Below are 112664 nucleotides of genomic sequence, written 5' to 3'. Positions count from 1 at the left end.
CACGACGGGTGTCTGACCCGCTCGGCGTTCACCACCGCGCTGCACGCCCACGCCGATCAGTACTGGTCCCGGCACCCGGTGCACCTGCGGCTGCACCAAGGGGGTCTGACCGGGCCGGAGCTGCGGCGCTGGATCGCCAACCGCTGGTACTACCAGAAGCTGCTGCCGCAGAAGGACGCGGCCATCGTCGCCAACTGTCCCGTGCCCGAGGTGCGCCGCCGCTGGACCGAGCGCATCACGTACCAGGACGGCACGGCCGAGGGGCACGGCGGCAACGCCCAGTGGCTCGCCCTCGCCGAGGCCGCGGGCCTGACCCGCGCCGAGGTGCTGGACGAACGCCACGTCCTGCCCGGCGTCCGCTTCGCCACGGACGCCTATGTGACCTTCTGCCGCACGCGCCCCTGGATCGAGGCCGTCGCCGCCTGCCTGACCGAGCTGTTCGCGCCCGGCCTGATGCGCGACCGGCTCGCCGCGCTGCGCACCCACTACCCCTGGGTCGACCCCTCCGGCCACGACTACTTCACCACCCGCCCGGCGGCGGTCACCGACGACGCCCGGCACGCCCTGGGCCTGGTCCTGTCGTACTGCACGACCCGTCAGCTGCAGGACGCCGCGCTCGCCGCCCTGACGTTCAAGTGCGACGTGCTGTGGAGCATGCTCGACGCCCTCGACCACGCGGGCAGGACGGACTCCGCCCCGCCTGGAGCGTGTCCGCCCCAGGACACGCCCTAGCGGACCTAGCGGACTAGCGGACCTAGCGGACCGAGGCGGGCACCCGGCGGGCGCCGACGGGGGCGTCCGCCGTTTCCGGGGCCTTGCGCAGGGCCCCGGCCAGCAGCAGGAACCACACGCCCACCAGCACCAGATGGGCCCGCTGGGGAACCCCGTGCCAGCCCGGCCGGCCGAACAGCGGGCCGACCGTGGCCAGGGCCGACAGCAGGGCCCCGGCCAGCACCCACGGGCCCCGGCGGCGGATGAGCGGGCGCGGGCAGGGGCCGGGGCCGGACGCGAGGACGAGCAGCGCCATCGAGGCGAACAGCGCGGCGTGGACGAGCGCGCTGGTGGTCGTGTGCCAGGGGTTGACGGCCTCACAGCCGCGCTCGATGGACGGCGCGCAGCGCATGGGCACGATGACGTCCGCCACGGAGAACGCCCCGAAGGCCACCAGCGACCACCAGCCCGCCGACGGCAGGCCGCCGGCCGTGCGGTCGCGGGCCAGCAGGGCGCCGGTCACCACCAGTACGGCGGCGATGATCTCGATGCCGCCGAAGAGGACGTGGAAGCGCTGGTCGACGGCGTACAGCTCACTGACGTAGGAGTGCCGGGCGTCCAGGCCGGTGGGCAGGAGGAATTCCAGCAGCCAGTCGTTGTAGACCACCGCCGCCGTGGCCAGCAGCAGGGAGGCACGGCCGCCGCGCACGGCCGCCGCCGGCCGGCCGTGGAGCCGGCCGGCGGCGGCCCCGCGGACGACGGTGGAGGAATCGCGCATCGGGCTCCTTACCCGTTCGGCCGCGTTGGTGGTGGCCCGTAGGCCGGCGGGGGCGGCATCTGCGGCGCCGGGGTGGTCGGCGGCGTCGTGTGCGGAGTGGCGGGGGGCATGGTGTGGGGGGCCGTGGGCTGCTGGGGCTTGGGCGGCTGCGGAGGCTGTGGGGGCTGCTGGCCACCGGGAGAGGTGGCCGGGCGCGGCGGTTGCGTGGTCATCCCGCCCTTGGGAGCGGAGATGGGGCGGTCCTCCTCGCCGTCGGTGCCCACCGGACGCTCGAACCACTCCCGGGTCTCGGGGTCGTAGACCACGATGACCTCCATGACGGAGTCGGCCGGGTCGACCACCACCACGTCCTCCGGCCGGTAGGCCGGCCAGGTGTCGCCCTTGGCCTTGGGCGTGCCCTTCACGGCGACCGGCGGCTTCAGGGGGTTGCCGCACGCGCAACGTACCCTGGGCACGCCCCGGTCGTCGACGAGCACGGCCGTACCGGCCTGCAGGACGGACTGGAAGCTGGTGACGGAGCCGTCCTTGTAGCCGTGGTTGGTGACGCGGGTGTCGGTGCGCAGCTGCAGGGGCGTCAGGCCGCGCAGGTAGGTGGCCAGGCCGCCCGCCTCGATGCCCGCGGCGCCCGCGAAGGCGCGGGCCTTGGACTGGTCCTGGTTCAGATAGCCGATCTGGCGCTCGACGTCGCAGCTGGCGACGTTGCGGGTGCCGCCGTAGAGACCGGGCGTGGAGCCCTGGACGGTGCGGGGGCCGTTGCCCGTGCCCTGGGGGTGGGCGGGGGAGGCGGCCGCGGCGGCGCTGGAACCCTTCGCGGAGGAGTGGGTGAAGGGATCACGGCCGTCGGCGGACGCGGCCTGCAGGAAGACCTCGCCGGCGGGCGTTCCGCTCTGCCTCATGAGGAAGACCGTGAGCGCCGCGGCGATCACCACGACGGCGACCGCCGCCGCCAGCACGGCCTTGGACCGCCACCACGGCGCGCCGCCGCCGGGCCGCTCGGCCGGGGTGCCGCGGCCGTCCGAGGGCGGGGCCGGCGGCCCGGGGGGCTCCTGGGGGCCGGACGGGCCGGAGGGCTGGGCCGGCCAGTCCTGACGGGTGGCCTCCGGTTCCTCGGAGGGGCCGGGCGGCTGCGATCCGCGCCCGGACAGCGGGCCGGACGGAGGGCCGGTGGGGCGTTTTCCTGACGGTGGTTCGGACGACACGGCCCTTCTCCTACGCTGGAGGCTCTTTGTTCCCTTTCGCCGCCCCTGCGCACATTGTGTGTCCCAAACCAGTGCGCCCCGCAAGCGGGCGTGCGGGGCGGCCCCACGGTGCGTGGCCGGGATTCCCCCGGGCGCCCGCGCGGACGGGTGCCCCGGCGCGGTCCGGTCTACGTTGGACGGTGTGAGCCGGCCACCGACGTCCCGTGCCCCGCAGGGGGCCACGTCCGAGCTGCGCGCCTGGGCGCAGGCGCTGGCGACGGTCGCCGCCGGGGTGGCCGCGATGGCCGTGGTCGCCGCCCTCGGGCTGTGGGCGGCGGGCGCCGCCGACCTGCCGGACGGGGCGTTCGCCGCCGTCGTCGCGGCGGTGATGGTCACGGCCGTCGGCGGCACGGTCGAACTCTCGGGCGACGCGGGCTTCATCGCGCGGACGGGCGGCGGGCTGGCCGTGGTGCCGCTGTCGGTGACGCTGGCCGGGGCGCTGGGCCTCGCGTTCCTCTTCCTGCTGCCGATGCGGCACCACGCGGTGACGAGCGGGCGGGCGCTGCTGGCCCGTGTCGCCCGTACGGCCGTGCTGTGGCTGCTGGCGCTGCTGCTGATCGCGCTGGCGGCGCGGCACACCTTCCGGATCCAGGTGGGCGAGGAGTTCCTCGACGAGCTGGGTGAGGCGCTGGGCGCGACGCCGACCGTCGGCTTCCGCGCCGCCGTGGGCCCCACGCTCGGCTACGGACTCCTGTGGCTGCTGGTGCTGCTGGCGGTGGCCCTGGCCGCGTCCCGGAAGACCCCGCTGCCCTCGCGGCTGCTGCGGTTCCAGGACTCCGTCCGGCCGGCGGCCTTCGTGATGGTGGTGGTGCTGCTGGCGTACGTGGTGCTGGGTCTGCTCGCCGGAGTGATCGCGGCCGTCACCCGGGGACACGCGGCCCAGACCTTCGCCGTGCTGCTGCTGGGGCTGCCCAACCTCGCCTGGATGGCGTTCGGCATCGGGCTGGGCGGCGCCTGGGAGGGCCGGGTGCCGGGCGACATCGGCCTGCCGGTGCCCAAGCCGCTGGCGGCGGTGCTGCGCGAGACCGACGGCGGGAGCGGCACGGTGGACCTCTCCTCGCTGTCCGCCTACGACGGGCGGGCCTGGCTGCTGGCGCTGCTGGCCGCGCTCGCGCTCCTGGCGGCCGGCTTCGTGCTGGCCGTGCGCTCGCCCGCGGGGACCGCTCCCTGGCGGCTCGCCGTACGGCTGGCCGTGGCGGTGGCGGTCACCCTGCTGATCGTCGGTCTGCTCACCCGGGTCTCGGCGATCTTCGGCCTGTCGCTGCTGGGCCTGGGCGACCTCGGGGACTTCGGCGGCGAGGTCTCACTGCACGCGCGACTGCTGCGGCTGGTGGGATTCGGGTTGCTGTGGGGGCTGTTGGCGGGCTTCATCGGCGGCCTGGCCGGGTCCTGGGCGCTCCGTCGGGGAGCAAGCCGGGGAGAGGGCGCGCCGCCCGGCGGGTGAGCGCCGCCCGACAGCCGGGCCGGCCTACCCGACAGCCGGGCCGGCCTACGGGAACACCGGCGCCGCCCACTTCGGCGGGTCCGGCGGCGGACCGGCGGTCTCCACCCGGGTGGCCGAGTGCCCGGGCGCATGGTCCGGCACCACTTCCGGCGCGACCGGGCTCTCACGCCCGGCCAGCCGCAGGGCCGTGACGAACTCCAGGCAGCTGTCGTACCGGTCGTCCGGCGCCTTGGCCAGGGCCGTCGTGAGGACCTCGTCGACCCGCGCCGGAAGCCCCCGCACATGCTGGGACAGCGGCGGCGGCGGATCGTACTGATGCGCCCACAGCAACGCCATGTCGTCGTCGCGCTGGAAGGGCGGCGCCCCGGTGAGGGTCTCGAACACCACGCACGCCAGGCTGTAGACGTCGCAGCGCCCGTCCACCGGCTTGCCGGAGATCTGCTCCGGCGCCACGTAGTCCAGGGTGCCGACGAACTGGCCGACGCGTGTGTAGCCGGTCAGCGACAGCGACTTCTTCGTCAGGCCGAAGTCGGTCAGGTAGACGTGCTCGGGGTGGTCGCTGTCGGTGCCCTCGGCCACCAGGATGTTCCCCGGCTTGACGTCCCGGTGGACCAGGTCGTGCGCATGCGCGGCGTCCAGGGCCGAGGCGACCTGGCCGGCGATGCGCACGGCGGTGGGCAGCGGCAGCGGGCCCTCCCGGTCCAGCAGGGCGCGCAGGTCCAGCCCGGCGACGTAGCGCATGGCGATGTAGAGCACGCCCTCGACCTCTCCGGCCTCGAACACCGGCACGATGTGCGGGTGGTCGATGGCGGCGGCCACCCGTGACTCGTGCGCGAAGCGGTCGCGGAAGGTGTCGTTGCGGGCGAGCTCGGGGGCCAGCAGCTTGAGGGCGACGGTGCGGCCCAGGCGCAGGTCGGTGGCGCGGTAGACGACGGCCATGCCGCCGCGTCCGATCTCGCTCTCGACGCGGTAGCCGGCGAGCTGCCGGCCGATCAGCCCGGACGGGCCGGGGGCCAGCGTGGCGTCCGGGTGGGCGCGGCGGTCGTCCTCGCCCGCCATCAGGTGTCACCGAGCCGGGTGGGCGGCGGGCCGGAGGCGGGGGTGTCCAGACGCGTGGGTTCGGGCGGGAGAGACGATGGGGCGGGCTCGGGCGGGAGGGACGGCGCGGCGGGCTCGGGCGGGAGGGACGACGGCGCGGGCTCGGGCGCGGCGAAGGTCGTCATGGTCGTGCCGTCGCAGTAGCACCAGCGGTCGTGCTCGGCGTCGTAGAGCCAGACCGCCTCGCCCTCGATCACCGCCCCGATGCGCAGGCCGTGGGTGGTGTGCTGGAACGTCTCCCCGTCCATGCGGCCCGCCGCCAGCTCCTCCACCGCCTCCCGGTAGCGGCCCAGGGCCTCCTCGACGCGGGCCAGCAGCCTGCGCGCGTCGGCCGTGCGCGCCATGGGCGCGCCCGCCGGCGGGGGGCTCTCGGGGAGCGCGATCAGCAGCCGGGCGTCGACCCATGCCGCCCAGCCGTTCGAGCAGAGCACCTGTCCCCAGTCGCCGCGCCGGGTGAGCAGCCGGACGGGCAGCAGCGGGTCCATGGGCTCGGTCGGCACGGACGCGTCCGGGGCGGCCCAGGTGGACAGCCCGTCCTTGGGCACCACATGGGTCGGCTCGAATCCGGGGACGTCGGGGGCGGCGTCGTAGGGGGAGGGGACGGCGTTCATGCCCCGCCCTCACTTCCGCATGACGGCCGGCTCGTGGCGGCGCAGCAGGCGCACGACCAGGAGGCCGAGGACGACGGAGAGCACCACCATCATGCTCATGCTCAGCATCCAGGTGCCGACGGAGTGTTCGAAGAGGGGGTCGGTGCCCTGGGCGCCGGGCGGCGGGGCGGGCGTGCCGGGCTCGGGCGGGATGTGGGTGACGTCGATGGTGCTGCTCATGGCCGCCAGTGCCCAGCGGGCGGGGACCAGCCAGGCCAGTTGCTCCAGGACCAGCCGGTTGTGGAGTTCGATCATCCCTCCGCAGAAGACGACCTGGACGAGGGTGATCATCACCAGCAGCGGCATGGTGACCTCTTCGCGGCGGACCAGTGCCGACACCACGAGGCCCAGCATCATCGAGGTGAACGCCAGCAGGGCCTCGGCCAGCGTCATCTCCACCAGGGGCGGCATGAGCACGCCCTGCCCGCCGGGGGCGCGGGTGTCCACGCCGGCGAGCGCCACCAGGGACAGGACGATCGCCTGCACGACCGTGATCACGCCCAGGACGACGATCTTCGACATCACATAGGCGGATCTGGACAGGCCGACGGCGCGCTCCCGCCGGTAGATGACACGTTCCTTGACCAGCTCGCGCACGGCGTTGGCGGCGCCCGTCAGCACGCCGCCGACGCACAGGATGAGCATGACGGTGTTGGCCTTGTCCGCCGAGGCGAACCTGGTGCCCGCGGACAGCCGTGCCATGCCGCCGGTCAGGAACGGCAGCGCGATCATGATGACGAGGAAGGTCCGGTCGGCGCTCAGCGCCATCACGTACCGGCGCATCAGCGTCCACAGCTGACTGCCCCAGCTCTGCGCCTTCGCCGGTCCCTCGGCCGCGGCCGGGGCGGCGGCAGCCGCCCCCAGCCGGGGCTGGTCGGTGGCCGCGGCGATGTACCTGCGGTGCTCGGGCGAGGTGCGGTAGTGCCCGGCCCAGTCGCGGTCCCGGTCGTTCTCGAACGCCTCGAAGGCCTCGGGCCACTGGGCGAAGCCGAAGAACCCCAGCGAGTCCCCGGGCGGCCCGTAGAAGGCGATGCGCCCGCCGGGGGCGAGGACCAGCAGCCGGTCGCACACGTCGAGGCTGAGCACGCTGTGGGTGACGACGATGACGGTGCGGCCGTCGTCGGCGAGGCCGCGCAGCATGGTCATCACGGAGCGGTCCATGCCCGGGTCGAGGCCGGAGGTCGGCTCGTCGAGGAAGAGCAGGGACGGCTTCGTCAGCAGCTCGAGCGCCACGCTGACGCGCTTGCGCTGGCCGCCGGAGAGGCTGTGGATGGGCAGGTCGGCGCGCTGTTGGAGGCCGAGTTCGGCGATGACCTCCTCGACGCGGGCGTCCCGCTCGGCCTTGGCCGTGTCGCCCGGGAAGCGCAGCTCGGCGGCGTAGCGCAGGGCGCGCCGCACGGTCAGCTGGGCGTGCAGGATGTCGTCCTGCGGGACGAGTCCGATGCGGGCGCGCAGCTCGGCGTAGTCGCGGTACAGGTCGCGCCCGTCGTAGAGCACGGTGCCGCGGTCGGCCGGGCGGAGCCCGGTGAGGGCGTTGAGCAGGGTGGACTTGCCGGCGCCGCTGGGCCCCACGACGGCGAGCAGGCTCCGGGCGCCGACGGGGAAGGTGACGTCGTCGAGCAGGGTCTTGCGGCCCTCGTCGACGTGGACGGAGAGGTCCTGGACGTCGAGGGAGACCTCGCCGGTGTCGACGAACTCCTGCAGTTGGTCGCCGACCAGGCAGAAGGCCGAGTGGCCGATGCCGACGATGTCGCCGGGGCCGAGGGGGCTGCGCTGGACGCGGACGCCGTTGAGGTAGGTGCCGTTGTGGCTGCCGAGGTCGACGATCTCGTGGCCGCCGCCGGGCAGCGCGCGCAGTTCGGCGTGGCGCCGGGAGACGACGAGGTCGTCGACGATGAGGTCGTTGTCGGTGCCGCGGCCGATGCGTACGGTCCGCTCGGGCAGCGGCCGTACGGACGTGGGCTGCCGGAAGGTCCCGGTGGCGGAGGGATGCGAGACGGACGAGGGCCGGTCCGCCGGGTGCGGCCGGACGCCGGTGACGACGGCGGCGGGGCCGTCCGCGGGGTTCCCGAAGCGCACGACGCTGCCGGGATGCACCTCCAGGGACCGGATGCGGTGGCCCTCGGTGTAGGTGCCGTTGGTGCTGCCGGTGTCCTCGAGCGTCCAGTGGTCCTCGACCGCGCGCAGCACCGCGTGGTGCCACGAGACGCGCGCGTCCTGCAGCACGATGTCACTCGAAGGGTCGCGCCCCACGTGGTAGATCCGGCTCGGACTCATCACCTGCGAGCCGCCATCGGCTTCGACGACGAGTTCGGGGGCGGAGGGGGCGGAGGGTGCGACCGACCGATCTCCCATAATCCTCATCGTACGGCCGACGGCTCGTGGCCGCCTTCCGGCGGCCGCGCGGAAGGGAGCGCCGGTGACCGGCGGGTTTCACGGGCGGCTGCCCTTCTTCGTCTACGGGACGCTGCGCCCCGGGCGGCACAATCACGCCCGTTTCCTGCGGGGCCGGACGATGGCGGAGGTGCCGGCGAGGCTGCCGGGCGCGGTGCTCTACGAGGGGCCGGGCTACCCCTACGCGGTCGAGGGGGCGGCGGGCGAGGTACGGGGCGAGCTGATCACCGTGGCCCCGGCGGTGTACGACGAGGTGCTGGCGTCGCTCGACGCGCTGGAGGGCCACCGGCCGGGCGACCCGCGCAATCTCTACGAACGCGTGGTGTGCGAGGTGACGGTGGAGGACGGCGGCACGGTGCGCGGGTGGGTCTACGTCGCGGCGGAGCGGCTCGCGCGGCGACTGCGGGCGGAGGGCCGGAGGGTGCCGGGCGGCGACTGGATGGGGTGATTCGCCCTCATCGACTCCTGTTTGTCGTCTCACATGACGAGCGATCGGCCAACCGCGGCAACCCGCATACCCCGTGGCCCCTCTTCATCGCCGGGACGACGGGATGTCACCCCATGATCGCCGACTGTTGATCATTTGTTAACAACTGGTCAATTGTTCGACATTTACCCTATTATCACTTTTCATGAGCATGCCAATGCGTGCACAGTCATTCACGGACCACAGGTCCCCGTGGTGTCGCTGGTGACGGCACCGCGCGCACGCTAGCGCGGTCGGGCATGCCCGAACCGCCCTGATGGCAAAGGGCGCTGAAAAGTGCGTAATTCCCCCACATCTTCCATATCGGCCTCGTCCCGCAGACGTCTGGTGGCCGTCGGTGTCGCGGTGGTCGCCGCCGCGACCATGGCCGGCACGGCCATCGCCACCCCCGGCGCCTCCTCGGACCCCGCGGCCGCCTCCGCGCGGTCCGCGGCCGGCGCCGCCAAGCAGTCGGAGATCGTCAAGGCGGCCCGCTCCGCGGCGGCCGCCAACGCCAAGGACACCGGCCTCGGCGCGGACGACACCCTGAAGGTCAAGGACACCCTCGTCGACCCGGAGGGCAAGCGGCACGTCCGCTTCGAGCGGGTCCACCGCGGCGTCACCGTGATCGGCTCCGACATGGTCGTCCACCTCGACGCCAAGCAGCAGTACCTGGGCGTGACCCGGGCCAACGGCCGCAAGGTCGCCATGCCGAGCGTCACCCCGAAGCTCAGCGCCGACGAGGCGGCGGCCAAGGCCGCCAAGTCGGCGGGCGGCACGGCCGGCAAGGCCGAGCTGGTCGTGGACGCCCGCGGCGGATCCTCCGTCCTGGCGTACCAGGTGACCGTCAAGGGCGGCGACGCCGAGACCGGCGTCGCCAAGGCCGTCGTCGTCGACGCGGCCTCCGGCAAGGTCATCAGCAGCACCCCGCTCAGCGACGGCTTCATCTCGCCGCGGCTGAAGTCCACGCTGCGCCAGAAGGGCCAGCAGGCCGCCCCGCGCGTCGCCGCCAAGCCCACCACGTCCGGCGTGGCCAAGCCGGCCGCCGGCGCCTTCCCGGCGCCCGCGAACGGCACCGGCGCCTCGATCTTCGCCGGCAATGTGCCGCTGCTCACCACGCAGACCGCGAAGAGCTCCTTCACCCTCAAGGACCCCAGCCGCGGCGACGGCGAGACCCGCGACGCGGGCCGCAAGGAGCTCGGGTCCTTCGGCGCCGGCAAGGCGTTCACGGACGCCGACAACAAGTGGGGCAACGGCACCGCCCGCGACTCCGCGAGCGCGGCGGTGGACGCCCAGTACGGCATCACCAGCACGTTCGACTTCTACAAGAAGACGTTCGGCCGCAACGGCATCAAGAACGACGGCACCGGCCCGCACGCCCTCGTGCACTTCGGCGACAAGGTCGGCAACGCCTTCTGGTCCCCCGAGTGCGCCTGCATGCTCTACGGCGACGGCGACGGCGAAACGTTCAAGCAGCCGCTGGTGGCCCTGGACGTCACCGGTCACGAGCTCAGCCACGGCGTCATCGAGGCCACGGCCGACTTCCAGCCCACGCGCGTCGACGCCAACAACAACCAGTTCGGCGAGGCCGGCTCCCTCAACGAGTCCCTCGCCGACATCTTCGGTGTCGGTGTCGAGTTCACCACCGGCAACGCCGCCAACAAGCCGAACTACCTGCTCGGCGAGAAGCTCGGCCTGGAGCAGAAGTTCCTGCGCCGCATGGACAAGCCCTCCCTCGACGTCCTCGAGGGCACGGTCGACTACTGGGACGAGGGCTCCTACGACCGCGAGGTCCACGCCGGCTCCGGCGTCTCCTCGCACGCCTTCTACCTGCTGGCCGAGGGCAGCGGCGCGAAGACGATCGGCGGCGTCTCCTACGACTCCCCCACCCACGACGGCTCGACCGTCACCGGCATCGGCCGGGACAAGGCCCAGCAGATCTTCTACCGCGCCCTGACCCGGTACATGGTCTCCACGACCGACTTCCACGAGGCCCGCGTCGCCACGCTGCAGGCCGCCGCGGACATGTACGGCAAGGACAGCACCGAGTACAAGACGGTGAACGCCGCCTGGTCCGCGGTGAACGTCACCGAGGCCAACACGCCGAAGGCCAAGGCCGCGGCGAAGCACTGACCTCACGCGAAGGGCCCTCGGGCCGCGGCTTCCGCCGCGGGCCGAGGGCCCCTTCTTTGACGCTTTCGAAGTTTTCGTCGTGTTCGTCGTGTTCGTCGTTCCGTCCTCGCCCGGCCGGGTTACGCGGCCTTGGGCGCGCGGACGGTGAACGGCAGCGCCTGCGAGAAGAAGGACATGTCGCCGTTGGCGACCGTCACACCCGCGTCGGCGGTGGTGACGTCGCGGGGGGCGGAGCCGGCGACGGCCACCTTCAGCCGGTAGACCGCCACGGCACCCGGGGCGAGGGGGCCCTTGACGGCGGGCAGCAGCCGGGCGCTCATGCCCGGGTCGCAGCCGCCCGCGAGCAGCGGGACGCGGACCCAGCCCTGGCCGGTCCGGTACTGGCTCAGCACCAGGTCCTTGGGCGTCAGGGCGTGGCTCGCGCCGGCCCCGTAGGCGAAGTAGGAGGCGGCGAGGGACGGGTAGGCGCGGTTGGTGGTGTTCTTCACCGTGACCGTGACCTCGCGGGCGTCGCCGCCGCGCTCGAGCACCGTGCCGTTCTTCCAGCCGCCGACGGTGACCTGGGGGCGGGTGGCGGTGGTCGTGCGGGCGGGGGCGCGGTAGGTGTGGCCGCGGCCGTCCTCGACGGAGGCGGTGACGCTCAGGGTGCCGGGACGGTCGAGGTCCTGCAGCCGCAGCGCGACGGTGTGCGGGTGCGCGGCGCTCGCGCCCTTGGCGGTGACGGGGAAGGTGAAGACGCCGCGGGTCGGCCAGCTGCCGCCGCCCGGCGCGGTGTCCAGGTCGAGCCAGCGCTTGGTGCGCGGGTCGAAGCGCTGCACCGACAGGGAGTCGGTGCTGAAGCCCTTGCTGGTGACGTCGAGACGGACCTTGCCCTTGGTGACGGGGGTGCGCAGGGTGACGCTCGAGGGCGACCACAGGCCGATGGGCAGCTGGGAGGTCACGCTGTAGGAGACCTTCTGCGCGGCGGTGCCGGTGGCGGCCGGCGCCGGCGCCTCGGCGGATTCCTGCGCGGCCGTCCGGGCGGCCGTGGCGCTGCCCGCCGCCGGGGAGGTGTCGCAGCCCGTCTCCGCCCGCACGCCGTCGGCGGGGGCCGCGTGGGCCGCTCCCGCCGCTCCCATGACCAGCGCCAGCCCGGCCGCCAGCGCCGCCGCGGTCCTCCCGGCGGCCTTACGAGCCACCGACGACCGCTGCTGTCCGACATTTCGCGTCATTTACCGCCCCTGCACGTGGGATGTTCCGTACGTCCGTACGCCTCTGGCCTCAGAGAGCGCCTTCCACAGCTGATGGTTCCCCACCGGGAACGGAAATCCCACGAATTTCGTCCGCACCCGCGGACGGTGACAAACCGTTAGGGGTTGCCGGGGGCGGACCCCGCCCCCGGCAACCCCCGTAAGGCCCGCTTCAGCCCGCCGCGGCCTCGCCCTCGCCGCGCAGGTAGACGGCCCGGGTGACGACGAGGCACAGGACGTAGTAGGCGAGGAAGGCGGCGTAGGCCGTCTCGCCCGTGCCGCTGTGCCCGAACGCCTCGCGGAAGGCGGTGTTGATCAGCACGCCGCCGAGTGCGCCGACCGCCCCGGCGAGGCCCATCAGGGCGTTCGCCCGCTGGTGGGAGCGCTGTTCGGCGGCCCGGGAGTCCATGCCGGCGGCCGTCCAGCGGCGGGCGGCGGCACGGTAGATGCCGGGGATCATCTTGTACGTCGAGCCGTTGCCGAGGCCGCTGAGCAGGAACAGCAGCACGAATCCCGTCAGGAACAGCGGCAGCGAGCCGTCGTGGGACGCCAGCAGCACCAGGCCCGCGCCCGCCGCCATGGCGATGAACGTCCAGAAGGTGACGCGGGCGCCGCCCCAGCGGTCGGCCAGCATCCCGCCCACGGGCCGCACCAGCGAGCCCAGCAACGGCCCGAGGAACGTCAGCGCCGCCGCCCGCACCGGCGTCGGGAAGTCCGCGGGGAACTGCACCAGCAGCACCTGCCCGAACGCGAACCCGAATCCGATGAACGAGCCGAACGTGCCGATGTAGAGCAGGGACATCGTCCAGGCGTGCGGGTCGCGGGAGACCTCGCGCAGCGGCCGGCCGTGCGGGCGGGCCCGGGGCAGGTCGTCCATGCGCAGGGCCGCGCCGAGCGCCGCCAGCACGATCAGGGGGATGTAGACCAGCGGTACGAGCCGGGGGTGGGCGGCGCCGGCGGTGGCCAGGACCAGCAGGCCGAGGAGCTGCACGGCCGGTACGCCGAGGTTGCCGCCGCCCGCGTTGACGCCGAGGGCGCGGCCCTTGAGGCGCTGTGGGTAGAAGGCGTTGATGTTGGCCATCGACGAGGCGAAGTTGCCGCCGCCCAGTCCCGCGACGGCCGCCACGACGAGGAGCGTGGAGTAGGAGACCCCGGGCTCGAGGACGTAGGCGATCAGACCGGTGGGGATCAGCAGGGCGAGCGCGCTGACGATCGTCCAGGTGCGGCCGCCGAAGATCGTCACCGCGACGGTGTAGGGCAGCCGCAGCGCGGCGCCGACCAGGGTCGGCACCGCGGTGAGCGTGAACTTGCCGGCCGGGTCGATGCCGTACTCAGGTCCGAGGAAGAGCACCAGGACGGACCACAGGCTCCACACGGAGAAGCCGATGTGCTCGCACAGCACGGAGTACACGAGGTTGCGGCGTGCCGTGCGGGCGCCGGTGGCCTCCCAGAAGGCCGGGTCCTCCGGGCGCCAGTCGTCGAGGTGGCGGGTGCGGGGCCGCGCCGCCGTGGCCGGCGGCGGGGGTGTCCCGAGGGTGGGGAGAGCGGGGTTCGTGGTCACTCTCCAAGGCTAGGAAGGGGCGGTTTCCGGGCGGTGTGCGCCGCCGTTCGGCGGTGCAACATCTCCCGCACACCCGCTCGCGGGCGGTGTGAGGCGGACGCGCCACACGGGCAGCGCGGGCGGCTCGCCCCCGGGCTCGGCCGGTTCGTCCAGGCAGGCTCCCGTCCTGAGGTCGAAGGCCTGCTTGTACATCGGGGAGACGACCACCGGTGTGTCGCCCCGGTTGCCGAGCAGGCCCCGGGAGATCACATGGGCCCCGCTGAAGGGGTCGCGGTTGCCCACCGCGTACACCTCTCCCCCGCGGTCGCGGAACAGCGCGATCTGCTGGCCGTCGACGAGCACGGCCGTGCCGCGTCCGGGCAGCAGGTCGTGGTAGGCGCACACGGCCCGCCAGGGGCCGCCGGCCTCGGGCTCGGGCTCGGGCTCGATCTCGATCTCGACGAGGGATCCGGTCATCCGGCCGCCACCGCCTCGTGCTCGAGGGCCGGGCGGATCTGGCCGCGCTCGGGCAGGAAGCGCACCGTGGGGTCGGGGGTGCCGGGCGCGTTGGCGAAGGAGACGAAGCGGCGCAGCCGTTCGGGGTCCTCCAGGGTGGCCCGCCACTCGTCCTCGTAGGTCTCGGTGTGCCGGGCCATGAGCGCGTCGAGCTCGTCGCAGATGCCGAGCGCGTCGTCGACGACGACGGCCCGCAGGTGCTCCAGCCCGCCGTCCATGCGCTCGATCCAGGGGGCGGTGCGCTCCAGGCGGTCGGCGGTGCGGACGTAGAACATCAGGAAGCGGTCGATGGTGCGCAGGAGGGTGGCGTGGTCGGCGTCGGTGAGCAGGAGGTCGGCGTGGCGGGGGGTCATGCCGCCGTTGCCGCCGACGTAGAGGTTCCAGCCGGCGGAGGTGGCGATGACGCCGAAGTCCTTGCTGCGCGCCTCGGCGCATTCGCGGGCGCAGCCGCTGACGGCCGCCTTGACCTTGTGCGGGGAGCGCAGGCCCCGGTAGCGCAGCTCCAGTTCGATGGCGAGCGCCACGGAGTCCTGGACGCCGTAGCGGCACCAGGTCTGCCCGACGCAGGACTTCACGGTGCGCAGGGCCTTGCCGTAGGCGTGGCCGGACTCGAAGCCGGCGTCGACGAGGCGGCGCCAGATCAGGGGCAGCTGGTCGACGGTGGCGCCGAACAGGTCGATGCGCTGACCGCCGGTGATCTTGGTGTAGAGGCCGAAGTCCCGGGCGATCTCGCCGATGGTGATGAGGCCCTCGGGGGTGATCTCGCCGCCCGGGACGCGCGGGACGACGGAGTAGGAGCCGTTGCGCTGGAGGTTGGCGAGGAAGTGGTCGTTGGTGTCCTGCAGGGCGGCCTGCTCGCCGTCGAGGATGTGCACGGAGTTGCCGAGCCGGGGGTTGAGGGTGGCGAGGATGGAGCCGACGACCGGCTTGCAGACGTCGCAGCCCTCGCCGCCGGTGCCGTGCTCGTCGATGAGGCGGGAGAAGGTGGTGACGTTCTTGACCCGTACGATCTCGAAGAGCTCGGCCCTGGTGTGCGCGAAGTGCTCGCACAGCCCCCTGCTCACCGGCGTGCCGCCGGCGGCGAGTTCGTCGCGGACGATGGTGGTGAGCATGTTGACGCAGGAGCCGCATCCGGTGCCGGCCCTGGTGCATCGTTTCACCGCGGCCACGTCCGCGCAGCCGCCCTCGCTCACGGCGGCGCGCACGGCGCCCTTGGAGACGTTGTGGCAGGAGCAGACGACCGCCTCGTCGGGCAGGGCCACGGGGCCGGCGGGCCCGCCCTCCGGGGTGGGCAGCACGAGCTGCTCCGGGGGCGTGGCGGGCGGGGTGCCGGCGGCGGCGAGCGGGCGCAGCAGGTCGTAGGCGGCCGCGTCGCCGACGAGGACGCCGCCGAGCAGCCGGCCGTCGGGGGCGACGACCAGCTTCTTGTACACGCCCTCGCGGGTGTTGGAGTAGAGCACCTCCAGGGCGCCGTCGCCGGTGCCGTGGGCGTCGCCGAAGCTGGCGACGTCGACGCCGAGGAGCTTGAGCTTGGTGGCGAGGTCGGCTCCGGTGAAGGACCCCTCGCCGCCGGTGATGCTCCGTGCGGCGGCCTCGGCCATGGCGTAGGCGGGGGCGACGAGGCCGTAGACGCGGCCGTCGGCGGCCTGCGCGCATTCGCCGACGGCCCAGATGCGCGGGTCGGCGGTGCGGCAGGCGGCGTCGACGACGATGCCGCCGCGCTCGCCCACGGGCAGCCCGCAGGCGCGGGCGAGCTCGTCGCGGGGGCGGACGCCGGCGGAGAAGACCACCATGCCGGCGGCGAGCGTCCGGCCGTCGGAGAGCGTCAGGGAGTCGACGGTGCCGTCGGCTCCGGAGCCGACGCCCTGTGCGCCCACGCCGGTGTGGACGACGACGCCCAGCTCCTCGATCCTGCGGCGCAGCGCGGCGCCGCCGCCGTCGTCGACCTGGACCGCCATCAGGCGGGGGGCGAACTCGACGACGTGGGTCTCCATTCCCATCTCCCGCAGGGCGCCCGCCGCCTCCAGGCCGAGCAGTCCGCCGCCGACGACGGCGCCCACGCGGGTGTGGCCGGCGCGGTCCCGGATGGCCTGGAGGTCCTCGATCGTGCGGTAGACGAAGCAGCCGGGGGTGTCGTGGCCGGGCACGGGCGGCACGAAGGGCCGGGAGCCGGTGGCCAGGACCAGCGCGTCGTACGCGACGGTGGCCCCCGAGCGGGTGGTGACGGTCCGCGCGACGCGGTCGACGGCGGTGGCGGGGTCGCCCAGGCGCAGGTCGATGCCGTGTTCGTCGGCGAAGCCCGCGGGCCACAGCGAGAGGTCCTCGGCGGTGGTGCCGGAGAACCACGAGGTGAGGTGGACCCGGTCGTAGGCGGGGCGGGGTTCCTCGGCGAGGACGGTGATGCGCCAGGCGCCGGGGGCGCGGTCGGTGAGCGCCTCGAGCAGGCGCTGGCCGGCCATGCCGTGGCCGATCAGCACCAGCCGTCGTCGGGTGTCCGTCACTGAAGGGCTCCTTCCGTGGTGAGCAGGTGCAGGGGGTCGCGGGGCAGGGGTTCGCCGCGTTCGTGGACGGCGGTGAGGTCCGCGACGCCCGTGAGGTCGCCGACGAGGACCGCGCCGACGAGCCGGTCGCCGCGCAGGAGGAGCTTCTTGTAGGTGCCGCGGGTGGCGTCGGCGAGGTGTACGGAGTCGGTGTGCGGGCCGTCGTCACCGGTGCAGTCGCCGATCGCGGCGATCTGGAGGCCGCCCGCGCTCAGCCGCAGGTACCGCGGCGAGCCGGCGTGGCGGGCGTCGGGGCGGGCGCCGGACAGCCGGGCGGCCAGGACGTCGGCCTGGGCCCAGGCGGCCTCGGCGCGGCCGTGGACCACGCCGCGGTGCTCGGCGCAGTCGCCGATGGCGTACACGCCGGGCGCGGAGGTGGCCAGGGTGTCGTCGACGACGACGCCGTCGCGCACGGTCAGTCCCGCGGCCCGGGCGAGGCGGGTGCGGGGGCGGACGCCCTGGGCGAACACGACCAGGTCGGTGGCGTGCCGGCCGCCGTCGGCGAACGCCAGGCCGGTGACGCGCCGGCCGCCGAGCAGGGCGGTGACCTCGTGGCCGGTCGTCACGGTGACGCCCGCCGCCTCCAGGCCGCGGCGTACGACGGCGGCCGCCCCGGCGTCGAGATGGCGGTTCATCAGATGTGGTGCCCGGTGCACCAGACGCACCGGCAGTCCCCGCTCGGCCAGGACGCGGGCCGCATCGACGCCCAGGGCGCCGCCGCCGACGACGGTGGCCCGGCGGGCGAGCGGTACGTCCTCGGTCAGGCGCGCGGCGTCGGCGAGGGAGCGCAGCACGTGGACGCCGCGGCGCGGCGTGTGCCGCTCCGCCGGCCGGCCGTTCGTCTCCCGCCGGTCCGCTACGGGCGCCGCGGGTGCGGGCGGGGGCAGCGGCGCGGCGCCGGTGGCCAGGACGAGCGCGTCGTAGCGGGCCGTCTCGCCGGTGGCCGTCCGCAGCGTGCGGGCGGCCGGGTCCAGGGCCGTCACCTCGGTGCCCGCGCGCACGACGGCGCCGCCGGTGGGCAGGCCCGGTGCGGCGGGGCCGTAGCGGCCGGCGAGCACGCCGGTGAGCAGGGCGCGGTTGTACGGGGCGTGCGGCTCGCGGCCGTAGAGCGTGATCTCCAGCTCGCCGGGTCCGGCGAGGCTCAGCGCCTGGTGGGCGAAGCGGGCGGCGGCCATGCCCGCCCCGGCGACGGCGATCCGGCGGGGCGTCATGACGCCCGCCCGGCGGCGTCGGCGGGCTCGGTGGTCCCGATGGGCTCGACGGGCGCCTTCTCCACCCGTACGGCGCACGCCTTGAACTCGGGCATGCGCGAGACGGGGTCGAGGGCGGGGTTGGTGAGGTTGTTGGCGCTGCCGGCGCCGGGCCAGTGGAAGGGCATGAAGACCGTGTCGGGCCGGATGCCGGCGGTCACCCGGGCCGGTGCGACGGTGTGCCCGCGCCGGCTGGTGACGGTCAGCAGGTCGCCGTCGGCGACGCCGAGCCGGTCCGCGAGGCGCGGGTGGAGTTCGACGAAGGGGCCGGGCGCGGCCCGGTTGAGGGCGGGGGTACGGCGGGTCTGGGCGCCGCTCTGGTACTGGGCGAGCACGCGGCCGGTGGTCAGGCGCAGCGGATAGCGGGGGTCGGGTTCCTCGGCCGCCGGCCGGTGCGAGACGGCGGCGAAGCGGGCCCGGCCGTCGTCGGTGGCGAAGCGGTCCGCGAACAGCCGGGGCGTGCCGGGGTGGGCGGGCCGCCCCTCGCCGGGGTCGGGGCAGGGCCAGAAGACGCCGTCCTCCGCCGCGATGCGCCGGTAGGTGATGCCGGAGTAGTCGGCCTGGCCTCCGGCCGAGGCCCGGCGGAGCTCGGCGAAGACCTCCTCCGCGGCGATGGGGAAGCCCTTCGCGACGCCGAGCCGTTCGGCGAGGCCGTGCAGGATCTCCAGGTCGGTGCGGACGCCCTCGGGCCGGGTCAGGGCCGCGCGGCGCAGGATCACCCGGCCCTCGAGGTTGGTCATGGTCCCCTCTTCCTCGGCCCACTGCGCCGAGGGCAGGACGACGTCGGCGAGCCGGGCGGTCTCGGACAGCACGACGTCGCACACCACGAGGTGGTCCAGGGCCCGCAGCCGTTCGGTGACGTGGGTGGCGTGGGGGGCGGAGACGACCGGGTTGGAGCCCATGAGGAGCAGGGCCCGTATTCCGTCGTCGGTGCCCGCGGTGTCGAGGAGTTCGTACGCCGAGCGCCCCGGGCCCGGCAGGGCGTCCGGGTCCACGCCCCAGACGCCGGCGACGTGGGCCCGGGCCGCGGGGTCGTCGATCGAGCGGTAGCCGGGCAGCTGGTCGGCCTTCTGGCCGTGTTCGCGGCCGCCCTGGCCGTTGCCCTGCCCGGTCAGGCAGCCGTAGCCGCTGTACGGGCGGCCGGCCCGGCCGGTGGCCAGGCACAGGTCGATCCAGGCGCCGACGGTGTCGACGCCCTTGCTGTGCTGTTCGCCGCCGCGCGCGGTCAGCACCATGCCGGAGGAGGCGCCGCAGAACAGCTCCACGGCCCGGCGCATGTGCGCCACGGGGACGCCGGTGATGCCCTCGACGCGTTCGGGCCAGTGCGCCATGGCCGCCGTGCGGGCGCGCTCGTAGCCGGTGGTGCGCTCCGCCACGAACGCCTCGTCGACGTGCCCTTCGGCGATCACGAGGTGCAGCAGCCCCAGGGCGAGCGCGAGATCGGTGCCGGGGGCGGGGCGCAGGTGCAGGTCGGCGAGGTCGGCGGTGCGGGTGCGCCGGGGGTCGACGACGATCAGGTGCCCGCCGGACTCCCGCTGTTCGCGCAGGTACCGCAGGGCCGGCGGCATGGTGTCGGCAGGGTTGCCGCCGACCAGGATCAGGCAGCCGGTGCGGGCGACGTCCGCGAGGGGGAAGGGCAGCCCCCGGTCCAGGCCGAACGCCCTGCGCTGGGCGGCGGCCGCGGAGGACATGCAGAAGCGGCCGTTGTAGTCGATGTTGGCGGTGCGCAGCGCGACCCGCGCGAACTTGCCGAGCAGGTAGGCCTTCTCGTTGGTCAGGCCGCCGCCGCCGAACACGCCGACCGCGTCCCGCCCGTAGCGCCGCGCGGCCCGGGCGAGCCCCCCGGCGGCGCGGTCGAGGGCCTCGGTCCAGGTCGCCTCGCGCAGGGCGCCGGTGCGGCGGTCGCGCACGAGCGGGGCGTGCAGGCGGGCGGCGTCGGCGAGGACCTCGGCGGCGCTGTCGCCTTTTCCGCACAGCGCCCCCCGGTTGACGGGAAAGCCGGGGCGCTCCTCGACCGCCACGGCGGGGGCGCCCGGGGCGGGCCGCTCGAGGAGGCGCAGGCGCATGCCGCACTGCAGCGAGCAGTACGGGCAGTGGGTGTCGGTGGGCGGGGGAGCTGCCGTCATGCCACGAAGCCTCGCCCTGCCGCGTTACGCCGGTGCGACGGACGTATTGCCGTGGGCGCACATGCCCCGCACCCTGCTGACGTGGTGATGTGCGCGGCACGACACACGCGCGTAGAGAAGCGGGCGTCGCACTAACGTCCCTGTCATGCGCGCGCAACGGCCCCTTAACGACCGTCGGCCACGCTCGGCGCATGACGACAGCACTACCCGGTGGCCCGCCGCCGCCCGAGGGGCCACTGGTCGGTTTCACCGTGGGCGTCACCGCGGACCGGCGGCGCGACGAGCTCACCGCGCTGCTGGGCCGCCGGGGCGCCACCGTCGTCGGCGCGCCCGCCCTGCGCATCGTGCCCCTGTCCGACGACGCCCTGCTCCACGAGGCGACCGAGGCGTGCCTGTCCGGCGGGCTCGACTACGTGGTGGCCACGACCGGGGTGGGCTGGCGGGGCTGGATGAGCGCGGCCGAGGGCTGGGGCACGGGCGCCCGCCTGGTCGCGGCCTGCCGGGAGGCGGTGCTGGTCAGCCGGGGCCCCAAGGCCGCGGGCGCGCTGCGCGCCTGCGGGCTGCGCGAGGCGTACGCGCCGGAGTCGGAGGCCCTGGACGACGTCCTGGCCTGGCTGTTGGAGCGCGACCTGCGGGGGCGGCGGATCGCGGTGCAGGAACACGGGGCGGCGCTGCCGGAGTTCACCGCCGCCCTGCGCGAGCGCGGCGCCGACGTCATCACCGTGCCGGTCTACCGCTGGGGGCCGCCCGAGGACCCGGAGGCGCTGCGCCGGCTCGTCGAGCAGACCGCGCGCCGGGAGATCCACGCCCTGCCCTTCACCAGCGCGCCGGCCATCGAGGCGTTCCTGGCCGCGGCCGACGCGGCCGGCCGCCGGGCCGAGGTCGTCGAGGCGCTGCGCCACGACGTCCTGCCGGTGTGCATCGGCCCGATCTGCGCCCGCCCGCTGATGCGCGAGGGCGTTCCCTGCGTATGGCCCGAACGGGGCCGGCTGGGCGCGCTCGTGCGCACCCTCGTACGGGAACTGACCGCCCTTCACCGGCGCGAGGTGGCCACCGAGGCCGGTCCCCTGGTGCTGCAGGGCACGGCCGTCCTGGCGGGCGGTACGACGCTGTGGCTGCCGCCGCTGCCGGCGGCGGTCCTGCGGGCCCTGGCCGAGCGGCCGGGTGCGGTGCTCAGCCGCGCGGAGCTGCTGCGCAGGGTGTGGCAGGGGCCGGTGGCCCGGCAGCCGGACGAGCACGCGGTGGAGGCGGCCGTGGCCCGGCTGCGCACCGCCCTGGGCCCGTACGGGCACCTGGTGGGAACGGTGACCAAGCGCGGCTACCGGCTGGCGGTCGCGCCGTGACCGCCCCGGGCGCGGCCCCGCCCCTGCTGGCCGTGGCGCACGGCACCCGCGACCCGGCGGGCATGGCCGCGATCGGTGCTCTGCTGGCGCGGGTGGCGGCGCTGCGGCCGGGGCTGCCGGTCCGCCTGGGCTGCGTGGACGTCGCGCGGCCCTCCCTCGCCGAGGCCCTGGCGGGCCTGAGCGGCACGGTCGTGGTCGTTCCGCTGCTGCTGGGGGACGGCTATCACGTACGGGTCGACATCCCCCGTGCCCTGGCCGCCGCTCCCCGGGTGCGCGCCCGGGTGGCCCCCGCGCTGGGGCCGGACCCGCTGCTGGCCGAGGCGCTGGCGGGGCGGCTGGCCGAGGCGGAGCCGCGCGGGGGCGGCGGGCCCGTGGTGCTGGCCGCGGCGGGCTCCACGGAACCGGCGGCGAACGCCGCGACCGAGTCGATGGCCGGCCTGCTCTCGGCCCGGCTGGGGCGCCCGGCGGTCGCCGCCTATCTGTGCGGCGGCTCGCCCACGCCCGCCGAGGCGGTGTCCGCGCTGCGCGCGGGGGGCCACCGGCAGGTGGCGGTGGCCCGTTACCTGCTGGGCCCCGGCTTCTTCGCGCGCCACGCGGCCCGCGCGGGCGGCTCGGTCGTCTCCGAGCCGCTGGGCGCGCACGAGGCGGTGGCACGGCTGGTGCTGCGGCGCTACGACCGGGCCGCTCCGCCGCTCTCAGCGGCCGCGTAGCTGCTCCATATCGCGCCGCTCGCGCTTGGTCGGCCGCCCGGCGCCGCGGTCGCGCACACCGGCCGGCGCCACGGCCTCGCGCGGCGGGGGCGGCGGGGAGTTGTCGACGAAGCACTCGACGGCGACGGGCGGTCCGACCCGCTTGCGGACGAGCCTCCTGACGACCACGATCCGCTCGCGGCCCTCGTGCCGCAGCCGCACCTCGTCCCCCGGCTTGACCGTCTGGGCGGGCTTGGCCCGGTCGCCGTTGAGGCGCACATGGCCGGCCTTGCAGGCCGCGGCGGCCAGCGAGCGGGTTTTGGTGAGCCGCACGGACCAGATCCAGGCGTCGATCCGTACCGGCGTCCCCTCGTCGGTATCCATGCCCGCACTCTACGACAGGCAGGTCGCGGGCCCGCCCGGCCGCCGGTGGTCCCCTCGTCGCTGCCGCCACCGTGGCCGGTTACCGCCGGGCGCCGACGGCCGCGCCCCGGGCGTGTGTTGACTTCTTCGACACCCCATGCCACTCATGTCGTGTTCACATCAGACCCCCACCTCCTCGCACCCGGCCGGCCGGCCCACAGGGCCCGGTCCCGGACGGAAGGGAGCACGGCGATGAACACCACCCCCTCCACCCCCTCGATCCCCCGGCGCCGCAGGCGGACGCTGGCGAGCGCCGCCTTCGTCACCGCCCTCGCCGCCGCCGGCGTCGGCCTCGGCGCACCCTCCGCCTCGGCCGACCCCGTCTCCGTCGGTTACACCTGCACCGGCCCCGGCGCACCCGACGGCGTGCAGTCCCTGCGGGTCACCGTGACCGCCCCGGCGAGCGTGCCGCAGGGCGGCACGGCCGAGCTCGCGCTGGAGGTCACCACGGAGCTCAGAGTGCCGCTGAACGTGCCCGCGCACAGCGTCACGGGAGAGCTGACCCTCGAGCTCGGCGGCGCGGCGTCCGGCAGCGTGACGGCCACCGGCTTCACCAACCCCGCCTCCATACCCAGCGGTTCCACGGTGACGCTCACCGGCGGCACGGCCTCCGCCCAGCTCGACACCGCGGGTACGGCGACCTTCACCCCCGGCGAGGCCGCCGTCCACGTCTTCGGCGTGACCGTCGCCTGCACGGTCTCCGGCACCGCCCCCGTCGCCGCGACGACCGAGGTCACCGGAGCGTAGGGCGCACCCTTACGGACGGGTCAGGGACGGGTCAGGGCCGCCGCCCCGAAGGAGACGTCGAAGCGGTCGCACCAGATGCTCACGCTCCGGTAGCGACCGAGGTCGACGTCGGCGGGCACGGTGTAGTTCTGATCGCCCTTGTTGCCCTTGAGCGCACCGAGGCTGACATGGGCGCCGTCGTCGAAGACGTGCCAGCCGGCCCGGCCCTCCTTGACCGGCGCGTCGGACAGCAGGACCTTCAGCTCCGGGCCGTTGCTGGTGTCGAGGTTCTCCAGACGCACGGTGCGGGTGCCGTCCGGCAGCCGCAGCACGCGCACCGTGCCGTGGGTGGTGTGCTCGTGGCTGATCAGCTCACCGCTCGCCAGCGTCCGGGCGGCCCCGTCGCCCGGCGCGCCGGTCGCCACGGGCACCGATTCCCTCACCGTCTCGTCCACCCACAGTTTCCATGGCTGGAACCAATAGACGCCAAGCCCCACCGCCACCACGAGGACACCCACGATCCCCATGACGATGGGCCTGGTCAGCAGCCGTCGTACGCGCCCCATGTCCGTCTCCCTAAACCTTCGCGCTCTCATCCGGTACGAACGTCGATACGGCGGAAAAAGATCCATGGGCGGGGCCCCACTTCGGGCGGGGGCCTCGCGCCAGGGGCACCCTCGCGTCAGGGGAGGGTGAGGATGCGCGGCCCGTCCTCGGTGACGGCGACGGTGTGCTCGATGTGCGCGGCCCGGCTGCCGTCGGCCGTGCGCAGGGTCCAGCCGTCGGCGTCCGTGCGGTGGCCGTCGCGCCCGCCCGCCATCAGCATGGGCTCGATGGCCAGCACCAGGCCGTGGCGCAGGGGGAAACCGCGCCGCGGCCGGCCGCGGTTGGGGACGTCCGGCTCCTCGTGCATCCGCCGCCCGATGCCGTGACCGCCGAAGTCGGCCGGCATGCCGTAGCGGCCCGCGCGGGCGACCGCACCGATGGCGTGGGAGATGTCGCCGATGCGGTTGCCGGTCACCGCCGCGGCTATGCCCGCCTCCAGGGCGCGCCCGGTGGCCTCGATGAGGGCGACGTCGGCGGGGCGCGCGGTGCCGACGGTGAAGCTGATGGCGGCGTCGCCGGCCCAGCCGTCGAGCATGGCGCCGCAGTCGACGCTGAGCAGGTCGCCGTCGCGCAGCCGGTAGTCGCCGGGGATGCCGTGCACGACGGCGTCGTTGACGGAGGCGCAGATCACCGCGGGGAACGGGACGGGCGCGAAGGAGGGCTGGTAGCCCAGGAAGGGAGAGCGGGCACCGGCCTTCTCCAGGACGTCACGGGCCACGCCGTCCAGTTCCTTCAGGCCGACGCCGACGTCCGCCGCCTCCCGCACGGCGGCCAGCGCGTGCGCCACGACGCGGCCCGCCTCCCGCATGGCCTCCAGCGCCGCGTCCGTCTTGATCTCCACCATGCCGACGACTCCCCACCCATTGCCGCCGACCGGTATGCGGGCCGACGGCGACCAATTCTTATACCGGTATTAGTATCACGGTCATGGTGAGAACTCCTCTGACCCCCTGGGAACGGCACCGCGGCGAGCGGCTCGGCGAGCTGCTGCGCGCGGCACGCGGGGAGCGCAGCATGGTGGACGTGGCCGCGCGGGCGGGACTGTCGGCCGAGACGCTGCGCAAGATCGAGACGGGCCGGGCCCCGACCCCCGCCTTCTTCACGATCTCGGCGCTCGCGACCACGCTCGGACTGTCCATGGACGTCCTGGCCGAGGCCTGTGTGGAGGGCCTCGACGATCCGGAGGCGGAGATCCCGCTGTCGGCGTAGCCGGCGGGCGAAGGGCTCCCCCGCCCGTCAGCGCACCAGGCGTGACGCCACGGTCGCGCCCGGGCTGCTCGCGATGAGCGCGTCCACCAGGGCCTGACCGGCGGCGTCGAGCGCCTCGTCGCCCATCGGGCCGAGCGCGTCGAGGATGAAGACGGCGCGGGTGGTGGCGAGCGTCAGGCGGGTACGGGCGCACTGGCGCCAGTTCCAGCGGCGGCAGGTCACGCCGGCGTCGTCGCTCCAGACGACCTCGCCGGGCGGGCAGTGCTCGACCACCGTCTCGCCGCCGGCCGTGGTCGCGAAGGGCTCCTCGCCCGTGGCCCGGATCAGCCGTGCGGGGCCGGCGTAGTGGTCGAGGTCCTCGCCGCCGAGCGGCAGGACGTGGGCGACGGAGATCGCGTTGTAGATGTCGGTGAGGCGGTCCACGCGCGGCAGCCCGGCGGGGACGCGGCGCAGCAGCGCCTCCGCGCTGGGGCGGGTGCGCTGCGGCTTGGCGCCGAAGGCGCGGAACGCCTCGCGCCAGGCGGCCAGGTGCGGGTGGTCCTCGGGAGCGGCGCCGGCGAGCCGGGCGCGGGCGGCCTCCTCGGCCGAGGCGAGCAGCTTCTCGCTCGCCTCGTCGCTCGGGCCGGGAAGCAGCCCTTCGGCGACGACGACCAGCGCGCGGTAGTCGGGCCGCAGCGCGCGCACGGCGGGGTCGATGGCCACGGTGTCGAGCCAGGCCTTGATGTCGGCGGTGCCGGTTGCCATACCCTCTCCTTGGATCAGTCCAATGAACTGGGAAGTCATTCAGACTGTACCAAGCGCGCGTCGGGTCACTCCCCGGGCGCCGACGGCAGGGCCTCGCACAGCGCCTCGAGCGCACCGGCGAAGGCGTGCTCGGGCGGAGTGCCGTAGCCCACGACCAGGCCGTCGCCCGGCACCCCGGCCCCCTCGCCATGCCGGTAGAGGGACAGCCCCTCGACGGCGACCCCCTGCCAGGCCGCGGCCCGGACGACGGTCCGCTCGGTGCCGGGCGGCAGCTCCAGGACCGCGTGCAGCCCGGCCGCGACGCCGGTGACCCGGACGTGCGGGGCGCGCAGGGCCAGGGCCTCGACGAGCGCGTCGCGGCGGCGCCGGTAGTGGCGCCGCATGCGGCGCACATGGCGGTCGTACGAGCCCGAGGCGATGAAGTCCGCGAGCGTCAGCTGGTCCAGGGTGCTCGACCACGACTCCCGTTCGCCCTTCGCCTCGAGCACGGCGTCCACCAGGTGCCCCGGCAGCACCATCCACCCCAGACGCAGCGCCGGGGACAGGCTCTTGCTGGCCGAGCCGATGTAGACCACCCGCTCCGGGTCGAGGCCCTGCAGGGCGCCGACGGGCTTGCGGTCGTAGCGGAACTCGCCGTCGTAGTCGTCCTCGAGCACGACCCCGCCCGTCGCCCGCGCCCAGTCGACGACCGCGGCCCGCCGCTCGGGGTGCAGGGGGCCGCCCGTGGGGAACTGATGGGCGGCGGTCAGCAGCACCGCCGACGCCTCGCTCGCCGCCAACTCCTCGACGCGTGCGCCGTGTTCGTCGACGGTCAGGGCGGCGGTGGCCAGGCCGGCGCCGGTCAGCAGCGAGCGGTGGAAGCCCAGCCCGTACGACTCCACGGCGATCGTGCCGTCCAGCACCCGCCCCAGCAGGCGCAGCGCGCCCGCGAAGCCCGGACAGATCACCACGCGGCCGGGGTCGGCCCGCACGCCCCGGGCCCGGGCGAGGTAGTCGCACAGGGCCCGGCGCAGTTCGACGCGGCCGCGCGGATCGCCGGGGCCGAAGGCCTCGTTGGGCGCGGCGGTCAACGCGCGGCGGGCGGAGGCGAGCCAGGCGGTGCGCGGGAAGGCGGCGGCGTCCGGGGTGCCCTGCACGAGGTCGTACGCCGGGCGCCCGGGCCGGGGCACCGGGGCCGGGCCGCGCCGACGACCCTCCGGGGGCTCCGCGCGGTGGGCGACCCGGGTGCCGGAGCCCTGGCGGGCGGTCAGCCAGCCCTCGGCGACCAGTTCGGCGTAGGCCTCGGCGACGGTGTTGCGGGCCAGCCCCAGGTCGGCGGCGAGCGAACGGTAGGGCGGCAGACGGGTACCGGGGGTGAGACGGCCCGTCCGCACCGCGTCGCGCAGGGCACGGGTCAGGGCGCCGCGCCGCCCGCCGGGGCCGTCGGACAGCTCCAGGTGCAGATCGCCGCCGGGGCCGGTGTCACGCGGGTCCTCCGCCGGATTGACCACTGATGTCATCCGGGAATTGCACCACAGGGGCGGCCACTCGCTCTCCCGGCCGTAAAGCCGGTGAAGGCCCTGGTTCGCGGCGACATCAGCCCCGGCGGAACCGGTCGCGGTAGGCGGCCGGCGAGACGCCCGTCTCACGGACGAACGCCCGCCGCATGGTCTCGACCGTACCGAAGCCGCACCGGCCCGCGATCGCGTCGACGCCGTCGGCGGAGCTCTCCAGCAGGGCCCGCGCCGCGGCGACCCGGGCCCGTTCGACGTACGCGCCGGGGCTGGTGCCCACCTGCTGGGTGAACAGCCGGCTGAAGTGCCGCCGGCTCATCCCCATCAGCGCGGCCAGCGCCGGCACCGAACGGTCGCCGGAGGGGTCGGAGTCGATGTTGTCGACGAGCTCGCTCAGGGCGCCGCGCAGCGGATCGCGCCGGATCCATGTGCTGAACTGGGACTGGCCGCCGGGCCGCTGCATGAAGACGACGAGGAACTTCGCCACGGCACGGGCCAGTTCCGGCCCGAAGTCGTCCTCCAGCAGGGCGAGGCCGAGGTCGATGCCGGCGGTCACCCCGGCCGAGGTCACGACCGTGCCGTCGCGGACGAAGAAGGCGTCGGGCTCGACCGACACGGCGGGGTGGCAGACGGCCAGTTCGGAGCAGAACGCCCAGTGCGTCGTGGCCCGCCGCCCGTCCAGCAGCCCGGCCGCGGCCAGCACGAACGCCCCCGTGCACACCGAGCCCGTGCGCCGGGAGCCGGCCGCCAGCCGCCGTACGTGCCGGACGAGCTCACGGTCCGCCGCGGCGGCCGCGTACCCCCGGCCGCCCGCCACCATCAGGGTGTCCGGCGGCTTGCGGATCCTCGCGAGATCCGCCGAAACCCCCAACTGCGCCTCCGCGGAGGTGACTACGGGCCGGCCGCCCAGGGAGGCCAGCCGCACCCGGTACCCGGCCCCTCCCTCGGCCGCGGCCCGGTCGAAAACGTCCAAGGGCCCCGCGACGTCCAGCAGTTGCACTCCGTCGTACACGACGATCACCACGTCGTGCGTCACCACCTTGCCGTTCACAGTGGCCATCATCGGCGACCGGTACGGGCGGCACACCCCAACGGGGCAGCGATCACCTTTATGGAGTAATGTCCTTTTTTCTGGGCATACGACCACTTATGCCATTCCGGTGGCGAGCGGCCCGGGAGCCGGTCCCGGGCCGCTCCGGGCGCCGAGCCGATCAGGCGAAGATCCCATGAGTTGCGGCCCGGCTCCCCGCACCTAGGGTGGAAGCAGTCATGAAGCGCGACCCGGGTCGCGACAGCCCGTACGCGGCGCCGCCTCCGCTGCCCCGCAGCGCACGCTCGCTCGTCGTGGCCGCCTACGCCCTGCTCGCCGTGGCCATCGCGATGGACCTGGCGACCGACCCCACGCTGACCTTCTCCCCCGTGCTCGCCACGGCCCCCGTTCTCGCCAGCATCGGCACCCGGCGCGCCCGTGTGCCCCTGATCACCGGCCTGCTCACCCTCGCCGTCGTCGCCCCGCTGGCCCTGGCCGACCCCGACGTCGCCCTCGCCGTCCACCTGACGGCCGGGGCCACCGTCCTCGCCATCACCCTGGTCAGCACCGCCAACGTCGTGCTCGTCGCGACCCGGGAACGCGAGCTGCTGCAGTCCCGCTCCGTCGCCGAGGCCGCCCAGCGCACCCTGCTGCGCCCCCTGCCCGAACGCGTCGACGGCCTGCGGGTGGCCGTGCGCTACCTCGCCGCGGCGGCCGAGGCGCGGGTGGGCGGCGATCTGTACGAGGTGCTGTCCACCCCGTACGGCATCCGGCTGATCGTCGGTGACGTGCGGGGCAAGGGGCTGTCGGCCGTCGAGACCGCCGCCGACGTCCTCGGCACCTTCCGGGAGGCCGCGCAGGTCGAGCCCGCGCTGGGCACGGTGGCCCGGCGGCTGGACGCGGCCGTGGGCCGGCGCCAGGCGGGCGAGGAGTTCGTGACGGCCGTCCTGATCGGCGTGCCCCGGTCGGGCGGGCCGGCCGAGCTGGTCCAGTGCGGCCACCTGCCGCCGCTGCTGTGGCACGAGGGCCGGGTCACCGAGGTGGACGCCCCGCTCCCCGACCCCCCGCTGGCCCTGCGCAACATGGTCCCCGGCCCGTACCGCCGCGAGCACTTCGCCTTCGGCCCCGGCACGTCGCTGGTGCTCTACACGGACGGCGTCACCGAGGCCCGCGACTCCGCCGGCCGCTTCTATCCGCTCGCCGAGCGCCTGGCCACCTTTCCCGACCTGGCACCCGACGCGTTGCTGGACCGTATCGTCGCCGACCTGCGCGCCTACACCGGCGGCGCCCTCTCCGACGACGCCGCGCTGCTGGTCGTACGCCGCGAACGCTGAGGCCGCGGCGGGGACGGCTCCGGCGGGCCCGGTGGCGGGCTCAGGTCGCGGGGCACCGCACCTGGGCCGCCGGCATGCCGCCCTTGACGAGGAACGCCTCCACCGCCCGGTCCGTGCACTCCGAGCCGCTCGCGTACGCGGCGTGGCCCGTGCCCTCACGGACGACCAGGGAGGCCGTGCCGAGGTTCCGCTGTACGGCGTGGGCGTTGACCAGCGGTGTCGCGGGGTCGACGGCGTACGACACCAGCACCATGGCCGGCGCGCGCGGGGCCGTCAGCGGCTCCGCCCTGCCCGTCGCGGCCAGCGGCCAGGCGGCGCAGCGGAACATGGCAGCGGCCACGGTCGCCCCGAAGAGCGGCGAGGCCTTCTCGAACTCGTCCATGCGGGCCAGCAGTTCCCCCGCGCTGCGGGGGCCGGGCTTGTCCAGGCACTCCACGGCGTTGCGGGCCATGGTCGGGTCGACGGCCGTCTCCGCGCCTTGCGTCCGCACGCGTTCGACGGCCAGGCCGATCAGCGCGTCCGGCCTGCCGGCCATCGCCTCCAGGAGCGCCTGCGTCAGATCGGGCCAGCGTTCGGCCTGGTACAGGGGTTCCCTGATGCCCTGCGCGGCGAGGCCCGTGGTGAGCCTGCCGCCCTCGGGGCCGGGCAGGGGGTGGGCGTCGAGGCCGCGCACGAATTCGGTCGTGGTCCGGACGATCTCCTCGGGCGTGCGGCCCAGCGGACACCTCGCCTCCGCGCAGTCGCGGGCGTAGCTGGCGAAGCTGGCGTCGAGGGAGGCGACGTCGCCGCGGGCCGTCCCGGTCTGGTCGGTGCCGGGGTCGACGACCCCGTCCAGCACGAAGCGCCCGACGTGCTCGGGGAAGAGATGGGCGTAGTGCTGGCCGATGTAGGTGCCGTAGGAGATGCCGAGGTAGTGCAGTGCGGGCTCGCCGAGAGCCGACCGCAACACGTCCAGGTCACGGGCCACGCTGACGGTGTCCATGTGGGCCAGCAACGGACCCGTCGCCTCACGGCACTTGCGGCCCTGCTCGGCCGCCGCCCGGAACTCGGCCTCCGCCTGCTCCCGGGTACGGGGAATGAGGTCGCCACCCGTCCCCTCCGGGCACCGCAGCGGCTCCGACCGCCCGGTCCCCCGCGGGTCGAAGCCCACCAGGTCGTAGCGCTCCATGACCCGCGAGGTCGCCTCGAACGCCCCGCTGGCCACCATGCCGGCCCCCGCCTCCCCGGGCCCGCCGGGGTTGAACACCAGCGCCCCGGCCCGCCTGCCGGAATCGGCGGCCCGCACCCGCGCCACCCGCACGTCCAGCGTGTCCCCGCCGGGCGCGGCGTAGTCGACGGGCACGGTGAGCCAGGCGCACTCGGCGTCCGGCCGCAGCGTCGAAACCCCCTCCCCCGCGTCGTCCAGGACGCAGCCCTCCCACAGGAGCCGCTGCCGGGCGATACGGTCGGGCAGGCCGGGCAGGGCGCGCGCCGGCTGCGAGGTACGCGCCCCGGCCCCCGCGGCGCCGGACGGCGACGCCGACCGCTGACGGCCCTGGCCCCTTCCACCTCCGTCGCACCCGCCCACGAGCAGGGCCACCGCCGCGACGCCGGCCACGACGCCTCGCCCACGCCACCCACGCATCGCCTCACCCCTTCCGGGCCCCGGAGCCAGTTCACTCGCACGGGGGTGCGGGCGCAGCCGGGGTGGGCCATAGGAATGACGGCGTCGGCCGCCTCCGCCGAGGTCAGTCCGCCTGCCGGCGGACCCGCTTCAGCCGGTGGTGGACGGCCCAGGCGTCGGCGACCGGGCCCAGATGGCCGAGCTTGTCGGGGTTGATCACCGCGCGGATGGTCTGGATCCGCCCGTCGAGCACCTCGAGGACCAGGATCTGCAGGACCTTGCCGTCCCGGTCGCGGAAGATCGCGCCGGGCTGGCCGTTGACCTCGCGCGCATCGATCGTCACGTCGATCCGGACCAGCCAGGGGAAGACCGTGCCCAGCAGCCGGGCCACGTTCCGCGCGCCCACGACGGCCTTGGACAGCGCCGGGGCCTTGCCGCCGCCGTCCCCGACGAACCGCACGTCGGCGGCCAGCAGATTCCGCAGCCCGCCCACGTCGCCGTCCTTCAGCGCGTCGAAGAACCGCGTGGCCAGCTCCTGCCGCTCCTGACGGTCCGCCGCGAACCGCGGTCGCCCGTCCTCCATGTGCCGCCGCGCCCGTACCAGCAGCTGCCGGCACGCCGGTTCCGAACGCCCCACCGCCTCGGCGATCTCGTCGAACCCGAAGGCGAACACCTCGCGCAGCAGGAAGACCGCCCGCTCCAGCGGGCTGAGCCGCTCCAGCAACAGCAGCGCCGCCATCGAGACCGAGTCCGCCAACTCCACCGACCGCGCCGGATCCTGGTACGGATCGCTCAGCAGCGGCTCGGGAAACCACGGCCCGACGTACTCCTCCCGTCGCACCCGCGCCGAACGCAGCACGTCGATCGAGACGCGCGTCACCGCGGCCGACAGAAAGGCCTTGGTCGACGTGGGCCGGGTCGCCGAGCCGTCGAAGCGCAGCCACGTCTCCTGCACCGCGTCCTCGGCCTCGCTCACGCTGCCCAGAATCCGGTAGGCGATCGAGAACAGCAGCGGCCGCAGCTCCTCGAACTCCTCGACCTTGCTCACGACGAATCCTCTCCCCCGAACCCCTCCCACCTGGCCGTATTCGCCGGCACAGGCGGCCCGCCGGTGATCACCCGGACCACCGGCGGGCCAGGGTAACGCCCCCTGCGCTCAGTGGAACCGCCCGGGCTCGTAGTCGCCGGCCGGCTGCCGGGTGATGACGTTCAGACGGTTCGCCATGTTCATCATCGAAATCAGGATCACCAGGGCGCCGAGCTGGTCCTCGTCGTAGTGCTTCGCGGCGTTCGCCCACACCACGTCACCGACCCCACCGGCCGCATCCGCGACCCGTGTCCCTTCCTCCGCCAGCTCCAACGCGGCCCGCTCGGCCTCGCTGAAGACCGTGGCCTCCCGCCACGCCGCCACCAGGTTCAACCGCACCGAGGTCTCGCCGGCGGCGCCGGCCTCCTTGGTGTGCATGTCGATGCACACCGCGCAGCCGTTGATCTGGCTCACGCGCAGCGCCACCAGCTCCTGCGTCGCGGCCGGCAGCGGCGAGTCCTTGAGCGTCCTGCCCAGCGACATCATGTGCTTGACGGCCTTGCCGGCGGTCGGGCCGGCGAAGAAGTCCAGTCGCGCGTCCATGGGGTGCTCCTCCGTGCTCGTTCAGTGGCTACACCCCTGAGACGAGACAGCCCGGCCCCCTGTGACATGGGCGAATGTGACCTGGGTCTCCTGCGGCCGGCGCACGTCGGCCGGCGAAGCGCTCGAACGCCCGAGGGGCGGCGGGACCGGGTGGCGGCCGCGCTGTCAGCGCTTCGTCGGCGTCAGCGGATCGGCACGGGAGAGCGTCTCCGCCGGCGGCAGGCCGGCGCGGCTGGCCGCGATGAGGCGTGCCCTGAGTTCGGAGCGCCGGCGGGGACGGTATTCCGGTTCCCTGTCGCAGCCGCAGGGTGACTTCCCGTCGTAGCGAAGTCCCGCCGCCAGGACGGCGGCCACGACGGACCACGCACGCACGTCACGCCGCCGCGGCGGGGCGAAGTCGGGCCCGGCGCACACGAGCGGCCGAGCGCAGCGAGGGCACACGTGCCGACGCTCGGGGTCGCGGTCCTGCTTGAAGCTGACGCGGCATGTGACGCACGCGTAGTGCCATGTGTGGGACACGAAGCCGTAGAAGCACATCCGAAGGACCGTAGTCGGCGATCCGCCGCACCGGCCACCGCATTAAGCGAGCACGCCCTCCGCCGCCGGGCTCAGCCCCGCAGCAGCTTCGCCTCCGTGTCCGGGTCCAGGCCTACCGGGTCGCGGTCGGGGCGCTGGGGGGCGATGCCGCCGAGGGATCGTAGCCAGGTCCAGGTGTCCGCTACGGTCTCCTCCACCGGGCGGCAGTGCAGGCCGGCCGCGAAGGCCTTTTCCACGTCGCCCTGGTGGAGGGTCTCGTGGAGTTCGCCCGGGGGTACCCAGACGGGGAGCTGGTTCCAGGGGGTGATGCCGGCCTCGAGGATGGTGCTGGGGTCGGTCCAGCGGAGTTCGGCGTCGGCGCCGGTGGTGTGTACGCAGGCTTCCAGGAGGCCGGCCGTGGTGGCGTGGCCGGAGCGGGTGGCGAGGTTGTAGGGGCCGCTGAGGCGGCGTTCGGCGGCGTCCAGGGTCCAGATGGCCAGGTCGCGAACGTCGATGTACTGCAGGGGGAGGTCGCGGGGGCCGGGGGCCAGGACGGGGCCGCCGCGGGCGGTGCGCAGCAGCCACCACGGGAGGCGGCCGATGTTCTCGCCGGGGCCGAGGATCAGCCCGGCGCGGACGAGCAGGGCCCGGTCGCCGAAGGCGTCGAGCGCGGCCAGTTCGCCGCCGCGCTTGTCCTCGGCGTAGGCCACCTGACCGGCGTCGGGCGAGCTGTCGACGACCGGCGCGCTCTCGTCGAGGCCGGCGGGGCGCGGCAGTGCGTAGACGGACCGGCTGGAGATGTAGACGTAGTGGCCGGCGCGGTCGGCCAGCAGGCGGGCGGCGTCCCGTACGGCCGTGGGCGCGCCGGACCAGGTGTCGACGACGATGTCCCACGTGCCGTCGGCCAGCTCGGCCAGGCCGTCCTCGGCCAGGCGGTCGCCCCGCAGCACGGTGACGCCCGGGGGCGCCTCGTGGCGTCCCCGGTGGAAGACCGTGACGTCCCAGCCGCGCGCCAGGGCCTCGTCGGTGACGGCCCGTCCCACGAATTCCGTTCCACCCAGCATCAGTACTCGCATGCCGTAACTCTGCACGTCGGACACCACCTTGAGAACCGTCGCACGCTCTCGGCGAAATCGCCCTGGGCTTAACATCGCCCCATGGCGACCATGGGGCGGGACGTGGTGATCGTGGGGGCGGGGTTCGCGGGCACCAGCGTCTTCCTGCACCTGATCCGCGCGGCGTCGGAGCGCGGCGGCGGCCGTCCCCTTCCGCGCTCGGTCCGTCTCGTGGACCCGCGCCCCGTCGGCTGGGGCGTGGCCGACGCCGTCGTCGTGTGCACGGGCGTCCACCGGCCGCGGGTGCCGGACGGGTTCGCCGGCTTCACCGGCCACCCCCGCTATCTGGACAGCCCCTACCGTTCCTAATCAGTGAGCAGGAGTGAGTCTTGAACTCATACCTGGTCACTGCGGACACCCCGAACGGTTGTGGATGTCCTGGTTGCCCGCGTACTCGCCGCGTCCGGCGGCACGGATCGTGTCCGTGGTCCGGGGATGCGGGGGCGGGATCCCTCACGCCCAGGGGCACGCCGGTCGGCCTGGACGGTCCGATGCCCGTACACATCGCTCTGGTGTGCACGGGGCGGTGTCGTCCGTCGCCGGATCGGGTGCCCCTGGGCGCGTCGTCCGATCGCGATGCTCGCTGCATCGTGCCGGGTGGTCCTACGGGTGGGGCTGGCCATGGGCTTTTGCCAGTGCTGGGCGCCCCACTTGCTGGTGTAGGCCGGGTCCACGGCGATGATCGCGATACCTGTGGCGTCTGCCATGGAGGTCAGCCGGGCGCGGAGCTTGCGGGTCGGCATGCCGGAGATGAGTTGCCGGAACCGGCGCTTGCGCCCGTGCTTCTCTCTGGTTTTCTCGGCCTGGAAGTCGAGGTCTTCGACTGCGATGGCCTTGACGCCGCAGGTCTTGGCCCAGTTCAGCAGCCGCGTGAGGGCGTGCCGTAGCTGGGCGTCGCGGTGCTGGGTGTTGCCAGACAGGTCGAAGAAGAACCGTCGGGGCTGGCCAATCGGGTTACCGTGAGTGTCGAGGCGCCATGCGGCGAGGTGGTCGGCGTTGGTGTCCACGCCGATCACGCCATCGGCGAGGGCGGCTTCGAGTGGGATGGTCCTGGTGGGAGGGATCTGCCAGGAGGCGTCCACGTACCAGCGCCCGCGCTCCGTCTCGTAATGGATGCGGTAGGCCACGGCCCGGTTCGCCTCGACACGGTCGGCCCACTCCTGCCCCCGGTGAGCGAACCGCGCCTTCGCAGCAAGTACGTACCGGCCGTACTTGGCGTTCGCCAGGCCGGCGCACGGGGCCGGGAGCCTGATTGACACTTCGCCCTCGGGCGTGATGCGGATCGTCTCGTTGCCGAACCCTTTCCCCGACTCACCGTCCGCCTGGAGGAACCAGCGCCCGGCTTCCCAGCGCTCACGCCATTTCGCCTCGGTGAGCTGCGCCTTGTCAAGGTTGTGACGGGTGCCCAGCAGGCGCTTACCGCCACGCACGACATGCACCCGGCCCGCATCCCGGCCGGCCCGGACCTGGTCGAGCCGGCCCTCCAGCACCTGTAAGCGGCGTGCTTTGTGAAACCACTCGTGCGCGGAGCGATAGCCGCCCGGAGCCCGCTTGGCGCCCTTCTCCCCGACCGGCAGAGACAGCCGGTGCCGGATCGTCGTGATACCGGCTTCGAGGGACTGGACGTGCGCGGCCTGGCCGCGCCGGGCGAGCGCCCACTGGTCATGCGTGGCCTTCGTGATCGACCCGGCCCACCTGGACGACGACTCGGCCGTCAGGTCCTGCTTACGGGCCGCCCATGACCCGGTGGAGTGCTCCAGGCCGTCAGCGCAACGCGCCTTGAGGTCCTTCGAGGCGAGCGAGCCCAGGTGCGCACCCACCAAGCGCAGAACCATCTCATCTTCGGGCGTGAGGTCCTTGAGCCGGGTACGTACCGCCACGCCGGACGGGCCCAGAGCGACGAACGGTGCGGCGACCGGGCGGAGGTCAGCCATGTTCGGCGGCTTCCAGTGCCTTGCGGGCGCGGTTCTTCGCCGACCTGTGCCCGTACAAGCGGGCGCAGAACGACGTCAGTACCTCCACCATGTCCCGCACCAGGTCGTCTTCGACCTCGCCGTCGTCCAGCACCAGCAGGCGGCGGCCCGTCGCGGACAAGGAGGCCTCGACAAGCTCGACGTTCATCCGGCCGAGCCGGTCCTTGTGTTCCACCACCACAGTGGTCACGTTCGGGTCGGCCAGCAGACGTCGAGCCTTGGAACGGCAGCCGTTCATCCCGGAACCGATCTCCGCCTCAACACGAACGACGCGGTGACCGGCCATCGCTGCCCATGCCGACAGCCGAGCGATCTGGCGTTCCAGACCGGTCTTCTGATCGTGCGAGGACACGCGGGCATACAGGCCCAGACCTCCGATGGCCTCGGGCGTGGTGTTCACATCGATGTTCACCAGGATCGTGCGTGGCCCGACCCGCTGAGCCGGTACCGGCAACGTCCCCTCACGAAACCAGCGATACGCGGTCTGCGGATGCACGCCCTGCGCCTTCGCCCATTCCGTCAGATTCATGCTCTGACAACGAGACTCACTCATACATGGTTACGCTCACTTACCTGACTTCGAGGACCAGCAGGTGGATACCCTCCGACCGGACGCGCCGGCTGCGGCCCGGCAGCCGGGTGCTGGTCCTGGGGACGCGGCAGTCGGCCGTCGACGCGGCGCTGTTGCTGGGCCGTGACGGGCACCAGGTCACGATGACCTCGCCGTCGGGGCTGTTGCCCGCCGTGCCGCAATCGCTGGGCGCGCCCGTACGCCCGTTCCCGTCGATCGACGGCATCACCCGCCTGGACGCCGACGACTCGGCCCTGGAGGACAAGGTGCGGCGGCGCGTGGTGGAGGCGGTCCGGCTGCTGAGCGACCGCCCGCTGCGTCACCAGGTCTCGACGTCGGCTGCTCGAGCTGTTCGACGGCGGGGTCCTGCGCCTGGCCGGCTCCTACCCCCGTGCGGTGTCCGTCGACGACGGCGGGTGGCGGGTGTGGCGGCCGGGCGGGGAGGAGGCCGAGCGCTTCGACCACGTCGTCAACGGCACCGGCTTCCAGCAGCCCGCCCTCCACCGCTCCCCCGACGGCGCGAGCCTCTTCCTGTCCGGCGGCGCCAGGGCCGTCGACCGGCTCGACGCCGACCTGCGGGTACGCCCGCATCCGGGCGCACCGCCCGAGCCCGTATGGCTGGCCGGGGTCGGGACGCACGTCCGGATCCCGTTCGCCAACCATCTGCGCAATGTGGTCCGCCAGGCCCACCTGGTCGCGGAGGCGATCACGGGAGCGGGGTCGGAGGCGATCACCGGAGCCGGGCCGGGCGCGCCGTCCGGCCCATGACCGGGCGAACGGCGGACAATGACGGACAATACGGTTGCCCGCCAGCGCCCGGCCGCCGAGGAGTCACGTGCACGACAGCTGGACCACCGCGGACATGCCGCGTCAGGAGGGCCGGCTGGCCGTCGTGACGGGGGCCACCGGCGGCATCGGCCACGTCACCGCACTCGAGCTGGCCCGGGCGGGCGCCGAGGTCGTGGTGACGGGCCGGGACGCGGGCAAGGCGCGGCGCGCCGCCGAGCGTCTGGCCGGGGAGCTGCCCGGCGCGCGGGTGCGGCCCGACCTGCTCGACCTGGCCGACCTCGCCTCCCTCACCGGCTTCGCGCACCGCATGGAGCACGCCGGCCGTCCCGTCGACCTGCTGGTCAACAACGCGGGGGTGATGGGCGTCCCGGAGCGCCGCACCACCAAGGACGGCTTCGAGCTCACCCTCGGCACCAACCACCTGGGGCACTTCGCACTCACCGGCCGACTGCTGCCGCTGCTCCTGCGGGCGCCGGAGCCGCGCGTGGTCACGGTGTCCGCCGCCATCAGCCGCAGCCCGATCGCCGAGCTGTCCGACCCGCAGAGCACCCACCGGTACCGGCCGATGGCGGCCTACGCCAAGTCCAAGCTCGCCAACGTGCTGTTCGCCCTGGAGCTCCAGCGCCGCGCGGACGCCGCGGGCGCCGCGCTGACCAGCGTCGCCGTTCATCCCGGCGGCAGCCCGACCGGCCTGCAGCGGTACGCCTCGCGGCCGGTACGGGTGCTGGCCCGGCTGATCCTCGGGCATGTGGTGGGCCAGAGCGTGGCCGAGGCGGCGGGGCCGTCCCTGTACGCGGCGACCGCGCCCGGCATCGTGCCCGCCGGGTTCTACGGGCCCACCGGCCGCTTCGAGCAGCGCGGCACCCCCGGCCCGGTGGAGCTGCCCGACCTCGCCGGGGACGCCGGCCTGGCCCGTACGCTCTGGGAGACCTCCGAGGCCCTCACCCACGTCCACTACCCCTGGCCCGCGCCCCCGGAATGACCCCGCGCGCCCCGGCCCCGTAAGCGAATCCGGGGCGGATGCTCATGGCGGGAACCGGTACCTTGCCGGGTGGCGTGCCCGGCGCTGCAATCGGCTCATGACGACGACCCGACACAGACGCGACGGAGCCCGCGACGGAGCCGGCGGCGGTCTCCTCGACCTTCCGAGAATGGCCACCGGGTTCGACCGATTCGTCCACGCCCTGCGCGCCAGGCCGCCCCGGCGGCCGGCCTCGCTGCCCGGCGAGCCCTGCTGGCGCGGCGAGTTCGTGGCCCGGGACGTCACGGGCCCGCGCGTGGACCTGCGGGAGTTCGGCTACGCCGCCCACGAGCTCAGCCGCGGCTACGGCACGGTGGACGACACCGCCCTCGTCGGTCCGGTGCGGATCCTGACCCCCGAGGGCCTGGAGTGTCTGACCGAGGTGTGCGACCGGCTGGAGAGCTCGGCCGGCTCCGCCCGCTTCATCACCACGCGGCGGGTGCGCGGCGCCGACGGGATGTCGGCGTTCATCAGCAACATGATCCGCGACCGGGGCTTCCTGCTGGCCTGCTCGCGGCTGGCGGGCGTGCCGCTGATCCCGCATCCGCTGCGGATCCCCACCGTGCAGATCAACTACTTCGAGGCCGACGGCCGCTCGGACATCGTCAAGTGGCACCACGACGGCATGGACTACGTCCTGACCCTGCAGCTCAACAGCTACGCGGACTACGACGGGGGGCGCTTCAGCTACTTCCAGGGCCGCGTGGACGAGTTCACGGGCGCCCGGAAGGGCGATCCCCGGATCAAGGAGGCCCCGTGCGGGGAGCGCGGGGCGGCGCTGTTCCTGCACGGCAGCCGGATCTTCCACTCCGTCTCACCCGTGACGCGGGGGCGGCGCGTGACGGTGGTGGTCTCCTTCTTCTGCCCGTACTTCGCCCGGCAGGACTCCAACACGTTCTGGCACCTGGCGGCGGACGACGGAATCCCGGCGACGGTGCCGAGCTGGCTGCGGCTGAAGTGGCCGGTGCGCGACGCGGCCATGGACTTCGCCCTGCGGGCCGGCAGCCCGGTGATCACGTGGGAGGACCTGCGGGACTGAGCCGGTCAGGCCCGGCCCCGGGGGGCGTGCCGGAGGTAGGCGAGGACCGCGCTCACGCGGCGGTGCAGCTGGGGCTCCTCGGCCAGGCCGAGCTTGGCGAAGGTGGAGTTGACGTGCTTTTCGATCGTCGACTCGGACAGCACCAGCGCCTGGGCGATGGCGCGGTTCGTCTTGCCCTCCGCCATGTGCCGCAGCACGTCCAGCTCCCGCCGCGTCAGCGCCGCCAGCGGGGCGTCGGCGGCCCGGGTGTGGCTGCCCATGAGGACCTCGACGATGCGGGGGTCGACGACCGAGCGCCCGGCGGCGACCTCCCGCAGCGCCCGCAGCAGCTCGTCCAGTTCGCCGATGCGCTCCTTGAGCAGGTAGGCCAGGCCGTCGGTGCCGCGCTGGAAGAGGTCGAAGGCGTAGTTCTCGTCGGCGTGCTGGGAGAGCATGACCACGCCGATGCCGGGGTGCCCGGCCCGGATGGCGTGGGCGGCGGCGATGCCCTCGGTGTGGTGGCCCGGTGGCATCCGGATGTCGGCGATGACCACCTCGGGCCGTAGCTCCTCGACGGCCTTCAGCAGTTCGGCGGCGTCGCCCACGGCGGAGACGACGGCGACGTCGCCGGTGTCCTCCAGCAGCCGCCGGGTGCCCTCGCGCACCAGGTAGTGGTCCTCGGCGATGACGACGCGCAGGGGCCGCTCAGTCATGGATCTCCTCCCGTACCCGCTCGGCCAGCCTCGTGCGGATCGTGGTGCCGCCGCCGGAGCGGCTGGTGATCCACAGGTCCCCGCCGACGGCCTCGATCCTGTCCCGCATCCCGGTCAGGCCCAGGCCCCGGGTGGTGCCGGTGGGGAAGCCGACGCCGTCGTCGCTGACCTCGACCACCAGCCATCCGCCGGCGCGCGTTATCCGGATCGTCACATGGGTGGCCTCGGCGTGCTTGAGGACGTTCGTCAGCGCCTCGGAGACGAGGTAGAACGCCGACTCCTCGATGTCGAGGGCGAACCGGACCCGGTCCAGGGACTTCTCGATCCGCACGGTGACGGGGATCGGCATCCGGCGCGCGCGGGAGGTGACGGCGGCCACCAGCCCCTGGTCGGTGAGGACCGGGGGGTGGATGCCGTGGGCGACCTCGCGCAGCTCGTCGATGACCCGGTAGGCGTCGTCCTGCACCTCGGTGAGCACGGCGTCGATGTCGCCGCCACGGCCCAGCCGGTTGCGGGCGAGGCGCAGCTTGGCGACCAGGGCCACGAGGTCCTGCTGGATGCCGTCGTGCAGCCGGCGTTCGATGCGCCGCCGCTCGCTGTCCTGCGCCTGCACGATCCTCGCCCGGGAGGCGTCGAGCTCGCCGGCCTGGCGCTGCACCTCGTTCACGCGGGTGGACAGTTCGGCGGCGAGGCGTACGTTGTGCACGGCCAGAGCGGCCTGCCGGGCGAGCGTCTCCACCACGTCGTGGTCCTCCGGGGTGAACCGGCCGTCGGTCTTGGGCCCGTACTCGATGAGGCCCAGGACGTCGTCGCCGTAGCGCAGCGGGATCCCGCCCGCCGGCTTCCCGTGCGCTCCGCCCACTGGCCGCCGGCCGGCCGTGCCCAGGTGGACGGGCATGTCGCCGCCTCCGCCCAGCCGTACCCGCGCCCAGCTCAGGCCGAGTCCGCCCTGCAGTCCCGCGGCCAGCCGGGGCGCCAGCCGGCTGAGGTCGTAGGCGTGCTCGAGGGAGCTGCCGAGCTGGACGAGCAGCTCGAAGCCGCTCAGGCGTTCGCCGAAGACGCGTCGCTCGGCGAGCTGGTTGAGCCGGGCGCGCAGCGGCTGGAAGAGGGCCGTGGCGGTGACGGCGACCAGGACCGACAGGCCGATGGGGAAGTACTGGCCGGCGGTCAGCCCGAGCGTCATCGCCATGCCCAGGTACCAGCCGCTGATGATCAGCCACAGGGTGCCGTAGACGACCGAGCGCCGGATGACGATGTCGACGCCCAGGAGGCGGTAGCGGAAGGCGGCGTAGACGACGGACAGGGAGATCAGGACGTAGGGCAGGGCCCCGAGCACCGCGCCGATCAGGTAGAGGGCACCGGCCTCGCCGTGCCAGGGGCGGAACAGGCGGGAGGAGGCGCGCGCCAGGAACAGCACCGCCGCGGCCACGGCGACGGGCAGCAGGGCGGCGATGTCGCGGCGGCCGGCCGCGCGGGCGCGCAGGCAGCGGACCACCAGCAGCACGGCGCCGATGCCCGGCAGCCAGGCCTCGGGGTAGTAGAACACCGCGTACTCGACGTCGCGGGTGGGCACCCGGGCCAGCGGCAGGGCGAGCGGCAGGATCAGCAGGGCCCACAGCGAGCGCAGCACGAGGCGCTCGTGGCGCAGGTGGAAGCGCCCGTCGGGGAGCAGGGCCAGGAGGTGGGCGACGAGGATGCTGACGGTGAGGTTGACCCACTCGGTCGGGAGGACCACCAGGGAGGCCTCGAGGGACGGCAGGCCGTTCTCGGGGGCGGTCAGGTCCCAGCCGTGGCGGGCGGTCAGCAGCGCCGTGGTGTAGCGGATGCCGATGCTGACCGACAGGGCGGTGCCGACCAGCAGCAGCCGGCGGGCGACGCGGCTGGCCGGGGCGTGCCACCAGGCGAACAGGCCGGCGCAGTAACAGGGCAGGACCGAACCGAGGATCCAGGGCAGGGTGACGGTGTTGTTCCGCAGCAGGAACGCTCCGGTCGCCGCCGCCCACAGCAGGCAGAGCCCGCCGGCCAGCGCGGCGATCCGTATCGGCCGGCCGCTCCCCCTCAACGCGTACGCCTCACCCGCGACATTATCGAGGGCGACGAGGCGGCAGTCCAGACGATGTCCCACAAACCGTGTATAGCGGAAAACCTCCAGACAGATCGGAGGATTCCGGGGTACGCAACGTGGGCGCGGCGCGCCAGACTCGGTTCGATTGTGCGAACCGAGGAATGCCGAAAGGGAACCATGAGCATGTCTTCCGGTCCCGAGGTGGTCGTCTGGGACACCACCTATGCCTGTCCCCTGCGTTGCTCGCACTGCTATTCGGAGTCCGGCAGGCGGGCGTCGCGGCAACTGGGCCACGAGGACATGCTGAAGGTCGCCGACGCGCTGATCTCCCTCAACCCCCGGGTGGTCGCGCTCTCCGGCGGCGAACCGCTCGTCGTCAAGGGCATCTTCGAGGTCGCGGGGCGGCTGTCCCGGGCCGGGGTGAAGACGGCCGTCTACACCAGCGGCTGGATCATGGAGCCCTGGATGGCGACCGAACTCGCGAGGGTGTTCGACGAGGTCGTCGTCAGCCTCGACGGGGCGACGGCGCAGGTCCACGACCGGATCCGGGGCCGCCGCGGCTCCTTCGACCGGGCGCTGAGCGCCCTGACCCTGCTCGACGGCGTCGCCAAGGAACGCCGCCGCCAGAAGCGGACGCCGCTGTGGTTCGGCATCGACTGCGTGGTCGTGCGCAGCAACTTCCCGCAGCTGGAGGAGTTCTGCACCGCCATCGCCCCGCGCTTTCCGGAACTGCGCACCCTGACCTTCAACGCCGCCGTGCCCGAAGGGCTGGCGAGCAGACCGGAGTTCGGCCACTTCGAGCTCCTCGACGACGCGCAGGTGACCCGGCTGACCAGCGAGCCGCAACGCACCCGGCTCCAGGAACTCGCACCGCCCGGGGTGCGCGTCTACACCACCGACAACCAGAACCTCATCATGCGCCCGGACCGCTTCGCCAGCGGCGTCGACTCGCTCGTGATGCAGATCGAACCCGACGGCGCCGTACGGGCGTTGCCCGTCTACGAGGGCACGGTGGGGAACATCCTCGAGGAGTCCCCGCTCGACCTGTGGTATCGGGGGGTGTCCCGGCTGAGCGACCCCTTCGTCGTGGAGACGCTGTCGGCGGTGCGGACCATGCAGGACTGGGCGGAGGCCGTGCGGCGCATGGACTACCACTTCGGTTCCGAGGAGGTGCGCTCCCGGATCGACCGCCGCTCGGTGCGGACGAACCCGCCGGAGTTCAGTGCCCTCGCCCTGTAGGGCGTGTCCCAGCCCACCCGACAGTCCTCGCCCCGAAAGGGACGCGCCGTGCTGACGCTCAAGGACTACGACCGCTTCTGCCTCGCCGATCCCGACTTCTACGACGTGCCCGAGCGCTACCCCGACGACCACGACCGCCTCGCCGCGGCCCGCCGTCCGGCGCCGCCGGGCTGGGAGCGGGACGAGTGGGGCTGGTGGGTCACCCTGCGCCCGCGCGGGGCCGCACCGCCTCGGCAGGGCTGGCGGATCCACGTCTCGGTGGCGCCGGCGGACCTGGCCCGCGCCGTGGAGATCGTCTGGGGTCACTGTGTGGCGGCCGGGCTGCCCTTCGACTTCGTCCGCAGCCGGGCCACCGCGCGCGAGCTGGGCGACGACCGGGCCGACCGGACGGCCGGCGGACGGATCGTCACCGTGTATCCCGCCGACGACAGCGCCCTGGAGCGGGCCCTGGGCGACCTCAGCGTGCTGCTCGACGGCCTCGCCGGGGCGTACGTCCTCGGCGCCCTGCGGCACCGCTCCGGTCCGTTGTACGTCCGCTACGGCACCCACGGCACGGACCTGCTCGAGCGCCCCGACGGCACCCGCGAACCCGCCTCCCGCCGGGCCGTGTTCACCCCGCCCGACTGGCTGCCGCTGCCCGAGGTGCTGCGTGACGACCTGGCCGCCCTGCACGCGCCCCCGGCCGGGGAGTTCCCCTACCGGGTGGAGCGCGCCCTGGGCCTGCGGGCCGGCGGCGGCACGTATCTGGCCACCGACCGGCGCACCGGCGGGCGCGTGGTGCTGCGCGAGGCCCGGCCGCACGCCGGGCTCGACCGCCGGGGCGAGGACGCCGTCACCCGGCTCGGCCGGCTGTGGGCGCTGCGGCGGCGGCTGGCGGGCCTGGAGTGCGTACCCCGCCTGATCGAACACCGGACGTGGGGAGAACACCACTTCCTGGCCGAGGAGTTCCTCGAGGGCACCTGCCTCGAGGAGGCCGCCTCGGCCGCCTTCCCGCTCACCTCCGGCCCCCGCGCGGCCGCCGAGGCCGGCCCGTACACCGCGTGGGCCCTCGGCGTCGTCGAGCAGGTCGCGGCGGCACTGGAGGCGCTCGCGGACCGGGGGCTGTGCCCGGACGGACTGCGGCCGCGCGACATCCTCCTGCGGCCCGGCGGCCGCGTCGCCCTCACCCGTACGGCCTCGCTCGCGGGACCCGCCGACGAGCCCGCCGCCGGGGGCTTCGACTTCCGTGTACCGGACGGCCGTACGGGCGCCGCGGCCGCCCGGTATCTGCTGGACCGGCTGCGGCTGTGGCTGTTCCTGCCGCTGCCCTACCGCGGCCCGGAGAAGCTGCACACCCTCACCGCCGCCGTCGAGCGGCACTACCCCGTGCCGCCCGGCTTCGGCGCCCGGCTGCTGAGCGGGCTGTGGCCCGCCGGCCACCCGGCCGGGGAGGACCGGGCGGGCGCCCTGTTCGCGGCACGGCGGCCCGACTGGCCGGCGATCCGGGACTCGCTCGTGCGCGGGATCCACGCCGTCGCCACCCCGGACCGCCCGGACCGGCTCTTCCCCGCCACCCCCACCGGCCCCTCGTCCCTCGGCGGCCACTCCTTCGGCTATGGCGCCGCCGGCGTCCTGTACGCCCTGCACCGCGTGGGCGCCGCCGTCCCGGACGACTTCACCGACTGGCTCGTCCGTGCCGCCGAGCGCGACCCGCGGCCCCTGCCCGGCCTCTACGACGGCCTGCACGGCGTCGCCCTGACCCTCGAGCGACTCGGCCGGCGCCAGGACGCGCTGGCCGTCCTCGACCGCTGCCGGCCGCTGGAGGAGCGGGTGACGAGCGCCGGCCTGGCCGGCGGCAGCGCGGGCATCGCCCTGACCCTGCTGCGGTTCGCCGCCCTGACCGGCGACGGCGCCCTGTACGACCGCGCGCTGCGCGCGGCCGGGCACGCGGCCCGCGCCGTCGAGGACGGCCCGCCGCCCGCGACCGCGGACGCGCCCCCGCCGTACGGCCTGCTGCACGGCGCGACCGGCGTCGCCGTGCTGCACCTGCGCCTGTACGAGGAGACCGGCGACCTCACCTGCCTCGACGTCGCCGGCCGGGCGCTGCGCCACGACACCGCCCGGCTCACCGCCCTGCCCGACGGCACACTCACCCTCTTCGACGGCACCGCCCACCTGCCCTACCTGCACGGCGGCAGCACCGGACTCGCCTACGCCGTACGGGACTTCCTCGCCCACCGCCCCGAGCCGGACCTGGCCCCCCTCCCGCAGGCCCTGCGGCGCACCTGCGACCCCGTCCACGTCCACAACTGCGGCCTGCTGCGCGGACGCGCCGGGTCGATCGCCACGCTCGCGGCGCTGGGCGAGGGGCCGGACAGCCCCGCCGTGCTGCGGCAGGTCCGCCGGCTGGCCTGGCACGCCCGGACCCACCGCGGGAACCTCGCGTTCCCCGGATTCCGGCTGCTGCGCCTGTCGTCGGACCTGGCGACCGGCGCGGCGGGGATCCTGCTCGCCCTCGGCCGCGTGTTCGACGGGACCGGCCCGGTCCTTCCCTTCCTGGACCCGCGGCCCTCGCCCCGCCCGCACCGGGAGGGAGGTGAACGACGTGTCGGAGATCCTGGAGCTGCAGGAGCTGGAAGAGGAGGAGACCCCGGCCCACTGGCCGTGTAGCAACAGCTACCAGAGCACCTTCGGACAGGTCTGACCGGTCCGGAGGAGGCGCGCGCCGGCCGTCGCACCGGACGGCGGCGGCCGGCGCGCCGCATCGACCGGGGGCCGGGCCGTAGGGAGAACCGGAGGAGAACGTCGTGCTCGCTCAAGGACACCTCGTCGCGGACCCCCTCTTCGCGGACACGCTCGAGCGCGTCGAGGACAGCGCCAGCCGCTTCGCGCGCGCCGCGCACCCGGCGCCGGCCGGCTGGCGGCGCGCCGAGCGCGGCGGCTGGGTCGTCCTGCGGCACGGGGACGCGCGGCTGCCGGAACAGGGCTGGAAGATCCACGCCTCGGCCACGGCGGAGGAGGCCGCACGCGTGGTCGACGCGGTGTGGGAGTACTGCGTCGAGCACGGCATCAGCTTCAAGTTCCTGCGCAGCCGCGCCCTGCTGGCCCTGGTCAACAGCAAGCGGGCGCCGCGGTCGGCCGGCGGGAAGCTCATCACCATCTATCCGCGCTGCGAGGAGCTGCTGGAGCGCACGCTCGAGGAGCTGTCGGCGCTGCTGTGCGGGGTCAAGGGGCCGTACATCCTCAGCGACCTGCGCTGGGACGAGGGGCCGCTGTACCTGCGCTACGGCGGCTTCGCCCCGCGGTTCTGCTTCTCGCGCGAGGGCGAGTACGTGCCCGCCGTCGTGCGCCCCGACGGCGAGGCGGTGCCCGACGTGCGCGGGGCGGCCTTCAAAGTCCCCTCCTGGGCGCGGATCCCGCCGTTCGTCGACGCCCGCATCCGCGCCGCCCGAGCACGCTCCTCCGGCGGTCTGCCCTACCGCGTCGAGAAGGCGCTGCGGTTCTCCAACGGCGGCGGCGTCTACCGGGCCGTCGACCCCCGCACGGGTCGGCGGGTGGTGCTGAAGGAGGCCCGCCCCTACGCCGGCGTCGACGACAACGGCATGGACGCGGTGGCCCGGCTGGAGCGGGAGCACGCCGTGCTGCGCCGGCTGGAGGGGCTGGACTGCGTGCCGGGCGTCGTCGCCCGGACCCGGCACTGGGAACACCACTTCCTCGTCGAGGAGTTCGTCGAGGGAGAACGGCTGCACGAGGCGATGGGCCGCCGCCACCCGCTCCTGCGCCCCGCCGCGTCGCCGGAGGACCTCGCCGCGTACGCCCGCTGGGCCTGCGTGGTCCTCGACCGGATCGAGGAGGCCACGGCCGCGCTGCACCGGCGCGGCGTGGTCTACGGCGACCTGCAGCCCGGCAACGTCCTGGTGCGGCCGGACGGCAGCGTGTGCCTCGTCGACTTCGAGACGGCCTTCGACCGGGCGGAGGCCTTCACCCCCGTCCTGGGCACGGCCGGCTTCACCGCCCCCTGGGCACGCTCGGGGCCGGCCGTCGACACGTACGCCCTCGACTGCCTGCGGCTGGCGCTGTTCTGCCCGCTGACGGAGCTGATGCGCTTCGACGCGCGCAAGTACGAGCAGCTGATCCGGCTGGCCGAGGACCGCTTCCCGCTGCCGCCCGGCTTCGGCGCCCGGCTCCGCGAGGGGCTCGCCCCGCCACCGGACACGACCCCGAGGTCGGCCGAGTGGCCGGCCGCCCCGGGCCCCCGGTCCGGCGGGGCGCGGGACGGGGAGGGCGGCCACGGGTGGGCCGCGGCACTGGAGTCGATGCGGGAGGCGATCCTGCGCAGCGCGACCCCGGAGCGCGAGGACCGGCTGTTCCCGGGCGACGTCAAGCAGTTCGACGGCCAGGCGGCGGGCCTGGCGTTCGGCGCGGCGGGGGTGCTGCACGCCCTGCACCGCACGGCGGGCCCCGGCGGGTCCTGCCCGGACGGCCACGTGGAATGGCTGGCCCGTGCGGCCGAGCGCACCCGGTGGCCCCGGCCCGGGCTCTACGACGGGCTCGCGGGGATGGCGTACGTCCTGGACGAGCTGGGGCGTCCGCAGCAGGCACGGGAGGTGCTGGCCCGGCTGGCCGGGTTCGACCTCAAGGGCTGCGGGGTGGGGCTGTTCGGCGGCCTCGCCGGCATCGCCCTGGCCTTCCTGCGGTTCGGTGAGAGCGAGAGCGCCGCGCGGCTGGCCGGCCGGCTCGCGCGGGCGCTCGAGGGCGAGGGGCCGGACGAGAGCGCCGGAGTGGGGCTGATGCGCGGCTGGTCGGGCCCCGCGCTGCTGTTCACCCGTCTCTTCGCCGCCACCGGCGAGGAGTGCTGGCTGGGCCGCGCCGCCGACGCGCTGGCGCGGGACATCGGCCACTGCGCGGTGACCGGCGGCCGGCACGTCCTGGTCCGCGACGGGCCGCGGCTCTCGGCGGCCCTGGGCCGGGGCGGCGCGGGCCTCGGCATCGCCCTGCACGAGTACCTCCGCCACCGCGAGGACCCGCACTTCGCCCGGTTGCGGGACCGATTGCGCGACACCCCGGGCAGCGAACTGCAGCTGTCCTCCGGGCTGCTCGACGGGCACGCCGGGCGGCTCTACGCCCTCGCGCACCTCGGCGGCCCGGCCGGCGCGCGGGAGGCCGAGCTGCGCGGGCTGGGCCTGCACGCGGTGCGGTTCCGGGGGGAGCTGGCGTTTCCGATGGACGGTCGGCTGAGGCTGTCGATGGACCTCGCCACGGGCACGGCGGGCGTACTCCTGGCGGTGCACCGCGCGGTACGGCCGGGTTCGGCGGCGGCGTTGCCGTTCCTGTGCCCGTACTGAGGACCGCGCGCGCCGGTGATCCCCGGCGGCGGCTCGGGCGGCCCGGCGGTGGCCGCCCGTCGGCCGTCGGAAGTGCCCTACGCGGGTTCCGGTGTCCGGAGCCGGGCCACGTCCTGCGCCACGCCGGTGAGCCAGGCCTCTGCGTCCACGGTCAGCAGCACCCGTTCGGCGTCCGTGACCGCCGCCCGCCGGGCGGCGCACCGCAGCGTGCCGGAGTCGTCGGCGTGGTACGCGTCCGGGGCGGCCGCGGCGGTGTCCGGGGCGGGTTCCGGGGTGGCGGCGTTCCGGCGCAGGGCGTCGGCCGCCCGTAGGCAGTCCGCCGTCACCCGCTCGGCCAGGGCGGTGAGTTCGGCGGCCGCGTCCCCGGGCAGCGCCTCGCCGTCGGCCCGCTCCCGGTGCCGGATGAGCATCAGCTCGCCGCCGCGCAGCATGCGGTAGCCGGCCACGAGGGCGGCCTCCCAGGGCGGGTCGACGCCCCGCTCGCCCATGCGTTCCGTCTGGTACTGGCAGTAGGAGGCCTCCGCCAGGAGCACCGCGCGGCGGGCGGGCCGCAGCGGGTCGACGGGGGCGGGCCGGCCGCACAGCAGGCCGGTGACCGTGCGACAGACGGCCGCGCCCTCGACGAGGACGTCGGCGAGGGTGCGGCGCAGTTCGCCCCGGCCGCCGCGCGGCCAGGCGAGCAGGCCGGTCAGCGCGCCGATCGTGCCGCCGATGAGGACGTCGAGCAGCCGTACGGCGGACAGCCGCCAGTCCGGGGAGGCCAGCTGGGAGAACATCAGCACGAGGACCAGCGTGAACGCCGCCTGGAGCCAGGCGGGCCCGAGCAGGGGGCCGGCGGTGAACGCCACGAGGAGGACCAGCGGCAGCACGGCCGCGTAGAAGGGGGGTACGTCGCCGACGGCGAGCAGCAGGAGGGCGGCGGCGCCGGCCCCGGCGGCCGTCCCGGCGAAGGCCGGGCGCAGGGCGGTGCGGGTGTCGGCGGCGGAGGTGCGCATGAGGCTGAGCGTCGCCAGCAGGACCCAGAAGCCGTGCTCCAGGCCGAGCCCGCCGGCGATCAGCCGGGCGGCGGCCAGGGCCAGGGCGAGCCGGACGGCGTTCTGCAGGTGGACCGAGCGCGGCGTCAGGTGTCCGCGCAGGCGCCACCACCACAGCAGGGGTGTGGGCGCGGCGGCGTACCGGAACGGTTCGCCGGGGTGCGCGGAGCCGGTGCCCGGGCGGGCGCCGAGCGCGATGCGGGAGGCCGTGGTGGCCAGCTGGGCGCCCTCGGCGGCCGCCCGGACGACGGCGTCCTGCCGCAGCCGGTGGGCGGAGGCGCGGGGCAGTTCGCGCGCCCGGACGGCGTCGAAGGACGTCAGGTGCCGGTGCAGGCCGTCGGCCGGCGGGGGCGGTTCGCCGCCGCGCAGTCCGGCCGCGACGGGCCGCAGCGCCTCGGCGGTGCGCCGCAGCAGCTCGGCGGCCTCCGGGTGGCGAAGGCGCGGGCCGGGGCCGGGTAGCCGCTCGAGCTGGTCGCGTACGTGCCGCACGGCGGCGCGGGTGTGGTTGAGGGCGCGGTCGCGTGCCGAGGGCGAGGTGGGGCGTTCCTCGGGCGGGATGCGGGAGGGGCGGGCGGCGTCCAGGGCCAGGTCGGCGGCGGCCCGGCCGTCGTCCCGCTCCGGTCCGTCGGCGGTTCCGGCGCAGCACTCGGCCACGGCCGCCGTCGCGCCGGCGAGGCGCAGGCGGTACGGGACGGCGGGCGGCGGCGCGGGCAGCAGGTGGTCCACGAGGACGGTGAGCAGGAAGCCGATGGTGAGCCCGGCCAGCCGGGAGTCCAGGTCCTGCGGGGCGTAGGGCGGGAAACAGGGCAGGACGTAGAAGAGCTGGAAGGCGATGCTGAGGGCGGCGAGGCGGGGGCCGCCCACCGAGCCGAAGGAGACGGCGAAGCCGACGACGAGCATCCCGCAGGCGGCGGACCAGTCGCGGACGGCGAGCAGGCTGCCGGCGGTGACCAGCAGCAGGGCCGGCGGCAGGGCCGCGAGCAGCGTGCGGGTGCGCTGGGCCACGCCGCCGGGCAGGCGGGTGAACATCACCAGCGGCAGGCAGCCGAAGATGGCGTACAGGCCCATGACGGCGTCGTCGAGGCCGTAGGTGCAGGCGTAGAAGCCCGTGCACCCGGCGAGGGTCACCCATAGGGCGCGGCGCACGGCCTCCCGGCCGTCCGGCTGCCGCAGGCGGCGGCCGAGGGCGGTGGTCACGGCGTGGTCCCGGGGCGGGCGGCGGTCGCGGCCGGCCCGCCGCTCCGGCGCCCACGCCATCTGACGGTCATCGATTCCGACGGTACGCGAACCCGCCGGTCGCGGCTTCTACCGCAGGCGGGGCAGGGCGTCGCGCGCGGCGTGGCTGAGGGTCCTCAGGTCCTGCGCGAAGCGCTCCCGGTGGTCCTCGGGCAGCGGTTCGAGGAAGAAGCGCCGGATGTTCTCCCGGTGGACGCGCGCGGCCCGCACCGCCGTCTCCTCCCCCGTCGGGGTCAGCCGCACCAGCCGGCCCCTGCGGTCCCCGGGGTCGGCGTCCCGGACGACCAGGCCCGCGGCCTCCATGCGGTCCACCAGCCGGGTCACGCCGCCGGTGCTGAGGACCCGTTCCTGGGCGATCGCCCGCATCGGCAGCCCGGAGTGGCCCGCGCGGCCCAGGATCAGCAGCACCTCGAACATCAGGTGGCTGATCCCGCACTCCTGCTCGATGGCCCGGCCCAGGATGTACTCCAGCCGGTTCGCGGCCCCCTGCAGCCGCCCGAACGCCAGCACGAGGTCGTCGTTCGCCGCCTCCTCGGCCGTCGCGATCTCCGCTTCGTGTGCCACCTGGCACCGCCCCTCTCCCGCGTCTCACCGCATCCCATGGCACCCACGCGCCACTGAAGGAGCCTACGAGGAGAACTTCCGCACCAGTCGCACCCCCTGGGCGGCCGTCATGTGCGGTACCTGGGCCGTGGTGACGCGGCCGTGCGGCCGAAAGGGTCGCGGTGCCGCCGCCGGGGCCGTACCCGGTGGCCGTGGCGGCCGGACGGACCAGGCAGAATCGGGGGATGCCCTCACGAAGCACGCGCCGGCAGCCGGCGATCACCGCGGCCTCGCCCTGCCCCTGCGGTCTCGACGCCACGTACGGGGAGTGCTGCGGCGCCCTGCACGCCGGCCGGGCGACGGCACCGACCGCCGAGCGCCTGATGCGCTCCCGGTACAGCGCCTTCGCCGCCGGCGACACCGCCTATCTGCTGCGCACGTGGCACTCCACGACCCGCCCGCCCCGCCTCGCGCTCGACCCCGGCGTCCGGTGGACGGGCCTGGAGATCCTCGCCACGACCGGCGGCAGCGCCTTCCACACCGAGGGCACGGTGGAGTTCCGCGCCCACTGCGTCATCGACGGCGACGCCGAGGACCAGCACGAGCTCAGCCGCTTCGTGCGCGAGGACGGCGAGTGGGTCTACCTGGACGCGGCCGCCTAGGACACCCCCTGGGGCAGGTCGTACGGCTCGACGCCGTAGCCCTCCCACACCCGCCGGGACGCCTCCTCCGGGTAGGGCGCCGTGCCGGTCGTGGCGTCGAACAGGCGGGTGAGCCGGCCCTCGGTGGCCCGGTAGGGCGGCCAGCCGGGGTCGCCGTGCGCGGCGAACGACGCCCACGAGCGGCGGATCGCGTCCCCGACCGCGAGCGCCTCGGCCGTCGGCGCTCCGTCGGGGAAGTACAGTCCGGCGGCGGGGCTCGCGTAGGTGCCGAAGAGCAGGGACACGTCGAGTCCGTGGCCGGAGCCCAGCGCACCGCCCTGCGCGGGGGCGGGCCAGCACAGTTCGTACAGGTACGCCGTGCCGCCGCCGGCGGACTGCGCGTCCGCCAGGTGCACGGAGGGGATCCGGAAGAGCACGTCGGAATGGACGAGCTCGAAGAGCCGGGCGGCCGGCGCGTCCGGGTACGCGGCCCGGTAGGCGTGCTCGCCGTCGGGACCGGGGCCGAGGGCGCGCAGGGCCGCGCCGGCCTCCTCCTCGGTCACCTTCTCCAGGCGGCCGGGCAACAGCAGGAACGGCCGGAACTCGTCCCGGGTGTGACCGGTCAGCAGCTCCACCCCGCTCGCGCGGCCGTCCCGCAGGGTGCGCCAGGGCACGTCCGGCACCAGGTCGCCGTCCACGACGGGGCTGAACGGCACGCCCGTGCGGGCCGCGTCCCCCCACACCTCGCCCTGGCCGGGCAGCTCCTCCATGAGCGCTCCGACCGCGTCGGCCAGCTGCCACGGGTCGACCGCGCCGAGCCCGGCGGCGGTGGGCTCGGCGCCGGTCCGCGCGGCGAGGGAGCCGGTGATGCCGGCCGCGAGGCGGGGGGTGGCGTAGAGGCCGGGCACGGACTGGGTGACGGCCCGGCGGAACAGTCCGTCGGCCGCGGGCGCCGCCATCAGCGTGGCGATCGAGCCGGCCCCGGCGGACTGGCCGCAGACGGTGACACGGTCCGCGTCGCCGCCGAAGCGGCCGATGTTCTCCCGCACCCAGCGCAGGGCGGCCACCTGGTCGAGCAGACCGCGGTTGGAGGGCGCGCCGGGGAGTTCGGCGAAGCCCTCGGCGCCCACCCGGTAGTTGAGCGTGACCACGACCAGTCCGCCGTGCCGGGCGAGCGACGTCGCCTCGTACAGGGGGTCGCCCGAGTGGCCGGAGACGTAGGCGCCGCCCGGGATCCACACCAGCACCGGCACCCCGGAGCCGCCGGGGTCGGGGGACCAGACGTTGAGCGTGAGCCAGTCGGTCTCTCCCCTGCCCTCGGTCGCCCGGAACGGCCCGGACTGCGGGGGCGGCGGACCGAACCGCACGGCCTCGCGCACCCCGTCCCACGCCTCGGGTTCCTGGGGCGCGGCGAATCGCAGGGCTCCCACCGGAGGTCGCGCGTAGGGGATCCCGCGGAACACCGCGAGCCCCTCCAGCGACTCACCGCGCACCGTCCCCTGGACGGTGCGCACCTCCACACCGGCGCCGGTCATGAGTAACCCCCCAGAGTTCGGCCGTTCGGAGCCGGGGCCCCGCCCGGGGGCCACGGTAGCGGGGTATCCGCGGGCGGCGTAGAGGGCCCCGGCCTCCCCTCAGCCCCGTCTCCCCTTCGGCCCGTCCCGTCCCGGACCGCCCCTCAGAGTCCGACCGTGAGGTCGGCGTCCGGTGCGAGACCCGGCAGCCGGGTGGTGGTGACCAGCGCCAGCTCGGGGGCCCGGTCGTGGCGCCGGCGCCACTGGCCGCCGACGAGGGGCAGCAGCGCGACGTTGGGGGTGGGGCCGGTGGTGAAGTCGAGCGGGCCCGCGATCGTGTCCAGGCGCGTGCGGGCGACGGCCGCCGCGACGGCGAAGCGGTCCGTCGGATCGGGCGCGGTGGCCAGGGCGTGCGCGGCGACCTCCAGGAGGGCGTGGGCGGGGCCCAGCGGCTGGAGCCAGAGCCTGCCCGTGGCGCGCCGGTAGTCGCGGGCCAGTTGCTGCGCCGTGGTGCCGTCGAGGGAGGAGTGGAAGGGGTGGCGGGGCGTCCAGTAGACCAGCGTGGCGATGCGGGTGCCCCGCAGGCCGTCGGTCGCGGCGTTCGCGCGCGGACAGGTCAGCCGGCGTGAACAGGTGATCAGCCGCGGCCGCAGCCCCGCCTCGCCCGCCTGCCGGTGGAAGAGCGCCAGGTCCTCCACGGTGGCCGCGCTGGTGACGATCTCCACCCCGGTCTCCTGGAAGCGCCGGATGTGGGAGGCGAAGCAGGCGGCCGGCTCGCGGTAGCCGCCCGGGTCGACCAGGGTGTGCCCGCGGGCGGCGGCCACGGGCGGGAAGCCGTGCCGCGGATGCCGCAGCAGCCGCCCCTGGAGGCCGTCGTTCCACAGGGCGCCGACGGTCCGGCCGGAACCCACGCGTTCCCACATCTCCGCGAAGACCGTCGCGATGTCGTCCAACCCCCAGGCGAAGTGATACGTCCAGCGGCGCGGTCGTACGGGCGGCTCGGCGCCCCCGCCGTAGACGTACGCGTGCCAGGGGAACACCGTGGACACGCACGGAATGCCCAGCACCTCGCAGGCCTCGGCGACGGCGGGCAGCACCGCTCCGCCGCCCATCGCCACCACCACGGACACACCCTCGTCGCGCACGAGTTCGGCGACGGCACGGCGGGCGCCGTCGGCCTCGCAGCGGCTGTCGCGCCGGGCCAGCCGGACCGGCCGCAGGCCGGTGCCGTCGGTGCCGCGTGCCAGGTGAGGGGCCAGCCGGTCCAGTACGTAGTCCAGCGGATCCCCGGGCCGGGCCGACCGGCCCGTGCGGGCCACGACCGCGCCGACGCACAGCCCGTCCGTCCGGCGCGAAGCCACCCGACCGCCCCCGTTCCCCCGCGTCCTCCGGCATTGCTGTAACAACCTCCCCTTCCGGCAATCCCGTTGACACACGACACCACCAACCCGGAAGGGTGATTGCGTACCCGAAACGTGCGGCACCTCGCCCGAATGCAGGTCACACCCGGCATACCAGACAGCCGTCATCAGGCCGATCTCATCGAGGCCGGGTGTACCGCCCAGCGGTGCACAGGTGTTCGGAGTATGCGACTCCCGGGGCGTCGTATACAGAAGTTGCCACAGGTCACGTCAGAGATGACCGCTCACGGGGCCGATCCCGGACGGATCGCCGACCACAGGGCGGCGCGACGGGTTTCGGCCAGGGTTTCACGAACGGTCATGGCCTGACTCCCCGGTGAGCACGGCGCGGCCTTCGGGCATGCCGCACTATATGGCTGAGCGGTCGGGAGGCGGTGCGAGTCTCCCGAGGCCGTGGCACTCCCGTGCCCGGAGCCCGCGTCATCGTCGCGCGACCACGGCTCCGGCCGTGCGGCTCGGGACCGGACAATCGGCGTCCGTTTCCGTGGCAGGGGAGGAACGGTAGCGACCGGGTGGGGAGCCCGGCCGCCACGGGGCCGACATGGGGATCACTCAATGTGCGCGGGCGTCTTCGCGACGCCGCGCGCACGTTCGTGGAGGACGGCGGCGCGCCCTCACGCGCGGTTCGTCCTGGGGGGAGAAGGCATGGGGCGTACGACACGTCTGGTCGCGGCATGGGCCGTGGCCGCTCTGCTGGCGGTGACGCTGCCGGCGACCGGGGCCGCCGCGGCGGAACCCACGGCGCGCATCGACCTGCGCGTCCTCGTGGTCGACGACGGCGGACCGTCCGTCGCCGCGATCCGCGACGAACTCGACACCTCCGGCACGCCGTACACCAGGCTCGACCTGGGCGACGCGGGGCGGCCCCGCGTCGACGCGGCGTTCCTCGCCGACACCGTGGGCGGCGGGCCGAGAGCGAAGTTCCAGGGCGTGGTGCTGCCCAACGACAACCCGTTCGGCGCGGGCTCGGCCGAGATGGCGGCGCTGGCGGACTACGAGAAACGATTCAGCATCCGACAGGTGGACGCCTACACCTACGCCCGCCCGGCCGTCGGCCTGAACACCGGCTACGCCGGTTCGCTGGACGGGCAGATCGCGCAGGTGACCACGGCGGGGGCGTCGGGCCCGTTCAACTACCTGCGCAAAAACGTTCCGTTCGAGAACAACGACAACGGAGTGCACGAGAGCTACGGCTACCTCGCCACGCCCCTCGACAAGCAGGCCGAGGGCGCGACCTACACCAGCTACGTCGACGCGCCGGTGCCCGGCGGCTCCCAGCGCGGCTCGCTGGTCGGCCAGTACACCCACGACGGCCGCAGCGAGCTGGTGATCACCTTCGTCTACAACCACTACCAGAGCCAGTTCCGGCTGCTCTCGCGCGGCATCGTCGAGTGGCTCACCCAGGGCGTCCACCTGGGGGCGGCGCGCAACTACTTCGCCCTGCACGTCGACGACGTCTTCGGCTCGGACGACCGCTGGGACTCGGTGCTCAACTGCACGCCCGGTGACATCGACTGCCCGCCCGGCAGCCCCGAGAACGACCCGATCCGGATGACCGCCGCCGACGCCCAGCACGCCAAGCAGTGGGAGAAGGACCACGGCCTGACCCTGGACCTGGCCTTCAACGGCGGCGGCAGCGAGGCCCACAAGGAGGCGCACGCCGGCACCGATCCGCTCGCCCAGCAGCTGATCGCCGACCAGGGCTCCTTCCGCTGGATCAACCACACCTACAACCACCCGTTCATGGGCTGCGTCCAGGACACCTCCACCGTGCCGTGGAAGTGCGCCACCGACGCCCAGGGCAAGATCCGCTGGTACAGCCGGGCGGACATCACCTCCCAGATCAACGACAACCGCGGCTGGGCGGCCCGCCAGGGCCTGGCCCTGGACAAGGACGAGCTGGTCACCGGCGAGCACTCCGGCCTGCGGACCCTGCCGCAGCAGCAGGACGACAACCCCGAGCTGGCCCCCGCCCTCACCCAGACCCAGGTGGCCTGGCTGGGCAGCGACACCTCGCGCGAGCACGAGCAGCGCCAGGTCGGGCCCTCGCTGACCGTGCCCCGCTACCCGATGAACGTCTTCTACAACGCCGGCAAGGCCGCCGAGCAGGTCGACGAGTACAACTGGCTCTACACGCGCAAGGCCGACGGCGGCAGCGGGGTCTGCGAGAACTCCTCCACCACCACCTGCCTGCGCGAACCCCTCTCGCGCACCACGGGGTTCGCCGACTACATCGTCCCGCTCGAGAGCCGGATCGCCATGAGCCACGTGCTCGCCAACGACCCGCGCCCGCACTTCATCCACCAGTCCAACCTCGCCGAGGAGCGCATCGGCTACCAGCCGGTGGAGAAGCTCCTGACCGACTACCGCACCCTGTTCGCCGACAACACCCCGCTGGTCAACCTGCGCATGCGCGACATCGGCGGCGAGCTGCGCAAGCGCGCCGCCTGGACCGCGGCCGTGCGGTCCGGCAAGGTCACCGCCTACCGCGTCGGCGAGGCCATCGCCGTCAGCGCCCCCGCCGGCGTGGAGGTCAGCGCCACCCTGCCGTCGGGCACCGTCCAGGTGCGCGGCACCGGCCGCGTCGCCTTCGGCACCTCCTACGCCGGACTGCGCTCCGGCTGGGCCGCCCCGGACACCGGGCAGAACACCGTCGTCCTCGTCCTGCCCGCCGACGGCCCCACCACCTCCCGCCCTCTCTCCGGCAAGGCGACCCGGGTGCAGAACCCCGCCGCCGCGCTCGTGGTGCCCCAGGGCGTCAGCCACCGCGTTCCCTACGGCCCCGGCGACACCGTGCGCCGCTGAACCGGAACCGTGCTCGTGCTGACCCGACCCTCACCGCACCGTCTGTCTGGAGAGAACCGACTTTCATGCACGGACCGTCAGCCGAACCGGCGTCCGCCACACCCTCGGTGACCCTGCTCACCGAGGGGACCTACCCGCACAGCCACGGCGGGGTGAGCGTGTGGTGCGACCAGCTCGTCCAGGGCATGCCCGACGTCGACTTCCGCGTCATCGCCGTCACCGGAACCGGCCGCGAACAGCTCGCCTGGCAGCCGCCCGGCCACGTCCGGGGGGTGGAGGCCGTCCCCCTGTGGGGGCCGCCGCCCTCCGGGCGCGCCCCGCGCGGCAGGGCGCTGCGCCGCTTCCTCACCGCTTACGAACTCTTCCTGCTGACCCTCCTCGACCCCGCGCAGGAGCACCACTTCTCCCGCGCCTTCTACCGCCTCGCCGACCACGCCACCGAGGGCACGCTCTTCCCCGCCCTGCGCGGCGAGGAGGCCGTCCGCCTGCTCGCCCGCGTCTGGAACCGGCCGGGGCTCGCCACCGCCGACGCGCGCCCCACGCTCCACGACGCGCTGACCGCCACGGACCTGCTCGAGCACGCCCTGCGCCCGCTCGCCGCGCGGCCCCCCGCCGAGGGGATCACCCACGCGGTGAGCGGGGGGCTGGCCACCCTGCCCGGGCTGGTCGCCCACCACCGTCACGGCACCCCGTTCCTGCTCACCGAGCACGGCATCTACCTGCGCGAGCGCTATCTCGGCTTCCGCGCCGAGCCCTACCGCTGGCCGGTCAAGGCGCTGATGCTCGGGCTGTTCCGGATGCTCGCCGTGGAGAGCTACCGCACCGCCGCCCTGGTCACCCCGGGCAACCGCTACAACCGGCGCTGGGAGGAGCACGGCGGCACCCCCTCCGACCGCATCCGCACCGTCTACAACGGCGTCGACCCCGCCGCGTTCCCGCCCGCCGGGCCCGAACCCGACGTGCCGACGCTCAGCTGGGCGGGCCGGGTCGACCCCATCAAGGGCCTGGAGACGCTGATCCGCGCCTTCGCGCTCGTACGGGCCGAGATCCCCGACGCGCGGCTGCGGCTCTTCGGCGGCACCCCGCGCGGCGGGGAGGGCTACCGCACCGCCTGCGAGAACCTGGCCGCCGAGCTCGGCGTGGGCGACGCCGTCACCTTCGAGGGCCGGGTCGAGGACATCCGCGACGCCTACGCGGCCGGCAACGTGGTGATGCTCTCCAGCATCAGCGAGGGCTTCCCCTTCACCCTGATCGAGGCCATGTCGTGCGGGCGGGCCACCGTCTCCACCGACGTGGGCGGGGTCCGGGAGGCCGTCGGCGACAGCGGACTGGTCGTACCGCCCCGCGACGCGCCGAGCATGGCGCGGGCGGCGCTGACGCTGCTACGGGATCCGGGCCTGCGGGCGCGGATGGGCGAGGCCGCGCGGCTGCGCGTCATCGAGCAGTTCACCCTCCGGCAGACCATCAGCGCCTTCCGCGACATCTACCACGACCTCGCCGGGCTGCGGCAGCCCGTGCCCGCGCACGCGCCCCTCGCCCGTCCCGCACCCGTCATGGCCATGGCCGCGGGCGGTGCCGGATGAGCGGACTGCTGCGCCTGCTGCCGGAGGAGCCCGAGCCGGCCCACGACCTCGCGGTCGCGCCGGTCCCGGTGCGCCACCGGCCGGGGTGGGCCGCCGACCCGGTCGACGAACTCGCCCAGGAGCTGGCCGCCGTCTGCGCGGCGGCCGTCCACCCCGACGAGATCGCCGCGGTGCTGGAGGCCGACGGGCTCACCGGCGAGCAGATCGCCGAGCGCTACGGGCGCGCCGACGCCTTCGAGCTCGCGGCCGAGCTCTTCGCCCGCGTCCCGCGCGGCCATCCCGAGCCCGAGCCCCGGCCCGACCCCTGGAAGGTGAAGCCCGGCCAGTTCCTGCTGCGTTCCCTGGTGTTCACCCTCCCGGGCTTCGGCTACACGCTCGGGTCACCCCTGATGAACGGCGGGCAGGACCGTTTCGGGCTGCCCGCCGGGACCGGGGCGCTCATCGCCTCCGCCCTGGTGGCCTGGGCCTTCAACCAGGCCCTCGCCCACCGCGCGTACCTGTGGCTCGCGGCCGGCGGCCGGGGTGCGGCGGCCCGCTGCCTGGCCGTGGGCGCCCCGCTGGGCGTCCTGCTCGCCACCGGCGCGGCCCTCGCGCTCCCGGCGCCGCCCGGGGCGCTCGCCTTCGGCGTCGGCCAGGTGCTCTACCTGGCGGCGGCCACGGCCCTGCTGGTGCTCGGCCGGGAGCGGCTCCTGCTGCTCGCCCTGCTGCCGACCGCGACCGGCGGCGCGGTGGTCCTGCTCGCCCGGCCGCCGTCCGTCGTGGGCGTCGTGCTGCTGCTGGCCACGGCCGGCGGCGCGCTGTTCGCGGCCGTCTACGAGATCACCCGGGTGCGCCGCACGGACGGCGAGCGGACCGGGCAGGCGCCGCCGCCGGCCGCCTCGATTCCGTACGGGCTCTTCGGCCTGGGCTGCGGCACCCTGACCACCATCGCCGCGCTCGGCGACGTGCTCGTCGGGCACCACGGCGGCGCGAGCGGACCCGCCGTCCTCGCCCTCACCCTCAGCATGGGCGTGGCGGAATGGCTGCTCTACCGCTGCCGCGGGCTGGCCCTGGGCGCGCTCGCCGCCTCGACGAGCACCGGCGGACTGCTGTTGCGCGTGGGCCGTGTGCTCACGCTGTGCGTCGCCGGGTACCTCGCGGCCCTGACGGTGCTCACGCTGACCGTCTCCGCCGTGTGGCCCGACGACCCGCCGCTGTCCGCTCCGCGCCTGACCGCTCTGCTGGCGCTCGGGGCGGTGCTGTGGACCGGGCTGCTGCTCCAGGCCTACGGCATCGGATGGCTGCCGGCCCTGCTCTGCCTCGGCGCCGCCGGCGCCGAGACCGCCGCCCTCGGCCTACGGATCTCCGTGCCGACCACCGACCAGGTGGTGATCTGTACCGGCGCGGCCGCCGGTCTGCTGGCCGCCGCCACCGTCCTGCTCGGACGGATCACCACGCACCGCTGAACCACGGCACCGCTGAACCACGCACCGCCGCACCACGGCACCGCCGCATCACGGCACGTGTCCCGCACACCATTTCCGCACAGCGTTTCCGCTCCGCACATCCCGCTCCGCCCGTCACGCCAGAGGAGACCGCTCATGTCCGCACCGGCACGCGTCGCCGTCACCGGAGCCGAAGGGTTCATCGGATCGCACCTGGTCGAGGCGCTCGTCGCCGACGGCCACCAGGTGCGCGCGATGGTGCAGTACAACTCGTTCTCGTCCTTCGGCTGGCTCGAGGACCTGCCCGCCGAGGTGATGGACCACGTCGAGGTCGTGCTCGGCGACGTCCGCGACCCCGGCTCCGTCACCGGGCTGGTGACCGGGGCCGAGACCGTCTACCATCTGGCCGCGCTGATCGCCATCCCGTACTCCTACCGGGCCCCGCACAGCTACGTCGAGACCAACGTCACCGGCACCCTCAACGTCCTGGAGGCCGTACGGCACCTGGGCATCCCGCGCCTGGTGCACACCTCCACGAGCGAGACCTACGGCACCGCGCAGACCGTGCCGATCACCGAGGACCACCCCATCAACACCCAGTCGCCCTACGCCGCCTCCAAGGCCGGCGGGGACCGGCTGGCCGACAGCTACCACGCCAGCTTCGGGCTGCCCGTGGTCACCCTCCGCCCCTTCAACACCTTCGGTCCGCGTCAGTCCATGCGCGCGGTGATCCCCACCGTCATCGGCCAGGTCGCCGCCGGGCAGCGCGCCATCACCCTCGGCGACCTGCGCCCCACCCGCGACTTCAGCTACGTCAAGGACACCGTCGCCGCCTTCCGGGCCGTCGGCACCGCGCCCGCCGACGACGTCGTCGGCCGCACCTTCAACTCCGGCACCGGCGAGGAGATCTCCATCGGCGACCTCGTCACCCTGATCGGCAAGCTCATGGACGCCGAGCTCGAGGTCACCGAGGACGCCCAGCGCGTGCGCCCCGCCAACTCCGAGGTGATGCGGCTGGTCGCCGACGCCTCCCGGCTGCGGGCCGCCACCGGCTGGGCCCCGGCCCACACCCTCGAGGAAGGACTGAGCGAGGCCATCGCGTTCTTCCGCGACCCGGTCAACCTCGGCCGGTACAAGACCGGCATCTACAACGTCTGACGTTCCACCCCCGACCCACGCGGCTAAGAGAGAGGAACGGCACCCCATGCACGCAGTCATCCTGGCCGGAGGCAAGGGCGTCCGGCTGCGCCCGTACACCACCGCACTGCCCAAGCCGCTGGTGCCCATCGGCGACCAGCACGCCATCCTCGAGATCGTCATGCGCCAGCTGGCCTGCGCCGGGTTCACCAGCTGCACCCTGGCCATCGGCCACCTCGGCCACATCATCCGCGCCTACGTCGGCGACGGCTCCCAATGGGGCATCGACGTCGACTACACCACCGAGGAGAGCCCCCTGGGCACCATGGGGCCCCTGCTGACCATGACCGACCGGCTGCCCGAGCACTTCCTGGTCATGAACGGCGACATCCTCACCGACCTCGACTTCGGCGACGTCCTCGGCGACCACATCGCCTCCGGCGCGCCGCTGACCATCGCCACCTACGCCCGCACGGTGAACATCGACTTCGGGGTGCTGACCACCGACTCCGGCCGCGTCGTGGGCTTCGCGGAGAAGCCCAGCATGGACTACCGCGTCTCCATGGGTGTCTACGGAGTCTCCCGCGGCGCCCTCGAGCGCTACACCCCCGGGCTGCCGCTCGGCTTCGACGAGCTGGTGCTCGACCTGCTGGCGGCCGACACCCCGCCGAACGCCTACGAGTTCGACGGCTACTGGCTCGACATCGGCCGCCCCGACGACTACGACCGGGCCAACGCCGAGTTCTCCGTACGCCGCGACCTGCTGATCAAGGGAGCGTGACCGGACGCGATGCGCATTCTCGTCCTGGGCACCACCGGCTTCCTGGGCCGGCACGCCGCCGACCGCCTGCACGCCCTGGAGGGCGTGCGGGTGCTCGGCGGCGGCCGGAGCCCCGGCGCCGACGTGCCCGTCGACCTGTACGGCGCCGACCCGGCCGCGCTCGCGGCCGTGCTGCGCGACGCCGCGCCCGACGCCGTCGTCAACTGCGTGGGCGCGGTCGGCGGCGACGCCCTGTCGCTGACCGCCCTCAACGCCCACGGTCCCGCCGTGCTGTGCGAGGCCCTGCGCCGGGCGGCCCCGGACGCCCGGCTGATCCACCTGGGCTCCGCCGGGGAGTACGGCCCCGCCGACGGCCGCCGGCCCGTCGGCGAGTCGCGCCCGGCCCGCCCGCTGGGCCTCTACGGCGCCACCAAGCTGGCCGGCACCCTCGCGGTGACCTCCTCCGGCCTGGACGCCGTGGTGCTGCGGGTGTTCAACCCCGTCGGCCCCGGCGCCCCCGCCGCCTCGCTGCCCGGGCGGCTGGCCGCCGAGCTGCGCAAGGCCGGCCCGGACGGGCGGGTGCGCACCGGCGACCTCTCCGCCCACCGCGACTTCGTCGACGCGCGGGACGTGGCCGAGGCGATCGCCCTCGCCGTCACCGCGCCCCGGCCGCTGCCCGGCGTCCTGAACATCGCCAGTGGTACGGCCCGTCCGGTCCGCGACGTCGCCGAAGGGCTGCTGCGGGCCGCGGGCTTCGGCGGCCGCGTGGCGGACCGCGTCGACGAGGACGGCGACGGCTCGCCGCGCTCGGCGGCCGTGCCCTGGATCCGGGCGGACATCACGGCCGCGGGCCGTGCCCTCGGCTGGGCCCCGGCCCGCTCCCTCGAGGAGTCCCTCGCCGACCTGTGGGCCGGCGCCGGCACCGTCGCGGAGTCCCCACGGTGACCAGGAGCACGCGCCAGGCGCCGCCGGACGACGGGCAACGGCTGCTCGTACCGCTGTACGCCCATCCGGCGGCGCACCCCCGGGAGTGGGACGCGCTGCTGGAGGCGGCGCCCCGTCTGCACGCCGTCGTGCTCAACATGGCCGACGGCCCCGGCCGACGGCCCGACGCGGACTTCCGGGCCGCCGCCGGCCGGCTGCGCGCCGCGGGGGTTCCCCTGCTGGGCTACGTCGACACCGGCTACGGTCACCGCCCGGCCCGCGCGGTGGTGGCCGACGTCCACCGGCACCGCAGGTGGTACGGCGTGGACGGGGTCTTCCTCGACCAGGTCCCGGCGCACGCGGCGCCGCTGCCGCGCTACCGCCGCCTGGTGACGGCGGCCCGGGTGCTGGGCGCGCGGACGGCCGTGCTCAACCCGGGGACGCATCCCGACCCGGGCTACGCGGCGCTGGCCGATCTGCTGGTGACGTTCGAGGGCACGTGGGAGGAGTACCGGCGGGCCCGGGTGCCGCGGTGGACCGCCGACCACCCGCCGGCGCGCTTCTGCCACCTGGTCTACGGGGTGCCCGAGGACGCCGCGGCGCTGGTGGCCCGGACGGCCGGCGGGCGGGGCGCCGGGGTGCACTGCGCGGTGCCGGGGACGGGGGCCAACCCCTGGCGGAGCGCGCCCCTGACGGCGGCCGGGACGACGGGGGGTGCGCGGTGAGGGGGGCGCGGCGGGCCGGGGTGTTCGGGGTGGTGCTCCTCGTGCTCGCGGGGTGTTCGTCCTCGAGCCCCTCCGACGACGGGGACGACGGCGGCGGCGAGGCGCGGGAGCCGGTGCCCACGGACCGGATGACGCCCGGCGGCACGCCTGGCGGCACACCCGGCGGCACGCCGGCCCAGCCGTCCGGGCGGTGGCAGCCCAAGCCGGGCACCCGCTGGCAGTGGCAGCTCGGCGGGCGCGTGGACACCTCGGTGGACGCGCCCGTCTACGACATCGACGGCTTCGAGAACTCGGCGAAGACGGTGGCGGAGTTGCACGCCCGCGGCCGCAAGGTGATCTGTTACATCAACGCCGGGGCGTGGGAGAACTTCCGGTCCGACAAGGAGAAGTTCCCCGCGTCGGTGCTGGGCGCGAAGAACAAGGGCTGGGACGGCGAGAAGTGGCTGGACATCCGCCGTCTCGACGTACTGCGGCCGATCATGGCGGCCCGTATCGACATGTGCCGGCAGAAGGGATTCGACGCGGTCGAGCCGGACCTGACGGAGGGATTCCGTAATCGCACCGGATTTCCGCTGACGGCCGACCACCAGCTGGCGTTCAACCGGATGCTGGCCGAGCTGGCGCATGAGCGCGGGCTCGCCGTGGGGCTGAAGAACGACCTGGAGCAGATCCCCCAGCTGGTGCGCGACTTCGACTTCGCGGTGAACGAGCAGTGCGCTCAGTACGACGAGTGCGAGAAGCTGACGCCCTTCATCAAACGGAACAAAGCGGTCTTCCACGTCGAATACGAGCTCCCTCCGGGGGACTTCTGCGACACGGCCAAGCGGCTGGGGCTCAGTTCGATGAAGAAGAACCTGGACCTCGACGCATGGCGGCGCCCCTGCTGACGCCCCCGCCGGCACCCTCGCCGACACCCTCTGCGGAGTCATTCATTCCAATGCTTCGGAAACCAGTGGGGACAAGGGTTTACCGCCAGTTCGGCGGGGCTGGGAATACCACGGTTCCGGGTTTGCATCCGAAGTGAAGAAGTTCACAGATGACCGTTTGGGCACCGATTCCGAGCGATTGATGGTGCAGGATCTCTCACCGAACACAAGATCCCGTCACCGAGGCGGGCGACCCGGGCGGACGCCGAGTCCTGCCGCCGCACCGGGTGCGGAATCGAATTGATGGATCGGCAGGAGCGGGAGACCCAAGCGGTACGAACCACGAGGTCGGTGGTTCTAGGGGTGAAGCCACAACGGTGGCCGGGCAACTTCGCAGCCCGAACCCGACAGGTCATCTTTCGCAGGCGGATGTCGAAGGGCTTAGGCATGTCTGCGTTGCCTCGAATACCCGCGCTCGCCAAGCGGGCCGGTACCGCGTCCGCCCTCACCGTCGCCACCCTGGCGGCGACGGTGCTGGTACCGGGGCTCACCCCGGACGCGTCGGCCGCCACCGCCGGCGAGCAGGCTCTGAAGGTCGCGGCCTCCAAGAAGGGCTCCCCCTACCAGTGGGGCGCCACCGGACCGAACCGGTTCGACTGCTCGGGCCTGACGCTCTACTCGTTCAAGAAGGTCGGCAAGTCGCTCCCGCGCACCGCCGCCGACCAGTACAACAAGACCCGCCACATCTCCGGCGGCTCGCGCCAGACCGGCGACCTGGTGTTCTTCCACTCCGGCAGCAACGTCTACCACGTGGGTATCTACGCGGGTAACAACAAGATCTGGCACGCTCCCAAGCCCGGCACCTCCGTCCGGCTGGAGAAGATCTGGAGCAACAGCGTCTGGTACGGCCGCGTCAAGTAGCCGTCCGACGTCCAGGGCCCGGTACGCGGTTGCGCGTGCCGGGCCCTGCCTGTTCCACGCCCCGGACGCCCTCACGCCACCGCCAGCACGATCTTTCCCGTCAGATGGCCGTGCTCGCTGGCGCGGTGGGCCTCGGCCGCCTCGCTCAGGCGGTAGACGCGGTGGACGGGCAGCTGGAGGATGCCGGCCTCGTGCAGGGCCAGGGCGGCGGTGAGCGCCGGGCCGCCCCCGGAGGCGGGGCCGCCGGCGCTGAAGCGGGCGCCGGTGCGGCGGGCGCCCTCGGGGTCGGCGATGCTCACCACCCGCTCCGGGTCACCGGTCAGCTCGACCGAGATCCCCACGGCGTCGCCCTTGCCGACGGCGTCCAGAGCGGCGTCCACACCGCCCGGCGCGGCCTCGCGCACGCGCTCGGCGAGGCCCTCGCCGTAGGTCACCGGGATCGCGCCCAGCCCGCGCAGGTACTCGTGGTTGAACTCGCTCGCCGTGCCGATGACCCGGACGTCCCGGGCGCGGGCGAACTGCACCGCCAGCGTGCCCACTCCCCCGGCCGCACCGTGCACGAGCAGGGTCTCGCCCTCGTTCAGGGCCAGCAGGTTCAGCGCCCGCCAGGACGTCTCGGCGGCCAGGGGCAGGCCGGCCGCCTCCTCCCAGGGCAGGGAGAGCGGCTTGACCATCAGCTCCTCGGCCACGGCCAGGGCCTGCTCGGCGTAGGCGCCGGTGGCGGTGCGGCCGAGGACCGCGTCCCCCGCCTGCACCCCCACCACTCCCTCCCCCACCGCCTCCACCACCCCGGAGGCCTCCACCCCGGGGACGTGCGGCAGGTCGACGGAAACGATGCCGGCCATGGCACCGCTGCGGATCTTGTGGTCGAGCGGGTTGACGCCGGCGCAGCGCACGGCGATCCGCACCTGCCCGGGCCCCGGGACCGGCTGATCGACGTCGGTGAGCCGGAGCACATCGGCGGAGCCGTAGGAGCTGAAGGCGACGGCCTTGATCTTGGTCATGGACTCAGCTTCACCGGAGGCCGGGCATTTCCCGGTCAGACTGGCCGTCGCGTACGGATACCGCGCCCGATCTCCGTACGTCCACTCCCGCGGCGGGGGGCTCGGCGAGTCGTCAGGCGCGTCCCTCGACGAGGTCCTTGACGCCCTGGAGGGTGGTCCGCATGCCGGCGGCGAGGTCGCCGAGCCGGTGCTCGATGATCGCCTCCTCCTTCTCCGGCATGCGGTCGACCGCCAGGCTGATCCCCGAGCGGGCCGGTCCGAGCAGCGCGGACAGCCGCAGCAGCGTGCCGCCGGACGCGGGCTCGAGAGCGAACGTCCAGGTGGCCATCGGGTGCGCCGGATCGGCGGGGCCGCCTCCGTACCGCCCGTCGGGGTCGGTGACCGCCCAGGCGAACACCCGCTCCGGCTCCAGCGCGACCACATGGGAGACGGTCCGCCACTCGCCCAGCACCGGGTTGTGGTTGTGGCCGGCGAAGGCCGCGCCCATCGCCGGCCCGGTGGCACCGTCCAGCCACTCGGCCCGCCGCAGCTCGGGGCTGAACCGGGCGGGCAGCCCGATGTCCGTCACCATCTTCCAGACCTCGGGCGCCGCCGCCTGGATGTGAACCTCTTCGTGGACCGTGGGGCCGTCCGCGTAGCGCATGCGATCTCCTCAGTACGGGTTGTATGGGGCCAAGTCTGCCTCCGGCCCCGCGCGTTGCCCGCACCGCCCCTGGTTCAGGCCCGGTTCACCGGCCGGGGAAGAAGTCGACGAGCAGCATGTCCCGTACGCCCCGCCGCGCGCCCGGCGCCGGCCGCATCGGCGAGACGCCGTGCAGGACGCGCCGGTCGTCCAGGACGATCGTCTCCAGCGGCGCGCTCAGCGAGGCCCGGTGCACGGCCCGCCCGGCCAGGTCGTACAGGCACGACTCGGCGCCCAGGACGTCCTCGCGCCGGATCAGCACCTGGGCGACGTAGTTGTGCCCGTCCCGGTGGACGCCCTCGGGCGCCGGGTGACCGTCCGTCGCGTCCGTGGCGGTGACCCGGATCTGGTGGACCCCGCACAGGTCGGTGCCGGTGCGCGGGCCCGGCAGATGCTCCCGGAGGGTACGGACGACCGCGCCCAGCACCGGCCCGCACGCCACCGCGTCGTCCAGCGGGGCGAACATCCGCGCCACGCCGCCGCTGACCTTGTTGACGGCGCGGTCCTGGAAGAACGCGATGTGCGGCAGCCGCTCCAGGCCGTCGCCGGCGATGCGGAACCTGTCGTAGCGGCGGAAGCGGTAGGGCGTGTCGGCGTCGAGGTGGGCGTCGGCGGGCAGGTCGTTCCACGACGCGGTGAACGCCCGCACCGCCTCCTCGGGTATCCGTGCGAGGGCCTCGGTGAGCAGGGCGGGACCGTGGTGGGCGAAGGGCGGCGGGGCCGGAGGCGCGGGGCGGCGAGCGGCGTGACAGGCCTCAACGAGCGGGTACGACATGGCACTTCCCCCGTATTTTCGTGCTGGTGAGCACCACCGTACCGGGCGCTTCCCGGAGGCGGACCGTTCACCGCGCGTACACCGCGCGTCCGCGCGGCGGGGGCACGCTCGGTCCCATGAGCGCCGTCTTCGTGGTCTCGGTGCACGACGTGGCTCCCTGGACCCTCGACCCGTGCCGCCGGTGGCTGGCGGGCCTCGACGGGCGCGGGGTGCGTGCGACGCTGCTGCTGGTGCCGGGCCCCTGGCGCGGCGTCCCGGCGGTCCGCGACCCGGCCCTGGTGCGGTGGGCGCACGCCGCCAGCGAGCGGGGGCACGAGCTCGCGCTGCACGGCTGGGAGCACCGGGGCGTGCCCGGCGGGCCGCCGACCCGGCGGCTGGCCGGCCTTCTGGTGGCGCGCGGCTGCGCCGAGTTCGCGGCGCTCGGCGAACGGGCCGCCCGTGAGCGGCTGGAGAAGGGGCTGGCCGCGCTCGCGTCGGTGGGCATCGCGCCGTGCGGCTTCACCCCGCCCGGCTGGCTCGCCTCACCGGGGACGCTGACGGCGCTGCGCGGCCTGGGCCTGGACTACACCACCGGTCATCTGACGGTGCGCGACCTGCGGACCGGGGCGGCCCATCGCGTGCCGGCGCTGTCCCACCGGCCGGGCGGGCTCGGCGAGCGGGCGGGCGCGCGGCTGATGACGGCGGTGGCGCGGCGCCGGTCCGCCGCCGGCCTGCCGTTCCGTGTCGCGCTGCACCCCGCGGACCTGGCGCGGCCGGGGCTGCACGAGCGCACCCTGGCGGCGATCGACGGCGCCCTGGCGGCGGGGCTGCGCCCGTGCACCTACGCCGAACTGGTCCGTGCCCGGCGGCCGGCCGCCGGGGGCGCGACGTGAGGATCGCGCAGCTCGCCAACTTCTACGCCCCGGCCTCGGGCGGTCTGCGCACCACGCTGGACGCGCTCGGCCGGGGGTACGTCGCCGCCGGCCACGACCGGCTGCTGGTCGTCCCGGGCGCCCGGTACGCCCGGGTGCGCGACGCGGCGGGCGGCGTGCGGGTGACGGTGCCGGGGCCGCGCGTGGGCGGCGGGTACCGGATGGTGCTCTCGCCGGGAGTGCTGCGGGGGCTGCGGCGCCTGCTGGGGTGGTTCGCGCCCGACGTGCTGGAGGTGTCGGACAAGCTGACGCTGGTGGGTACGGCCCGTTGGGCGCGGGCGCGGGGCGTACGGACGGTGCTGCTCTCCCATGAGCGGCTGGACGCGATCCTGGCCCCCCGGATGCCGGGGCGTTTGCCTCCGGTCCGGGCGGCCGACGCCTGGAACCGGCGCCTGGCCGGGGCGTTCGACGCCGTGGTCGCCGCGTCCGCCTTCTCCGGCGCGGAGTTCGCCCGGCTGGGCGGGCGGGTGGCGTTGCACCGGGTGCCGTTGGGCGTCGACCTGGAGATCTTCGCGCCCGCCGGCGCGCGCGGCGACGGGGTCCGGCTGGTGTACGCGGGGCGGCTGTCGGCGGAGAAGTGGCCTCATCTGCCGCTGGGGGCCCTGGTGGTGCTGCGCCGGCATGGCGTGGACGCCCGCCTGGACGTGCTGGGCGACGGGCCGGAGCGCGGGCGCCTGGAGCGGTGGGCGGCGACGGCCGGGCTGCCGGTGCGCTTCCACGGCCATGTGGCCGAACGCCGGGGCGTGGCCGCGGTGCTGGCGCGGGCGGATGTGGCGCTGGTGCCGTGCGCGGTGGAGTCGTTCGGGCTGTCGGCGCTGGAGGCGCTGGCGTGCGGGACGCCGGTGGTGACGGCCGATCGGGGGGCGGCGCGCGAACTGGTGGTGCCGGGGGCGGGGGCCGTGGCACCCGCCGGGTGCGCGACGGGGATGGCGGACGCGGTGACGCGCGTGCTCGCCCGGCCCGAGGAGGTGCGGCGGGCGGCGGCGCGGGCGCGCGCGGAGGAGTTCCCGTGGGCGCGGACGGTGGAGCGGATGCTGGCCGTACACGCGAACGCCGGGCGGGCCGACCGCGGCCCGCCCGGCGTCCGGTGACGACGCGCGACTTTCAGCTCACGGCTGCCGTCTCCGGCTGCCGCTCGTCCCGCTCCGCGGCCTTCGGCACGAGGAGCCGCTCGGCGAGCTCACCGAAGATCAGGCCGAAGCCGGTCCACAGCACGAGCTCGATGGCGAGGGAGGACATACGGAACTCCCACAGCAGCGTCGCCGGGAAGTGCTCCGGGACGTTGTCGCCGGAGGGCAGGAACGCGTACGCGAGCCCGATCGCGACGACCAGGGCGGCGCAGGCCGCCACGGTGGCGTTCCAGTTGCCCAGGCGCGGCGCGAGGCGCCGGCCCAGGATGACCGCGGCGACGGCGAGCAGCACGCTGAGCGCGATCATCAGGAAGAACAGCGCGGTGCGCTGGTCCAGGGTGTCCGGGTCGCCGACGGCCGGCGGGTTGGCCGGGTACTTCAGGAACGGCACCAGGAAGACCGCCACGAACGCGCCCAGCGCGACCAGTCCCGCGGTCGCGCGCGGGCCGAAGCGGCCGATGCGGCCCAGGGCCACGCAGAACGCCAGGGCGGCGATGCCGCCCAGCGCCACGCCGTAGACCAGGACGCCGGTGGCGAGGCCGCCGGTGGCCTGCATGGTCCGGCTGACCAGCTCCACCTCGTCGTGGCCGTGGTCGTGGCTGTGCGCCTCCTCGAACGCGATGGCCGAGTCCACATGGGGCTCACCCAGCAGGTAGGCGGTGATCAGGGCCAGCACGCCGGTGGCCAGGCCGGCCAGCATGCCCCGTACGAGCAGGGCCCTTACGGATACGGAGTTCATGGGCTCGTGCTCCCGCCGGGTCAGTGGCAGGGGAAACCGAGCAGGTGGCGGCCGTCGTGCACCCACTCGTGGACGTCCTTGCCCGCGATGAGGGAGGTGGCGCCCTGCTCGGCGCCGACGAAGTACAGCAGGACCAGCATCAGGATCCCGCCGAAGGCCAGCCAGGGGGCTATCTCCTTGAGCGAGATGGGGGCGATCTCCGGCAGGGCGGGGCGGCTGGAAACGGGGGCGGCGGACTGGGCCATGACAGAACCTCCTGGGGAACACGCGTCCCGGTCGTTGGTGCTCGACGACGGTGGCGGGTCTGACTTTCCTGCCGCCGAACCCCGGAGCCGACCGGGGTGCCCGCCAGGTACACAGTGGCGCGACCGTGCCGGATTCGCACCGGCTTCCGAACGCACCGTCGTCATGTACACGCGACCGTACCGCCTGGTCCGTCACGGCGCTACGGGCGTACGGATGCACGCCCCCGGCGCACTCCCCGGCCAAAGCCCGTGGTCTGCTGGGCGCGTGGGCCCGAGCGCCCCGGAGGAGAGGTTCATGACGACGCGTGTGATGTTGATCTCGCCCGCGACCGGCTCAGCGCTGCGGGCCGCGCGCTTCGACGACGGCTCCCCGCTCGACGAGGCGGGCGAGCGCGCCGCCCGCGCGGCGGCCGGGGCGCTGCCGCGCGCGGACCGGGCCGTCACGGCCCCCGCGCCGCGCTGCCGCCGGACGGCCGCCGCCCTCGGGCTGGACGACGCCGAACCCGTGGGCGCGCTGCGCGATCTGGAGGTCGGCCGCTGGCGCGGCCGTTCGCTGGAGGAGGTGATGGCCGCCGAACCGGAGGCGGTGGCGGCGTGGCTGGCGGACCCCGGGGCAGCGCCCCACGGCGGGGAGTCGGTCGTGGCGCTCACCGGCCGGGTCGGCGCGTGGCTGGACGGCCTGGCCGGGGACGGCGGGAGGGTGCTGGCCGTGGTGGAACCCGCCGTCGTCCGGGCGGCGCTGGTGCACGCGCTCGGGCTGCCGGCGCCGGTGTTCTGGCGCCTGGACGTCTCCCCCCTGTCCCTGACCGAGCTGAGCGGCCGGGCCGGGCGCTGGAACCTGCGCTGCGGCCGCCCGCTCGCCCCGGCGGTCTGAAAGCCGCCGCGCCCGGCCGGACTCCCCGCCCCTCAGCGGGTGTTCCGGCCGGCGCGGCGGCGGCTCGGTGGGCGGGGGCTACCCCTCGGTGCCGCATTCCGCCCGCACCTGGCGGGCCCCCTCGACCAGGTGCGTCAGCGACGCGCGCACCTCCGCCCAGCCGCGGGTCTTCAGCCCGCAGTCGGGGTTGACCCACAGGCGCTCGGCCGGGACGGCCTCGAGCCCCTTGCGCAGCAGGGCCGCGACCTCGGCGGCGTCCGGCACGCGCGGGGAGTGGATGTCGTAGACGCCGGGCCCGACCTCCTGCGCGTAGCCGGCCAGGGCGAGTTCACCGGCGACCCGCATGTGCGAGCGCGCGGCCTCGAGGCTGATGACGTCGGCGTCCAGGTCCTCGATGGCGGCGATGATGTCGCCGAACTCGGCGTAGCACATATGGGTGTGGATCTGGGTGTCCGCCCGTACGCCGGCGGTGGCCAGCCGGAAGGCCTCGGTGGCCCACCGGAGGTAGCCGGCCCGGTCGGCGGAGCGCAGCGGCAGGGTCTCGCGCAGCGCCGGCTCGTCGACCTGGATGACGGCGGTGCCCGCGGCCTCCAGATCGGCGACCTCGTCCCGCAGGGCGAGGGCGACCTGGCGGGCGGTGTCGGCGAGCGGCTGGTCGTCGCGGACGAAGGACCAGGCGAGCATGGTGACGGGGCCGGTGAGCATGCCCTTGACCGGGCGGTCCGTGTGCTCCTGGGCGTAGGCGGTCCAGGCGACGGTCATGGGCCCGGGCCGGGAGATGTCGCCGGCGAGGATGGGCGGCCGCACATAGCGGGTGCCGTAGGACTGCACCCAGCCGTGCCGGGTGGCCAGGTAGCCGGTGAGGCGCTCGGCGAAGTACTGGACCATGTCGTCGCGTTCGGGTTCGCCGTGGACGAGGACGTCGAGGCCGGCCCTCTCCTGGAAGGCGAGGACCTCGCGGATCTCGGCGGCGATGCGCTCGTCGTACGCGGCGGCGTCGATGCGCCCGGCGCGCAGGTCGGCGCGGGCGGTGCGCAGTTCGCGGGTCTGCGGGAAGGAGCCGATGGTGGTGGTGGGCAGCAGCGGCAGGCCCAGGCGGGCGCGCTGGGCGGCGGAGCGCTCGGCGTAGGGCTGTGGGCGGCGGGTGTCGGCGGGGGTGACGGCCGTGGCGCGGGCGCGCACGGCCGGGTCGCGGGTGAGGGCGGAGGCGGCGCGGGAGGAGCGGGCGCAACGGTTGGCGGCGAGCTGCGGGGCGATGGTGTCGCCGCCCTCGTTCAGGCCGCGGGCGAGGGTGACGATCTCGTCGGTCTTCTGCCGGGCGAAGGCGAGCCAGCGGGCGACCTGCGGGTCGGCGTCGCGTTCGGCGGCGGCGTCCAGGGGCACGTGCAGCAGGGAGCAGGAGGGGGCGACGTCGACGCGGCCGGCGAGGCCGAGCAGGGTGGCGAGGGTGGCCAGGGACCGCTCGAGGTCGTTGATCCAGACGTTGCGCCCGTCGACGACGCCGGCGATCAGCCGCTTGCCGGGCAGGCCGCCGGCGGCGGCGAGGTCGCCGAGGTTGGCGGCGGCGGGCCCGGTGAAGTCCAGGGCCAGGCCGTCGACGGGCGCCTTGGCCAGCACCGGCAGGGCGTCGCCGAGCCGGTCGAAGTAGGCGGCGGCGAGCAGCTTGGGGCGGTCGGTGAGGGCGCCCAGTTCGCGGTAGGCGCGGGCGGCGGCGTTCAGTACGGCCGGGGGCTGGTCCTGGACCAGTGCGGGCTCGTCGAGCTGCACCCATGCGGCGCCGGCCGCGCGCAGGTCGGCGAGCACGTCGGCGTAGACGGGCAACAGCCGGTCGAGGAGGGTCAGCGGCTGGAAGTCCGGGGCGGTGCCGGGGGCGGGCTTGGCCAGCAGGAGGTAGGTGACGGGGCCCACCAGCACGGGCCGGGCGGCGTGGCCGGCGTCGAGGGCCTCGCGCAGTTCGCCGACGGGCTTGGCGGAGTCGGCGGTGAAGACGGTGCCGGGGCCCAGTTCGGGGACGAGGTAGTGGTAGTTGGTGTCGAACCACTTGGTCATCTCCAGCGGCGGTGCCTGCTGGGTGCCCCGGGCCATGGCGAAGTAGCCGTCGAGGGCGTCCTCGGCGACGAGGGCGCGGTGCCGCTCGGGGATGGCGCCGACCATGACGGTGGTGTCCAGGACGTGGTCGTAGAGCGAGAAGTCGCCGGTGGGGACCTCGTGGACGCCGGCGTCCGCCAGCGCTCGCCAGGCCTCGCGGCGCAGGCCGGCGGCGGTGCGGCGCAGTTCGCCGGCGCTGACGCGGCCGGCCCAGTAGCCCTCGACGGCCTTCTTCAGCTCCCGGCCGGCCCCCTGCCGGGGGTAGCCGTGGACGGTGGCCAGGGAACGCGGGGCGGGGTGGGAACGCTCGGCTGCCACGGAACTCTCCTTCGCGAGTCGCGGAACGCTCCCGGTGGCCGACGGGGTGCGAAGGAACGGCAGGACGGGGCGGGGCCGCGTCGCGCCCGCCCGTACCCGTCGGTCCGCCCACGGGACCACCGAGAACACCGCGTGCGGTCGCACGCGGGCAGTGGCAGGTATTCGGACTCGTGGGCCCGCCGCGTCCTGACGGACGCGACACCTACTGGCCGTCGCTTCCCGGGCCCTCGGGCCCAGTGCGTATGACGGCGGTCGTTCCCACTCACCGCTGCGGGGCAGTCCCGGATTCACACCGGGTTCCCTCTTGCGACGCCGCCGTCCGAAGACGGGGCGAACCGACTGCGTCCCCAGCCTAGACACACCCGGCTCCCCGGCGACAGGGGTTGCCGGGGGTTGTCCCGATCTTGCTAGCCCTCGCGGGCCGGGTGGGCGTGGAAGCCCTGCCCGCTCTTGCGGCCCAGCAGCCCGGCGTCGGTCATGCGGCGCAGCAGCGGGGGCGGCGCGTAGAGCGGTTCGCGGAACTCCTCGTACAGCGACTCGGCGATCGCCGTGAGCGTGTCCAGCCCGATGAGGTCGGCCAGGGCGAGCGGCCCCATGGGGTGGGCGCAGCCCTGCCGCATGCCGGTGTCGATGTCCTCGGGCGTGGCGAAGCCGGACTCGGCCATCCTCACGGCCGCCAACAGGTAGGGGACGAGCAGGGCGTTGACGACGAAGCCCGCCCGGTCCCTCGCCCGCACGACGTCGCGCCCCAGCGTGACGGCGGCGAAGTGCTCGGCCGCGGCCAGGGTCTCGCGCCCGGTGTGCAGGGAGGCGGCGACCTCGACGAGCGGCATCACGGGCACCGGGTTGAAGAAGTGGAGGCCGACGACGCGGTCGGCGCGGGTGGTGGCCATGCCCAGCCGCATCACGGGGATCGAGGAGGTGGTGGAGGCGAGGACGGCGGCGGGGTCCTCGACGGTCTTGTCGAGGGCGGCGAAGACCTCGGCCTTCAGTCCGGCGTCCTCGGGGACGGCCTCGACGACCAACTGCCGGTCGGCGAGGGCGTCGAGGCTCGCGGTGAAGGCCATGGCGGCCAGGGCGTCGTCGCGTTCGGCGGGGGTGACCCGGCCGCGGGCGACGGCGCGGCCGAGGGAGCGGGCGACGCGGTCGCGGGCGTCCCGGGCCGCTCCGGCGTCGGCCTCGCACACCACCGTGTCGAGTCCGGCGCGGGCGCAGACCTCGGCGATGCCCGCCCCCATCCGCCCGCCGCCGACGACCCCGACGCGCCGGATCACCGGGACGCTCACCGCGTCGGGGGCGCTCACCGGAACTGCTCCTCTTCGGTCGAGCCGCGCAGCGCGAGGGTCTCCGCGGCGGGGTTGAGGGCGGTGGAGACCAGGTCGAAGTAGCCGGTGCCGACCTCGCGCTGGTGGCGCACGGCGGTGAAGCCGTCGTTCTGGGCGGCGAACTCCCGCTCCTGCAGGTCGACGTAGGCGGTCATGCCGTGCTCGGCGTAGCCGCGGGCCAGGTCGAACATGGCGTGGTTGAGGGAGTGGAAGCCGGCCAGGGTGATGAACTGGAAGCGGTAGCCCATGGCACCGAGCTCGCGCTGGAACTTGGCGATCTGATCGTCGTCCAGCGCGGCCTTCCAGTTGAAGGACGGCGAGCAGTTGTACGCGAGCAGTTGGTCGGGATGGCGCGCGTGCACGGCCTCGGCGAACTCGCGGGCCTGGGCGAGGTCGGGGGTGCCGGTCTCCATCCACAGCAGGTCGGCGTAGGGGGCGTAGGCCAGGCCGCGGGCGATGACGGGAGCCATGCCGCCGCGCACCCGGTAGAACCCCTCGGCCGTGCGCTCGCCGGTGGTGAACGGGGCGTCGCGCTCGTCGACGTCGCTGGTCAGAAGGGTGGCGGCGAGCGCGTCGGTGCGGGCGACGATCACGGTGGGGACGCCGGCGATGTCGGCGGCGAGGCGGGCGGCGTTGAGGGTGCGGATGTGCTGGGCGGTGGGGACGAGGACCTTGCCGCCGAGGTGGCCGCATTTCTTCTCGGAGGCCAGCTGGTCCTCGTAGTGGATGCCGGCCGCGCCGGCGGCGATCATCGCCTTGGTGAGCTCGAAGGCGTTCAGGGGGCCGCCGAAGCCGGCCTCGGCGTCGGCGACGACGGGCGCCAGCCAGTCGGTGGAGGCGTCGCCCTCGGAGACGGCGATCTGGTCGGCGCGCAGCAGGGCGTTGTTCAGGCGCCGGACCACGGTGGGCACCGAGTTGGCCGGGTAGAGGCTCTGGTCGGGGTAGGTCTGCCCGGCCTGGTTGGCGTCGGCGGCGACCTGCCAGCCGGAGAGGTAGATCGCCTCCAGCCCGGCCCGGACCATCTGCACGGCCTGGCCGCCGGTGAGGGCACCCAGCGCGTGGACGTGGTCCCGCTCGTGCAGCAGCCGCCACAGCCGCTCGGCGCCGCGCCGGGCGAGGGTGTGCTCCTCGCGAACGCTGCCGGACAGCCGGATCACGTCCTCGGCGCTGTACGTGCGGTCGACGCCGCGCCAGCGGTCCTCGGTCGCCCATCGCCGCGTCAGCGTCGCGGCCGCGGTGGGTGCCTGCTCTTCCTGCGCCATGGGGGTACTCCCGGGAGACGGGTACGGGGGCGGACCGGGGTGCGGGCGCACGGGGGCGTGCGAAGGGTTGCGAACCCGGATCCGGGGGCCTGAAGCGGCCGTGAACCGACTCTCCCACCCGGCCGCGACAGGCGTCGACCGTAGCCAACTGCCAAATAGTGCGGAGTATTTGACGCGTCTTTGCGAAGGTTGCCAATGCTAGTCTCGCCGGATGAGCAAGACCTACGCGGGAGCCCGGCTGCGCCGGCTGCGCGAGGAGCGCCGGCTCACCCAGGCCGAGCTGGCCCGGCGGCTGGCCGTCTCGCCCAGCTACCTCAACCAGATGGAGCACGACGCGCGCCCGCTGACCGTGCCCGTGCTCCTGCGGCTGACCGAGACGTTCGGGGTGGACCCGGGCTTCTTCTCCGGACGGGACACCGCCCGGCTGCTCGCCGACCTGCGCGAGGCCCTCGCCGACGGCCCGGACGGCGCGCGGGTGCCGGCCGCCGAGCTGGCCGAGCTCGCGGAGCGGCTGCCGTCGGTCGCCCGCGTCCTGCTGGAGTACGACCGCCGCAACCGCGCGCTGACCGAACGCCTCGCCGAGCTCGCCGGGGACCGCGGACCGGACGCCGCCCCGGGCACGGGCCGCACCCCGCACGAGGAGGTGCGGGAGTTCTTCTACCGCCGGCAGAACTACCTCCACGACCTGGACACGGCCGCCGAGCGGCTGGCGGACGGCATCGGGCTGCGCCGCGGGGAGGTCCGCCAGGCGCTCGCCGCCCGGCTCGCCGAACGCCACGGCGTGCGGCTGGCCCCGGACGCCGGGCAGCTGCACCGCTACGACCCCGCCACCCGCGTCCTGCACCTCTCGCCCCGGCTGCGCCCCGGCCAGCAGGCCTTCCGGATGGCCACCCAGCTGGCGCTGCTGGAGTTCGGGGGCGAGCTGTCGCGGCACGCGGCCGAGGACTTCGCCGAGGACTCCCCCGCCCGGTCGCCGGCCCGCATCGGCCTCGCCAACTACTTCGCGGCCGCGCTCGTCCTGCCGTACGGCGTCTTCCACGCGGCCGCCGAGGAGATGCGCTACGACATCGAGCGGCTGGGCGACCACTTCGGCGTCGGCTACGAGACCGTGTGCCACCGCCTGTCCACGCTGCAGCGGCCGGGGGCGCGCGGCGTGCCGTTCTCGTTCGTCCGCGTCGACCGGGCGGGCAACCTCTCCAAGCGGCAGTCGGCCACCGGCTTCCACTTCTCCCGGGGCGGCGGGACGTGCCCGCTGTGGAACGTCTACGAGGCCTTCGCCTCGCCCGGCCGCGTCCAGGTGCAGATGGCGGCGATGCCGGACGGGCAGCGCTTTCTGTGGACGGCCCGCACGGTCACCCGCTACCGGGGCGGCTGGGGCGAGCCCGGCAAGACCTTCGCCATCGGCCTGGGCTGCGAGATCCGGCACGCGAGCCGGCTCGTCTACTCCGCCGGCCTCGACCTGGACGACGCGGCCGCGGCCACCCCCATCGGCATGGGCTGCAAGGTCTGCGAGCGGCTGGACTGCCCGCAGCGCGCGGTGCCCCCGCTGGGCCGGCGCCTGGCGGTCGACGAGAACCGGACGACGTTCGTTCCGTATCCCGTGGAACCCGCCGGTCCCTGAGGCCGCACGGCGGGCGCCCCTCCGGACATCCCCATAAGATGATATTTGCCCTCTCAAGGGGAAACCTCGAGTGGTCGTGATCCCTCTCTACAGGAGAAATCTCTTGCCGAAGAGGAGCGACAACGCATGGGTCTCACGTCTCCCGAACTCCTGTTGGTCCTGGGGGTCGTCGCACTGGCGCTGATCGCGCTGGTGCTGTGGCTGTGGCCACGGGTCGCGAAGAAGGGCCCCCTGGCCCTCGCCTCCCGCCTCGGCCTGCTGCTGGTGACGCAGGTCGGCATCCTGGCGGTGCTCCTGGTGGCGGCGAACAGCGAGTACGGCTTCTACTCCACCTGGAAGGAACTCCTCGGCCAGAACTCCCGCAAGCAGACGCTGCAGACCGGCTCGGGGAACGGCAAGCGGCCTCCGGCGCTGACGGTCAAGGGGCAGGAGCCCGTCGGCCTGGGCCGGAAGGAGAAGGCCGGGCAGGTGGACCGGATCGAGATACGCGGCCCGGTGACCGGGCTGAGCATGGACGGCTTCGCCTACCTCCCGCCCCAGTACTTCCAGAAGGAGCACGAGAAGGACACGTTCCCCGTGATCGTGTCGATCACCGGTCAGCCCGGCCAGTCCATCAACCTCATCACCAAGGCCAAGGTCCCGCAGGCGGCCTCCAAGGCCATGATGGCCAAGGAGATGCGACCGGCGATCGTGCTCATGCTGCGGCCCTCGGTGGTGGCGGACCGCGACACCAACTGCACGGACGTGCCCGGCGGTCCGCAGGCGCTGACCTTCTTCAACCAGGACGTCCCCATCGCCGCCAACGACGCCTACCGCGTGGACAACACGCGCGGCTCCTGGGGCGCGGTGGGCAACTCCACCGGCGGCTACTGCGCGCTCAACATGGCCATGACCAACCCGTCCCGCTACGGCGCGGCGGCGGGCCTGTCCGCCGACCTCTTCGCCCGCCAGGACCGGGACACCGGGGACCTCTACGCCGGCAGCAAGCAGCTCAGGAACGAGTCCGACCTCACCTGGCGCCTGGAGCACATGCCTCCGCCGCCGGTGTCCCTGCTCCTGGCCGCCAGCGAGAAGGGCGAGGAGAAGTACTACGCGCAGATGAAGAAGTTCGCGGGGAAGGCCAAGGCCCCCACCAAGATCGAGAAGCTGGTCCGCGAGGAGGGCGGACACAACTTCGTCACCTGGCGCGACGAGTACCCCGTGGTGCTGCGCTGGCTCGACAAGGAGCTCGCCGCCCGCCGCTGAGCCCTCTCCCCCGGCTTCCGCGGACGGGAACGGTATGGCCCACGGCCACGTCTCAGCCAGTGTGGCCCGAACGCGCACGGCTCGGTATGCCGTACGTACGGGGAGGGGGCGTACGGCATGGACACGGAACGGCGTCATCCACTGCTGGCCGGACGATACCGGCTCATCGAACAACTGGGCCGCGGCGGCATGGGCGTGGTCTGGCTCGCCATCGACGAGGTCCTCGACCGCGAGGTCGCGGCCAAGGAGGTGCGGGCCCCGGAGAACATGGGCGAGGACGACGTCCGGGTGCTGTACGCCCGCCTGAAGCAGGAGGCCAGGGCGGCGGCCAGGATCAGCCATCCCAACGTCATCACCGTGCACGACGTGGTGGAGCAGGGCGACCGCCCCTGGATCGTGATGGAGTACGTGCGCGGGCAGGCCCTCGCCGACGTACTGGCGGCCGAGGGCGCCCTCCAGGCCAAGGAGGCCGCCCGGATCGGGGCCCTGGTGCTGCAGGCGCTGCGCGCCGCCCACGCGGTCGGGGTGCTGCACCGCGACGTCAAGCCCGCGAACGTCCTGCTGGAGGCGGGCGGCCGGGTGGTGCTGACCGACTTCGGCATCGCGCTGATCGAGGGCGCGAGCACCCTGACCCGCACCGGCGACCTGGTGGGGTCCGCCGAGTACCTGGCTCCGGAGCGGGCGACGGGCAAGCGCCCCGGCATCCCCTCGGACCTGTGGTCGCTGGGCGCCATGCTCTACGTCGCGGTCGAGGGCGTGTCGCCCTTCCGGCGCGGCGACGCGCTCAGCACGCTGCGGGCCGTGGTCGACGAGCCGCCTCCCTCGCCGCGGCGGGCGGGACCGCTCACCCCGCTGCTGGAGGGGCTGCTGCGCAAGGACCCGCAGGAGCGGATGGGCTCGGCCGAGGCCGAACAACTGCTGGAGGCCGTCGCGAGCGGGCGGCTCACCGAGACCCCGGTGGGGTACGTGCCGACCGCCCTCGGCACGGTCCCCTCCGCCCTGCCACGGCCGGAGCCCCGACCCGTGCCGCGGCCGGTGCCCACGCCGGTCCCGGCGCCGGTCCCGTCCCCCACCGGGTCGTCCGCCGGGTCGTCCGCCGGCTCGTTCCCCGGCGGCTCGTCCCTCGGGGCGGATTCGGGGACACGCCCCCGCGTGGCACCCACGGGCGAGGGCGGGGGCGGGGGCGGCAGGGTGTGGCTGATCGTGGGCGCCGTGCTCGCCCTGGTACTGGTCCTGGGAGGGACCGTCGCGCTGATCGCCCTGCGCGAGCAGGCCGGCACCGGCGGCACGGGGAAGAACACACCGGGCCCCGGCCCCACGCCGTCGGCCACCGTCGGACAGTCGAAGGACCCCGCCGCCGGGGCGACGTCCGGCCCGGACCCCGGCCCCACCCCGTACACACCGGCCCCGACCGGCACGTGCAGCGGCGGCTGGGTCTGCTGAAGGCCATCGCACGGAGCGTCAGGAACGGCAGGAACGGCAGGAACGGCAAAAACAGCGGGATCCATCGGGAACGGAAGATCGGCTATGGGGGGAGTGCGCTGTGCAACGGATACGTGTCGTCGCGCTGCTGGTCACCGGACTGCTCGCCGGTGCGGGAGTGGTGGGCTGCGGGAAGGGGGACGAGCCGAAGGCGGTGAAGGACATCGCCCTGGAGCCGACCGGGGTGATCGCCGAGAACGCGTTCCTGAAGTCGCCAGGAGTCGACCTCTCCGGCGTCAGGGCCGTCCCCCAGGCCGGGGACACCACGCACGGCGACGCCCGGGGCGCGTTCGGCGGCACCCGCAAGGCCTCGCAGTGCGACAAGGCGCGGCTGCTGACGGAGCTCGGGCGTGACGAGGTCAAGGCGCGGGCGTGGGCGGAGGCCCGGGGCATCGTCTACGAAAGGCTCCGGGAGCACGTCGAGAGCCTGACGTCGGTGGTGCTGCTGCGCGACACCCTCGTGCGGAACCACAACTACCAGGGCGACGGCAAGACGGTGGAGTACCTCTCCGTCCTGCAGGCGGGCATCGCCGTGCTGGTCGACGAGTACGGTCAGCCCGCCGTCAAGTGCAACTGCGGCAACCCGCTGAAGGAGCCGGGGAACGTCGACCGCGAGGGCTCGACGTACAAGGGCCCGCGCTGGGAGGGCTTCGTGAACGTACGGGTCACGGTGGTCGTCCCCCGGGACAAGGACGACGGGCCGATGCGGAAGATCACGCTCGTCGACCCCAAGCAGCCGGACAAGGGCTTCGAGCGCCCGGCGGGCACGGACGGCGCGAAGGACTCCCCGCCCATGCCCGTGCCGACGCCCAAGCCGCCCACGGCTCCGGGCGGCACCGCGTCCCCGACGCCGAGCCCCTCGGGATCGCCCTCCGACGGCACCTCGCCGTCGACGGAGCCCACGCCCTCCGGCACCCCGTCGTCCGGCGGGTCCGGCACGTCCCGCCCGCCGTCCGGCATACCGTCCGTGCCCTCGACGCCGCCTCGTACGGCCGCTCCCTCGCTGCCGCCGTCCCGGACGCCCACGGGCGGCGGCGCCTCCACCGCCCCGCACACGCCGGGGGGACGGACTCCGGCGCCGCCGCCGGTGGGCAACACGCCCGTTCAGCCCGCGCACACGACCGCGGCCGCTCCACCGGAGAAGCCGGCCGCGCCGCCCGCCCGGACGACCGCCGCGGCTCCGGTGGAGCGCAGCGCCGCGCCTCCGGCCACGTCACCGCGGGAGCGGCCGGTGGCACCACCCGCCGAACCGCCGGCCGGGACGTCCGGGGCGTCCGGCGCCGGCCACACCTGACCGTCCTCCGCCGCCGGGCGGGCCTTCCGGCCCGCCCGGCCGGCGCTCGGGGACGGAGGTCAGGGGCCGGAGGTCAGCGGCCCGCCCGGCGCGGGGGGACGAACCGGCGGGCCCGCTCGAAGTGCCGCTCCGTCACCTCGTAGGTGGCACTGGCGTGCAGCCCCCGGGCCCGCTTGGCGGGGTCCGGGTGAGGGTTGCGGTGCAGCCGCTCGGCGAGGAGCCGCATCCGCAGCATCACCGGCGCCGCGTCCCCGAGCGCCCGGGGCGCGCCCGTGAAGGCGGTCTCCAGGACGCACAGCAGCTGCGCGTACACGTCGTTGAACTCCTCGGCGGCCCGCCGCACCGCGCTGCCGCGCGGGTAGTGGGCGACCCTGGCCCCGGGGTCGATGGGGTGGACGTCGTGCCAGGTCACGTCGACGGCGGGGCCGGTGGGGCCACCGGCCGGGGTGTCGTGGGGCGCGTAGGAGCGCTGTTGCAGGAGCTCGTTGAAGCGGAAGTAGTGCGCCGGCTCCCGGGCCTCGCCGAAGATCCGGTCGTCGGAGTCGAAGACGGACATGCTCACGCCCTCGCCCTGCTCGGTGATCACCTGCAGGGCCTTGAGGGCGGAGGCCAGGTCCGTGACGGCGAAGATCTCGCCGCCGGAGTTGTAGAAGTGCTCGGGGCCCACCTGGAGGGCTGGGTCGCCGCTGAAGAGCCGCCGCTCGCCCAGCTCGGCCGACAGCCGCAGCACGCCCTCGCGGATGGTGCCGTAGAACTGCCCGATGGACGTCCAGCCCTCGTCCTCGCGCGCCGAGGGGTGCCCGGGCGGCCCGCTGACGAACTCGGGCTGCTCGATGCGCAGGAACGTCTCCAGGGCCGTGACGCCGAAGTGGCGCAGGGACACCGTGATGCGGTCCCGGCTGTAGGGCAGCAGGGCGGGGTAGCCGGTGACGAAGCGCGGGTCGGCCATCAGCACCCGGCCGCCGACCGCGTTGAGGAGGTTGGCGACGAGCGCCATGTGCAGCATCTCCTCGAGCACGACGGCCCGGACGGCGTAGAAGGCGGGCCGGTTGGTGCCGGGGCGCAGCGTGTACATCGCCGTCAGGTAGGGCGGGACGGTCAGGTGTTCCAGCGCGAGCGCGGCCCGCAGGAAGCGGTGCAGGTCGGCGCGGTCGGCCGGGATCCGGAACGGCGGTTCGCGCAGGACGTGGGGCCTGGTGGTGGCGGTCACGGCCGTCCTTCCCGCTGCCGGCCGACGGTCGCCGGCCGGTGCAGCTCGCGCAGGTCGCGGTGGATGCGTTCGCCGCTGCGCAGGGCGAGGGCGGCCATGGTGAGCGACGGGTTGGAGGTGCCCATCGAGGGCATGCTGCCGCAGCCGACGGCGTAGAGGTTGGGGTGGTCCCAGCAGCGCTGCCACTGGTCGACCACGGAGGTGCGGGGCGAGGTGCCCATGATGTGGGTGCCGCCGCCGTGGCCGGCGCCGTTGAAGACGAAGTCGTGGCCGTCGTGGCGGAACCAGCCGGGTGCCAGGGGCCCGGGGGCGTAGCGGGTGCGGTCCTCGGCGCCGAGCAGCCGGAGGATCTGGACGGAGACGGACCTGGCGGCGGCCATGCCGCGCTTGACGTGCTCGGACAGGTCGTAGGTGAGCACGGGCCGCATGTTGCCGAGCCGGTCGCGGTGGGCGGGGTCGACGGTGACGCGGTTGCGGCTCTCGGCCGCCTGCTCGAAGGCGAACTGCAGGGTGAACTGGCGGCCGAGGTCCCGGCCGAGGCTCTCGCGCAGCCTGGTCCCGAACACTCCCCTGCCGCGCGGCCGTCCCGGGTCGCCGTCGATGCCCAGCAGGCGGGCCACGTCGGTGCCCGGGGAGCCGGTGGGCCAGCTCCAGCCCCAGTTGCCGATCTCGATGCGGAAGGGGGCGCGGTCGCCCCGGGCGGGGCCGGTGCGGAAGCTCTCCAGGCCGGAGGTGGAGCCGGGCCCGCGGAAGGGCCCGACGGGCTGGTCCATCAGTGCCCAGGTGAGCAGCATGGGGTGGTCCATGAGGTTGCGGCCGACCTGTCCGCTGCTCTCGGCGAGCCGGGAGACGAGCAGCAGCCTGGCGTTCTCGATGGCGTGGGCGGCGAGGACGACGACGTCCGCCTCGGCGGTACGGGTGGTGTGCGCGGGGCCGGCGGGGTCGTCGTAGTGCTGGTATTCGACGCCGCGGACGCGGCCGTCGCCGGCGGTGAGCACCCGGCTGACGACGGCCCTGTCGACGAGGGTGACGCGGGGGCTCCAGGTGGCCTGCGTCTTGAGGGGGTTGTACTTCGCCTGTACGGGACAGATGGGCACGCAGGAGGCGTTGCCGACGCAGCGCTCGCCGTAGTTGGGCAGGCCCGCCGCCCCGGCGGGGCGGTGGCCGCGGCCGCCGTCGTAGCGGGGGTCGGGGGTGGCGTTGCGGGCGTGGGGGGTGGCGACGACGCGCAGGACGGTGTCCGGGCCGTCGGGCCGCTCGCGGACCACGGTTCCGTCGAGCCGGTGGGCGAGCACGGCGTCCAGGTAACTCCGGGGGATGGGGCGCATGGGGTAGACGTAGTCGGGCGGGAACGGCAGGCCGGCCCCCTCGCGCTGTTCGTCGGCGTCGCCCGCCACGCCCAGGGCCCGTTCGGCGGCGCGGTAGTGGGGCTCGAGGTCGTCGTAGCCGAGGGGCCAGTCGCGGCCGTATCCGTACCGGCGGTGGACCCCGAAGTCCTCGGGGTGCATGCGCGGCACGATGCCCATCCAGTGCAGGGCGGTGCCGCCGGTGGCGCGCAGGTAGTCGCTGGAGTAGGGCAGGGCGCCGTTCTGGACGAAGTAGCCGTGGGCGCGGTAGCCGCCGGCGGGCAGGCCCTCGAGGTCGAGGACGCTCGGGGAGGGGGCGGCGGCGTTGGGGCGGTAGGGCGCGTTGGGGACCTTGGCCAGGGCGGCGTAGTAGGTGTCCAGGGCGTCGAGGTAGCCGGGCCAGGTGTCCAGGGTGCGGGTGCCGGCCTCCAGGACGAGGACGCGCCAGCCCTGGTCGGCCAGTTGCCCGGCGAGGAGGGAACCGGCCATTCCGGCGCCGACGACAATGACGTCGTGGCGGCGCCCGTCCCGCTCGGCGGGGGCGGCGCTCACGCGGCTCCCTCCCGGCGCCGGGCGGCGGGCCGGACGGGGGCGCCGGGCGGCGGGGTGGCCCAGGTGCCGTGGCCGGGCGGCTTGGCGCCCGGCGGGTGGCCGTGGAAGGTCCGCCAGACCAGGCCCTCGGTGTACGCCTCGGGCGAGGCCACGAACGCGGTGTTGGCCCGCTCGCGGCGCAGCGCGGCGTGCGTGGAGGGGGCGAGCTGCGGCCAGACGCCCAGGTACCACAGGTGGGTGACGGCCCGGGCGATGTCGCGCGAGGTCTCGTCGGTGATGCCGTCGGGGTCGCCGCCGGCCGCGTCCAGGTCGGCGAGGAAGCGGCCCACGGCGGGGCGGCCCACCTGCTCGATGGTGGTGTCGTGGTAGAGCCGGACCAGACCGGTGCCGCGCAGGTCGAACTCGTCGAAGCCGGTGAGGCGTACGGAGACGGCGACGAACCCGGCGTGGTCCGGGGGCGCCGCCCCGGGTCCGGGATCGGATGCGGGCGCTGCGTGGTGGCCGTTCATGTCCGGTACCCCCCGTGTCTGCGACTGCCCCCATTTCTAGCGGAGAGTCCCCTTTGAGTGAAGGGCCGTGAAAGCCCTTCACCTTCAGGGGTATCGCCCCGTCGGCGCCACGCCTGGGGGAACCAGGACACGCCCTAACGCCGTACGAGGTCGCTCGGGTCGGTGTTGGCGCCGCAGACCACCACCGCGACCCGCTCGCCGTCGGCCGGGACGTAGGCGGTGCCGAGCGCGGCGAGCGCGGTGGCACCGGCGTGTTCGACGGCGAGCCGCCGGTCGTCCCACAGCTCCTGGCGGGCGCGGACGATCTCGGCGTCGGGGACGAGCACGCAGCGCACGCCGTCGCCCTGGGCCGCGGCCAGCGCGTCCCGGGACACCCGGCGGGCACCGAGCGCGTCGGAGGCGACGGAGTCCACCTCCACGTCGACGACGCGACCGGCCTCGAGCGCGGCGCTCAGGGCGCGGCAGTCGACGGGCTCGACGGCGACGGTGCGCAGGCCGTGGTGGCGGGTGGCGGCGGCGACGCCCGTGAGGAGCCCGCCGCCGCCGACCGCGACGACGACGGTGTCCAGGCCGGGGACCGTCGCGCGGATCTCGTCGACGAGGGTGCCCGCGCCGGCCGCGATGAGCGGGTGGTCGTAGGCGTGGCTGGCCAGGGCGCCGGTCGTGGCGGCGAACTCCTCGCAGGCGGCGAGCGTCTGCGCGAACTCGGTGCCCACCAGGCGGACGTCGGCGCCGTAGCCGCGCAGTCCCGCGACCTTGACGTGCGGGGCGTTCTCGGGCAGGAAGACGGTGGCCGGTACGCCCTCCTGGCGGGCGGCCCAGGCGCAGGCCAGTCCGGCGTTGCCCCCGGAGGCGATGGTCACGCCGGCCTCGGGCAGGGTGCCGGCCTCGCGGTGGGCGGCGAGGAAGTTGTGGGCGCCGCGGGCCTTGAAGGAACCGGTGTGCTGCATGTGCTCCAGCGCCAGCCACAGATTCGGGCCGGCCCGGCCGACGATGACCGGCCGGACGTGGCCGGCGACGCGGCCGGCGGCCCGCTCGACGTCGTCGTAGGTGAGGCGGTGCACGGAGGGCTCCTTACGCTGCATACGCTGCAAGATCCTTTTCGGGACGAGACCTTCCCGCTCCGGGCACCGCCCATGCGGCGGCCAGGCAGCGGCTAGGCGGCGTCCAGCAGCACCAGCGCCGCCTCGCGGGCCTGGTGGGCCGGGGCGGCGGCGCCCGACAGGGCCGCCGTGGTGATGGCACCCTCGGCGAGCAGCAGCAGATGGTCCGTCAGGTGCGCGGGCGCGCCCGTCTCGGCGACGAGGCCGGCCAGGTAGCACCGGAAGGCGTCCTTGTGCGCGCGGGCCGCGGCGGCCACGCCCGGCGAGGAGGCGCCCAGCTCCCCGAAGGAGTTGACGAACGCGCAGCCGCGGAAGCCCGGTTCGGCGAACCAGGTCCCGAGCCAGTCGAAGACCGCGAGCAGCCGCTCCCGGCCGGCGGGCCTGGCGCCGGCGTACGCGGCCAGCGCCGCGCGCCAGCGTTCGTCGCGGCGCCGCAGATAGGCCTCGACCAGGGCCTCCTTGGACGGGAAGAGCCGGTAGAGGCGCTTGAGGGAGACGCCCGAGGCCGTGCGCAGCGCGTCCATGCCCACGGCCTGCAGGCCGTGGGCGTAGAAGAGTTCCTCGGCCGCGTCGAGGACGCGACCCTCGGCGTCCTCCCCCACCGGCGCCTGCGTCATGCCCAACCCGCCTTCCCCTTGCATGAGAACCATCGTTCTCCTACGCTACCGCACATCGTGGAGAACGATCGTTCTCCGCATCGTACGGACCAGGGGAGAGTCATGTCCGACAGCAGGCCGCCGTTCCCGCCGTTCACCACCGAGACCGCCCTGCTCAAGGTCAGGGCCGCCGAGGACGCCTGGAACAGCCGCGACCCCGAGCGGGTCGCCCTCGGCTACACCGAGGACAGCCAGTGGCGCAACCGCGACGTGTTCCTGACCGGCCGCGAGCAGATCGTGGCCTTCCTCCGCGAGAAGTGGGAGCGCGAGCTCGACTACCGCCTGCGCAAGGAGCTGTGGGCGCACACCGACGACCGCATCGCCGTGCGCTTCGAGTACGAGTGGCACGACGCGGCGGGCCAGTGGTACCGCAGCTACGGCAACGAGAACTGGGAGTTCGCCCCCGACGGCCTGATGCGCCGGCGCTACGCCAGCATCAACGACCTGGCCATCACGCCCCGGGAGCGGCGTCTGACGCCGGGACCGGATGCATCGTCAGCGGGGTGAGCTGCTCGATGTCGTAGCGCTTGCGCAGCTCGGCGACCGCCTCGCGGTCCACCTGGGGGCCGGAGTTGAGGATCTCGAAGAGCTCCTCGAAGTAGCGCTCGTGGTCCGGGGGCGGTGACGCCTGGAAGAACATCCGCACCGGTTCGGACGTCGCGTTGGCGAAGGCGTGCGGGCAGCCCGGCGGCACGACGATGATCGTGCCGGGGCGTGCCCGCACGCTCCGCTGCCCCGTCGCGGACTCCCACTCCCGCCAGTTGTCGCGGGTGCGCACGCGCGGCTCGAAGGCCAGGACGTCGAGCTCGCCCTCGAGCACGTAGAACAGCTCCTCGCTGCGGGTGTGCAGATGGGCCCCGACGTCGAACCCCGGCGGGACGAGGACCTCGAAGCTCGAGGCCGCCCGGGAGTGCTCGCCGGTGACCTTGAACGTCACCTGCTGGGCGGCGGTGGCCAGGGTCCGTCCCTCCCCGGGGGGCACGACCAGTCCGTCGGGGGCGGTGATGAGCGTCATGGTGCGGGCCTTTCGGTGCGGCCGGGACGTGGCCGGACGACGGTCACCAGGTGACGGGCAGGTTCTCCGGGCCCCGGATGAGCGCGCTGCGCTGCCAGCGGATGTCCGCCAGGGGCTCCGCCAGGCGCAGCTTCGGGAAGCGCGCGATCAGCGAGGACAGGATGATCTCGGACTCCAGCCGGGCCAGCATCGAGCCCAGGCAGAAGTGCGGTCCGTGGCCGAAGGACAGGTGCGCGATGTGCTCGCGGTCGAAGTCGAGCTCGTCGGGGTGGTCGAAGACGGCGGGGTCGCGGTTGGCGGTGAGGTAGGAGGAGTGCACCACCTCGCCCGCGCGGATCCGCACGCCCGCCACCTCGACGTCCTCGGTGGCGACGCGGGCCAGGCCGACGGCGTTGCGGTGCGGGATGTAGCGCAGGAGCTCCTCGATCGCCTGGGGCAGCAGGGCGGGTTCGGCGCGCAACCGGGCCAGGTGGTCGGGGTGGGTGAGCAGGGCGTAGACCATGTTGGCGCTGTTGTTGCGCACGGCGTGGGCGGCGCTCGCCTGGATGAGCAGCGCGATCGCGACGGCCTCCTCGGTGCTGAGGTCGCCCTCCCGCGTGGCCTCGGCCAGGTCACCGGCCAGGTCGTCGCGGGGCTCCTCCAGGCGCGAGCGCAGCAGCTCGGTGAAGTAGGACGCCATGCCGCTCTTGGCCTTTTCGCTGGCCTCGCGGCCGTAGGCGGCGGACAGCTGGATGTTCGTCCACTCGGCCATCCGCGGCCGGTCCTCCTGGGGGACGCCCATCAGGTCGCTGATCACGGCCAGCGGCAGCGGGCCGTGCAGGTGCCGCATCAGGTCCGCGGGCGGGCCCTCGTCCTCCATCTCGTCCAGCAACGCGTCCGCGGCGCGCTGGGCGCCGGGGCGCAGCCGCTCGAGGCTGCGGGCGGTGAAGGCCTTCGCGACGGCCTTGCGCAGCCGGGTGTGCTCGGGCGGGTCGGCGAAGCCCACCGCCTCGTCGAGCGGGATGAAGTGCGGGGCGAGCCGGGTGATGGGGCGTCCGAGGACGGCCTGCCGGCTGAAGCGGGGGTCGGAGGTGACGAACTTGACGTCCTCGTAGCGGGTCACGAACCAGGCGTGGCCCTCGCCGTTGGGCAGCTTGACCCGCGAGACGGGTTCCTCGTGAAGCTGCTGGGCCATGAAGGGGTCGAAATCGAGCCCTCGCAGGTCCTCGACGTTCCAGAAGCGTACGGGGAACTCGTCCGGCACGGATTCGGTCGTCGTCATCGGTTGTCCACCCACCCAGTCGGGAGCACGGCTGTCGCTGCCACTCACCCTCCCCGCAAACACGCCCGCGCATCGGGGCGAACCGGGAAAATCACCCGTCCGGCGCACTGCTGGGATGGTCGGACCGGCGCTGGGCCGTGTGGCTGAGTGCCGGGCGTGGCACCGCCGCGCCCGGCGGCGCGCGGCCGATGCTGCCCCGTATGGGCAAGGGGAGCACGCGGCCGCCGCGGGCGGCGCGGTGAGACGGCTGTGGATCGCCGCCCTGCTGGCGGTGTCGCTGGCGGCCGCCGTCCCGGGCGCGACGGCCGGGGCCAAGGGCCGCGGCCGGGCGGGCGCGGCGACGGGCACCCCGATCGTGGCGGCGGACCAGGCGACGCGGTCGGTGTACGTACTGGACTCGGACCGGCGGGAATGGGACGCCGAGAGCGACGACCGGGGCGTGTTGTGGTCGTGGAGCGCCGACGGACGACAGGCCCTGGAGGACCTGGATCCGGCGACGACGTGGACGAACCCGAGCGAGGTCAAGCTCCGCCGGCTGGACGGCAGGCGCTATCTGCTGACCGCGGCCTCCGGCGGACTGGCCGCGGTCGTCGGCTACCCGGACCGCGAGGTGTACTGGGCGGCGGACACCGGCCAGGGCAACGCGCACAGCATCGAGCTGCTGCCCGACGGCAACGTGGCGGTGGCGGCGAGCACGGGCGGCTACGTACGGCTGTACGCGGCCTCGGCCGGATCGCGGGCCACCCGGCACGCCCAGGCGGCCCTGGCCGGGGCGCACGGGGTGCACTGGGATCCGCGCACGCGGCTGCTGTGGGCGCTGGGCAGTCGCCAGCTCGTCGCGCTGCGGGTGGGCGGCACGCCGGGCGACCCCGAGCTGTCGGTGGACCGGCGGGTGGAGCTGCCCACGCGCGGCGGCCACGACCTGGCCCCGGTGCTGAGCACGCCGGGGCGGCTGTGGGTGACGACGCGTTCGGCGGTGTACCAGTACTCGACCGTCGAGGAGGCCTTCGTGGCCTACCCGCTGCGGTCCCGGATCGACGGTCCGGACGTCAAGAGCGTGGGCGACGACCCGGACACCGGCCGGGTGCTGGTCAGCCGCCCGGAGCCGGGGCACGCCTGCGCGTGGTGCACCACCACGCTGGTGCTCTATCAGCCCGACGGCACGCGGACGCTGTTGCGCGGCGGGATGTACAAGGCCCGCTGGTGGAGCGCGGACCGCGGCGGTTGAACCCGGTCCGCCGGACACGCCTAACGGGGCCCCGGAACCGCCGGCGGCGCCTCCTGGAGGCGGGCGCGGACGGCCGCCGCGGCCTCGGCACCTTCGGGCACACGCTCCCACAGCGCGAGGAGGGCGGGGGCCAGGCCGTGCGCCCGGTCCCCGCTGTGCTGCCAGCAGTAGTGGGCGCGGCGGAGCGCCGCGAGGGCCTCGGCGTCGGACGCTCCGCCGTGCTCCAGGCGGTGGGCGGCGGCCGACATCCACAGTTCGGCGGCGCGCGGGTGGTCGCCGGCGAGCCGGGCGAGGTCGGCGCGCACCTCCACCCACAGCCCGGCCTCGGGGCTGCGCGGGCCGTGGCGGCGCAGGGTCTGCTGCTCCCACGCGGCGGCCATGGCGGCCGCCTCGTTGTGCCGGCCGGCGTGGGCCGCGGCCAGGATGCGGGGCAGGGGGTCCGCCGCCTCCTCCTGTACGGGAGGCTCGGGCGCCGGGGGCGCGGGCCGCTCCACGACGGCCCGGGGCGCGGGCGGCGCGGCGGGCGACGTGGGGGCCGGCGGGGCGGCGCGGTTGGCGAGGACGGGGCCGCCGGCGCCGGACAGGAGGGGGAGGGTGCCCTCGGGCAGTGCGGCCTGGGAGAGGGCGAGGTGGTGCAGCGCGCCGGGGTCGAGGGTGGGGCCGGCGGCGGGGTGACCGGTGGTCAGCGCGGTGAGGAAGGCCCGGGTGTAGGGGCCGGCCTCGAGTGACGGCTTGTCGGGGGCGGGGGTGACCACTCCGGCGAGCGCGAGGCCCGCGGCCAGCCGTCCGTCGTGGGCGGCGGCGGCCACGTGCGGCCAGGCGTGGGCGTCGGCCTCGGCGTCGACGAGCAGCAGGGTGGGGCCGGCGTGCTCGCGCAGGGTGCGGGTGAGCCATTCCCAGGGCAGGCCGGTGTAGCGGACGGTGGCGGCGGTGCTCTCACGCAGCGCCAGGTGGATCTCGGCACTACGGCGGGCGGGGACCATCAGATGGCCGGTGACCCACATCAGCAGCGGTCCGGGCACCTGGACGGCGTCCCGCAGGTAGGCCAGGACGCTCTGCGGCCCGGCCATGGCGGGCAACTGCACCACGTCGGCCGAGGCGGCGGCGAGGAATCCACGCGGGCCCGCACCGGCGATGGCGTGCGCGGTGGGGTTGGGCAGAGCGCCCCGCCGCCGGTCGGGGGTGCCGTCCAGCAGCAGGACGCAGCCATGCATCGCGTGGTCCAACGCGCTCTTCCTTCCGGCCGTACGAGTGCCTGTGACGTGACGCAACTCTAGGCGCCGGTCACCGGATGGCGGACGGCTTTCTCCACCACTTCCGGCCCCCCTCTCCGCGAAATCCGACATGCGCGCACATATAAGTCATATAAGGCGTGCGTTTTTTCGGCGGAGAAGCGGGAGTCCGGGCGATGCGGAAACACACGGGCACGGCCATGGTGGTGGCGGCACTGGGCGTACTGGCCCTCGCGGGGGCGGGCTGCGCCCCGCCCGGCGAGCAGCAACGGCAGCGGCGGGCCGCCCCGGCGGCGGGCAGGGCGGAGCCCGCCGGCTTCACGCTGGTGGCCACGGGGGACGTACTCCCCCACGACTCGGTCATCCGGCAGGCGCGGGAGGACGGCCGCAGGTCCGGCACGGGCTACGACTTCCGGCCGATGCTCGCCGGGGTCCAGCCGGTCGTGGCCGCCGCCGACGTGGCGATCTGTCACATGGAGACGGTCTACGGCGACGAGCAGGGGCCCTTCAGCGGCTACCCGGCGTTCGTCTCCCCGCCGCACGTGGCCCGGGCGCTGCGGGAGACGGGGTACGACTCGTGCTCGACGGCCTCCAACCACACACTGGACGCGGGCGGTACGGGCGTACGGCGCACCCTCGACGCGATGGACGCGGTCGGCCTGCGGCACACGGGGTCGGCGCGCTCCGCCGCCGAGGGGACGCGGGTGAACCTGCTGCGGGCCGGCCCGGCGAAGGTCGCCCAGCTCTCCTACACCTACGCCACCAACGGCATCCCCGTACCCGAGGGCCGCCCGTGGACGGTCAACCTCATCGACGCGGACCGGATCCTCGCCGACGCCCGGGCCGCCCGCAAGGCCGGGGCGGACGTCGTGGCGGTGAGCCTGCACTGGGGCACCGAATGGCAGCAGGAGCCGGACGAGCAACAGCTGACGCTGGCCCGGCGCCTGACGGCCGCCACCACCGGGGGTCGCCCCGACGTCGACCTGATCCTCGGCACGCACAACCACGTGCCGCAGGCGTACGAGAAGGTCAACGGCACCTGGGTGGTCTACGGCATGGGGGACCAGCTCGCGGGCGAGATGTACAACCCCGAGGGCGCTCAGGACGGCCGGGGCAACCAGAGCTCCATCGCCCGCTTCACCTTCGCCCCGCCCGCCCGGGCGGGGCAGCGCTGGCGGGTGACCAGGGCGGAGTTCCTGCCCCAGCTCACGGATCTGCGGGGGCCGTTCAGGGTGCTGGACCTGGGCCGGGCGGTCGTCATGGAACCGGGCCGGACGGACCTCGCCGAGGCCCGGGAGCAGATCCGCCGGGCCGTGCTCTCCCGGGGCGCCGCCCGGGACGGCCTGGTCATGGCCGGCTGAGCGAGAGCCGGCCGAGCGCCTTCACCGCACCCGGGCGCCTTCGTCGCACTCGGGCGGCCCGGCCCCGTCCGGGCCGCCCGAGTGCCGCACCGCGGCCCCCTCGGCGGCCTCAGCCCATGGCCCGGCGGGACTCGGCGCTCTCGTCCAGCACGCTGCGGGTGAGGGTCCTGCAGAGCGGGACCTCCCCGGTGCTGTCGACATAGCGAGCCGCGACCCAGGTGTTGCGCTCCTTCAGCAGGTACCACAGGGCGTTGCCGGAGACGTCCTGCGCCCTGGCCTTGCAGCGCAGCGCGATCTGGGTGTGGAACTTGAGCACACCCTTGACGGCGGAGTCGGTGGTGGGGAAGACGCGCTCGTTGATGCCCGAGGAGGCGACGACCGCACCGTAGGGCCGGACGGGCGGAAGGGCCTGGGCCGGGGCGACGGCGAGCAGCGATCCGCCGAGCGCGGCCACCGCCAGCACAGCGGCCGAGGCCTTCCTGCAACGGACGGCGAGCGTACTGAACATGGGAACTCCCTCGATGCGAAGTGGGTCACGCATTGTCCGAGTTCCACCTGAAATGTCGCCATAAACACAAATCAAGATGAAGACCCGGATGGCACAACGAAGCGTCCGTACGCGAGGCGCGGGGTGCGTACGGACGCTTCGGCGGGGGGTGGCGCGGATCCGGGGCGGACCCAAGGGGGCGTCAGCCTTCGGTCCGGCCCCCGGACTTGCCGTCGGCCTCGCCCCCGGTCTTCTTCGCCCTGCTGGGCTGGACGCGCTTGGGCTCGCCCTTCATCTTCGGGTGCTCCGGCGGGTAGGGCAGGTCGCCCAGGCCATGCTCGCGCTCGTCGCGGGCGGCCAGGTCGAGCGCCGCCTCCAGGGTGCCGGGGCGGGCGTCCATGTCCGCGTGCAGGTCGCCGACCTCGGCGAAGCGGGCCGGCATGGTCGCCAGGTCGAAGTCCTCGGGCACGGCGTCGGCCAGCTCCTCCCAGCGCAGCGGCGCCGAGACGGGCGCGTGGGGGCGGGGGCGCACGGAGTAGGCGCTGGCGATGGTGCGGTCCCGGGCGGTCTGGTTGTAGTCGACGAAGATCTTCTCGCCGCGCTGCTCCTTCCACCACGCGGTGGTGATCCGCTCCGGCGCCCTGCGCTCCAGCTCGCGGGCCACGGCGATGGCGGAGCGGCGCACCTGCACGAAGGTCCAGTCCGGCCGGATGGGCACGAACACGTGCAGGCCGCGCCCGCCGGAGGTCTTGGGCCAGCCGGTCAGCCCGAGCCCCTCCAGGACGTCCCGCAGCTCGAGCGCGGCCCGCACCGCGTCGGCGTAGTCCGTGCCCGGCTGCGGGTCGAGGTCGATGCGCAGCTCGTCGGGGTGGTCGGTGTCCTCGCGCCGCACCGGCCAGGGGTGGAACGTCAGGCACCCCAGGTTCACCGCCCACAGCACGGCCGCGGTCTCGGTGGGGCAGATCTCGTCGGCGTACCGCCCGCTGGGGAAGGCGATGCGGCCGGTGGGAATCCACTCGGGGAGGTTCTTGGGCGCCCGCTTCTGGAAGAACGACTCGCCCTCGACCCCGTCGGGATAGCGCTCCAGCGTCGTGGGCCGGTCGCGCAGGGCGCGCAGGACGCCGTCGCCGACGCTCAGGTAGTAGCGGGCCAGGTCGTACTTGGTGAACCCGCGCAGGGGGAAGTAGACCTTGTCCGGGTTGGACAGCCTTACCGTGCGCTCGCCGACGGTGAGCTCCAGCGCCTCTGCCATGGGTGTCACGCTAGGCCGCCCGGGCGGACGGCGCCTGTCGGCGGGCGCGGGCCGGGCGCCCGGGCCCGCGCCGCCCGCAGAATCCGGACCATGGACCTTCCGGTGATGCCGCCCCTGCAGCCCATGCTCGCCAAGCCGGCGGCGAGGATTCCGCCCGGCATGCGGTACGAGGCCAAGTGGGACGGCTTCCGGGCGATCGTCTTCCGCGACGGCGCCGAGATCGAGCTCGGCAGCCGCACGGGCAAGCCGCTCACCCGCTACTTCCCCGAGCTCGTGGCCGCCCTGCTGGAACAGCTGCCCGAACGCTGCGTGCTGGACGGCGAGATCGTCATCGTGCGCGGCGCCCGCCTGGACTTCGACGCCCTGCTGGAGCGGATCCACCCGGCCGACTCCCGGGTGCGCCACCTGGCCGGGGTGACGCCGGCCAGCCTGATCGCCTTCGACCTGCTCGCCCTCGGCGACGAGTCGCTGCTGGCCCGGCCCCAGCACGAGCGCCGGGACCTGCTGGACGAGGCCCTGCGCGGCGTGCGCGACCCCGTCTTCGTCGCCCCCGTCACCGACGACCTCGCCGAGGCCCAGGGGTGGTTCGAGCAGTTCGAGGGCGCCGGCCTGGACGGCGTGATCGCCAAGCCGCCCGACATGCCCTACCGGCCGGGCGAGCGGGTCATGGTGAAGGTCAAGCACGAACGCACCGCCGACTGCGTGCTGGCCGGCCTGCGGCCGCACAAGAGCGGGCCCGTGGTCGGCTCGCTGCTGCTGGGGCTGTACGACGACGCCGGACGGCTGCAGCACGTGGGGGTGTGCGCCTCGTTCCCCATGCGCCGCCGGCAGGAGCTGATGGCGGAGCTGGAGCCGCTGCGGATGCCGGACGTGACGGGGCATCCGTGGCAGGAGTGGGCCAGCGCGGAGGCGCAGGCGTCCGGCCGGCTGCCGGGCGGCCCCAGCCGCTGGACCGGCAAGAAGGACCTGTCGTGGGTCGCGCTGCGCCCGGAGCGGGTGCTCGAGGTCGCCTACGACCACATGCAGGGCGACCGTTTCCGGCACACCGCCCAGTTCCGCCGCTGGCGCCCTGACCGGGAGCCGCGGCAGTGCACGTACGCGCAGCTGGAGGAGCCGGTCGGGTATGACCTGGCGGATGTTCTGGGCACGGGTTGAGTCGTCCGGAGCAACGACGCCCCGCGCGGCGCGCGAAATCCCCGGCCGACGGTTCGACATATTTCAAGCTGGTATGACCACCGGGATCCGGCAGGAAGAGGTGCCGCTCATGCCACGCGCGCGTACGACCCCTCGTCCGGCCGGTGTGCGCGGCCGGGCCGTCGCTCTGGCCTGCGCGAGCGCCGCGTGCGTGGCGGCCGGCGCCGCCCCCTCGGCCGCCGCCGGGGCCGGCGGCGGTCCCGACTCGCCGTTCTGGACCGAGCCCGCCCCCCGCGCCGCCAAGCAGTCGCTGGCCTGGCAGGAACGGGGCCGCGAGGAGGACGCGGCGGTCATGCGGCGCGTCGCCGAGCAGCCGACGGCGGTGTGGATGCCCGGCGACGACCCGCGCGCGGAGGTCGCGCGCGTGACCGAGGAGGCGGAGCGCGCGGGCCGCATTCCCGTGCTGGTGGCCTACAACATCCCGCACCGCGACTGCGGCCAGTACTCCTCCGGCGGGGCGCGGGACGCGGCCGCCTACCGGGACTGGGTGGCGCGCGCCGCCGACGGGATCGGCGAACACCGGGCGTGGGTGGTGCTCGAGCCCGACGCCATCGCCCAGTGGGCGACCTGCCTGCCGCGGGAGGCGAAGCAGGAGCGCATGGAACTGCTGGCCCACGCGGTCCGCGCCTTCAAGGCCCGGCGGGGCGCGTCGGTGTACATCGACGCCGGGAACGCCGGCTGGATCTCCGACCGGGGGCTGCTGGCCGAGGCGTTGCGCAGGGCCGGCGTCGGCGAGGCCGACGGGTTCGCGCTGAACGTCTCCAACTTCCACACCACACAGGTCACCCGCGCCTACGGCGACGAGCTGTCCGGGCGGCTGGACGGCGCCCACTACATCATCGACACCAGCCGCAACGGCAACGGCCCGCTGCCGCCGCCTCCGCCCGGCGGCGACGACGAGTCGTGGTGCAATCCGCCGGGCCGGGCGCTGGGCACTCCGCCCACCACGGCGACGGGCGACGCCCGCGTCGACGCCTTCGTGTGGGTCAAGCGTCCCGGCGAGTCGGACGGCTCCTGCCGGGGAGCTCCCCCGGCGGGCCGCTGGTGGCCGGAGTACGCCCTGGGGCTGGCCGGCGGACAGCCCCTCCTCAGGCCCCGGCCCGAGGCGCCGCCACCCGCACTCGCACCCGCACCACCGATGCCACCGCCACCCCCTCCGCCGCCCCCGCCCCCGCCCCCGGGCTGAGGCGCCCGGGCGGCGGCCGCCCGGCGCGTCTCACCGCACGTGCACCCACGCGGCCCGCGACGGCGTTCCCTCCCGGTCCGTGAGGAAGAGCATGTACCAGCCGGCGGGCACCAGCGAGGGGTCCTCCGGGACCGTCACGGTGAGCGCGCCGTCGCGGACGCCGACGGTCAGGGCGATGGAGCGCTGTTCGACGTCCGTGGCGTGGGTGACCGCGCTCGGGCGCATCAGCCGGGCGGTGACCTTCTGCCGGGGGTCGGTCCCGGGCAGGCGTACGACCCCGCCCCGCTCGGCCTCGCGCGGGGCGGAGGGCAGCGCGGGCCGGCGGTCGCGGTAGAGGTAGGGCGGGGTGTAGACCTCGATGCGCTGCTCGAAGACGCCCATGCGGGTGTCGTCCTTGTCGGCGAACAGCGGGTTGGAGCCGAACACCGCGATCCGCCCGTCGGGCAGCAGCAGGGCCTCGGTGTGGTAGTCGCGGCCGACGGTGGGGGCCGCGGCGGTGCGGAAGGCGCTGCGCGCGGGGTCGTAGAACTGGGCGCGCAGGATGTCGGAGCCGCGCTTGCCGCGGTAGTCGCGCGAGCCCCCGGTGGTGAAGACCCGGTCGTCGGGCGTCAGCACGGCGTTGAGGTAGCGGGTGCCCTGAGGCAGGTCGGGGCCGGGGGCGAAGCGCGGGGAGGGCACGCCGAGGTCGGCGATGGCGGTGCGGGGGGTGGACTCGTGGGACTCCCCCACCCCGCCGCCGCCCATGAGCATCACCTTGCGGTCCTGGGCCGGGGGCAGCAGGACCGAGGCAGAGGTCTCGGTCATGTCCTGCCGGGGCAGGCCGGGGACGGGGACGAAGGAGTTGGTCTCCACGTTCCACAGTCCCGGGGCGCGGCCCTTGTCGGCGGGGCCGTAGCCGGCGTTGGAGCCGGAGTAGAAGAGGCGGCCGCCGCCGGTGAGGAAGAGGGCGGGGTAGGTGGGGAAGTAGCGGTTGGGGCCGGCGGACCAGCGGTGGGTGCGGGGGTCGTAGATCTCGTTCTTGCCGGGGATGATCTCGCCCATGTCGTCGAGGCCGGAGACGGCCAGGACGCGGCCGTCCTCGAGGGTGACCAGGGTGGGGTACCAGCGGGCCTCGGACATGGGGTCGACGGGGACGTAGCGCTCGGCGATCGGGTCGAACTCGTAGGCGTCCTTCAGCCCCTGGAAGTCCTTCTTGTCCAGGCCCAGCTTGGCCGCGAGGCCGTACAGGTCGTGGCCGTCCTTCCCCCTGAGCCCCTGGATGCGGTACTGGTCGGCGGTGTGGGTGATGCCGCTCTCGCCGGCGGTGACTGCCTCGACGTAGACGCGGGCCTGGGAGGCGGTGACCCGGACCTTCTTCTTCTTTTTCTTTCCCTTGCCGTGCTCGCTGACCTTCTTCGTGGCGCGGGGCACGAGGACCGGCACCTGGGAGCGGTAGCGCTTGCCGGTGGAGCCGGTGAAGACGGTGCCGGCGGGGAAGGCCCGGGGGGCGTCGGGGTTCTCGTTCTTCACCAGCATCGCGCCGCCCGCCCGGTCGACGTCGCCGGTCAGCTTCTCGTAGCGGGCGGTGCCGCCCGCCACCAGCAGCCGGCCGTCGGGGAGCTGGGCGTGCCCGGCGCAGAACATGTCCTTGGGCGTCGGGACGGTCTTGAAGGTGTTGCGCACCGGATCCCACAGCACGCTGCGGAAGGTGCCGGCCCTGAAGTTCTTCTCGTCGTTGCCCGATCCCGCGATCAGCAGCACCTTGCCGGTGCGCAGCAGGGCGGCGTGGATGGCGTTGACGCGGAACCTCGCGGGGACGTCGACGACGTCCCAGTGGCCGTAGCCGGCCTTGTACGCGGGCTGGTTGACGGCGTACTCGTGCCAGGCGCGTTCCGCGAAACCGGTGGCGGCCGGCCCGTTGGCCGCGAGCAGTGCCAGGACGCAGCCGGTGCTCAGGGCCGCCTTGCGCGCCTTCGGGCTCGGGTTCGGCAGATACCTCACCGCACTCACATCCCCTCGATCACACGAGTACTGACGTTCGCCCCCGGCCGGGCGGGGCGCCGCTCACATCGGACGCCGCTGGCCCACGGTCCGCGAGGGGCCGGCCGCCTCCGGCTCGGCGGCGAGGACCGGCGGCCCCGGGGCGGCGGCCGCGGGCCGGCGTTCGCGCCACAGGCCGCCCTGCCACACCGCCACCGGTCCGAGGGCGGTGACCAGGGCCAGGGCGGCCCAGATCCGCATCGCCGTGTGGGCGTGGCCGAACGCCCAGGACGCGGCGAGCGAGAGCGCGAACACCGCCGCCCACACCAGGTGGGTGCGGAAGGTCGCCACCTGGTCGGGGCTGGCCGAGTCACCCTTGGGGGTGACGACGAACCGCGAGCGCCGCCGCAGCAGCGCCTCGCCGAGCGAGCGCGCGTACAGCGGGGCGGAGAGCGCGGACATCACCATGCCCGCGGCTCCCGAGGAGCCGGCCGGCTCGTGGGGGCTGACGTTGTGCCGCCGGTTCCATACGTACAGCCCCACCTGCAGCGCGGCCGCGTCGCAGTAGAGCATCAGCCACAGCGACGACTCCACGGCGATGCCGGAGGCCCCCAGGCCCAGGAACAGCGCGCAGGTCAGGGACCCCAGCATCCAGTTGAGCGCGGCCATCGGGTAGTAGGCGACCATGAAGGCGTAGTTGAGCAGCCGTCCGGGCGGCAGCGTCCACACCGCCCGCCAGAACTGGCGCAGCAGCGTCTCGTACGTACCGCGCGACCAGCGCAGCTGCTGCGAGAAGAAGTCCGTCCACGACGACGGCCCCTCCCCCACCGCGAGCACGTCCGGGGTGTAGACCGACTTCCAGCGCCGGCCGGTGGCGGGGTTGCGCCGGCGATGGATCTCCAGGCCGGTGGCCATGTCCTCGGTGATCGAGTCGAACAGTCCGCCGATCTGGCGCAGCACGCTGATGCGGACGCAGTTGCTGGTGCCGACGAACATGGGTGAGCCGTAGGCGTTCCCGGCGCGCTGGATGAGGGCGTGGAAGAGGAACTGCTGACTCTCGGCGGCCTTGGTGACGGCCGCGGTGTAGTTGCCGTAGACCTGGGGGCCGACGACGAAGGCCACGTCCGGGTCGCGGAAGTAGCCCAGCATGCGCTCGAGGAAGTTGGACAGCGGCACATGGTCGGTGTCGACGCAGGCCATGAAGTCGTAGGCGTCGCCGTGGGCGTCCAGCCAGGCGTTGTAGTTGCCGTGTTTGGTGCGGGCCCTGAAGCAGCCGGACGGCTGGTTCCAGCGCGCCACGTCCTTGCGGGAGAAGTGGCGCACGCCCAGGCCCTCGCACAGCCGCCTGACCTCGGGGTCGTCGCCCTCGTCCAGCAGCCAGACGTCCAGGTGGCCGCGGTGCTCGATGCGCACCGCGCCCTCGAGCGTGGCCCGCACCATGGACAGCGGTTCCTTGCCGGGGACGAAGCTGGTCAGGAACGCCACCCGGGTGCCCGGCTGGGCGCGTACCGGCACCGGATCCCTGGCCACCCAGGTGGCGTGCGCGTTGGAGACGACGTTGACGACGCGGAACAGCTCGATCAGGGCGATGGAGACCAGCATCACGGAGTCGGCGCCGCGCTCCCAGTCGCTCACGTAGGGGCGGTGGAGCCAGTGGTCGGGCGAGACCAGCCAGACCAGGAGCGCCACGGAGACCAGGGGGGCGGCCGCGACCAGGAGCATCACCCCGGCCCCGCCGCCGGGGCCGCGGCTCAGCAGCCGCCGGTAGGCGACCTTGTAGACGCCGGAGGGCGGCTCGGTCAGTTCCCCGGCCAGGCGGCTGAAGCCCGCGTAGTCGTAGCCGGTGGGGCCGCCGCTGCCGGTCGGCTCGGCCAGGTCCGGGCCGCCCGAGCCGTCCCGGCCGCCGGAGCCCGGCCCGTTCCTGCCCGTCCCGCCCGGTCCCGGGCCCCCGGGCCCGCCGGGTCCGGGGCCGCCCGTCCCGCCTCCGTTGCCCGGTCTGCCGTCGGCGGGGACCTGGGCCGGCGGGGTGCCCAAGGGGCCCGCGGCGGGCTGGAGGCCAAGGGTCCGCTCGCCGGGCGCGACGGGGTCAGGGCATTCACGGGCCGTCACCAGCCGGGCTCCACTCGCCGAAATCGCCACCACACACCCCCAGCCGCACAAGGACACGGGACAAGCGGTGAAAAGTTAACAAAATGGACCTACGATCATGCGACAAACACACCCAAAAGGCGTGACGACTCACCCACGCGGTCCACGGCCGGGCGATGCTGCCCTAGACTTGCAGAATTCTTCAATTCACCAGATGTGCGGGCAGCCGACGATCGACGCAGGGGGACACCGTGAGTGCGTTCGCCGAAGCGATGCGGGAACGAGTGCGCGCCGCCCGGGCCGCGCTGGCGGAGGCCCGGGCCGCCGGGGACGCCTACGCGGCGGCCGTCGCGGAGGACGAGCTCGAGGACGCCCTCCGGCTGGCCCTCGCCCACGGCGTGGTGACGGACGCGGCGACGGACGAGGACGACGGGCAGGGCAGGAGTTGATCGGGGTGCGGGTGCCGCTCTACCAGGCGAAGGCCGAGTTCTTCCGGATGCTCGGGCACCCGGTGCGCATCCGGGTCCTGGAGCTGCTGCAGGACGGGCCGATGCCGGTGCGCGACCTCCTCACCGCGATCGGCATCGAGCCGTCCAGCCTCTCGCAGCAGCTCGCCGTCCTGCGCCGCTCCGGCATCGTCACCGCCACCCGCGAGGGCACCACCGTCGTCTACGCCCTGGCCGGCGGCGACGTGACCGAGCTGCTCGGCGCCGCCCGGCGCCTGCTGACCGACGTACTGACCGGCCAGGAAGAGCTCCTGACGGAGCTGAGAGGCGACCGGAGCGGAGCCGAGAACCGATGACCGACAACGAGAAGTACGCCGAGAAGGCCGTCGGCTGGCGGGTGCTCATCTACGTGGTCTTCGGCCACGTCCTGGCCGGCTTCATCTGGCTGCTCTTCTACATCGGCGCGCACGCGAAGTAGGCCCGGAAGGGGCGGGCGGCTCAGAGGTCGTTGCCGGCGTAGGAGAGATTGAAGCTCTTGTTGGCCAGCGGGAAGTCCGGGACGATCGTGTCCGCCAGCGCCACCGGCAGCGCCGGCCAGTTGAAGAACGACGGATCGGCCACCTTCACCCGGGCCAGCTCCCCGCCCCCGGCGACCTCGACGCGCGTGGTGATCGTGCCGCGCCAGCCCTCCACGATGCCCACGCCCGCGCGGACCGCGCCCCGCCGGGAGCCGGGGGCCTGCGGCCGGCCCGCCCACGCCCCCGCGTCCAGGCCCTCCGCGAGGTGCTCGACGAGGGCGAGCGAGGTGTCCGCCTCCTCCGCCCGCACCAGGAACCGGGCCAGCACGTCGCCGCCGGTGTGCACCGGCACCTCGAGGGCGGGCCCGTAGTCGTACAGCGGGTGCGCCAGCCGGGCGTCCAGGGCCAGGCCGCTGGCCCGCGCCACGTACCCCAGGCAGCCCAGGTCCCGCGCGGCGGCGGCCGGCAGCCCGGCCGTGCCGGTGAAGCGGTCGCGGACGGTGGTGTGGCCGAGGGCGAGCCCCACCACGGAGCGGATGTCGTCGCCCAGGGCCCGCATCCGCGCCCCGCCGGGTACGGCGCGCAGCCGCGCTCCGCCCGGTACGACGCCGCCCCGCAGCAGCCGGTGCCCGGTGACCTCGCGGTTCAGCCGCAGCAGCCCCTCACGGATCCGCTGGGCGTGCGCGCCCAGGATGCCGTGGCCGACGTCCGTGCACAGCGCGCCGAGGTCGGCCACGTGGTTGTGCAGCCGCTCGAGCTCCAGGAGCAGCGCCCTGGCGCGGCGGGCCTCCTCGGGCACCTGGACGCCGGTGGCCTCCTCGACGGCCAGACAGTAGGCGAGGGCGTGGCCGACGGCGGTGTCCCCGCTGATCCGCTCGGCCAGCGGCAGGCCGCGCTCCGCCGTACGGCCCTCGAAGAGCTTCTCGACGCCCTTGTGCGTGAACCACAGCCGGGCCTTGAGCTTGATGATGGTCTCGCCGACGACGGAGAAGCGGAAGTGCCCCGGCTCGATGAGCCCGGCGTGCACCGGGCCGACGGGGATCTCGTACACGCCGTCTCCCTCGACCTCCAGGAAGGGGTACGGGCCCTCGGGCTCGGCGAAGGGCGGCACGTCTCCGGCGTTCCGGCTCATCGGGTACCAGCCGCGCGGCCAGTGGAAGTGCCGCACCAGGCGGTGCGGCAGCGGATGGCCGACGGGGACGACGCCGTACAGGTCGCGCATCTCGCGCTCGAACCGGCCGCCGGGGAAGGACAGATGCGCCAGCGTCGGCAGCTCGGGGCCGTCCGCGTCGAGGCGTACGTGCAGCTCGGTGCGGGTGTCGGGCGGGCCGGAGACGAAGAGGTGGACCACGCGCAGGGCGCGGCCGAGGGGGGCGCCGTCCGCGTCGTGGTGGGCGGCGACCAGCGCGAGCCGGTGGCCCGCGCGCAGCAGGCCGACGGCCCTGCCGGGGAGTTCGGCGACGTCGATGTCGGTGACGGTCCTCAGGGCGGGGTGATGTTCCACGGCTAGCGCCCTCCGGCGATCTCGGCGGCCGAGGCCAGCAGGCCCGTCAGCGGCCCGGTGCTCACGCCCAGCGCCGCGCACAGCAGCAGCCCGGCGAGCAGCGGCAGGGCGGCCCGCACGCCGAGCCGCGCCGGCGGGCGCGGGGCGGGCGGGGCGCCCAGCAGCATCCGTGCGGTGAGTGTGCCCAGCGCGGCGAACGCGGTCAGCAGCAGCACCAGCGCGCCGCCCACGGCCCACCCCATGCCCGCCGCGAAGCCCGCGCGGACCAGGCCCAGTTCGGCCGCGAAGAGCCCGAACGGCGGCAGCCCCAGCAGCGCGAGCACGGCCAGGGCGAGGGCCGCGCCCAGCACCGGCGCCTCGGCCAGCAGCCCCCGTACCCTCCCGGTCCGGGTCGTCGCCCGCAGCCGCTCCAGATGCCCGGCGGCGCAGAACGCGACGGCCTTGGCGAGGCCGTGGCCCAGGATGTGCAGCAACATGGCGGAGGCGGCGAGCGGGGTGCCGACGGCCGAGCCGAGGGCGATCAGGCTCATGTGCTCCATGCTCGAATAGGCCAGCATCCTGCGGTAGTCGCGCTGGCCGATCAGCAGCGCCGCCGCGAGCGCGAGGGTGAGCAGGGCGGTGCCGGCCAGCAGGGCGCGGCTCCAGGCGGGCCCGAGGGCGGTGTCCGCGATGGCCTTGTAGCGCAGCAGTCCGGCGAAGGCCACCGAGGACAGCACCCCGGACATCAGCGCGGACACCGGGGCGGGTGCCTGCCCGTAGGTGTCGGGCAGCCAGGCGTGCAGGGGCGCGAGTCCGGCCTTGGCGCCGAAGCCGAGGACGACCAGGCCCGTGCCGAGCCGGGTGACGGCCGGGTCCAGCCCGTCGGCCCGCCCGGCCAGGGTGGGCCAGTCCAGGGCGAGGGCCTCGGGAATCCCCGCCTGCCGGGCCGCGTAGTACAGGAGCACGGTGCCCAGCAGGGCCAGGGCGATGCCGGCCGAGCAGATGACCATGTACTTCCAGGCGGCCTCGACGCAGGCCCGGGTGCGCCGGTGGCCGACCAGGAAGGCGGTGAGGATCGTGGTGGCCTCGATGGCGATCCACACCACCCCGAGGTTCGCGGCCAGCACCGCGAGGCTCAGCGTGGCGAGGAGGGCGTGCACGAGGACGTCGTAGCGGCGGGCGGCGGCCGCGTCGTGGTCCGGGCCCCGGGGACCGGCCGCCAGCGCGAGGGTGGCGACCGCGCCGACGGCCAGCAGCATCCACACGCTCAGCGCGTCCGCGCGCAGCAGCCGCCCGTACGCGGTGACGGGGCCGTGCCGGGTGACGGCGACGGCCAGGCCGACGGCGCAGCCGAGCACGGTGAGGGCGGAGAGGAGGAGCGCCGCCTCCCCGCCACGGCGCCCCGCCCCGTCGTCGCGTACGGCCGGGAGACCGGCGTCCGGTAGGCCGGCGTCCGGGGGCGCGGCGGGCGGAAGCGGCCCGGGGGTGGGGCCCGCGCCCGTCAGCGCCGGGACCGGGCGGGGCGCGGCCGGCTCGCCCGCGCGCCGGCGCGGCCGGATCCGCACGGCGAGGCCGCCCAGCGCACGGGCGCCCGCGAGGGCCAGCGGCACCGCGACCGGCCCGGTCAGCAGCGACAGCGTCACCATTCGCGCAGCTCCCGCAGGTCGTCGATGCCCGTTCCGCCGAAGGCGGCCCGCATCCGGGTGGTGAGGATCCGCAGCACCAGCACGGCGAGCAGGACGTCGAAGGAGACGCCGAGTTCGACGATGAGCGGCACTCCGGAGGCGGCCAGGAAGGCGACGGCGGTGATGCCGTTGTCCATCAGCAGGAAGCCGACCACCTGCGCCAGCGCGCGGCGGCGGGTGACGAGGGTGAAGAACCCGGTCAGGACGACGGCGAGGCCCACCGGCAGGGCTCTGGTGGCGGGGGTGGGATGCAGCTCGACCAGCGGCCGGGCCACGGCGTAGGACAGCAGGGTCAGCAGGGCCGCGCTCAGCAGGGAGGCCGCGACGTTGACCAGCGGCCGGGTCTCGCGTGCCTCGCTGACGTCCTCCTCGTAGTGGTGGCCGGGGTGGGCCGGCGCGGCGGGCGCGGACAGGGCGCGCCGCACCAGGTGGGGCAGGAGCCCCGCCCGGAGCAGGCCGATGCCGACGGCCACGGCGAGCAGCTCCCAGCGGCCCTCGTGGGCGCCGAGCAGGGCCGCGACGGCGGCCAGCGCCACGCCCTGCAGGGCGAAGACCCGCACGATGGAGGCGAGCTGGCGCAGCCACAGCACCACCACGGCGGCCAGCAGGAAGGCCCCGCAGGCCAGGTCGAGCAGCTGGGTGTAGAGGGTGTCGCCCACGAGGCCTCACTCCCCCGTCAGGAAGTAGGAGGCGGTCACGGCGAGCAGGGCCAGCAGGAAGGAGCCGGCGAGCAGTTCGGGAACCCGGAACAGCCGCAGCTTGGCCCAGAACACCTCGGCGGCCGCGAGGACGGCGCCGAGCAGGGCGACCTTGACCGCGAGCAGCAGCAGGGCGAGCGCGACGGCCGCCGGACGGGCGGTGGTGGCGATGCCCCAGGGTGCGGCGAGCGAGGCCAGCAGGCCGAGCAGCACCGCGAGCCGCATCTGGGCGCCGAGTTCGACGAGCGCCAGGTCGGGACCGGCGTACTCCAGCACCATCGCCTCGTGGACCATGGTCAGTTCCAGGTGGGTGGTGGGGTTGTCCACCGGCAGCCGTCCGGTCTCGGCGAGCACGGCCACGGCCAGGGCGGCGGTGGCCAGCAGCCCGGCCGGGGAGGCGAGGCGGTCGGGGTCGCGGAGGCCGCCGGAGACGATGGCGGCCAGGTTGGTGGAGCCGGAGGGCATCGACAGGGCGAAGACGGCGAGGAGGATCGTCGGCTCCACCAGGGCGGCCACCGTCATCTCGCGGGAGGCGCCCATGCCGCCGAAGGCGGTGCCGGTGTCGAGCCCGGCCAGGGCGAGCGCCACCGTGCCCAGCGCCAGCAGCGCCACGACCAGGATCAGGTCGGAGCTGCCGCCGGCCGGGGTGGCGGTGGAGGCCAGCGGCACGAGGGCGGCGACCACGGCGGTCGTGGCGACGAGCAGCAGCGGCGCCATCCGGAATGCCGGGCCGGTGCCCTGGGGGGTGACGGCCTCCTTGCGCATCAGCTTGCGCAGGTCGCGCCACGGCTGGCCGACGCCCGCCCCGGCCCGGCCCTCGAGCCGTGCCCGTACCTGCCGCATCATCCCGGTCAGCAGCGGCGCCCCGGCGCAGACCGCCGCGACCTGGGCGGCCACCGCCGCCGCTCCCGCCGCGCCGTGCCCGCTCACCGCGCGGCCGCCAGGGCGAGCAGGAGGGCGACGAGGCCGGAGAAGCCGTAGCCGAGGTAGAGGTGGAGGCTGCCGGTGGCCAGGCGGCGGGCGGCCCGGCCGGCCTGGGAGACGGCACTCAGCAGCGGCCGGTACAGGCGGTGTTCGACGCGGTCGGGGACGCTGCGCCGAAAGCGCACCCGCTCCACGAGATAGGCGGACGCGCGGACGGGGGTGACGTCGACGTCCTGCTGGGGGGCCAGCACGTCGTCGAACACCCGCTGCAGGGGTTCGGCGAACGAGGTGGCGGTGTAGGACATCCGGGCCGTCGGGGCGCCCCCGCCGCAGTCCCACAGCCGGGCGTTGTCCCGGCGCCGACGGCGTGCGAGCAGCCGGGCCGCCACGGCCACGGCGGCCACGGCGGCCGTCAGCGCGCAGGCCACCCACAGCGGGGACATGGTGGCGGCGAGCCGGTCCAGCCGGACGGCGAGCGCCCCTCCGGCCAGCGGCGGCCCGTCCCCCGCGCCCGCCGCGGCGACCGCCCGCGACAGCCCGTCGCCCAACAGGCCGGGCACGAGCGCGAGGGCGGTGCAGGCGGCCGCGAGCAGGCCCATGCCGGCCAGCATGCTCGGCGGGCTCTCCACGGCGGCCCCGGCGGGCGCGCTGCGCGGCCGGGCGAAGAAGGCCACGCCGAGCGCCTTGACGAAGACGGCGGCGGCGAGCCCGGCGGACAGCGCGATCGCGGCGACCGCGAGCGGCAGGACGAGGGCGGTGACCACCCCGGGGACGGCGAGGCCGTGGACGAGGGACTGCAGGAGGAGCCATTCGCCGAGGAAGCCGTTACCCGGGGGCAGCGCGACGGCGCCGAGCGCGGCGAGCGCGAAGAACGCGCAGGTGGCCGGCATCCGGGCGCGCAGCCCGCCCATCCGGTCCAGGTCGCGCAGCCCGGTGGCGCGCAGCACCGAGCCCGCCGCGCAGAACAACAGGGCCTTGAAGGCGGCGTGGTTGACGAGGTGCAGCAGCGCCGCCGCCAGGGCGAGCGCGGCCGGCGCCCGCCTGCCGGCGTCGGCCAGCAGCCCGGCCGCGCCCACGCCGATGAGGGCCAGTCCCAGGTTCTCGGAGGTGGAGTAGGCGAGCAGCCGCTTGAGGTCCGAGGCCATGGCGGCCTGCAGGATGCCGTGGACCGCGGACAGGGCGCCCAGGCCCAGCACCATCAGCCACCACCAGCGCGGTCCGCCGTCCAGCAGGTCGAAGCCCAGTCGTACGACGCCGTAGACGCCGAGGTTCACCATCGCCGCGCTCATCAACGCCGAGACGGCGCTGGGGGCTTCGGGGTGCGCCCGGGGCAGCCAGGGGTGCAGGGGGACGGCGCCCGCCTTGGTGGCGAAGGCGAGGGAGGTCAGGACGAACACCAGGCCGCGGGTGCCGGGCGACAGGGTGTGGGCGCCCGCCCGCAGGGCGGCGAAGGTCTCGCCGCCCGCGCCGGCGGCGAACAGTCCGGTGCCGGCGAGCAGCAGGACGAAGGCGAAGTGGGTCATCACCCCGTACCAGAGCCCGGCTTCGCGGACCGCGGCACGCTCGCCCGGGCCGCCGCCGCGGTGGCGGGCGAGGACGAGCACCAGCGAGGTGAGGGCCATCAGTTCCCACAGCAGCAGGAAGGTGGAGACGGACGCGGCGGCCGGGACGAGCAGCAGCGTGAGGGCGAACACCGGCAGGGTGGCCTGGGCCGTGCGCGAGCCGGTGCCGTACGGGCCGTGCCCCGCGGCGTATCCGATGCCGTAGACGGCGACCGCGAGGACGACGCCGCCCGCCACGGCCATGAACAGGCCGGACAGGGCATCGACGGCCAGGTGCGCGCCGGAGGGCGGGAGGAGGGCGGGCGCGGTGGCGCTCCAGCGTCCGCCGCGCAGTGCCGCGGTGCCCGCCGCGAGGCCCGCGGCCCCGAGGGCGGCGGTGCAGACGCCGGAGGCGAGGACGCGGGCGCGGCCGGGGAGGGCGGCCCCCAGGATTCCTCCGGCGGCGGCGAGGGCGGCAGCGGCGGCCGTGGCCGCCCCGATGGCGTTCACCGCGCGCTCACCGCGTGCCCCGCCGGCCGCCCGGGGGTATCGGGGGGACGGCCGCCCGCCTCGCCGCTCATCTGCCGGTCACCGTCCGCAGCGCGGCCACGATCGCCTCGGGTTCCGGTGGGCAGCCGGGCACCTGCAGGTCGGTGGGGACCACGTCGGCGACCGTGCCCTCGATGCCGTATCCGCCTGCGAACTCCCCGCCGTCGATGGCACAATCGCCGACGGCCACGACGAGGCGGGGCCTGGGCATGGCGGCGACGGTGCGTCGCAGCGGTTCGGCCATGTTGCGGGTCACCGGCCCGGTCACCAGGGCCACGTCGGCGTGCCGGGGCGAGGCCACAAGCCGTGCCCCGTACCGCTCGGCGTCGTGCACGGGTCCGAAGGCGGCCGCGATCTCGATCTCGCAGCCGTTGCACGATCCGGCGTCCACGCACCGCACCTGCGCCGAGCCGCCCAGGTCCCGCGCGGCGCGCGGCGGAGTCCCGGCCGGCCGGGGCGGGGCGTCCTCCGCCACCCGCCCGGTGTCGCGGATCTTGCGCAGCAGGCTCATCGGGGCTCCCTCCGCTGTCGGTTCCGGGACGCGTGGTTAAACGGCCGTACCCCCCTGCGGGGTTACGGCCGGTGTGGTGGTGCGCGGCGGAGCGGCCGGGAAAATCCGCCGTGTTCACGAGGCCAGGTGATAACGAATTGGCCACGGGCACCGTGCTCGGGGTATGGGGCGAGGACCTGCCGGTATATCCCGTCGTCCTATGCCAATCCCGAAAGGGGGCCCGGAGCTGCTCTTCATATGAACGGCGTCAGCCGGGCGTTCCTCCCACGGTTGACCCGTACACGGTCAAGTCGCAGGTCAGCCCCGTGCGCGATCGTCCCGAACCCCGGTCGCGCGCGGCCCCCCGCTGCTACTGTCCGGCGTCATGGAGCAGCTCTTCACCGAGGTAGAACTCGCCCGTATCGAATCCGCCGCGCGTGAAGTCGGCCATTCCCCCCGCGATTGGGTACGCGAAGTCGTACTCCAACGCCTGCGGGGCGAGTGGCGGCAGGATTTCGAGGACGCCATCTGGGCGGTGACGGTCTATCCGCGCCCGGGCGGGCCGCTTCCCGAACTGCACCACCTGGGCTGCTGGGTGCCCAAGGGCGACGAGCAGACCCTGACGACCGCGGAGGCCCGCGAGTTGTTCGACACCCGCGAGGTCCAGCTCTGCGAGGCGTGCAAGCCGGGGCGCTTCCTCAGCCAGGCGGGCTGACTCCCCCGGCCCACCGGGCGGAAGGGCGCGGCGCCCTATTACCCTGTCCACCTCAAGATCAATTAGGTGTGGTGGGGGACGTACGGCATGCGGATGGGGACGCGACTGGCGGGGTGGGCCACGCTGCTCGTGGGCTACGCGACCATGGTGCTCGGTGTGA

General features: G+C 74.7%; 99 protein-coding genes and 3 riboswitches (2 of these 102 cut by a window edge). Of the genes, 43 read left to right on the top strand and 56 right to left on the bottom strand.

The features are described 5' to 3' along the window. On the top strand, window positions 1-732 hold the 3' portion of the coding sequence (gene pqqC / locus AB4K12_RS01460) for a pyrroloquinoline-quinone synthase PqqC (RefSeq protein ID WP_368432374.1). Its footprint begins 33 nt before the window's first position; only the last 732 of its 765 coding nucleotides appear in the window; its start codon lies beyond the left edge, outside the window; the stop codon is at window positions 730-732. A gap of 22 nt (window positions 733-754) precedes the next feature. Here pqqC and AB4K12_RS01455 read toward each other — a convergent pair whose 3' ends face one another. Together AB4K12_RS01455 and AB4K12_RS01450 are read right to left on the bottom strand one after the other, a co-directional pair. Next, window positions 755-1489 (bottom strand): DUF998 domain-containing protein, encoded by a 735-nt coding sequence (locus AB4K12_RS01455; protein WP_368432373.1) that lies wholly within the window; start codon window positions 1487-1489, stop codon window positions 755-757. Between the two features lie 8 nt (window positions 1490-1497). Continuing rightward, on the bottom strand, window positions 1498-2688 hold the full coding sequence (locus AB4K12_RS01450) for a DUF6777 domain-containing protein (RefSeq protein ID WP_368432372.1): 1191 nt from the start codon (window positions 2686-2688) through the stop codon (window positions 1498-1500). Between the two features lie 181 nt (window positions 2689-2869). Between AB4K12_RS01450 and AB4K12_RS01445 the strand changes: the two genes are divergently transcribed. Then, window positions 2870-4171: a streptophobe family protein gene (locus AB4K12_RS01445; RefSeq protein WP_368432371.1), complete on the top strand. Its 1302-nt coding sequence runs from the start codon at window positions 2870-2872 to the stop codon at window positions 4169-4171. Between the two features lie 45 nt (window positions 4172-4216). Here the strand turns inward: AB4K12_RS01445 and AB4K12_RS01440 are convergent, their stop codons facing one another. Genes AB4K12_RS01440 through AB4K12_RS01430 form a run of 3 tightly spaced genes read right to left on the bottom strand, consistent with a single transcriptional unit; the run spans window position 4217 to window position 8274 of the window. After that, window positions 4217-5230 (bottom strand): serine/threonine-protein kinase, encoded by a 1014-nt coding sequence (locus AB4K12_RS01440; protein WP_368432370.1) that lies wholly within the window; start codon window positions 5228-5230, stop codon window positions 4217-4219. Further along, the gene (locus AB4K12_RS01435) at window positions 5230-5880 is read right to left on the bottom strand and encodes a hypothetical protein (protein ID WP_368432369.1); all 651 of its coding nucleotides are present in this window, start codon (window positions 5878-5880) and stop codon (window positions 5230-5232) included. The genes AB4K12_RS01440 and AB4K12_RS01435 overlap by 1 nt, the downstream gene beginning before the upstream one ends. Window positions 5881-5889: 9 nt before the next feature. Continuing rightward, window positions 5890-8274 (bottom strand): FHA domain-containing protein, encoded by a 2385-nt coding sequence (locus tag AB4K12_RS01430; protein WP_368432368.1) that lies wholly within the window; start codon window positions 8272-8274, stop codon window positions 5890-5892. Between the two features lie 64 nt (window positions 8275-8338). Here AB4K12_RS01430 and AB4K12_RS01425 point away from each other — a divergent pair, with 64 nt between their 5' ends. Both AB4K12_RS01425 and AB4K12_RS01420 read left to right on the top strand, forming a co-directional pair. After that, complete coding sequence (locus tag AB4K12_RS01425; RefSeq protein WP_368432367.1) at window positions 8339-8761, top strand: gamma-glutamylcyclotransferase family protein; 423 nt, start codon at window positions 8339-8341, stop codon at window positions 8759-8761. Between the two features lie 402 nt (window positions 8762-9163). After that, window positions 9164-10912 (top strand): M4 family metallopeptidase, encoded by a 1749-nt coding sequence (locus AB4K12_RS01420; protein ID WP_368433122.1) that lies wholly within the window; start codon window positions 9164-9166, stop codon window positions 10910-10912. A gap of 119 nt (window positions 10913-11031) precedes the next feature. On the opposite strand, the gene AB4K12_RS01415 is transcribed toward AB4K12_RS01420, so the two are convergent. The 6 genes from AB4K12_RS01415 to AB4K12_RS01390 all read right to left on the bottom strand — a co-directional run bounded on the left by AB4K12_RS01415 (window position 11032) and on the right by AB4K12_RS01390 (window position 20113). Next, window positions 11032-12123 carry a hypothetical protein gene (locus AB4K12_RS01415; RefSeq protein ID WP_368432366.1) on the bottom strand — a complete coding sequence of 364 codons (1092 nt, stop codon included), beginning with the start codon at window positions 12121-12123 and terminating at the stop codon, window positions 11032-11034. Between the two features lie 190 nt (window positions 12124-12313). Next, complete coding sequence (locus tag AB4K12_RS01410) at window positions 12314-13702, bottom strand: nitrate/nitrite transporter (RefSeq protein WP_368432365.1); 1389 nt, start codon at window positions 13700-13702, stop codon at window positions 12314-12316. Between the two features lie 9 nt (window positions 13703-13711). Next, window positions 13712-14158: a nitrite reductase small subunit NirD gene (gene nirD / locus AB4K12_RS01405; protein ID WP_368432364.1), complete on the bottom strand. Its 447-nt coding sequence runs from the start codon at window positions 14156-14158 to the stop codon at window positions 13712-13714. Then, window positions 14155-16656, bottom strand: coding sequence for a nitrite reductase large subunit NirB (gene nirB / locus AB4K12_RS01400; RefSeq protein ID WP_368433121.1), 2502 nt, complete (start codon window positions 16654-16656; stop codon window positions 14155-14157). Before nirB ends, nirD begins: the two co-directional genes overlap by 4 nt. A 38-nt stretch (window positions 16657-16694) precedes the next feature. Beyond that, on the bottom strand, window positions 16695-17948 hold the full coding sequence (locus AB4K12_RS01395; RefSeq protein ID WP_368432363.1) for an NAD(P)/FAD-dependent oxidoreductase: 1254 nt from the start codon (window positions 17946-17948) through the stop codon (window positions 16695-16697). Further along, a complete protein-coding gene (locus AB4K12_RS01390) occupies window positions 17945-20113 on the bottom strand; it encodes a molybdopterin oxidoreductase family protein (protein WP_368432362.1) in 2169 nt (722 codons plus the stop codon). Before AB4K12_RS01390 ends, AB4K12_RS01395 begins: the two co-directional genes overlap by 4 nt. Before the next feature lie 191 nt (window positions 20114-20304). Here AB4K12_RS01390 and AB4K12_RS01385 point away from each other — a divergent pair, with 191 nt between their 5' ends. Both AB4K12_RS01385 and AB4K12_RS01380 read left to right on the top strand, forming a co-directional pair. After that, complete coding sequence (locus tag AB4K12_RS01385) at window positions 20305-21456, top strand: uroporphyrinogen-III synthase (protein ID WP_368432361.1); 1152 nt, start codon at window positions 20305-20307, stop codon at window positions 21454-21456. Next, a complete protein-coding gene (locus AB4K12_RS01380) occupies window positions 21453-22166 on the top strand; it encodes a sirohydrochlorin chelatase (RefSeq protein WP_368432360.1) in 714 nt (237 codons plus the stop codon). The genes AB4K12_RS01385 and AB4K12_RS01380 overlap by 4 nt, the downstream gene beginning before the upstream one ends. Here AB4K12_RS01380 and AB4K12_RS01375 read toward each other — a convergent pair. Beyond that, window positions 22152-22529, bottom strand: a complete 378-nt coding sequence (locus AB4K12_RS01375) for an RNA-binding S4 domain-containing protein (RefSeq protein WP_368432359.1) — start codon at window positions 22527-22529, stop codon at window positions 22152-22154. The two genes, AB4K12_RS01380 and AB4K12_RS01375, sit on opposite strands and share 15 nt — an antisense overlap. A gap of 231 nt (window positions 22530-22760) precedes the next feature. On the opposite strand from AB4K12_RS01375, the gene AB4K12_RS01370 reads away from it, so the two are divergent. Next, the gene (locus AB4K12_RS01370; protein WP_368432358.1) at window positions 22761-23315 is read left to right on the top strand and encodes a hypothetical protein; all 555 of its coding nucleotides are present in this window, start codon (window positions 22761-22763) and stop codon (window positions 23313-23315) included. A 20-nt stretch (window positions 23316-23335) separates the two neighbouring features. Here the strand turns inward: AB4K12_RS01370 and AB4K12_RS01365 are convergent, their stop codons facing one another. Further along, the gene (locus tag AB4K12_RS01365) at window positions 23336-23860 is read right to left on the bottom strand and encodes a DM13 domain-containing protein (protein WP_368432357.1); all 525 of its coding nucleotides are present in this window, start codon (window positions 23858-23860) and stop codon (window positions 23336-23338) included. 116 nt (window positions 23861-23976) lie between these two features. After that, the gene (gene map, locus AB4K12_RS01360; protein ID WP_368432356.1) at window positions 23977-24744 is read right to left on the bottom strand and encodes a type I methionyl aminopeptidase; all 768 of its coding nucleotides are present in this window, start codon (window positions 24742-24744) and stop codon (window positions 23977-23979) included. A gap of 83 nt (window positions 24745-24827) precedes the next feature. Here map and AB4K12_RS01355 point away from each other — a divergent pair, with 83 nt between their 5' ends. Beyond that, window positions 24828-25109 carry a helix-turn-helix domain-containing protein gene (locus tag AB4K12_RS01355; protein ID WP_368432355.1) on the top strand — a complete coding sequence of 94 codons (282 nt, stop codon included), beginning with the start codon at window positions 24828-24830 and terminating at the stop codon, window positions 25107-25109. Between the two features lie 27 nt (window positions 25110-25136). Here AB4K12_RS01355 and AB4K12_RS01350 read toward each other — a convergent pair whose 3' ends face one another. From AB4K12_RS01350 to AB4K12_RS01340, 3 genes are all read right to left on the bottom strand, one after another. Then, entirely contained in the window at window positions 25137-25853 is a 717-nt protein-coding gene (locus AB4K12_RS01350) for a B3/4 domain-containing protein (RefSeq protein WP_368432354.1), read from the bottom strand. Between the two features lie 65 nt (window positions 25854-25918). Continuing rightward, entirely contained in the window at window positions 25919-27352 is a 1434-nt protein-coding gene (locus tag AB4K12_RS01345) for a PLP-dependent aminotransferase family protein (RefSeq protein ID WP_368432353.1), read from the bottom strand. Between the two features lie 76 nt (window positions 27353-27428). Then, the gene (locus AB4K12_RS01340; RefSeq protein WP_368432352.1) at window positions 27429-28397 is read right to left on the bottom strand and encodes a GlxA family transcriptional regulator; all 969 of its coding nucleotides are present in this window, start codon (window positions 28395-28397) and stop codon (window positions 27429-27431) included. A gap of 218 nt (window positions 28398-28615) precedes the next feature. Between AB4K12_RS01340 and AB4K12_RS01335 the strand changes: the two genes are divergently transcribed. Next, window positions 28616-29710 carry a PP2C family protein-serine/threonine phosphatase gene (locus tag AB4K12_RS01335; RefSeq protein WP_368432351.1) on the top strand — a complete coding sequence of 365 codons (1095 nt, stop codon included), beginning with the start codon at window positions 28616-28618 and terminating at the stop codon, window positions 29708-29710. A gap of 40 nt (window positions 29711-29750) precedes the next feature. Here AB4K12_RS01335 and AB4K12_RS01330 read toward each other — a convergent pair whose 3' ends face one another. From AB4K12_RS01330 to AB4K12_RS01315, 4 genes are all read right to left on the bottom strand, one after another. Next, window positions 29751-31334 (bottom strand): alpha/beta hydrolase, encoded by a 1584-nt coding sequence (locus AB4K12_RS01330; RefSeq protein WP_368432350.1) that lies wholly within the window; start codon window positions 31332-31334, stop codon window positions 29751-29753. 103 nt (window positions 31335-31437) lie between these two features. Beyond that, on the bottom strand, window positions 31438-32361 hold the full coding sequence (locus AB4K12_RS01325) for an RNA polymerase sigma-70 factor (protein WP_368432349.1): 924 nt from the start codon (window positions 32359-32361) through the stop codon (window positions 31438-31440). 108 nt (window positions 32362-32469) lie between these two features. Then, window positions 32470-32943 (bottom strand): carboxymuconolactone decarboxylase family protein, encoded by a 474-nt coding sequence (locus AB4K12_RS01320; RefSeq protein WP_368432348.1) that lies wholly within the window; start codon window positions 32941-32943, stop codon window positions 32470-32472. A gap of 608 nt (window positions 32944-33551) precedes the next feature. Next, window positions 33552-34535, bottom strand: coding sequence for an NAD-dependent epimerase/dehydratase family protein (locus tag AB4K12_RS01315; RefSeq protein ID WP_368432347.1), 984 nt, complete (start codon window positions 34533-34535; stop codon window positions 33552-33554). Window positions 34536-34616: 81 nt separating this feature from the next. On the opposite strand from AB4K12_RS01315, the gene AB4K12_RS01310 reads away from it, so the two are divergent. Further along, window positions 34617-34883: an FAD/NAD(P)-binding protein gene (locus AB4K12_RS01310; protein ID WP_368432346.1), complete on the top strand. Its 267-nt coding sequence runs from the start codon at window positions 34617-34619 to the stop codon at window positions 34881-34883. 26 nt (window positions 34884-34909) lie between these two features. On the opposite strand, the gene AB4K12_RS01305 is transcribed toward AB4K12_RS01310, so the two are convergent. The 3 genes from AB4K12_RS01305 to AB4K12_RS01295 are packed head-to-tail and all read right to left on the bottom strand — an operon-like array spanning window position 34910 to window position 37344. Next, on the bottom strand, window positions 34910-36508 hold the full coding sequence (locus AB4K12_RS01305; protein WP_368432345.1) for an IS200/IS605 family accessory protein TnpB-related protein: 1599 nt from the start codon (window positions 36506-36508) through the stop codon (window positions 34910-34912). Next, window positions 36501-37076, bottom strand: a complete 576-nt coding sequence (locus AB4K12_RS01300) for an IS607 family transposase (RefSeq protein WP_368432344.1) — start codon at window positions 37074-37076, stop codon at window positions 36501-36503. Before AB4K12_RS01300 ends, AB4K12_RS01305 begins: the two co-directional genes overlap by 8 nt. 40 nt (window positions 37077-37116) lie before the next feature. Continuing rightward, complete coding sequence (locus AB4K12_RS01295; protein WP_368432343.1) at window positions 37117-37344, bottom strand: hypothetical protein; 228 nt, start codon at window positions 37342-37344, stop codon at window positions 37117-37119. A 170-nt stretch (window positions 37345-37514) separates the two neighbouring features. On the opposite strand from AB4K12_RS01295, the gene AB4K12_RS01290 reads away from it, so the two are divergent. The 3 genes from AB4K12_RS01290 (at window position 37515) to AB4K12_RS01280 (ending at window position 39967) form a co-directional block, all read left to right on the top strand. Further along, a complete protein-coding gene (locus AB4K12_RS01290; protein ID WP_368432342.1) occupies window positions 37515-37886 on the top strand; it encodes a hypothetical protein in 372 nt (123 codons plus the stop codon). 67 nt (window positions 37887-37953) lie between these two features. Further along, complete coding sequence (locus tag AB4K12_RS01285; RefSeq protein ID WP_368432341.1) at window positions 37954-38889, top strand: oxidoreductase; 936 nt, start codon at window positions 37954-37956, stop codon at window positions 38887-38889. Between the two features lie 97 nt (window positions 38890-38986). Next, window positions 38987-39967 (top strand): hypothetical protein, encoded by a 981-nt coding sequence (locus tag AB4K12_RS01280; protein WP_368432340.1) that lies wholly within the window; start codon window positions 38987-38989, stop codon window positions 39965-39967. A gap of 5 nt (window positions 39968-39972) precedes the next feature. Here AB4K12_RS01280 and AB4K12_RS01275 read toward each other — a convergent pair whose 3' ends face one another. Continuing rightward, on the bottom strand, window positions 39973-40659 hold the full coding sequence (locus AB4K12_RS01275) for a response regulator (protein ID WP_368432339.1): 687 nt from the start codon (window positions 40657-40659) through the stop codon (window positions 39973-39975). Next, entirely contained in the window at window positions 40652-42784 is a 2133-nt protein-coding gene (locus AB4K12_RS01270; RefSeq protein WP_368432338.1) for an ATP-binding protein, read from the bottom strand. Before AB4K12_RS01270 ends, AB4K12_RS01275 begins: the two co-directional genes overlap by 8 nt. Before the next feature lie 123 nt (window positions 42785-42907). Between AB4K12_RS01270 and AB4K12_RS01265 the strand changes: the two genes are divergently transcribed. From AB4K12_RS01265 to lanKC (AB4K12_RS01255), 3 genes are all read left to right on the top strand, one after another. After that, window positions 42908-43963, top strand: coding sequence for a radical SAM protein (locus AB4K12_RS01265; RefSeq protein WP_368432337.1), 1056 nt, complete (start codon window positions 42908-42910; stop codon window positions 43961-43963). 48 nt (window positions 43964-44011) lie between these two features. Then, window positions 44012-46612 (top strand): class III lanthionine synthetase LanKC, encoded by a 2601-nt coding sequence (gene lanKC, locus AB4K12_RS01260; RefSeq protein ID WP_368432336.1) that lies wholly within the window; start codon window positions 44012-44014, stop codon window positions 46610-46612. 137 nt (window positions 46613-46749) lie between these two features. After that, window positions 46750-49287, top strand: coding sequence for a class III lanthionine synthetase LanKC (gene lanKC / locus AB4K12_RS01255; RefSeq protein WP_368432335.1), 2538 nt, complete (start codon window positions 46750-46752; stop codon window positions 49285-49287). Between the two features lie 77 nt (window positions 49288-49364). Here the strand turns inward: lanKC (AB4K12_RS01255) and AB4K12_RS01250 are convergent, their stop codons facing one another. Both AB4K12_RS01250 and AB4K12_RS01245 read right to left on the bottom strand, forming a co-directional pair. Then, window positions 49365-51578, bottom strand: coding sequence for an FUSC family protein (locus AB4K12_RS01250; protein WP_368432334.1), 2214 nt, complete (start codon window positions 51576-51578; stop codon window positions 49365-49367). A gap of 48 nt (window positions 51579-51626) precedes the next feature. Further along, window positions 51627-52121 (bottom strand): MarR family winged helix-turn-helix transcriptional regulator, encoded by a 495-nt coding sequence (locus AB4K12_RS01245; RefSeq protein WP_368432333.1) that lies wholly within the window; start codon window positions 52119-52121, stop codon window positions 51627-51629. A gap of 224 nt (window positions 52122-52345) precedes the next feature. On the opposite strand from AB4K12_RS01245, the gene AB4K12_RS01240 reads away from it, so the two are divergent. Continuing rightward, window positions 52346-52762 carry a YchJ family protein gene (locus AB4K12_RS01240; RefSeq protein WP_086573708.1) on the top strand — a complete coding sequence of 139 codons (417 nt, stop codon included), beginning with the start codon at window positions 52346-52348 and terminating at the stop codon, window positions 52760-52762. Here AB4K12_RS01240 and AB4K12_RS01235 read toward each other — a convergent pair. Further along, window positions 52759-54276 (bottom strand): carboxylesterase/lipase family protein, encoded by a 1518-nt coding sequence (locus tag AB4K12_RS01235; protein WP_368432332.1) that lies wholly within the window; start codon window positions 54274-54276, stop codon window positions 52759-52761. The genes AB4K12_RS01240 and AB4K12_RS01235 overlap by 4 nt on opposite strands. A gap of 143 nt (window positions 54277-54419) precedes the next feature. Then, entirely contained in the window at window positions 54420-55616 is a 1197-nt protein-coding gene (locus tag AB4K12_RS01230; RefSeq protein ID WP_368432331.1) for an ABC transporter substrate-binding protein, read from the bottom strand. A gap of 705 nt (window positions 55617-56321) precedes the next feature. Between AB4K12_RS01230 and AB4K12_RS01225 the strand changes: the two genes are divergently transcribed. From AB4K12_RS01225 to AB4K12_RS01185, 9 genes are all read left to right on the top strand, one after another. Next, window positions 56322-58481, top strand: coding sequence for a hypothetical protein (locus tag AB4K12_RS01225; RefSeq protein WP_368432330.1), 2160 nt, complete (start codon window positions 56322-56324; stop codon window positions 58479-58481). 65 nt (window positions 58482-58546) lie between these two features. Continuing rightward, window positions 58547-60064, top strand: a complete 1518-nt coding sequence (pelF, locus tag AB4K12_RS01220; protein ID WP_368432329.1) for a GT4 family glycosyltransferase PelF — start codon at window positions 58547-58549, stop codon at window positions 60062-60064. After that, window positions 60061-61509: a hypothetical protein gene (locus AB4K12_RS01215; RefSeq protein WP_368432328.1), complete on the top strand. Its 1449-nt coding sequence runs from the start codon at window positions 60061-60063 to the stop codon at window positions 61507-61509. Before pelF ends, AB4K12_RS01215 begins: the two co-directional genes overlap by 4 nt. A gap of 135 nt (window positions 61510-61644) precedes the next feature. Next, window positions 61645-62646 carry an SDR family NAD(P)-dependent oxidoreductase gene (locus AB4K12_RS01210; RefSeq protein WP_086570148.1) on the top strand — a complete coding sequence of 334 codons (1002 nt, stop codon included), beginning with the start codon at window positions 61645-61647 and terminating at the stop codon, window positions 62644-62646. Between the two features lie 46 nt (window positions 62647-62692). Next, entirely contained in the window at window positions 62693-63406 is a 714-nt protein-coding gene (locus AB4K12_RS01205; RefSeq protein WP_368432327.1) for a sugar phosphate nucleotidyltransferase, read from the top strand. A gap of 9 nt (window positions 63407-63415) precedes the next feature. Beyond that, window positions 63416-64330 (top strand): NAD-dependent epimerase/dehydratase family protein, encoded by a 915-nt coding sequence (locus AB4K12_RS01200; RefSeq protein WP_368432326.1) that lies wholly within the window; start codon window positions 63416-63418, stop codon window positions 64328-64330. After that, window positions 64327-65034, top strand: coding sequence for a spherulation-specific family 4 protein (locus AB4K12_RS01195; protein ID WP_368432325.1), 708 nt, complete (start codon window positions 64327-64329; stop codon window positions 65032-65034). Before AB4K12_RS01200 ends, AB4K12_RS01195 begins: the two co-directional genes overlap by 4 nt. A 128-nt stretch (window positions 65035-65162) precedes the next feature. Then, window positions 65163-65921 (top strand): endo alpha-1,4 polygalactosaminidase, encoded by a 759-nt coding sequence (locus AB4K12_RS01190; protein ID WP_368433120.1) that lies wholly within the window; start codon window positions 65163-65165, stop codon window positions 65919-65921. 250 nt (window positions 65922-66171) lie between these two features. After that, window positions 66172-66344, top strand: a riboswitch (cyclic di-AMP (ydaO/yuaA leader). A gap of 3 nt (window positions 66345-66347) precedes the next feature. Further along, entirely contained in the window at window positions 66348-66821 is a 474-nt protein-coding gene (locus AB4K12_RS01185; RefSeq protein ID WP_368432324.1) for a C40 family peptidase, read from the top strand. A 71-nt stretch (window positions 66822-66892) separates the two neighbouring features. Here AB4K12_RS01185 and AB4K12_RS01180 read toward each other — a convergent pair whose 3' ends face one another. The 3 genes from AB4K12_RS01180 to AB4K12_RS01170 all read right to left on the bottom strand — a co-directional run bounded on the left by AB4K12_RS01180 (window position 66893) and on the right by AB4K12_RS01170 (window position 69282). Then, on the bottom strand, window positions 66893-67825 hold the full coding sequence (locus tag AB4K12_RS01180) for an NADP-dependent oxidoreductase (RefSeq protein ID WP_368432323.1): 933 nt from the start codon (window positions 67823-67825) through the stop codon (window positions 66893-66895). A 112-nt stretch (window positions 67826-67937) separates the two neighbouring features. Beyond that, on the bottom strand, window positions 67938-68468 hold the full coding sequence (locus AB4K12_RS01175; protein WP_368432322.1) for an SRPBCC family protein: 531 nt from the start codon (window positions 68466-68468) through the stop codon (window positions 67938-67940). A gap of 85 nt (window positions 68469-68553) precedes the next feature. Then, window positions 68554-69282 (bottom strand): 2OG-Fe dioxygenase family protein, encoded by a 729-nt coding sequence (locus AB4K12_RS01170; RefSeq protein WP_368432321.1) that lies wholly within the window; start codon window positions 69280-69282, stop codon window positions 68554-68556. 116 nt (window positions 69283-69398) lie between these two features. Here AB4K12_RS01170 and AB4K12_RS01165 point away from each other — a divergent pair, with 116 nt between their 5' ends. Beyond that, window positions 69399-70154 (top strand): DUF2334 domain-containing protein, encoded by a 756-nt coding sequence (locus AB4K12_RS01165; protein WP_368432320.1) that lies wholly within the window; start codon window positions 69399-69401, stop codon window positions 70152-70154. Then, complete coding sequence (locus AB4K12_RS01160) at window positions 70151-71284, top strand: glycosyltransferase (RefSeq protein ID WP_368432319.1); 1134 nt, start codon at window positions 70151-70153, stop codon at window positions 71282-71284. Before AB4K12_RS01165 ends, AB4K12_RS01160 begins: the two co-directional genes overlap by 4 nt. A 13-nt stretch (window positions 71285-71297) precedes the next feature. Here the strand turns inward: AB4K12_RS01160 and AB4K12_RS01155 are convergent, their stop codons facing one another. Both AB4K12_RS01155 and AB4K12_RS01150 read right to left on the bottom strand, forming a co-directional pair. Beyond that, window positions 71298-72062, bottom strand: coding sequence for a CbtA family protein (locus AB4K12_RS01155; RefSeq protein WP_368432318.1), 765 nt, complete (start codon window positions 72060-72062; stop codon window positions 71298-71300). Window positions 72063-72082: 20 nt separating this feature from the next. After that, a complete protein-coding gene (locus tag AB4K12_RS01150; protein WP_362253678.1) occupies window positions 72083-72307 on the bottom strand; it encodes a CbtB domain-containing protein in 225 nt (74 codons plus the stop codon). Between the two features lie 57 nt (window positions 72308-72364). Further along, a riboswitch (cobalamin riboswitch) is annotated at window positions 72365-72455 on the bottom strand. 147 nt (window positions 72456-72602) lie between these two features. Between AB4K12_RS01150 and AB4K12_RS01145 the strand changes: the two genes are divergently transcribed. Next, a complete protein-coding gene (locus AB4K12_RS01145; protein WP_368432317.1) occupies window positions 72603-73181 on the top strand; it encodes a histidine phosphatase family protein in 579 nt (192 codons plus the stop codon). A 78-nt stretch (window positions 73182-73259) separates the two neighbouring features. Here the strand turns inward: AB4K12_RS01145 and metE are convergent, their stop codons facing one another. The 3 genes from metE to aceA form a co-directional block, all read right to left on the bottom strand. Next, on the bottom strand, window positions 73260-75587 hold the full coding sequence (metE, locus tag AB4K12_RS01140) for a 5-methyltetrahydropteroyltriglutamate--homocysteine S-methyltransferase (RefSeq protein ID WP_368432316.1): 2328 nt from the start codon (window positions 75585-75587) through the stop codon (window positions 73260-73262). A gap of 156 nt (window positions 75588-75743) precedes the next feature. Then, window positions 75744-75893, bottom strand: a riboswitch (cobalamin riboswitch). A 101-nt stretch (window positions 75894-75994) separates the two neighbouring features. Then, complete coding sequence (locus tag AB4K12_RS01135; RefSeq protein ID WP_368432315.1) at window positions 75995-76891, bottom strand: 3-hydroxybutyryl-CoA dehydrogenase; 897 nt, start codon at window positions 76889-76891, stop codon at window positions 75995-75997. Next, a complete protein-coding gene (aceA, locus tag AB4K12_RS01130; RefSeq protein ID WP_368432314.1) occupies window positions 76888-78174 on the bottom strand; it encodes an isocitrate lyase in 1287 nt (428 codons plus the stop codon). The genes AB4K12_RS01135 and aceA overlap by 4 nt, the downstream gene beginning before the upstream one ends. A gap of 211 nt (window positions 78175-78385) precedes the next feature. Here aceA and AB4K12_RS01125 point away from each other — a divergent pair, with 211 nt between their 5' ends. The 4 genes from AB4K12_RS01125 (at window position 78386) to AB4K12_RS01110 (ending at window position 83816) form a co-directional block, all read left to right on the top strand. After that, a complete protein-coding gene (locus tag AB4K12_RS01125; protein WP_368432313.1) occupies window positions 78386-79795 on the top strand; it encodes a short-chain fatty acyl-CoA regulator family protein in 1410 nt (469 codons plus the stop codon). Between the two features lie 126 nt (window positions 79796-79921). After that, entirely contained in the window at window positions 79922-81040 is a 1119-nt protein-coding gene (locus AB4K12_RS01120; RefSeq protein WP_368432312.1) for an alpha/beta hydrolase, read from the top strand. Window positions 81041-81157: 117 nt separating this feature from the next. Then, a complete protein-coding gene (locus AB4K12_RS01115; RefSeq protein ID WP_368432311.1) occupies window positions 81158-82483 on the top strand; it encodes a serine/threonine-protein kinase in 1326 nt (441 codons plus the stop codon). Between the two features lie 100 nt (window positions 82484-82583). Then, window positions 82584-83816: a DUF6777 domain-containing protein gene (locus tag AB4K12_RS01110; RefSeq protein ID WP_368432310.1), complete on the top strand. Its 1233-nt coding sequence runs from the start codon at window positions 82584-82586 to the stop codon at window positions 83814-83816. Window positions 83817-83889: 73 nt separating this feature from the next. On the opposite strand, the gene AB4K12_RS01105 is transcribed toward AB4K12_RS01110, so the two are convergent. From AB4K12_RS01105 to AB4K12_RS01085, 5 genes are all read right to left on the bottom strand, one after another. After that, window positions 83890-85026 carry a ferritin-like protein gene (locus AB4K12_RS01105; RefSeq protein WP_368432309.1) on the bottom strand — a complete coding sequence of 379 codons (1137 nt, stop codon included), beginning with the start codon at window positions 85024-85026 and terminating at the stop codon, window positions 83890-83892. Continuing rightward, on the bottom strand, window positions 85023-86924 hold the full coding sequence (locus tag AB4K12_RS01100; RefSeq protein WP_368432308.1) for a GMC family oxidoreductase: 1902 nt from the start codon (window positions 86922-86924) through the stop codon (window positions 85023-85025). The genes AB4K12_RS01105 and AB4K12_RS01100 overlap by 4 nt, the downstream gene beginning before the upstream one ends. Next, on the bottom strand, window positions 86921-87433 hold the full coding sequence (locus AB4K12_RS01095; protein WP_368432307.1) for a hypothetical protein: 513 nt from the start codon (window positions 87431-87433) through the stop codon (window positions 86921-86923). Before AB4K12_RS01095 ends, AB4K12_RS01100 begins: the two co-directional genes overlap by 4 nt. Window positions 87434-87567: 134 nt before the next feature. Then, window positions 87568-88497, bottom strand: a complete 930-nt coding sequence (locus AB4K12_RS01090; RefSeq protein WP_368433119.1) for a serine/threonine dehydratase — start codon at window positions 88495-88497, stop codon at window positions 87568-87570. A 92-nt stretch (window positions 88498-88589) separates the two neighbouring features. Continuing rightward, on the bottom strand, window positions 88590-89153 hold the full coding sequence (locus AB4K12_RS01085) for a TetR/AcrR family transcriptional regulator (RefSeq protein ID WP_368432306.1): 564 nt from the start codon (window positions 89151-89153) through the stop codon (window positions 88590-88592). Between the two features lie 102 nt (window positions 89154-89255). Between AB4K12_RS01085 and AB4K12_RS01080 the strand changes: the two genes are divergently transcribed. Beyond that, window positions 89256-89699: a DUF1348 family protein gene (locus AB4K12_RS01080; protein WP_368432305.1), complete on the top strand. Its 444-nt coding sequence runs from the start codon at window positions 89256-89258 to the stop codon at window positions 89697-89699. Here AB4K12_RS01080 and AB4K12_RS01075 read toward each other — a convergent pair. Beyond that, window positions 89644-90207, bottom strand: coding sequence for a cupin domain-containing protein (locus AB4K12_RS01075; RefSeq protein WP_368432304.1), 564 nt, complete (start codon window positions 90205-90207; stop codon window positions 89644-89646). The two genes, AB4K12_RS01080 and AB4K12_RS01075, sit on opposite strands and share 56 nt — an antisense overlap. Window positions 90208-90250: 43 nt before the next feature. Then, complete coding sequence (locus tag AB4K12_RS01070) at window positions 90251-91468, bottom strand: cytochrome P450 (RefSeq protein WP_368432303.1); 1218 nt, start codon at window positions 91466-91468, stop codon at window positions 90251-90253. A 238-nt stretch (window positions 91469-91706) separates the two neighbouring features. Here AB4K12_RS01070 and AB4K12_RS01065 point away from each other — a divergent pair, with 238 nt between their 5' ends. Further along, a complete protein-coding gene (locus AB4K12_RS01065) occupies window positions 91707-92696 on the top strand; it encodes a DUF6528 family protein (RefSeq protein ID WP_368432302.1) in 990 nt (329 codons plus the stop codon). 20 nt (window positions 92697-92716) lie between these two features. On the opposite strand, the gene AB4K12_RS01060 is transcribed toward AB4K12_RS01065, so the two are convergent. Further along, the gene (locus AB4K12_RS01060) at window positions 92717-93922 is read right to left on the bottom strand and encodes a hypothetical protein (protein WP_368432301.1); all 1206 of its coding nucleotides are present in this window, start codon (window positions 93920-93922) and stop codon (window positions 92717-92719) included. A 182-nt stretch (window positions 93923-94104) separates the two neighbouring features. Here AB4K12_RS01060 and AB4K12_RS01055 point away from each other — a divergent pair, with 182 nt between their 5' ends. Further along, on the top strand, window positions 94105-95289 hold the full coding sequence (locus AB4K12_RS01055; protein ID WP_368432300.1) for a CapA family protein: 1185 nt from the start codon (window positions 94105-94107) through the stop codon (window positions 95287-95289). A 109-nt stretch (window positions 95290-95398) separates the two neighbouring features. Here the strand turns inward: AB4K12_RS01055 and AB4K12_RS01050 are convergent, their stop codons facing one another. After that, the gene (locus AB4K12_RS01050; RefSeq protein ID WP_368432299.1) at window positions 95399-95797 is read right to left on the bottom strand and encodes an SH3 domain-containing protein; all 399 of its coding nucleotides are present in this window, start codon (window positions 95795-95797) and stop codon (window positions 95399-95401) included. Window positions 95798-95978: 181 nt separating this feature from the next. Continuing rightward, window positions 95979-97028, bottom strand: coding sequence for a non-homologous end-joining DNA ligase (gene ligD, locus AB4K12_RS01045; protein WP_368432298.1), 1050 nt, complete (start codon window positions 97026-97028; stop codon window positions 95979-95981). 90 nt (window positions 97029-97118) lie between these two features. Here ligD and AB4K12_RS01040 point away from each other — a divergent pair, with 90 nt between their 5' ends. Beyond that, on the top strand, window positions 97119-98183 hold the full coding sequence (locus tag AB4K12_RS01040) for an ATP-dependent DNA ligase (protein ID WP_368432297.1): 1065 nt from the start codon (window positions 97119-97121) through the stop codon (window positions 98181-98183). Between the two features lie 73 nt (window positions 98184-98256). Next, window positions 98257-99408 (top strand): glycoside hydrolase family 6 protein, encoded by a 1152-nt coding sequence (locus tag AB4K12_RS01035; protein ID WP_368432296.1) that lies wholly within the window; start codon window positions 98257-98259, stop codon window positions 99406-99408. A 30-nt stretch (window positions 99409-99438) separates the two neighbouring features. Here the strand turns inward: AB4K12_RS01035 and AB4K12_RS01030 are convergent, their stop codons facing one another. Together AB4K12_RS01030 and AB4K12_RS01025 are read right to left on the bottom strand one after the other, a co-directional pair. After that, window positions 99439-101343, bottom strand: a complete 1905-nt coding sequence (locus AB4K12_RS01030; protein ID WP_368433118.1) for a galactose oxidase-like domain-containing protein — start codon at window positions 101341-101343, stop codon at window positions 99439-99441. A 108-nt stretch (window positions 101344-101451) separates the two neighbouring features. Beyond that, window positions 101452-103242, bottom strand: a complete 1791-nt coding sequence (locus tag AB4K12_RS01025; RefSeq protein ID WP_368433117.1) for a glycosyltransferase family 2 protein — start codon at window positions 103240-103242, stop codon at window positions 101452-101454. Between the two features lie 464 nt (window positions 103243-103706). On the opposite strand from AB4K12_RS01025, the gene AB4K12_RS01020 reads away from it, so the two are divergent. The 3 genes from AB4K12_RS01020 to AB4K12_RS01010 are packed head-to-tail and all read left to right on the top strand — an operon-like array spanning window position 103707 to window position 104379. Continuing rightward, window positions 103707-103904 carry a hypothetical protein gene (locus AB4K12_RS01020; protein ID WP_207247362.1) on the top strand — a complete coding sequence of 66 codons (198 nt, stop codon included), beginning with the start codon at window positions 103707-103709 and terminating at the stop codon, window positions 103902-103904. Between the two features lie 5 nt (window positions 103905-103909). Then, window positions 103910-104257, top strand: a complete 348-nt coding sequence (locus AB4K12_RS01015; RefSeq protein ID WP_086575328.1) for a helix-turn-helix transcriptional regulator — start codon at window positions 103910-103912, stop codon at window positions 104255-104257. Further along, complete coding sequence (locus AB4K12_RS01010; RefSeq protein ID WP_242645906.1) at window positions 104254-104379, top strand: DUF6126 family protein; 126 nt, start codon at window positions 104254-104256, stop codon at window positions 104377-104379. Before AB4K12_RS01015 ends, AB4K12_RS01010 begins: the two co-directional genes overlap by 4 nt. 20 nt (window positions 104380-104399) lie before the next feature. Here AB4K12_RS01010 and AB4K12_RS01005 read toward each other — a convergent pair whose 3' ends face one another. From AB4K12_RS01005 to AB4K12_RS00980, 6 genes are all read right to left on the bottom strand, one after another. Continuing rightward, on the bottom strand, window positions 104400-105923 hold the full coding sequence (locus AB4K12_RS01005) for an NADH-quinone oxidoreductase subunit C (RefSeq protein ID WP_368432295.1): 1524 nt from the start codon (window positions 105921-105923) through the stop codon (window positions 104400-104402). Between the two features lie 2 nt (window positions 105924-105925). After that, the gene (locus tag AB4K12_RS01000; protein ID WP_368432294.1) at window positions 105926-107548 is read right to left on the bottom strand and encodes a proton-conducting transporter membrane subunit; all 1623 of its coding nucleotides are present in this window, start codon (window positions 107546-107548) and stop codon (window positions 105926-105928) included. After that, entirely contained in the window at window positions 107542-108246 is a 705-nt protein-coding gene (locus tag AB4K12_RS00995; protein ID WP_207247360.1) for a hypothetical protein, read from the bottom strand. The genes AB4K12_RS01000 and AB4K12_RS00995 overlap by 7 nt, the downstream gene beginning before the upstream one ends. 6 nt (window positions 108247-108252) lie before the next feature. After that, window positions 108253-109215 carry a respiratory chain complex I subunit 1 family protein gene (locus tag AB4K12_RS00990; RefSeq protein WP_368432293.1) on the bottom strand — a complete coding sequence of 321 codons (963 nt, stop codon included), beginning with the start codon at window positions 109213-109215 and terminating at the stop codon, window positions 108253-108255. Continuing rightward, window positions 109212-111260: a proton-conducting transporter membrane subunit gene (locus AB4K12_RS00985; RefSeq protein ID WP_368432292.1), complete on the bottom strand. Its 2049-nt coding sequence runs from the start codon at window positions 111258-111260 to the stop codon at window positions 109212-109214. The genes AB4K12_RS00990 and AB4K12_RS00985 overlap by 4 nt, the downstream gene beginning before the upstream one ends. Window positions 111261-111327: 67 nt before the next feature. After that, window positions 111328-111810 (bottom strand): NADH-quinone oxidoreductase subunit B family protein, encoded by a 483-nt coding sequence (locus tag AB4K12_RS00980; RefSeq protein WP_368432291.1) that lies wholly within the window; start codon window positions 111808-111810, stop codon window positions 111328-111330. A 364-nt stretch (window positions 111811-112174) separates the two neighbouring features. On the opposite strand from AB4K12_RS00980, the gene AB4K12_RS00975 reads away from it, so the two are divergent. Together AB4K12_RS00975 and AB4K12_RS00970 are read left to right on the top strand one after the other, a co-directional pair. Continuing rightward, window positions 112175-112504 carry a DUF6233 domain-containing protein gene (locus AB4K12_RS00975; protein WP_362253598.1) on the top strand — a complete coding sequence of 110 codons (330 nt, stop codon included), beginning with the start codon at window positions 112175-112177 and terminating at the stop codon, window positions 112502-112504. A gap of 93 nt (window positions 112505-112597) precedes the next feature. Next, window positions 112598-112664, top strand: partial view of a hypothetical protein gene (locus AB4K12_RS00970; RefSeq protein WP_368432290.1) — the 5' end (the start) only. It continues 833 nt past the right edge of the window; the window shows 67 of its 900 coding nt (coding positions 1-67); its start codon is at window positions 112598-112600; the stop codon falls past the right edge of the window.

Source organism: Streptomyces sp. C36, assembly GCF_040932295.1.
In the GTDB taxonomy this organism is placed as follows: domain Bacteria; phylum Actinomycetota; class Actinomycetes; order Streptomycetales; family Streptomycetaceae; genus Streptomyces; species Streptomyces triculaminicus.
This window is presented reverse-complemented; position numbering and strand designations above follow the sequence as displayed.

Excerpts from the sequence above, each read along its gene's own strand:
- AB4K12_RS01455 (WP_368432373.1), bottom strand. The coding sequence starts at position 1,489 with ATGCGCGATTCCTCCACCGTCGTCCGCGGGGCCGCCGCCGGCCGGCTC.
- AB4K12_RS01440 (WP_368432370.1), bottom strand. The coding sequence starts at position 5,230 with ATGGCGGGCGAGGACGACCGCCGCGCCCACCCGGACGCCACGCTGGCC.
- AB4K12_RS01435 (WP_368432369.1), bottom strand. The coding sequence starts at position 5,880 with ATGAACGCCGTCCCCTCCCCCTACGACGCCGCCCCCGACGTCCCCGGA.
- AB4K12_RS01430 (WP_368432368.1), bottom strand. The coding sequence starts at position 8,274 with ATGGGAGATCGGTCGGTCGCACCCTCCGCCCCCTCCGCCCCCGAACTC.
- AB4K12_RS01420 (WP_368433122.1), top strand. The coding sequence starts at position 9,164 with ATGGCCGGCACGGCCATCGCCACCCCCGGCGCCTCCTCGGACCCCGCG.
- AB4K12_RS01415 (WP_368432366.1), bottom strand. The coding sequence starts at position 12,123 with ATGACGCGAAATGTCGGACAGCAGCGGTCGTCGGTGGCTCGTAAGGCC.
- nirD (WP_368432364.1), bottom strand. The coding sequence starts at position 14,158 with ATGACCGGATCCCTCGTCGAGATCGAGATCGAGCCCGAGCCCGAGCCC.
- nirB (WP_368433121.1), bottom strand. The coding sequence starts at position 16,656 with ATGGCCGGCCAGCGCCTGCTCGAGGCGCTCACCGACCGCGCCCCCGGC.
- AB4K12_RS01395 (WP_368432363.1), bottom strand. The coding sequence starts at position 17,948 with ATGACGCCCCGCCGGATCGCCGTCGCCGGGGCGGGCATGGCCGCCGCC.
- AB4K12_RS01390 (WP_368432362.1), bottom strand. The coding sequence starts at position 20,113 with ATGACGGCAGCTCCCCCGCCCACCGACACCCACTGCCCGTACTGCTCG.
- AB4K12_RS01385 (WP_368432361.1), top strand. The coding sequence starts at position 20,305 with ATGACGACAGCACTACCCGGTGGCCCGCCGCCGCCCGAGGGGCCACTG.
- AB4K12_RS01375 (WP_368432359.1), bottom strand. The coding sequence starts at position 22,529 with ATGGATACCGACGAGGGGACGCCGGTACGGATCGACGCCTGGATCTGG.
- AB4K12_RS01370 (WP_368432358.1), top strand. The coding sequence starts at position 22,761 with ATGAACACCACCCCCTCCACCCCCTCGATCCCCCGGCGCCGCAGGCGG.
- AB4K12_RS01365 (WP_368432357.1), bottom strand. The coding sequence starts at position 23,860 with ATGGGGCGCGTACGACGGCTGCTGACCAGGCCCATCGTCATGGGGATC.
- map (WP_368432356.1), bottom strand. The coding sequence starts at position 24,744 with ATGGTGGAGATCAAGACGGACGCGGCGCTGGAGGCCATGCGGGAGGCG.
- AB4K12_RS01355 (WP_368432355.1), top strand. The coding sequence starts at position 24,828 with ATGGTGAGAACTCCTCTGACCCCCTGGGAACGGCACCGCGGCGAGCGG.
- AB4K12_RS01350 (WP_368432354.1), bottom strand. The coding sequence starts at position 25,853 with ATGGCAACCGGCACCGCCGACATCAAGGCCTGGCTCGACACCGTGGCC.
- AB4K12_RS01345 (WP_368432353.1), bottom strand. The coding sequence starts at position 27,352 with ATGACATCAGTGGTCAATCCGGCGGAGGACCCGCGTGACACCGGCCCC.
- AB4K12_RS01335 (WP_368432351.1), top strand. The coding sequence starts at position 28,616 with ATGAAGCGCGACCCGGGTCGCGACAGCCCGTACGCGGCGCCGCCTCCG.
- AB4K12_RS01330 (WP_368432350.1), bottom strand. The coding sequence starts at position 31,334 with ATGCGTGGGTGGCGTGGGCGAGGCGTCGTGGCCGGCGTCGCGGCGGTG.
- AB4K12_RS01320 (WP_368432348.1), bottom strand. The coding sequence starts at position 32,943 with ATGGACGCGCGACTGGACTTCTTCGCCGGCCCGACCGCCGGCAAGGCC.
- AB4K12_RS01315 (WP_368432347.1), bottom strand. The coding sequence starts at position 34,535 with ATGCGAGTACTGATGCTGGGTGGAACGGAATTCGTGGGACGGGCCGTC.
- AB4K12_RS01310 (WP_368432346.1), top strand. The coding sequence starts at position 34,617 with ATGGCGACCATGGGGCGGGACGTGGTGATCGTGGGGGCGGGGTTCGCG.
- AB4K12_RS01305 (WP_368432345.1), bottom strand. The coding sequence starts at position 36,508 with ATGGCTGACCTCCGCCCGGTCGCCGCACCGTTCGTCGCTCTGGGCCCG.
- AB4K12_RS01300 (WP_368432344.1), bottom strand. The coding sequence starts at position 37,076 with ATGAATCTGACGGAATGGGCGAAGGCGCAGGGCGTGCATCCGCAGACC.
- AB4K12_RS01295 (WP_368432343.1), bottom strand. The coding sequence starts at position 37,344 with ATGCCGTCGATCGACGGGAACGGGCGTACGGGCGCGCCCAGCGATTGC.
- AB4K12_RS01280 (WP_368432340.1), top strand. The coding sequence starts at position 38,987 with ATGACGACGACCCGACACAGACGCGACGGAGCCCGCGACGGAGCCGGC.
- AB4K12_RS01275 (WP_368432339.1), bottom strand. The coding sequence starts at position 40,659 with ATGACTGAGCGGCCCCTGCGCGTCGTCATCGCCGAGGACCACTACCTG.
- AB4K12_RS01265 (WP_368432337.1), top strand. The coding sequence starts at position 42,908 with ATGTCTTCCGGTCCCGAGGTGGTCGTCTGGGACACCACCTATGCCTGT.
- AB4K12_RS01250 (WP_368432334.1), bottom strand. The coding sequence starts at position 51,578 with ATGGCGTGGGCGCCGGAGCGGCGGGCCGGCCGCGACCGCCGCCCGCCC.
- AB4K12_RS01240 (WP_086573708.1), top strand. The coding sequence starts at position 52,346 with ATGCCCTCACGAAGCACGCGCCGGCAGCCGGCGATCACCGCGGCCTCG.
- AB4K12_RS01235 (WP_368432332.1), bottom strand. The coding sequence starts at position 54,276 with ATGACCGGCGCCGGTGTGGAGGTGCGCACCGTCCAGGGGACGGTGCGC.
- AB4K12_RS01225 (WP_368432330.1), top strand. The coding sequence starts at position 56,322 with ATGGGGCGTACGACACGTCTGGTCGCGGCATGGGCCGTGGCCGCTCTG.
- pelF (WP_368432329.1), top strand. The coding sequence starts at position 58,547 with ATGCACGGACCGTCAGCCGAACCGGCGTCCGCCACACCCTCGGTGACC.
- AB4K12_RS01215 (WP_368432328.1), top strand. The coding sequence starts at position 60,061 with ATGAGCGGACTGCTGCGCCTGCTGCCGGAGGAGCCCGAGCCGGCCCAC.
- AB4K12_RS01210 (WP_086570148.1), top strand. The coding sequence starts at position 61,645 with ATGTCCGCACCGGCACGCGTCGCCGTCACCGGAGCCGAAGGGTTCATC.
- AB4K12_RS01205 (WP_368432327.1), top strand. The coding sequence starts at position 62,693 with ATGCACGCAGTCATCCTGGCCGGAGGCAAGGGCGTCCGGCTGCGCCCG.
- AB4K12_RS01200 (WP_368432326.1), top strand. The coding sequence starts at position 63,416 with ATGCGCATTCTCGTCCTGGGCACCACCGGCTTCCTGGGCCGGCACGCC.
- AB4K12_RS01190 (WP_368433120.1), top strand. The coding sequence starts at position 65,163 with ATGACGCCCGGCGGCACGCCTGGCGGCACACCCGGCGGCACGCCGGCC.
- AB4K12_RS01185 (WP_368432324.1), top strand. The coding sequence starts at position 66,348 with ATGTCTGCGTTGCCTCGAATACCCGCGCTCGCCAAGCGGGCCGGTACC.
- AB4K12_RS01180 (WP_368432323.1), bottom strand. The coding sequence starts at position 67,825 with ATGACCAAGATCAAGGCCGTCGCCTTCAGCTCCTACGGCTCCGCCGAT.
- AB4K12_RS01175 (WP_368432322.1), bottom strand. The coding sequence starts at position 68,468 with ATGCGCTACGCGGACGGCCCCACGGTCCACGAAGAGGTTCACATCCAG.
- AB4K12_RS01170 (WP_368432321.1), bottom strand. The coding sequence starts at position 69,282 with ATGTCGTACCCGCTCGTTGAGGCCTGTCACGCCGCTCGCCGCCCCGCG.
- AB4K12_RS01165 (WP_368432320.1), top strand. The coding sequence starts at position 69,399 with ATGAGCGCCGTCTTCGTGGTCTCGGTGCACGACGTGGCTCCCTGGACC.
- AB4K12_RS01155 (WP_368432318.1), bottom strand. The coding sequence starts at position 72,062 with ATGAACTCCGTATCCGTAAGGGCCCTGCTCGTACGGGGCATGCTGGCC.
- AB4K12_RS01150 (WP_362253678.1), bottom strand. The coding sequence starts at position 72,307 with ATGGCCCAGTCCGCCGCCCCCGTTTCCAGCCGCCCCGCCCTGCCGGAG.
- AB4K12_RS01145 (WP_368432317.1), top strand. The coding sequence starts at position 72,603 with ATGACGACGCGTGTGATGTTGATCTCGCCCGCGACCGGCTCAGCGCTG.
- aceA (WP_368432314.1), bottom strand. The coding sequence starts at position 78,174 with ATGGCGCAGGAAGAGCAGGCACCCACCGCGGCCGCGACGCTGACGCGG.
- AB4K12_RS01125 (WP_368432313.1), top strand. The coding sequence starts at position 78,386 with ATGAGCAAGACCTACGCGGGAGCCCGGCTGCGCCGGCTGCGCGAGGAG.
- AB4K12_RS01120 (WP_368432312.1), top strand. The coding sequence starts at position 79,922 with ATGGGTCTCACGTCTCCCGAACTCCTGTTGGTCCTGGGGGTCGTCGCA.
- AB4K12_RS01115 (WP_368432311.1), top strand. The coding sequence starts at position 81,158 with ATGGACACGGAACGGCGTCATCCACTGCTGGCCGGACGATACCGGCTC.
- AB4K12_RS01095 (WP_368432307.1), bottom strand. The coding sequence starts at position 87,433 with ATGAACGGCCACCACGCAGCGCCCGCATCCGATCCCGGACCCGGGGCG.
- AB4K12_RS01085 (WP_368432306.1), bottom strand. The coding sequence starts at position 89,153 with ATGACGCAGGCGCCGGTGGGGGAGGACGCCGAGGGTCGCGTCCTCGAC.
- AB4K12_RS01080 (WP_368432305.1), top strand. The coding sequence starts at position 89,256 with ATGTCCGACAGCAGGCCGCCGTTCCCGCCGTTCACCACCGAGACCGCC.
- AB4K12_RS01075 (WP_368432304.1), bottom strand. The coding sequence starts at position 90,207 with ATGACGCTCATCACCGCCCCCGACGGACTGGTCGTGCCCCCCGGGGAG.
- AB4K12_RS01070 (WP_368432303.1), bottom strand. The coding sequence starts at position 91,468 with ATGACGACGACCGAATCCGTGCCGGACGAGTTCCCCGTACGCTTCTGG.
- AB4K12_RS01055 (WP_368432300.1), top strand. The coding sequence starts at position 94,105 with ATGCGGAAACACACGGGCACGGCCATGGTGGTGGCGGCACTGGGCGTA.
- AB4K12_RS01050 (WP_368432299.1), bottom strand. The coding sequence starts at position 95,797 with ATGTTCAGTACGCTCGCCGTCCGTTGCAGGAAGGCCTCGGCCGCTGTG.
- ligD (WP_368432298.1), bottom strand. The coding sequence starts at position 97,028 with ATGGCAGAGGCGCTGGAGCTCACCGTCGGCGAGCGCACGGTAAGGCTG.
- AB4K12_RS01040 (WP_368432297.1), top strand. The coding sequence starts at position 97,119 with ATGGACCTTCCGGTGATGCCGCCCCTGCAGCCCATGCTCGCCAAGCCG.
- AB4K12_RS01035 (WP_368432296.1), top strand. The coding sequence starts at position 98,257 with ATGACCACCGGGATCCGGCAGGAAGAGGTGCCGCTCATGCCACGCGCG.
- AB4K12_RS01010 (WP_242645906.1), top strand. The coding sequence starts at position 104,254 with ATGACCGACAACGAGAAGTACGCCGAGAAGGCCGTCGGCTGGCGGGTG.
- AB4K12_RS01000 (WP_368432294.1), bottom strand. The coding sequence starts at position 107,548 with ATGGTGACGCTGTCGCTGCTGACCGGGCCGGTCGCGGTGCCGCTGGCC.
- AB4K12_RS00980 (WP_368432291.1), bottom strand. The coding sequence starts at position 111,810 with ATGAGCCTGCTGCGCAAGATCCGCGACACCGGGCGGGTGGCGGAGGAC.
- AB4K12_RS00975 (WP_362253598.1), top strand. The coding sequence starts at position 112,175 with ATGGAGCAGCTCTTCACCGAGGTAGAACTCGCCCGTATCGAATCCGCC.